The sequence below is a fragment of the Paenibacillus cucumis (ex Kampfer et al. 2016) genome, assembly GCF_019748695.1.
GTDB classification, from domain to species: Bacteria; Bacillota; Bacilli; order Paenibacillales; family Paenibacillaceae; genus Paenibacillus; species Paenibacillus polysaccharolyticus.
The window spans coordinates 1-115,343 of record NZ_JACLIC010000028.1 but is presented as its reverse complement, the minus strand read 5'-3'; the positions used below and the strand labels follow the sequence as shown (position 1 = coordinate 115,343).

Here is a 115,343-nt window from a genome sequence, read left to right as displayed (position 1 = left end):
TCAAAATCAAGCGTCTTGCCCTTGGATAACCGCCCAAGGTAAATCGTCATGTCTTGATGAACCGTGGCAACCCGCGGCCCACCATCGGATGATACTACAGGCACAAGAGCGCCTTCCAGAGCAGTTATATCATACGAAGTCGTTTCGTAGGATGGCTGTAACCCTTTCGTATGTGGCATAAACCACAGCTGGAGAAGCCTTACTTCCTCGGTATCTGAGGCATTATGCTCTGTATGAATGACGCCGCTTCCTGCTGACATGCGCTGAATGCTACCAAAGCCTGTTACGGCAACATTGCCCAGACTATCTTCATGTCTCAGCTTGCCATTCAGCACGATGGATACAATCTCCATATCACTGTGTGGATGTGCCCCAAAGCCGCGACCTGGTGCGATGACATCATCATTGGCTACCCGCATGGGTCCAAAAGCAGTGTTGTACGGGTCCTGGTACTCCCCAAAGGAAAAGCTGTGACTGCCCCGCAACCAGCCACGGTCAAAGCTGGAACGTGCTTCGGATGGAATAACCTTAATCATATCGCGTAACCTCCTCAAATCTGTTATGGTTCGTGTAGATCCCTCTTATTTTTTCTTAGTAGCATACTTATTCTCATTATATCAAATGTTAAGGTAATACGTCCAAGCCAAAAAGTGACGCTCCTTCCTTCAAACCAAAAAGCTCTTTACCTGTCAGCTCGATCCGGCAATCACCGTTACCTCGTCGGACTGGCAAGCAAAGAGCTTGGCCGCAGGCGTATTCCTGCGCTTTAACACTTTCCGTTACACTTTTCTATGAATCGTTATATTATGCTTTGATTATACTCATCCTGTTATGTCGCTTTCCTCCCTGATGCAGATCAGGCACTCACATTTTGGCTGTTCTGACGTGTAGCTCCTTGCCGGTTAAACAGATAATCCAGCGCCAAAAAGCGGCTGCCAGTCAGGAGAAGAGTCAATGATCCTGCCATCAGCATGTAATCGAACTCTGTTCCCATCAAAAACGGTTGCCCTGCCTTGGCTGTGAACAGTGCGCCGACCATAACCGCGATGAACAGCAAGGCAAATACACGTGTACCCAGACCCAGGATCATGGCCGCACCACCTGCCAGTTCAATGACAGCAACAACAGACGCCATAAAACCGGGAATCCCTATACTTTCAAAAAAACCAACCGTACCGCTAATTCCACCCTCGAATTTACTCCAGCCATGTAATAGAAAAATGAGACCAATCATAATCCTTGAGAAAAAAAGTCCAATTTCAATGGTTTTGTTATTCATCATACATCTCCCCATTTCATTCATAATTTTAGTCCGGATGCATTGCTTGGTTCATGGTCGTTTTCTATCCGATCGACCATACAAACAGAACAGACAGCAGCAGAAACACCGTTACAGAGATTAGAATGGCATATCGCGGTAAGCGTAGTGTAACATCACGTTCAGGGTCGAGCAGACGGGAAATACGCACATTTACCGACGTATCGGCAAATGAGGACTGAATTGTCATCGCTCTTCCCTCCCCAGATGGTGTGCATGTCCGAAGCAGTTTCAAGAGTGCACTGCCAATACCTGCGGCATTCCCCGTACGTTCAATCGCTTCGTTATCTGCTAAAATCTCTCTGACGATGCGATATTGCTGTGACGTATGCTTCAGCACAGGAATATACGGCATCATCGTAGCAAATACCGAGAGCAGCGTTGTTTTCAGTGGATCTCGGTGCCACAAATGGTGAACCTCATGATACACGACAGCCTTCTCTTCATCCGAATCCAGCATACGGAGCAGGCCAGTGGAAAGCACAATACAAGGTCGCCACAGCCCAATGGTAAACGCAACCGGAGAAGGTTTGCCCACAACAAGAAATCGGGGTTTCTTAAGATGTCTGTATCTTGCAGTCAATTCTTCCGACCAAGCGCGAATCTCCATGGAGCGGAGCTTGGTTACTGCGGCACGCGTCTGGACAATTCGTCTAATCATCATCCAGCTTGTACCAGCAAAAGTCAGCAAAACCAGAAGCAACAGGAACTGACCTACAGACATCCACCCCATACGACTCATCCAGTGATTGCATAGCCATAGCAGATTCAACCGGATGTCCCATCCAAATATTTTATACATCGCATACATGAACATCTGCATGAGCACGAGTACCGGAATACCCAACCCGACGGTGAACAAAATCTTGGAACGGGTCTTCCACATCTTAATCGTTATCCTTTTTCCATTGCTTAATCTTCATTTCGAGCCGTTCAATCAAGCCTTCATCGGCTTCATCTAACGCATCCAGCATGTGATTCACTGCTAGTGTCCCGAATTCGTCCACCAATTCCTGGGACAGTTCCTTGGATTGATCGTTCATAAAGTCCTCCCTGCTTTGTACCGGCCGGTACAGCGATGTGCGGCCCTTCTGTGTTTTGCCGAGTAATCCCTTATCCACCAACCGATTCATCACAGTCATAACCGTATTGAAATTTACGTCTTTGTCTTGTTCCAGTGCCGTCTGTACTTCACGGATGCTGCTGCCGGGACGAGCCCACAATACTTCCATAATCTTGGCCTCAAGTGGTCCAAAAAAACGATTCAGTCCTCGCTCGCCCACTTTAAAATTGAGTATTCTCATATTCTGACACCCCTCACACTACCCATTGTAGTGTCCAGAAATGAGAAGTCAACCTCTATGTCAGGTATTTTATGTAAATGATTTGTAAAAATGTTTTTCATTTGTGTATAAAAGTACATAAGAAAACCGGGCAATTCTGCAAAATTGCAGTCATACCCGGTTCGTATCATGACCTTTCCAAGCTGGCATAAAAGACCAGCTATTCGCTTGTGCGAGATGCGGGAAGTTCCCGCGTCGACAGATAATCTCACTTTATTTTGGCATATGCCCAGAGATATCTACACCCAAGCCATGAGCCAGTCGTCCACCCAGCTGTCCGTCAGCCCGGAAGAAGTGGCATAATGCTCGCATCTGGATATCTACCGGTACGGCTTTGAGATCATTCGTCAGATTATCCAGCAGATGATGCTGCTCTTCTGGTGTGAAGGAACGGAACAGCTCTCCTGCCTGCGTGTAATCATCCGTTTTCTCAATCTTTTCCCGTGTGACATGCCCCTGTAATGGAACCTGGGTTTCCCGATAAGCCGGATCTTCCTGTGGACTGTTACCTGAGCTGTTAGGCTCATAGTTTACTGGAGATGGGTCCTGGTTCACGTTCATGAGCCCATCACGCTGATGATTGCGCACAGGTGCATACGGGCAATTCACTGGAATTTGGAGATAGTTAGGTCCAAGACGGTGCCGCTGTGTATCCGGGTAAGAAAACAGACGACCCTGCAACAATTTATCCTCAGACGGTTCAATGCCTGGCACAACAGCACTTGGTGAAAATGCGACCTGCTCCACTTCTGCGAAGAAATTCTGAGGATTACGATTCAATGTCATCGTCCCTACTGTCTGGAACGGTAGTACATCCTCAGGCCATGTTTTCGTTGGGTCCAGCGGATCGAAGGAGAAATCATCCATCTGTTCCGGCTTCAGCAGCTGCACTTGCAGCTTCCACTGCGGATATTCTCCGTTTTTGATATGTTCATGCAAGTCTCGCGTTGCGTGGTTAAAATCCTGTCCCTGAACTTCGGAAGCTTCCTTACGAGAAAGGCCACGAGCACCCTGCGCTGATTCCCATTTGTATTTCACATAGTGTACTTCACCTTGGTCATTGATCCATTTGAATGCGTGTACTCCGAATCCATCCATCTCCCGATAGTTGGCCGGAATGCCCAGATTCGAGAACAGCCAAGTCATCATATGAGTTGATTCCGGGGAGAGGGTCATGAAATCCCAATATCGCGCCGGATCTTGAATGTTGGTATCTGGAGCCGGTTTGAGAGAATGCACCATATCCGGAAATTTAATGGCATCCCGAATGAAGAAAACAGGCAGATGGTTACCCACAATGTCGTAGTTGCCTTCACGTGTATAGAATTTAACAGCAAACCCGCGAGGGTCACGTGCGGTCTCAGGAGAACCCGTACCATGAATTACAGTTGAAAATCGTACGAACACATCCGTTTCTGTGCCCGGCTCTTGCAGGAAATCGGCTGACGTATATGCCTTCATGCTCTGCTCCAGCTTGAACACCCCATGTGCTCCTGCGCCTCTTGCATGCACAACCCGTTCAGGAATGCGCTCACGGTCAAAATGAGCGATTTTCTCGATCAGGTGGTAATCCTCCAACAAGGTTGGCCCTCTTCTACCTGCTGTGCGTGAATTCTGGTTATCTCCTACCGGTGCTCCCTGGTTAGTTGTCAAACGATCTGTCATCCTGTCGTCCTCCTTATAATGGGTCTCATGTCTGCTGTATCTATCTACTAATTCCATTCATATTCGTTGTTCGCTCAAATATACATTTAGACTTGATCTAACTGTTAAAATCATTCTAACATGTCCCATCTATCTACTGCATGAGGTTCGTATGAGGTTCAGATGAGGTTGTTACGCTAAAGATGAATGAAACATGAAGCATACGAAAGAGGTTGCATATGACACCGGAAAATAAGATAAGGCATAGATCATTTAATAAACGATCTACGCCTTATCTGAATCGCTAACAAGATAATCCTGAGCACATATTCCCAAAATCGCAATACACTACGTGAGGCCATTCTTGTATCTATATAAGTTGGTGTAAAATCTTTAGTTCAACTTAATAGGATACTATTAATCCGCCAATCGATAGCCCACGCCTCTTACCGTAACGATATATTGCGGCGAAGAGGCATTATCGCCCAATTTTTTGCGCAAGCTTTTGATATGCACATCCACCACATTGCTTCCACCTGTAAAATCAGTCTCCCAAATATCACTAAGCATCTCTTCACGCGAGATGACTGCACCTTTGGCATCAATCAGCTTGAGTAGCAGATCATACTCCGTCTTGGTCAAGTGAATGCGATCCTGATCACGTTGCACGCTCATGCGCTCCCGATCCAGCACCAAGTCTTTGAATCCGATTCGCTGTCCCTCTTCAGGTAAAAAAGCTCGCTTAGGCATTACAGGACTACTTCCAATCATGCGCTGTACACGGTAAAGTGCCTCCTGCGGACGTGCAGGCCATACAAGCAACTCCTCCTGAAGCATCGGTCCGCTTGCACTGCCAATCATCTTCTCCCCCACCAGGTAGAGACATGGTGTCGTTTTTTCCGCCTCGCGGTTCAACCGGCTGTGGATTCCCGTAAATGCATCAATCGTTCCGGCAACCGAGAGGTCATAGATCAGTAGATCAAAAACAAGGCGTTCATGGAGATCCGGTTCCCAACGATGGAACACAAGTACGTCAAAGCAACTATCTGTCAGAGCCTTCACCAGCTCATGCACCTGACCCGGCATCGGGCTGATCAGAATGACACGTCTGGTAATCGGGCAGTTGTCCACGAGAGGTGCCGTTCCTGAATCTGCCAGCGCAGGTTTGACCCGAAGTGGCAAACGGCGGCCTGACCATTTCACTTTTACTTGACCCGTTTGGTTTTGCATTCCCCGCAGACACCTCCAAATACCACATGTGCATGATCTATTGAATAACCGGTCTCTGCCGCTACCTGCTTCATCCATTGGGGAGGAACTTCTGTCATCACCTCGTCCACTTTACCGCATACTTCACACATAATATGCTGGTGATCATCCATCCGGGCGTCATATCGGCTTGCTGTTTCGCCAAGTTTAAGCTCCCTGATCAACTCTTTGTCTGTTAAATAGCGAAGAGAATTGTATACAGTGCCATAAGCCAGATTGTACCCCTGTTCCACCAAGCGATTCATTACATCCGCAGCCGTTGGATGGTCTTCTGATTTACGTACGACATCATACACGGCTTGCCGTTGTATTGTCAGATTTAACGTTTTCACAACCAAGTCCCCTTTTTTCTATTTTTCAAATGTATATACCTCTCGAACATATTTGTTCGCTTTAGCTTTTACATATCAAAAGAATTTTGATTTAGATTAAGTATAAATCTTAATGCATAGGGAAGTCAATATTGTCCCGTACGGCTACGTTTTAGAATTTTATAGCGCATTAAAACCAAACCCTTCAAACATTTGGGATTATATGGTTCGCCCCCACACTGATTTTCAGATAAAATAGAGGGATGTGCGTAAAAGGGGGGGATGCTGGTTGTTAAGCACGTTTTTTGTCAATCTCTGTGTGATCATTTCCTTTCTGTACCTGTCAGGAATCATCACCAAATACTACAGCATTCGTTTGCCTTTTCCCTCGCTTCGCGTTCAGCTAATCGGTGGCTTTTTATTCGGTCTATACGGTACAGTGCTTATGAATTATTCTTTCCATATCAATGACACTACCATTGTGGATCTGCGGCATTTGGCTATCGTAACTGCAGCCGTATATCTTGGTGGGCTCGCTTCGGTCATCACCGGAATCATCATTGCGATCCTTCGAATCGTTATGTTTGGTATTACCTCAGCAGCCATTGATGCAGCATTTATTATGATCCTACTCGGGCTGGCTGGTGTGTATTTTGCCTACGCTTCGTGGTCCAGATTAACCAAGATTATTACCATGAATCTCTTAGGCATGACTATGATATTTATCGTACTGCTAATGAACACGCCCAGCATGAATACATTGATGAAAGTATATCCCATACAGATGACTATAGCCTTTGCTGGCGGTCTTTTCATATATTTCATCGCGGAATTTATTAATAGATCCAACGAGATGTTATTTCTGCTAGAACGACGAGCCTCCACAGACCATCTGACGGATCTGAGCAATCGGCGGCAATTCGAACAGTCTCTCCAGTCTGAGCTTCAACATGCCAGGCAGTATCATCAGAAGCTTTCCTTGCTGGTAATTGATATTGATCGATTCAAAAAGGTAAATGATACGTTTGGTCACTCTGCCGGAGATTCGGTATTGAAGCAACTTGGGCAATTGCTTGTAGAACATGCCCGTTCTACGGATCTTGTTTCCCGTAACGGTGGAGAAGAATTTGCAATTCTATTGCTCGATTGTGGATATCATCAATCTATGGCTATTGCAGAATCCGTGCGGAAAGCTGTGGCCCGATCTCTTTTCATCCTGCCAGACGGGCAGACCGTAAAGCTCACGATCTCCATTGGTGTAGCCGTTTATCCCGATCACTGTGATGACCATGATGACAACGACCTGTTTGATCAAGCTGACCGTGCGCTATATGAAGCTAAAAATACGGGACGCAACAGGGTATGCTCACTGCCACCCCGCAATATCACGGTTGTAGATAATGATTCATTTTGAGATGATGATTAGTCTTAACGACGAAACGAAAGGGATGTCTCACCTGCCTCAACCAAGGCAAGCGGGACATCCCTTTCCCATACATTAAACCAATGATGTTCTTACAGTTTTTATAGAAAACCAGTTGGAGTCAGACCAGAATTTGTTCAATCTCTGCAATAACATCAGCATCCAGCTTAACTCCAGAAGCTGCAGCATTTTCTTTAACCTGTTCCGGACGGCTCGCTCCGACCAGAGCGCTGGAAACATTATTTTGCCGCAAAATCCAGGCCAGTGCCAGTTGCCCCACCTTCAGGTCCAGCTTGTCTGCAACTTCGACTAATTGACGTACTTTTCCGATGCGATCTGCGTTAATTTTCCCTTCATCCCAGCCAAGCTTGGCTGCCCGGCTATTCTCCGGGATATCGGAGACAGATGTATATTTCCCTGTCAGCAAACCTTGTGCAAGTGGTGAATAAACAACCTGTCCGATGCCTTTACGTTCACCCAAAGGAATGATCTCGCTCTCAATATACCGATCAAACATATTATATACCGGTTGATTCACGACAATACGATCCAGCAACAAGCGATCTGCTGTACCGAGCGCAGCTTCCATCTGAGCCGCTGTCCACTGGCTCACACCTACATATAACACTTTACCATGACGCACCAGATCATCCAGTGCACGAAGGGTCTCCTCTATCGGTGTCTCCTGATGATAACGATGGCAATAGTAGATATCGACATAATCGGTGCCAAGGCGTCTCAAGCTGGCCTCGCACTGCTCCATAATATGTTTGCGGGACAAGCCATGATCGTTAGGGCCATCACCCATTTTGTTAAACACCTTGGTTGCGAGAACATAAGAACTCCGTGAGTACGCTTTCAATGTTTGACCCAGCAATACTTCTGCGGCTCCCCGCTCATAGGCGTTGGCTGTATCGAAAAAGTTGATCCCTTCATCAAATGCCGTTTCAATTGATTTCACCGCATTTTCACGTTCCACATATCCTCCGTACGTCAACCAGCTACCTAAGCTGATTTCGCTTACTTTCAGTCCGCTTCCACCTAACCTGCGATAATCCATGAATGCATGTCCTCCTCAGAATGTAGAAATGATGAAGTTAAGTTCCATATCCTATTGTAACCCAACCTGAACAAATGGAAAAACATATAAGTAGAAGCTCAGGAAAAACAGCAAAAAAAGCACACCGCGAGTGATGTGCCTTCTGTAACCTTGGTAGAGAAATTCATCTTCTCTTTTATGGCAAAATAATACTCAGTGCATTTAAAAGCTCAGTCTGTCTAACTGGCTTTGTCAGCACGGCATCAAAAACCTCCGTCTGCTGAATATCCATATGCATCCCATATGGAACGAGCACAATGACAGGCAGCCCTTCAATCTGCTGTTTCAGCGCAATGACGAAATCGACTGTGATGCCCTCACGCAAGCCCAGATCTACAACAGCCACATCCGGCTTATAACCTTCCTTGATCCATTCACATGCGGTGGCTGAACCCGAAGTCATGCGCACATCCATCTCCCAATTCCGCATCAGGGAGGATACGCCCTGCAAAATATCAGGATCTTTGGCGAGTAGCACTTTTTTAGCCTTCAAACGTTGCTGCACACTTGTGATTTGCGGCAAGTCCCAATACCTGCGTAATGGCAATGAAATCCGAAACTCTTCTTCACCTGGCAGGCTGTTTACCTGAATACGACCATGCATCAGAATGGCCAGATTCTGGCTGACTGCTAGTCCCAGATTACTACCAATCAGTTTTTCCGTACTGATCGTTTCCGGTTTGGCAGTAGAAATTCGCAAGCGGTTGTCAGATAACATCTGTCCCGTGTATCTAACCCGTAGCAAGAGAAGGCTTGTATCCTCTACTTCCTCTCCCCTCATCTCTGCTGTTACCAGTACAGCACCTTCCCGAGTAGAATCCATGGCGTATTGCATCACATGGCCTAACATCTGGCCAATCTTGATCTCATCGCCAATGAAAACTTGCGATACATTCAGATTCAGATTTAATCCCAGTTCTATCTTTTTGCTTGCGGCTGTTCCGGCATAGAGATAGACGGTGTTCTCAATAGTGCTGACCAAATCAAAGGGATCATCATGAATAACCGTTTTTCCTGCCTCATTGATATTAAAGTTCATCATATTGTTGAGCAGTGAAAGCAGAATATTACCGCTCGTTTCAATCATATTCACATACTCAGCTTGTTCCTCCGACATGTCGGGTGTCCGCATCAGATCCGTCAATCCCAAAATGCCGTTCAACGGATTACGGATCTCATGACTCATCAGTTTGAGCATTTGTGTCTTGGTCATGGCCTCGGATTCGGCACGTTCCTTCTCCGCCTGCAATTTCTCCTGCAACTGTTCTGAATCGCTGAGTCTCTGTTCCTGAACGTGCAGCGCACTCTCCAGGTCAACAACGTATCCCAGAAAAACAGCCATAGCTTTAAGTGTTTTCATATCGGTTTCACTGATCTTATACCCTGGATCATCCATTATGCATATCGTTCCGTAGGATTCACCTGTTCTACGTACAATAGGTACTCCCACAAAAAAGCGATTACCCAATCCATCCGTGACATTCATTAATCGTGTTACAGAATGTTCGGTGGTATCCGAAATGGTAACGACACTGTTATTGTCTCTCAGAACCAGACTGCAGTAGGATTCCATAAAAGGAAGCGCAGTCCCTTTGACAATTAATTCTTCCTTGCGGTTGAAGGCTTCCAGAATGACATTAGTCACTCCGTCATTCGTGGCTACGAAGATGGTATTCACTCTTAATATGCCACTTAATACGTCCACAATATGGGCCGCTGCTTCTTCAATATTTTCATAGAAGCCTTGGTTAACGCCTTCTACCGTCCCCATGATCCAACCCCTCTTTGTTTGTCTTGGCTGCTATATTAAGTTCACCGATCAGAATGTTGATTCACATGCAGGGGTATGCCGGGGAATCCGAACGATTGTCACAAACTATACTTATATGTTTAACACCACAGAAGTACAAGAGAATCATCCTGTGCCTGTAACCTCTTCTTTCACCGAATAGATCTGAAAAAATGCTTCGATCCACGGTATCTAACTTATAAGTTTATACTTGCAGGGTAAATAGAAATTATACGCTTCTGTTTGAATTTTGGGAACCTTAAACCCGCGCCAAATCCCGGAAGATGCCCTTCCACCTCACAGGGGGTGTGATCATAATCACACCCAAAAACCCACATATAGTTTATAAATGGATAATACAAATCTACATGTAGTATATAACTCATATATTAATCAAATTATAATCTATTCAAAAATCATTTAGGAGGCACGTTACATGACTATGCTTGAGCATGCCGCACCACCGGCAACCGATCTGTTATCTGACCTGGGAAGACGTATAATTGGCGCAGAAGACGCTGATACGCTGAGGGAGAATGCAAATCTGAATGGAGATTCCTTCAGCGGCAAGATGAGCAGGCTCGGATCGGAGACAGCCAAATGGCATGCCATGCGTCATGTATTGCCAGAGGTGCTTGCAGATGCGGTGGAGAATGGCGATCTGTATGTTCACGATCTGGATCAGTATGCCCTTGGAACAACCAACTGCATTTTTATTCCATTCAGTCGATTGCTGGCTTCCGGCTTCAATACGGGCAATGGATCGGTTCGCACACCACAAACCATCATGTCTGCGATGGCTCTGGTCGCGATCATCTTCCAGTCACAGCAAAACAGTCAGTACGGCGGCGTATCTGCCAACAAAATTGACTGGGATCTGGCGCCTTACGTACAACGCTCTTTCATCAAGCATTTCCGCAAAGGTCAACGGCTTTTTGATGAACAAGCCTTGCTGACGGACGAGCAGCTTCATCTGGACAGCGCCGAAGCGAAGCAGCAATGCCCGCGGGCATTTGCTTTTGCATATGAAGAAACGGAACTGGAGACAGGACAAGCCGCCGAATCTCTTATACATAACCTGAATACGATGAGTAGCCGGGCGGGCGGACAGATTCCTTTTACATCGCTAAACTATGGTATGTGTACATCAGCTGAGGGTCGTCTTGTGTCGCGCTCCCTGCTCGAAGCAACGATTCGTGGCCTCGGACATGGGGAAACGCCTGTATTTCCACAGCATATTTTCCAGTGCAAACAAGGGGTTAACCAAGCTCAGGGTGACCCGAACTATGACTTGTTTCGCCTCGCGGTAACCTGTTCTTCACGGCGGATGTATCCTAACTTTGTCAACGTGGACGCATCGTTTAATCTACCTTATTATCACCCGGAAGACCCGGATACGATCATTGCTACCATGGGCTGTCGCACACGTACCCTTGCGGATCGGTTTGGCCGGAATCGGCAAAGTGGTAAAGGGAACCTGTCCTTCAATACGGTCAATCTGGTGAAACTAGGGATTCGGTTTGGCATCTGCCAAAACAATCGGGCTGTTGCGGATCGGGAAGGATTCTATGCGGCCCTGGACAAAATCATGCACAATGCCGTGGAGGGGCTACTTCATCGGTATGCCATTCAGAAGAAACAGCCTGCCAAATCATCGGACTTCATGATGCGTGAAGGGGTATGGGAAGGCGGAGAGAAGTTGGAACCGGATGAGCCGGTTGCCGATCTGTTGAAACACGGCACGTTGTCTATTGGATTTATCGGACTCGCCGAATGTATGACTGCTATGTATGGACGCCATCATGGACAAGATATGCATGTTCATCGCGAAGCACTGCATGTCATCCGTACGATGAGAGAGTTCTGTGATCGGATGAGTGAGCTGCATAACCTGAACGTTACATTGTTTGCTACACCTGCAGAAGGACTATCCGGTAAATTCACCAAATTAGACCGGGCACGTTACGGCCCCATCTCTGGTGTAAATGAGCGCGAGTATTATACGAATTCATTCCATATTCCGGTCTATCATAACCTTCCTGCCTACCGTAAGATCGAACTGGAAGCTCCATTCCACGCTCTGTGCAATGCCGGAGCCATCTCTTATGTTGAACTTGACGGCAATGTGCGGGCAAATACATCAGCCTTTATGCGCATCGTACAGTACGCGCTGGCACAGGATATCGGTTACTTCTCGATTAATCATCCGATTGATCGTTGCCCTGAATGCGGGTATGAGGGGGTCATCGGTGATACCTGTCCGGGATGTGAAGTTCACGAAAATGAGGTTCACTTCCAGCGCTTGCGCCGTGTAACCGGTTATCTGACAGGAGATTACAAGGTACGCTTCAATGCTGCGAAGCAGGCCGAAGTGCGGGATCGGGTGAAACACCGGTGAATCTGTTTGGTTACATTCCCGAATCGGTCAATGAAGGAACCGGCCTTCGTGCTGTGCTGTTTATCAGCGGATGCCGCCACGCATGTCCGGGCTGCTTCAGCCCGGATTCGTGGAGTTTTCGCGCAGGTGAACCCTTTACAGAAGAGCGGCAGCAACAGATTTTGCATGAGGTCACGAACCATCCGTTGCTGGATGGCGTGACGTTATGCGGGGGTGACCCCTTTTTCTCAGCAGCAACATGTACTCGTTGGGTACGTCAGTTTCGGGATGCAAGGCCAGATCTGACGGTATGGGCCTATACCGGATTCGAATATGAGGAACTCATCACCGACCCGGAAAGAGCAGAGCTTGCACAGCTATGTGACGTGATTATCGACGGGCGTTACCTTGCAGCAGAGCGTGATGTGTCTTTGCCCTTCCGTGGAAGTCGTAATCAGCGGTTGATTGACGTGCCCGCAACACAAGCATCTGGAACCATCGTTACATTGCATCTTGGTGCAGTGTAACGATGTTTTTCTCTTTTTACACCTGAAACCTTTGGATGACCTGATTCAGTTCGTAAGCCAAACTTCTCAGCTCGTGAGAAAGACTTGATACTTCTTCCATCAGCGCCAGTTGTTCTTCCGAAGAAGCACGAGCCTTGTTCGCGTTACCGGATGAATCCGAAGCCACAACACCCAATTGCTCCAGAGAAGCAGCAATCTGATCACTGCTGGCTGACATTTGCTCGGAGGCGGCGGATACTTCGTAGACTTGTCCCGATACCTTCTGAATAGATTCGACAATCTGGCGGAATGTTTCTGCCGTTACTACGGATGTCTCTGCTCCTCGTTTAGCGACATCCACTGAATCTTCAATGGAAGTTACGGCCTTCTCCGTATGATTAAGGATACCTTGAAGGATCTGGTCGATCTGATCAGAAGACTCTTTGGAGCGATTCGAAAGCTTCTGAATCTCCTGTGCAACCACAGCAAAGCCTCTTCCTGTCTCCCCTGCTCTAGCTGCCTCAATGGAAGCATTCAGCGCAAGCAGGCTCGTTTGATCCGCAATATCCCGAATCATGGACATGATTCCACCGATGCTGCTGTTCAGTTGTTGAAGATCATGAAGAACTACGACCGTGCCCGACATGTTAAGTTCAATCTTCTGCATCTGATCCACCATCGTTGTAATATCTGCCTCCCCTCGGCTAGCGAGATCCGTTGTATCCGCAGCCAGTTCAGCAACCACCTGAGATGAGTCAGCAATTCGTTTGATACCAATGACCATCTCGCCGATGGACTCCTGGCATTCATTCGTGGATTGTCGTTGCTGTTCTGCTCCGGAGGACACCTGCAGCATCGATTCGGTAATCTCTTGTGAAGCTTCAGTGGTACGTTCCGAACTCATCTGCAGATCCGCAGCTGAGCGGGTCACACTCGCAGAAGTGGACTGTATGCCTGTAATCAGTTGCTGTAGCCCCCCAAGCATATGATTAAATGCGTTGGCCGTTTGGCCGATCTCATTGTTATTGCGCACATCCAGACTGACTGTCAGATTGCCGCCTGCTGCCTGTTTCGATACGTCTGCCAGCTTCTGTAATGGTCGAAGTACAATGCGAGCCAGAATGACCATAACTATAATCATAATGACGGCAATGATAAACCCACTCCCCAGACTGTACAAAAACATCCACATCTGATCCTGCTTCACTTGGGCTGCGTCCAAATCCAGACCAAAAATAGCAATCGTCTTACCCGTATCATCTTTGATCGTGCTTAGATAGGTCACCCACGTCCCTGCAGTATCCGTGTATGATTCTGTAAAAGCGGTTCCGTTCTGGAATACATGATCATATGTATCTTGAACTACTTCTGGAATTTCGTATTCGACACCGGGGACCATCTCCAGATCGTAGAGTGCCTGATTGACTTGCACCCCCGTTAAGATCTGTTTCCCATCCCGTTCGATAATATCCGATTTGAATATATAAGCATTTGCAATAGAGGCAACACCGGTCATCGCATCGAGTTGTTCTTTCAATGACGTGAGTTCGGGAGATGTTGGCTTAGGTGAAGCCTCCAGTTGCTGATTCGCCTGTTCTACCCACTTATGGTTGAGCTGAAGCTGATTGGACAGCGCCTTACCTACCTGATTGATTTCTTCGTAGTAAGCCTGCTGACTTTGTTTGAAATTCAACACACTCATCAGGATGATCATTACAAACAAAATGATGGCAATCAGGACAGAACTGGTGAAAACCAAACTTCGATTGCGGAAGTAGCGTAACATTGCAGATTCCCCTTTTCCTTTACTTTTCTAGCTTACATATCCGTCCTGATAAAGAATGAGTTCGGATTCGACTCCTTTCTCCACCTTTGCCTTCAGCAAATGATATGACACTATATAATATATATCGTGATATAATTGCTTTTTTTGAATGGGGATCATGTAAAAATAAAAAAAGGCCAACCGTTAAAAACAGGTTGACCTCGCATAATAGAAAATAGGAAAAAGATGGTTATTGATCTCTTCTATCCTGCTCTCTATCGTTTACATTTTCTATATGTTAATGAACCTCAAAATGACGAACACGGACGCCCGTAGGTAATATTAGATAGATATCCTGCACTCCTGATGCGCCTGTCAGTTCAACCTCTACCGTAGACCACTGCTGGGCACCGCTTTGTGCCAGCTCTACACGTCCTGCAAGGGCACCGTCCGGGGTACCCAATCTCACTTCCAGCACACCCCCTTGCTGTTCTGCAGATAGGCGAGCTTCAAATGTGGTGGCCCCGTTGCCAAGGTCAGCATCCCTAAAGGCAATCCACCCTTGTTCTCCTATGACACGGACTGCTGTACCACCCTCTTTGCACTCATCCAGTTCCACACTCCGATAAGCATCATAATTCTCGGCACGTGTAGTCACGCTCAAGTCACGCGCAGGTATGATCTCTCCATCTATTTTTAGATCTGCGACCAACTGCACATCGGAGGAAGATTTGGCTGCCATAATCGAATAGATGCCATCCTCCACCACATAACGATCACGAGTAACATCCCAGATGGCCAATTCCGAAACAGGCAGGTCAAAATGAACAGTCGCTGTCGCTCCAGCTTCAATATGCAGACGTCGGAAAGCTTTTAGCGTTTTAAGTGGACGTTTCACTCGTGACTTTCCTGCGCGAACATACAACTGCACGACCTCGTCACTGGCGATTGAACTGGTATTCGTCACATCCACTCGAATGGTCACGCGGTCGTCTTTTCCTGCTTGCGCAGGACTAATCTCCAGATTGCTGTATTTAAATGAAGCATAGGTCAGACCATGTCCGAACGGATATAACACATTTCCTTCAAAATATTGATACGTGCGGCCCGCTTGGATAATGTCATAATCCCGGATATCAGGCAGTTGATCTTCCGATTGCACCCAAGTCATGTTCAGACGGCCTGCAGGTGCATAGTCTCCGTACAATACGTCAGCGACCGCGTTCCCCAGTTCCTGTCCGGCGTGTGACGTATACAGGACCGCTGGAATATTCTCCTGAACCCAGTTGCAGGTAAATGGATAACTTCCTACAATCACCACCACGGTGTTCGGGTTAGCTTCATGTACGGCCTTCACCAGCTGAAGCTGTGATTCAGCCAGCTCAAGACTTGGACGATCCACTTCTTCTTTACCGTTGACGAGCGGGTTGTTACCGACAAATACAATCGCTGTCTCTGCTGCTTTGGCTACAGCAACAGCTTCGCCGATCCCATTCGTTACGACATTTTGCTCGAATAGCTCTGCATCACCGAATGTTGTCAACTCTTCGGCCACCTTGAGTGCATCATGGCCATCGTTCGATGTCGTCACGATTCTACCATTCCATGTGGTGAGCCCCACACGACCATCCGCCTGTGGCAATAGATGAAACACTTCTTTGACAAACCAGCCGTACACTTCATTAGCCGAGGCAGTGACCGACTCTTCATCTGTGGTCAGGTATTTGCGGTTACTCTCTGCCTGCAACGTGTAACTACCGAATCCCCAATCCGTCACTCGGAATGTCTCGGCTTCTTCTGAGGCTCTCACTGCCATCTCAGATGAGCCCTCCACTCTGACAAGGCCCAGCTTTTTGCCGCTTGCTGCCGATGTCAGCGTGATGCGATGGTCACCGTCCTGGTAGGTTACGTTATCACTGCCCACTTTGCCGCGAATCGCTTCCAGTGGCGTGACGCTGTAGGGTAGCGTACCAGCATACCAATCCCGATAGACCGTTCCGCCAAGCTGGCCAATCACAGCTACTTTGCCTGTTTTGGTTTTGTCCAACGGAAGGGTACCATTTTCGTTTTTGAGCAAAACCACCTGCTCTCTTGCCGCCCGGAGAGACAGCGCTTTGGCCTTCTCCGTCATCATGGATTCCTCGCCAATTGCAGCGTAGGGATTGCCTTCTTCCGGATCAAATTCACCTAGACGGAATCGCACACGGAATGTATTAAACAAGGCTGTGTCGATATCTTCCATGGTCAGCAGCCCCTGCTCCAATCCTTCACGAAGCGCTTGCTTGGACAGTTCGGCATCGTCGGTGATACTGTCGATCCCCGCTTTGACCGATTCAACCGTACCCGGTGTGTGGGATTCATAATATTTATGATCATTCTTGATGCCCATCACGTCGCCCGCGTCACTGACGATGAATCCATCCATGCCCCATTCGCCTTTAACAATCTCGTTCACAAAAGGATGCAACAAAGCCGGCGTGCCATTAATCGAGTTGTACGCTGTCATCATCGACTGTGCTCGGCCTTGCTTGAATGGCTTTTCGAACGCTTTCAAATAATATTCACGCATATTGCGTGGATCAATGCTGGATGAGCCGCTACCACGATCCACTTCGTTGTTGTTGCCGAGGAAGTGTTTGAGCGTTGCCACAGCTTTGTAATACTTGGGATGGTCTCCTTGAATACCTTTGACCAATGCGGTTGTCAGCTCTGCGGTCAGTTCCGGGTCCTCGCCATACGCCTCTTCGTTTCGTCCCCAGCGCGGGTCACGCTCCATATCCACCGTGGGTGCCCACAGCGTAAGACCGTTGACGGCAGGATTCCGTTTGTAAAATACACGTGCCTCGTCTCCGATGACGGAGCCGATCTCTTTCATCAGGTCGGTATCCCACGTACATGCGAGTCCTACAGGCTGCGGGAATGAGGTGGCTTCACCAAGCCAAGCCAGGCCGTGAGCGGCTTCCGTTCCATGTTTGTAAGCAGCAACACCCAGGCGTTCTACGGCTGGCTGGTATTGCAGCATGGATTCAATTTTTTCATCGTCCGTCAAGCGGGACACAAGGTCCTTCACTCGATCGTTAAGTGCCATGGTTGTATCTTGAAACGGATATTTCGTTTGATGAGTTGTCATATCTAATCTCCCTTTAATGTATAGTATAGATTAATTATGATAGCGAATACATTTTAATTCATGAAAACGGACTATATCTTTCGGATTACCTCTCTAAATTAGGAAAAATACCTTATAAATCATGATTTATTTTTATTTTAGGGGATATTAATCAAAAACCTAAAACGATTTCGGTAATCTTACTATAAAACATTCTGATATAAAAAAACAGAGGGGCGTTTCAAGAAAATGTTCCTCTTCCTTTTTTAAAAATATGTAGCTACTCGTTTTTTTCTGGCATACTCTGGCAATCCTGATTAGAAGTACAGGGACTTCTGCTTCTGAACGTTCCCTATTATGCTGTGATCATGATTAGGAGGAAACCAATCCAATGAATAACAATGAGCAGTTGAACACAAGTTTACCACCGGTTCCCGAATCTTTGTGGCGTGCCGCGAATACATTCGAATCTTATCCGAAGTTAACAGAAGATACCACAGCGGATGTAGCGATTATCGGAGCCGGGATTGCAGGCATCACCACAGCCTATTTGCTTGCCCAGTCTGGACTGAGTGTCGTTCTGCTTGAAGCTGGAAAAGTACTGGACGGCACAACAGGCCATACAACCGCCAAAGTATCTGCACAGCATGGCGTCATTTTTGATGAAATTATGCATCACTTCGGACATGAGCAGGCACGGATGTACTATGAAGGGAATGCAAATGCAGCGAGCTGGATGCGTAGTCTGGTCAAGGAAAAGCAGATCGATTGTCAGTGGGCTGATGAGGATGCCTATGTCTATATTCAGTCCGATGACCATATCAAAAAGCTGGAGATTGAACTGACCGCTTATGGCAAACTCAACATCCCTGGCGAATGGGTAGACCCCCTCCCGATTCCTGTTCCCTCCAGAGCCGGCATTCGTATGCCTGGACAAGCACGTTTCCACCCATTAGCTTACTTGCATCACTTGCTTGCTTCAGCCGTAAAACAAGGGGTACGTGTCTATGAACAAACAACGGTAACTGACGTTGAGGAGGAATCCTCTCTGAAAGTAAGAACCTATAATGGTTCATTCGTCACGGCAGAGCATATCGTTGTCGCTTCACATTTTCCCGTATATGATCCGGGATTTTACTTTACCCGCCTGCACGCTGAACGCTCATATGCGGTGATGGTTGAACCTGAAAGACCTTATGCAGGCGGCATGTATATCTCTGATGATGATCCGGCCCGTTCACTCCGTGCTGTCGTTCATAATGGTAAAGAGCATATTCTATTCGGCGGAGAAAATCATAAAACCGGACAAGGCATCTGTACCTTCGGTCACTACGAGCGCCTGGAGAAATATGCAGCCGAGACGTTTGGGATTCGTAACATCCCGTTTCGCTGGTCGGCTCAGGACCTGATCTCCATCGATAAAGTGCCCTACATCGGACCGATTACCGGAAGGCATGAACGGGTCTATGTCGCTACAGGCTTTGCCAAATGGGGCATGACTACTGGTACGATGGCCGGACATCTGCTGGCAGACCGAATTACCGGCAGAGATAACCCGCACGCAGAAGTATTTGATCCGGCAAGATTTAAGGCAGACCCGGGTTTCAAACACTTTATCGTAGAGAACGTCAATGTTGCGAAGGAGTTAATTGCAGGCAAAGTCGGTATTGTGCACAAAAATATAAACGAGCTTGGCAACGACGAAGGCGCAGTCGTGCGTCATAACGGTAAAAGGGCCGGAGCCTATAAGGACACCAGCGGTAAGTTGTTCCTGGTTGATACAACTTGCACCCACTTGGGATGCGAAGTGGAATGGAATAATGGGGAACGTTCCTGGGACTGCCCGTGCCACGGCTCACGCTTTAATTATGAAGGACATGTCATTGAAGGGCCTGCGGTCGAAGACCTGCCCATCCTGGATGTGCAGGGGCAGTAAATACAATAGAAGTAAACTATATATCCATACAACGAATAACTCCTTCCCCACCAAATGTACAAAAGTTGTATTTCTGCACTCCATTTGTGAATATATGTGGAGTTCGCTGACATACATTTCATCTCATAGACCGGATCGGTATCCGTCTCCAGACGGAAGCAGCCGACCCGGTTTTTTTGTATGCTGGTATAGAAGGAAGTTATAATACGATCTGACATTACATAAATACGGAATGCATTGATAAATCCACTACCACTGCACTAAACCATACATACGAGTACGAATGATTTTCAAACAGAACCAAGAGCAAGAAACGATGTGAAAGTAAACATTCATTCAAAAATAAGGGTTTGAAAGGAACACAAGATGAATAGACAACAATTTATGCAAGCTATGGAATTGCTTTTACATCCGATGGACCGGTTGGAACGTGCGGAACTCCTTGCAGATTATGCCCACAAGTTTACGCTGGGGTTACGTGAAGGCAAATCGGAGGAAGACATTACACGTGAGCTCGGCCACCCGGAGGAAATTGCACGTAAAGTACTCGGCGAACGTTATAACGCTAACGCATACTCTCACACATCCGATAGAGATCCCTTTGATGGGCCAACGTTCAGAGAGATGAAACCACCTGTTAATCACAATCGGGCTACGCGGAACTTTTTTGTGGGCATAGGCTTGATCTTCCTTAATCTTACACTCATGATTCCTATTGGTCTTAGCCTCTGGTCTGTATGGCTTACAATTGCAAGTCTGTCCTTGCTTGCGCTGGCTCCTGTCGCAGCTGCCTTCGACTATCTGTATCTGAATCACCTTGAAACAACAGAAATTTTCGTTGCTATTGGGCTGCTCGGTATCGGCATTTTGTTTGCCCTTGCCTCCAAATATATCTTTATCGCATTTAAAAATATGGCAATTCACTATATTCGGTGGAATATCAACGTGATGAAAGGGGATGTTTCTGCATGAGCACGAAGAAATGGCTAGCACTGGCTCTCGTCTGCATTGGCATAGGTTTACTTGGAACATCGGTCTATGGTTTTCAGTTCAAGGATGATAGGGAAGCATACAGCAAGCGGTGGGAACTCAGCACCGGAGGACTGCAAGATGATCTGCAAAATATTCAGCTGGATGGCAATTTTAATGCTGATATCGAATTCATCGTTAGTCCAGAAAACACCGGCTATATCGAAGTGGATGGAAAGTGGGAACCGGAGGTTATTCAAAGCTTCGAGGAGGCAAGTTTTACCGATGGCACATTCCAGCTAACGCTGCAAAAACACAACCGTCTGAAGTTGTTCTCCTTTAATTGGAACTGGGGGGAACCAGATTCAAGAATAACCGTGGCTTTGCCAAAAGGATATCCCTTGAATGATGTCACACTACACTCTAGCTCAGCGGATTGGGACATAACCGGGCTACATGCTGAATCTCTGGAGATGAAAAGCACCTCTGGCTCCATCGTTCTGAATGATATTCAGGTTCCTCGCATTGAATTGTCTTTGACCTCAGGGGATATCACTGCTTCTGCTATTCAAGGGGATTTAGCCGTAGAACAGACATCAGGAAGCTTCACCGCAAAACAAGTGGATGGAAAAGTAAATAGCGTGATCCAATCAGGAGATGTGGAAATTGCACAATTGAATGGTGAGGCTAATGTTGAGTTCACATCCGGCAGTATTGATATCCAGCAATCTCACGCAGCGCCTATTCAGGTATCAGGGACATCGGGGGATATATCCATTCAGGCTGCGCCTGATTTTGATGGAATTTATGAGGCCAAGGCCACTTCGGGCGATGTTAATATACCGGATTCACCAGGCATAAGTCAGGATGTGATCCAGGCACGTACGACTTCTGGCAGCATTCGAATCACCCAACCGCGCTAACGTGTGATGAAGCATATTTCCGATCATTGGGTAAAATATAGTATAATCAAGTGCTAACCCAAATGCTGAGGAGGAATATTCCTATGGAACTTAAAAATAAAACAGCCATCATTACTGGCGCCGGTAAAGGTATTGGCCGCGCCATTGCGGAAGCCCTTGCCAAAGAAGGCGTACATCTTGGACTGATCGCCCGCACCGCTTCCGATCTGCAAGCCCTTCAAGAGTCTTTAAGCCAGCAATATGGCGTGAAAGTAACGAGTGCTGCAGCAGACATCTCGGATCGCTCTCAAGCTGAAGCAGCAGTCGCAGCTATTGAGATGGAGCTGGGAGCAGTCGATATCCTCATTAACAATGCAGGGATCGGAAGTTTCGGTACACTGCTAGAGATGGACCCTGAAGAGTGGGAACGCATCCTGCATGTGAATGTCATGGGTACATACTATGTAACTCGGGCCATTCTTCCAAGCATGATCAAGGAAAGCAGCGGCAGCATCATTAATATCGCTTCAACGGCAGGTGAGCGCGGATTCGCTACAGGTTCAGCCTATTGTGCATCCAAATTCGCATTGCTGGGCATGACGGAATCCTTGATGCAGGAAGTTCGCAAATCGAACATTCGTGTAACCGCGCTGACACCAAGCACCGTAAATACGGAACTGGCTGTGAATGCCGGACTCAAGATCGGAGACGAGGATCGCATGATGCAAGCCGAAGATGTAGCCGAACTGGCGCTGGCCACCCTCAAGCTGTCTGACCGCGTATTCGTCAAAGCCGCAGGCATCTGGACAACCAATCCACAGTAAGATTTGACTCCACCAACCAGAATGCTGGTTGGTGGTTTTTGTGTTTATGATATAAAAGATAGGTAACGTATTCGTGAGGATTGCTGAAGGTAATACATTCGAATTAGATATGACTCTGCTGGAAAACGTCAGGAGTTTGAATATCATGATTGAGACCAAACTAGTTATGACTGTGTTTGCTGGAACCAATGGAGCAAGGTGGCCATTGGATTACTGAAGAAGATATTCGTTATCGATATGGTGAGTCATTGAAGAACCTTATATCAGCTCAAGCCATTGCGGATCGAGGCTAATCCTGTTTTGGCTCAATACTAATATCGAGTGACATAACTGTCACTACACCCGTAAAAGCTTATGTGTCGTCTCTTTGGACAGGGGTTCGACTCCCCTCGCCTCCATATGTCAAATTCACAAAAACAAAAAGGATCATTACCACTAAAGTCGGCGGAAATGATCTTTTTTTGTTTTAATGACATCTCTTTTGAAATGAAAATATTATAATGACTATAAGGGAAGAATGATGTCAATCAACCATATGTTATTTATTGGATTGAAATGTTATAGTGAACATATACGTTAGGGGGGGGCATATTGAATAATGCAGTATTAAAAGCTGTCTGTGCAAATAATGATGGAATTATTATTGATCTTTATCAAATTAGCATTATTCTAAGGAATTCAATAATCTCTAGTGAGTATGTTCCACCAATTTCATTAGATAATTCTATTGTTCTCACTTCTCAGGGTGAAGAATGGGTAGGGAAAATCAGAGAAGGTATTAGTAATATTACAATACAAGAGATAAAGCTTGCAATGCTTATAAATTTCCACAACAAAGAATTTTTAATTGATATCTCTAAGACGGATTTTGAAAAAGTATTTGAAATTATCAGTCAGGAAATTATATCGGGGATGATAAGATTTCCGTGGATATATGAACGATTATTATATGATAAATTTTTTGAATTATTTCCACACAAACCAGATTCTTTTACGTTTGAAGAGACCCAACAAATACTTACAGATACTCCAGTTGGAGTTTTTCAAAGAGGGCAGATAGTTATAGGCCCTTATGGTATTCTGAGATCAAAACAAAAACGCAATCTACCAATAAAATACTCTGCACCAATGTGGCATTGTAGTGATATTACTTGTTCAACAATTCATTGGGTTCATTTTAAATCGCAATATGCTTATAGTGCAATTTCAAAAGCAAGTAGTTTAATTTCAAAGAATTTAGAACTACCAGATAATATAATTAATCTTATAAAAGAATATCATGCTGAATCGGATTATTTTGATCATATTCAATTAGATAATCTTCACTACTTACTGATTAACGAATTTAGTGAAAGTGAATTGAGGAGTCTACTAGGGAAGTTAATAGAAAAACATTCTAAGGATATAAGGTCATTAATGCCTAAATCTCTTGCTAAGGGGTCTTCAAGTCAGATCGTAGATAAATTAAATCTGGCGCAGATCTTTCAACTGATTCTGTTAATGGATAATATTAGTATTGCAAATGCGGTCGAAGAATTAATTGATGAAGAAATAATTATTATTCCTTCAACAGAGATACGAGTTTCTAGGTTTAATTATAAGAAATTAAAAGGTTATTTCAAAAACATATGTGAATGTTCTCAGTTTGGTATACGTTCTATTTCCTCGAAGAAAGATTTGTCTGTAATAAGATTGAAGATATTAATTAAAGAGCTTTATCCTGACTTAAATGAATTGTGGAGAATAAGCCTGATAGATGGTAAGGATATAGAAGAAAAGTTAAATAATTACTTATTGACAGAAGATCCAATTAAAATTGTAAAGGAAACTATTTTTACTAGTCCAAACAATATAAGGCGTACCGAAGAGTTTTTTAAGTATGGTAATTTTAATTTGCCAAGGAATGTTGAAGAAGAAGAAAAATTAATAAAAAAGGTCCTGTGGAAATTAGGTTTTAATATTAACTTGTTTCCTATATACAACTCTTTGTTTTGGAGTAGATATGAAAAATTGTTAACATCAATACGGAAATATCGAAGTTATACAGAACATGATAGAGAGGAGATTAGAAGTAATGCTGTTAACTTCTTTGTCTCATTAGAGGAAATACTAGATTTAACTTTAACATTTTCAACATGGATGCTGCTATCTGACCATACAAAGACAAAGTTAAGGTTTGATTTAAATAAGTCTAGACAGTTTATGTCAGACAATCTTAGTAGTCTAAGAGATACCGGCAAGGGATTTGTAATGTATGATAAAGATGGAAAAAATACTTTATACCCGTTGATTGAAGGGTTTGATATTCTAGCTGAGAGATGTGAAGAGTACTTGCTGAAAAAAGAGGGATTTATTCGAAACAAAGATGAATTGCCTGATTATTCAGATGCGACAAACGTGATGCTTTTTCCATTCAGGCATTACAATTATGTTTTAGATATACAAGAACCTGACTTGGAAAAGATATTGAATTTACTAACAGAAACAACTGCCGTCTTAACTCAAATGAAAGTATGTGACGTCAGGAATAGAATTGAACATAAAAGAATGGATTTTCCACTCCAAGAAGATATAGAAAACGCGTGTAAAGCGATAGATTCTGTAATTACAAAGTTAGAAATGGCAGGTTTATGCCCTTTGATTAGTCTTTATTCAGGTAGCTCTCTAGATCAATTTGGTAGAGGTTATAACATTTTGAAAAATTATCGTGAAGAAGAAACACGTATCTTCAACTCACAGTTCGACCCTTGTAAACTTCCAAGTAGTAGAGTGCCTCAGATTGTAGTACACTCTGTTAGACTAACAGGTTCCAGTGAAAATATTCGTTTTGCATATGAAGAAACCTCCGAAAATACAAAGAAATGGACTAATTATCCGAAGCGCTTACCCACTTAATCTTTTAGGCTTATAATCATCACTAGATTAATTAAAGAAGGAGTTCTATATAAAGTTTTCAGAACCGAATGCGCTTATTCTCTCTATTTTTACTTCAGGGAACGTCGAGTTGTGGATTTTCAATCCACGGCTCGCCTTCACGGTTCACGACGATGAACAGACTGACATAAACAGGTGAGGGACACGTGTCCCTCACCTGTTTATGCTTTTGTAATACACTTGAATCAGATCTTTACTAATAAAAGCATACGGCACACATCACATTTTACATTCCGTCCCCTTCCTCAATCGCCTCACTTACCTTACTGGTTCAACAGATGATCCAGCTCCAATTCCTTGGACACCGCAATCAGAACAACGGCGGGTTCCTCGCCGATATTAGTCACTTCATGGGGTACAATCGCGTTCCATGTAAACGAATCTCCCGCTTCCAGCGTCTCCACATCTTCCCCCTGCTTCGCTTGGATGACACCTTGCAGTACCAGATGGCTCTCTTCCCCCGCATGTTTGCTGATCCCGGTCGAAGCTCCCGCTGGCAGTTCTACTATGGACATACGCATCGCACCTTTTGCCGTTAACTGCTGTACTTTAATCTGCCCGCTACCCGCTGTAGTCTCCTTGCGTTCATGCTTGCGAACCACATTCATACGCTGCTCTGATGTCAACAACAGGTAGGGTAGCGGGACGCCCAGGTAGTCCGCGATGCTTTCTAATGTAGCGATGGACGGTGACGTTTTGTTATTTTCCACATTGCTGATAAACCCCTTGGACAACCCTGTCCCCTCACAGAGTTGCATAATCGTAATCTGTTTCTGTTTGCGTATCGTTCGAATGGCCAAGCCAATATCCATGTGACCGCCCTCTCTTCTCTCTAACTACCGTTTCATTGAAATCAAGATTCAACCGTTGACTCTACAAAAACAAGGCGATTGCCAAATGGATCGGTAATGGTCATTTCCCGTGAATCCCAAGGGGTCTTCTCGATACCCGGTCTCGCATATTTATATTTTTGCAAAGAAATCCGCTTATGCAGCTCCTCCAGATGCTCTGTCTCAATCCGTAATGCCGCACCAGGAGTACAGTCCCCGTGATGTTCGGACAGATGAATAACAATCTCATCCTGCGACACCTGCATGTACAGTGGCATATCAGCCTCGAATCGATGCTCCCAGTCCACTTTGAACCCCAAGTAATCCATGTAAAATTCCTTTGCCTTCGCTTCATCAAAAATTCTAAGAATAGGTACGATATGTTTCATCATCTTCTTCACGTCCTCCTCTAAAGAGATAAAAGCACAACAACAATTCTTATTCCAAGTTCCCTTATACAAAACATATTTTCATCATACAAAAAAAGTGTTGACCCTACAATGAAAGCATGATAGATTTTGTTCATAAATAAGAATATTATTTTCACATAGGTGAACTTTTTATTTTTAGTTTAATCCCTGTCATTAATTCATTCCAACTCTTTTGCTTCATTGGTTTGATCTATGCATTCATTTTATACATTTGATTCATCGCAGCTCATCTTTCACCTGGAGGTGTATTGGTTTGAATTCTACTTATATTCATGAGGTGAAGTTGCCTCCACATTACGATAAAGCCCAGCAATATCCTGTTATTTTTGCCTTGCACGGCATGGGATCAGATGAGCAGGACATGCTTCGATTAATGGAGCCGCTGTCTACCGATTTCATCATTGTTGCCATTCGTGGGCCTATTGTACAGGGCGGAGGTTATGCTTATTTTCAGATCAAAAGCATAGGCAATCCCGTCCGCGAGTTATACGATGCCTCGGTTCAAGGACTGCAACAACTTATCATCGAGCTGTCGGCTCAATATGCCATTGATCCTGCACGGCGTTATATCGCCGGATTCAGTCAGGGCAGCATCATGGCGATGACGCTTGCCTTGGTCATGGGGGATGCCATCAAAGGCATCGTGGCTATGAGCGGATACATTCCGCAGTTTGTAAAAGAGGAATATGCTTTGCAGCCTTCATCCAATCTGTCTGCATTTATCTCACACGGCGATCAGGATCACCTTTTCCCGTTACAGCTGGGTGAAGATAATGCTTCGTTTTTCCGGAATCATACGAATCAAGTTACTTATGTACCATACAGCGGGGGCCACCATGTAACTCCTGAGTTATATGCCAAACTCCAACACTTCCTTCGGACGGATGCTGGGGTATCTACAGAAGATACGAAAGGAATGACTGAATCATGATGCCATCTTTGTTTATCGCCCATGGCGCTCCTTCACTTGCATTGGAGGAGAATGCGTACACTGAATTTTTGCAAAAACTTGGGCAGGATCTGCCCAAACCTAAAGCGATCGTCCTGTTCTCCGCTCACTGGGAATCGACGACACAGCTCGTATCTGCTGTAACCGGCTCATATGACACGATCTATGATTTCGGTGGTTTTCAACCCGAACTGTACCAGATCAAATATCCAGCTCAAGGACATGCTGAAACAACCGCTGAGATCGTCAAGTTGTTCACCGAAGCGGGAATATCAGTGCAGACGGATGAGATGCGCGGCCTGGATCATGGAGCATGGGTTGTACTGCGCCTGCTCTATCCCGAGGCAGATGTTCCTGTAATTGCTCTCTCTGTGAACCGTCATCTGACGGGTGAGCAACAGTATCAGGTAGGCCAAGCACTCGCTTCTTTGCGAGAGCAAGACGTTCTTGTCATTGGCAGTGGCGGAACCGTGCATAACCTGCGCCGTCTGAACTGGGAAAGTCAAGGTGTAGATTCCTGGGCTATGGAATTCGACAGCTGGCTCCAAGATAAGCTTGAGCACTGGGATACGGATGCCCTCTTCGCATATGACAAGCTTGCTCCATCTGCACAGGCAGCGGTTCCTACGCCAGAGCATTTTGTGCCAATCCTGATCGCCATGGGTGCAGGAGATGAGAAGAAACAAGCCTCTCTCTTGTTCCGGGCATATCAGCTGGGTAACCTGAGTTTATCCTGCTGGAGATTTGAATAACAAAACATGAGATTGGTTTAAAACCAATAGACCACATAGAGACCAAAGCGTGAGTCACAGGGTAAACCTGCTGCTCACGCTTTTTTTTGAGATATTGTTAGGTGGCTGAATGCAACTCTGCATAGACCACAAGTGCGCTTTTACACATCCATATTCGTTCATTATGTAGGACTCCCGCTTGGGTCTATGGTTTCTTGTCCGAGTTTCCTGAGTAAATCTATACTAGTGGGAAACCATCTCATCAACAGATTTATTAGATGAGTATGACATGCGAACGCTCATAAGGAGGCGAAACATGATGGCAGAACCAAAGTCAGAACAACGGATCGATGAACTCATGCAAGAGTTGTTGGAACTGCTGGAAGAAAAGGTGCAGGATGAGGAAAACCAGGAGTTGCTGGAGGCCTACCGCGAACAGGAAGGAGCAACCGATGAGGAGCTTGACGCGTTCGAGCAATATTACAGTATACGTCTACCAGAAGACTTCCGGGCATTTTACAAACGTAAAAACGGCAGCGGATATGCCTTTCACGTTCTTTTTCCAGGTGATGCCGCACAAAATGAAGATATGGTCTTCTACATGTTATCGCTTGAACAAATGAAGAGAGAACATGACGGTACTGTAGAGATTCGGATGGAAGACTATTTTTCCGAAGAAGAAATGCTTGAACTGGACCCGCGAATCAAGCCTTATTTGCATCAGAAATCATGGATCACCTTTGGCAAGCTGGGAGGCGGATCGCTTTATTTGATGTTGGATTTTGACCCGACAGAGCAAGGAACATATGGACAGATTATTATATTCAAACATGATCCTGACTTTGTCTATTACGTGGCTGAAAACTTCACCGAATTGCTGGAGCAATCCAATCGTAATTTGCGTGAGATCGATGTGATCGAATACTAAGTCAAATTGAATGACAAACAATTATATTAACAGCCGTTATCGTCTGGATAATGATATGACCATTGTTTCATAATGCTGGGAGTTGTAAAGGCGGTTATAATAACATTTAGTGGAAATGCACAAGCTACCGGAAGAAGGACTGTCTTTCTACACCAACTACATATCTGGGAGGAACTACCGAAGTGGCTGAACAACCGAAGTCAGAGAGCTTTATGTCTCTCGTCAAAAAAGGCAACACATCCTCTGCTGTAGCCATGGCGGGTAACGCCATACTTGCACTATGTAAAGGAGGAGCCTTTATATTCAGTGGCAGCGGCGCCATGTTCGCGTCAGCGATGCATTCACTGGCCGATGCCATTAACCAAGGGTTTGTATTTGTCGGAAGTGTATTATCCGAGAAAAAACCTACACGCCGCTTCCCGACTGGATTCGGACGGGTCATCAACATTTTCTGTATGATTGCCGTAATTGTGGTGACGATTATGGCCTACGAAACCATTCACGAAGGCATTCACCTGCTCCAGCATCCTGCTGGTCACTCAGGGGGACTGTGGATCAACATTGGTGTGCTTGTGCTTAATATTGTGATCGATGGAGCCATCCTCATCAAAGCCATGAAGGAAATTTTGAAAGAAGCTCGTGCGCCCAAAGCGACAGGGTTTGCCCTGGTGCCTGCAGCAATCAAAAATGTAGGACGTGCCGCACCACCAACCCGCCTGGTATTCTACGAGGACGTTGTAGCCGTGCTTGGAGCGACGCTTGCGCTTATATCTGTTGTCGTCATTGCACTGACAAACTTCGCTTTGCTAGATGGTATTGTCACCACCATCATCGGATGCCTGATGATTGCCGTTGCTTTCCGTGTCGGCTACGACAACATGATTGGCCTGATCGGTGTCGCCGCACCGCAGGATATTGAGGACAAAGTGTCCCAGACAATTCTGGCAGACAGCCATGTAGCTGATATCCAGATGATGCGCATCATTCAAGAGGGCCGGTATTACCATGTCGAAGGCCTGATTGAGCTGACTAAAGGACTCAGTCTAGCGGATGCGGATGATATCAAGTTCCGGATTCAGGAAAAACTGATGACAAACCCGGATATTGCTGACGCGGCGATCTCGATCATTGAAGACGACGGCGTGAACAGCTGGGGCAAGAAACATTCGGATGTGTTGAAAAAGTAGTGAAAAAGCAGGTTAACAACTGACTTATCGCTGCTTCATCTGCACAACAAAGAAACGAAGCAGGAAGTGCTCTGCCTCGTTTCTTTGTGTTCTTTGATCCTTTTCTTTGCTCTGTTTCTTTGCTCTGTTCCTTTGTTCCTCACTCTTTATGAACGATTCTCATTTGATATTCCTATCCCTATTAGATCATCGTGCCTGCCTCATCCCCATTTCCATCACCTTACCCAGCCATTTCTGACGAAACGCTTCCGTGGACTTGCGGATTGGACTAATCTCGGTTACACGTACAGGGGATACCCCACTGAATTGAAGGACGTTGGATTTCATGACCCGGTGACCTGCCCTTCTGTATACCAATGCATTGTAGAACCAAGGGGTGTCCATCGTCACAATAAGCTGTGCAGACTTACCTTTCAACAATTTGTCCCAGAGCGGTGAGTTGTCCCGATACCTCATAGCAAACCCGGGCAGGAAAATCCGATCAATAAACCCTTTCAACACAGCGGGCATTGTTCCCCACCACGTCGGATACACAAATACCAAATGATTTGCCCAGCGAATGAGTTCCTGTGCCTTCAGCAGATCAGGCTCGAGCTCTGTCCGCTGACGATAGCCGTATCGGAGATTAAGATTGAACTCGATCTCGCTCAGATCGATCATCTCCACCGTCCCACCTGATTTTCGTGCGCCCTCTGCGTAGGACTCTGACAGTGCCTTGCAATAACTCTGTGGATCGGGATGACCGTTAATGATAAGAATTTTATTTGCATTCATACGTATATTCCTCCTGTATAATATGGTTCATGAAGACCGATGAAACGGACATATCACAAGCATATAGTGAAGGTAGGTATAAACAAATGATCAACGACGCCAAATCATTGCGGATTCGTGCAAACGGGAGGACTTATGAAACATCTTAACCAGAGTGTCCCGATATCCATGGTATATCCTATTTTGAAAACACTGGTACACAAGGGCTTTGACACGGAATCCTTTTTCAAAGACATCGATGTAGATCCCTCCATCTTGGAGAACTTGGATGCCCGGATTCCCGTCACTGAATTGGAACGGATCATGCGGCGTGCTGCTGATTATGCAAACGATCCATACTTTGGATTAAACCAGGGTGGACGGTTGGATTTTGCGGATTTAAGTCTGCCCGGATATGTCATGATGCACTCCAAAACGATTGGTGACGCACTTAGCGCGTACCAGCGGTATAACGATATTCTGTATAGTGGATTTCAACTGGAGTGGAAGGTCGATGGACCGGATGTGATCATTCAGTTGTCTGTTGAAAATGAAGAAATCCCCATGTCTCGCCATTGCGTAGAGGATATGACTGTATCGGTATTACATCTGATCAACAAGCTGGCGAATCACCGGGCCGTGGTACGAGAAGTCCAATTCAGTCACGAAGCCCCTGTCGGGGCAGGTGATCTGTCTGTTTACGTGAACTCCCTTGGGGTCACTCCCGAGTTCGGTGCTACCCAAACCCTGCTGCGTCTATCCAAAGAGGTCCTGACGTTGCCCGTTTTATATTCGGATGCCAGAATGTTGAAGGTTTTCGAGTCGATGGCAGAGGAGACACGGGCAGACCTGTATGCCTCTCAGCCTTTCTCCAGCAAAGTAAGCCGTTGGATCACGGAAAGTCTGCCTTCCTTCTTCCCCACATTACAACACACGGCAGCACATCTCGGCGTGAGCATTCGCACACTCCAGAGCAGATTGCGTGAAGAAGGTACAACGTTTAACGAAATCTCCGTTCAGGTACGGAAGGAAATGGCGCTACGTTACTTACAAAGAGGCAACTATGCTGTCGTCGATATCGCCTATGCCCTTCATTTTTCGGAACAAAGCGCCTTCCAGAATGCGTTCAAAAAGTGGACGGGACAGACCCCGGGTCAATACCGGGCTAATCTGGCGGCTCGGCAGGGATAGGATCGTAACCCCATACCTAGACTTTAGTCTAGGATAAGTTTAACGCCAAAGACGGAGGTTCCCCTTTTCCAGTTCGTGGTATGCTGTATATAACGAAAGTGATGTTACATATTGCACGGATGAAAGATTCCATATTCAAAAGGAGAGAAATTATGGCTAAACGTACGATTCTTGCACCTGTCCTGATTTTGCTCGGTGTATACCTGATTCTGAATCAAGGCGGCACAATGGGCCCAGGCACAATCTTTGGTACTTTCTGGCCTACGTTATTTGTGATTCCGCTCGGACTGTTCTTCCACTGGTTATACTTCTCCATGATTGGCCGTGGCGTTGGATTGCTCGTTCCAGGCGGCTTGCTGCTGACCGTCGGTATTGTATGCCAGATCGCGATGCTGTTTGGTAACTGGGGTACGATGTGGCCGGGCTTCATTCTGGCGCCAGCGGTCGGTTTGTTTGAACTCTACTGGTTTGGCGGCAAAAATAAATGGTTGCTGATTCCGATTAATATTCTGACGGTTCTTTCCCTTTTGTTCTTCACTGTCATGTCGATCGGTTCCGTACTGAGCAACATGAGCTATATTCAACCGTTTGTGGCCATTCTGCTGATTGTGGGCGGGGCGTATATCATCATGGGGCGCAAAAAGCCTATGTAGTGGCATGATATCCGATGAATTGGACGACTAGATTTCACTAAGCCACTCCGGGGACAGAACAACTGCGGATCGCTGTTACCCCCGGATTTTTTTGAATCTCCTATCTGATGAGAAAATCCAGTTGTAAAGGCGAGCGCTTCGCTTCCTTCGTTTGTCCTGTCCCCTCCGTTAACGTGTAATCTCATATCCATCGGATATCGCACTTCAAAGCTATTGCTTTAGAGCAGGTAAAAGAAAAGGAACATCCCTGATCCATACGTGATCAAGGGATGTTTTTATTTATTTTTGTTGTTCTTATTAGGGTGAAACTGCCTGTTCATTGGGTTTCGATTGCATAGCTATGTTGTATTTGATCCAGAAGAAAAGGATCAGAGGCAGGGCTGCGTTGGACGCGACAAAAAAAATCAGTGAAGGTATTCCGGCAAGTGGCATGTAGCTTATGCCTGTCACTTGAACGAACAACTGCTCGCTGTTTGGGCCGTCAGAGAACAGGATCGATGATGCCCCGTTCCAGCCTAGATGGCTTCCGACTGCAAGAGCCATAGAACCGGATTTGGCATACGCATATGCCCAAACCAAACCCATGATAGAGGTCGTTATAAATACAATGAGCATAACCGGGATGTTTCCGAACACACCGTCCTTGAACCAGTGATACATCCCAAACGCCATGGAAGAAAGTACGATTCCCCATCGGACTCCTAACCCGTGAATCATAAGTACAAGCAGTGCACCACGGAAAAGCAATTCCTCAAACCAGACCGACTTGAAGTTCCACCAACTGGCTATCAAAAAATCAGCCCAGGAATATTCGGGGTTTAGCTTCCAGTTTGACATGGTGACCAGAGATTCTGTCCAGTGAACTGCCGAGGAAACGAGAATACCCAAAAGTAAGGCTATCGCAAATTGCTGGAGACGTAGACCTGCCGGACGATACCCGAGCACAGACAACGGTTGCTTGATCGTGAAACGAAGCAAGAGCCAAGATAACAAAACAAGCACGATCATGCCTAACATCACGAACCTCCTTCCCACTTCATTGTAGTAAAACAATTGAATTCAAACATCACATCTACACCGTCAGAGTTTCCGTTCCGTTCTCTTTCATCCCGTTCCGTTCCCTCTATCCCGATATACTTTTCATATTCGGGGTTATGGGCTTTAGTACGCACGGGTGTAAATAAAGTTCCCGGCAATCCGAATTCTCGGAGCCCGCGCCGGAATAAATCCAACGTCAAATATCCCCTGAAGCCGCCAATATGCTCAGGGGTATTTGAGTTGCACTTGTTGTGTTCGTTGCAGTTCGCGCAGTTTGCGTAGACTGGAGGACAATTATTTACTATGCATCTTAAACTCCAGAAACAGGTCGTTATAATGCGATAGCATTTTTTTGCCCAGATTGTTGTAAACCTCCAGCTTGCTTGTCAGTGTCTCGTCTGGATAGAAGCGTTCATCCTGCGAGATATCTTCTGGCAACAGCTTAAGTGCCTCCGCATTCGGTGTCGAGTATCCCACGTACTCTGCGTTGCGTGCAGCATGATCCGGGTCCAGCATAAAGTTGATAAACTGGTGCGCGCCGTCTACATTTTTAGCTGTTTTCGGGATGACCATGCTGTCGAACCAGAGATTTGAACCTTCCTCCGGTACCTTGTAATCCAGCTTGTCGTTCTGATCCATAATCTCCGATGCATCCCCAGACCATACGAGTCCAACCGCGGCTTCTTCGTTCGCAAGCAACATTTTGATCTCGTCTCCAACGATGGCTCTTACGTTAGGAGTCAGGGTAGACAGCTTTTTGAGTGCAGCCTGAAGATGATCTTCATTCGTATCATTAAGTGAGTACCCCAGGCTATTCAGCCCCATACCGATGACCTCACGAGCACCATCGAGCAACAGGATCTGATTTTTCAGACGCGGGTCCCATAGGTCATTCCAGCTGTCAAATGTCAGGCCACCCACCAGTTCCGGGTTATACACAATACCAACGGTTCCCCAGAAATACGGGATAGAGAATTGGTTATCTGGATCATAGTTCAAGTTCAGGAACCGGGAATCGATGTTTTTCAGGTTAGGCAGCTTGTTGTGGTCAATCGGAACGAGCAGGTTCTCTTCTTTCATTTTGCTAATCGCATATTCAGAAGGAATCGCCACGTCAAACGTTGTGCCGCCCTGTTCAATCTTGGTCAGCATCGCTTCATTGGAATCAAACGTCTGATAGATGACCTTCATGCCAGATTCTTCTTCGAATTCCTTCAAAAGGTCAGGGTCGATATAATCACCCCAGTTGTAGATCGTCAGCGTGTTTCCGCCGGAATATCCCTGACTTTTGTTCAGATACGAAGCCAGAATCATCAGGGCGAATGCGGCCACAAACACAAGCGCGAATGTCCGTACCAACTGTTTCATGGACGCAGCCCCTTTCCTCCGGCTGGAATGCGTGATGCACGGCGGTTAATGAAGTAATATCCGACCACCAGCAACACCGTGAGCAGGAACAATAGGGTAGACAACGCATTAATCGACAGCGATACGCCCTGCCTTGCTCTGGAGTAAATCTCCACTGAAAGCGTGGAGTATCCGTTCCCTGTCACAAAGAAGGTTACGGCAAAGTCGTCGAGCGAGTACGTCAAAGCCATGAAAAATCCAGCAAAAATACCGGGTTTCACGTAAGGCAGTACCACACGCGTTAGAATTTGCCATGAACCCGCGCCTAGGTCACGAGCCGCATCCATCAAGGTTGGACTCATCTCCTGCAGCTTCGGTAGCACCATGATGACCACAATCGGCACACTGAATGCGATATGGGACAGCAATACCGACGTAAAGCCGAGTTTGATGCCAATCATCGTAAACAAAATCAGGAATGATGCACCGATAATGACATCGGGGCTAACAATCAACACGTTGTTTAGAGATAACAGTGTGTTTTTGGTCCGTTTACGACGTACATGATAAATCGCCAGTGCCCCTGCCACACCCAGAATGGTTGAAATCGCTGAGGACAACAGCGCGATAATAAACGTATTCAAGACAATAATGAGCAGCCGGGTGTCCGCAAAAACTTCTCTGTACCATTCCAGTGTGAAACCTTCGAACCCCCGCATATGGCCACCACTATTGAATGAATAGAAAATCAGATAGGCAATCGGCGCGTACAAAATGGCGAACACAACCGCCAGATAGACGTTAGACAGCTTTCCGTTTCTTCCCATTTCGCACCTCCTTCTTGCCTGATCCGGTCAGAAACATAATGACTGCCATCGCGATAATCAAAAAGACGGCAATCGTCGAACCCATGCCCCAGTCCTGGGTAACGAGAAAATGTTGCTCAATCGCTGTACCCAGCGTAATAACACGGTTCCCCGCGATGAGGCGGGTAATCATAAACAGGGACAACGCCGGGATAAATACGGCCTGACAGCCTGATTTCACTCCGCTGATCGTCAGCGGGAAGATCACACGGCGGAACGTCAGCCACGATGAAGCGCCGAGATCCCGTGCAGCATAGATTAGGGACGGATTCATCTCCTCCAGCGCGTTAAAGATCGGCAGAATCATAAAGGGAATGAAGATGTACACCGAAACAAAGATAAAGCTGAAATCAGTGAACAAAATCTGTTGTGTCCCAATGCCCACCACTTCCAGCAGAGAGTTGGTCAGACCGTATGTGCCGAAAAGGCCAATAAAGGCGTACGCTTTTAACAACAGATTGATCCAGCTTGGCAAAATGATCAGCAGCAACCACAGCTGCTTATGCTTCGTCCGGGTCAGCATATACGCCGTTGGATACGAGATAAGTAGCGAGAACGCCGTAATCAGAAATGCATACCAGAATGAACTGAGCGTCATCTGCATATACACTGGCGTAAAGAACCGCGCATAGTTGCCAAGCGTGAAGTTACCCTCCACATCAAAGAACGAATAATAGATGACCAGCAGCACCGGCGCTACAACGAACAACACCATCCATAACACATAGGGAATCAGATACGCATTGCGCGTGCTGGATTTAGTCTGCATGAGCGGCCTCTTGGTAAGCTTCGAGTCGTCTGTCGAACTCTTCCTCAGTTTCGTTGAAACGCATAACATGAATGGCTTCCGGGTCAAAATAAAGCCCGATGCGCGATCCGACGGCCGCTTTCTTCGTCGAATGAATCAGCCATTCGTTGCCTGCGTCATCGTAGGTCGAGATTTCGTAGTGTACGCCGCGGAACAACTGCGAGTCCACCTTAACCTTGAGCTTGCCCTGCTCCTCGGTTGTGATCTCGAAGTCCTCTGGGCGGATGACGATCTCAACAGGCTCGTCAGGCTGCAAACCCTGATCGACACATTCATACTGTGCACCTGCAAACTCAACGACAAAGTCCTGCTTCATCTTGCCTGCCACGATATTCGACTCTCCAATAAAGTCCGCGACAAAACGGTTAATCGGCTCATCATATATATCATTCGGCGTACCACTCTGCTGAATGACACCACCGTTCAGGACAAAAATTTCATCAGACATCGCGAGTGCTTCTTCCTGGTCATGCGTGACAAAAATAAACGTAATGCCCAGCCGTTGCTGCAGCTCTCGCAACTCGTACTGCATCTCGGTACGAAGCTTCAGGTCGAGAGCCGACAAAGGCTCGTCCAGCAGCAAAATTTCCGGCTCGTTCACAATTGCGCGGGCAATCGCCACACGCTGGCGCTGTCCGCCGGACATCTCGCCAATCTCCCGGTTCTCGTAACCGGACAGATTGACAAATTTGAGAGCTTCGAGCACTTTGCTGCGAATCTCCGATGTTTTCATTTTTTTAATCCGCAAGCCAAAGGCTACGTTCTCGAATACATTCAAATGTGGAAATAACGCATAGTCCTGAAATACCGTATTCACCTGACGCTGATGCGCAGGAACCTTGTTAATCAATGCGCCGTTAAAATAAATGCTGCCCTCCGTCGGCTCCGCAAAGCCGGCAATCAGCCTTAATATCGTTGTTTTACCGCAACCGGACGGGCCGAGAAGCGTATAAAATTTTCCACGTTCAATCTCAAAGCTGACAGCTTTTAATACAGCCTCATCCTGGTCATATTGCTGTGTCACCCGCTCGAACCGGATGATCGGTTGTTGTTCTGACATGCTTCACGTCGCCCCCTTATCCTTGGGTTTATCCTAAGAAACCTTACCTATTATACACGACTTTAATTAAGCCATATCTCGAATATGAATAATTTACCTCATTTTCTTTTGTTTTGAAAGGTCAAGCGCGCACGTTACAGATATTAATAATATGGCAATAAATCTATTTTCTTATTAATTAGTCTTCTATACAAACGAATTAATAGATTCGGAATAGTATAACGTATATCCATCACAAGGAGGTATTCTTCATGGCTAACTACTTGTCCCCACACTCTCCAAAAAGTAAAGCTGCAAACAAAAGCAAACTGGTATCCAAAAACCGCGCAAAAAACAAATCTAAAAACAACGCAGGTAACACAAGCAAGTCAGAGCATATCCAGGAAACTGTCGTTAACGTCATTCTGCCTGAATCTAAAGAGAAAGATACACATCACCACCACCATCATCCACACTCTCATCATCACCATCACTGCAATCCCGGCTGCAATCCTTACTGGTAATCTATCTATTTCAATATCTTAGCCTGTCCATGTGAATTGATAGATTCAAAAAAATAAAACGTATATTAATGAAGGAGGCTTTACCATGACTAACTTCTTCTCACCGCTCTCTCCAAAAAGCAAAGCTGCCAACAAAAGCAAACTCATTTCTAAAAATCGTGCGAAAAACAAATCTAAAAACAATGCAGAAAACACAAACCATGCAACACATATTCAAAAAACCGTTGTTAACGTTGTTATACCTGACCATGAAAATAAACACCCTCACCATCATCACTGATGGGAAAAACTGTTCAGCATTGATGTAAATTTCACAGCATAAGTCTCAGACGAAGACGTAGCAGTTACATCTGCTACGTTCCTTTTTGAGTTATTTTAATTTTTCGAAGTGATTCCAAAAGAATGAATGACGCCGGGACTCCATATCATGGAGTTGAGGTGAGGAAGACCATGGAAATGCGTCGTAATTTACCCCTTTTGATGAGTGTCTGTTTTCTTAGCCAGATGGGGGGATTTATGATTCTGCCCCTCTTTCCGATATATATCGACCAACTTGGCCTATCTGGTTGGGAGATGGGGTTCATTTTCGGATTGTTCTATTTAGGTAAAGTAGTCGGCGGGCTCCCTGCCTCTGCGCTCTATCGCCATGTAGGGGTCAAAATATCTCTCGTCCTTATGCTGCTGATGCTCGCTATATGTACAGCCGGTTTTGCCATTGCCTCTACGCCCCTGTTCCTTGGCCTGTTGCGGCTATTGCAAGGAATGGCTTCAACCGGGCTGACCGTCATCGTACGCTCCATCATCAGTGACGAAGGAAATAGCGATAACCGGGGACTATACAACGGATACATCAGCAGTAGTGAGGGTGGGGGCATGATCCTGGGGCCGGTCATCAGCGGCTGGCTTACGCTCCACGTACCGCTGTCCGTTCCGTTCTGGCTGGTTGCATGCTGTTGTCTGATCGCCATGGTTGTTGTTATGGGTATGCAAAACAAAACAACGTATGGATCATCTGGCTCAATACCTATTCTAGAGTCGAAGGATAGTGAAGTTCTTTCTTCGGCTCCTGCAGATCAAACTTCACGTCAAGAAAAGATTGCTCAGGAGTATGCCTCCAATAATACACAGTCTCGCTCAAGCAGTGGCACAGGTCCTATTCCTGTCCCACTTACAGGATACATAACGGTGCATGTCCTGGAGATGAGTGCCTATGCCGTTTTCTTGACGTATTTTGCACTCTATGCAACTCAAATCATGCAGTGGGATACCTTCTCTGCCAGTCTGGCCTTTACCATAGCCGGAATTTCTACGCTTGCGGCTGCCCCTTTTGTCGGTTTTCTCTCCGACCGCTTGGGTGATCGGCTCCTGATGTGCATGCTGGGCATGTTCCTGATCGGGGTTGAAGTCATTGTTTTTCTAAGTACTTCTGTCCACCTCTGGGTGTACATTGGCATGTTCGTCGGTGGCATTGGCGGGGCTTGTTACATGGATTCCTTTTTTGCACATATTGGGGATCACACTCCTGAAGTGAATCGAAGCTCTGTCATTGGTAAAATTGTCTCGTCTGCGGAGATCGGCTCTATGGTATCTCCTCTACTCGCAGCACTCCTGATGGAGACCTTGTCTCTATATGCTGTATTTGTCTTTAATCTTGTTCTGATCGCGGCAGCCATAGCCGTTCAAGCCATCATGCGAAGCAGGCATCGGATGAAAGAGAGCTGAGAGGACTGCTTCAAAAAATAAAACCCGCTCACACAAATTAATGTGCAAACGGGCATTTCATTGGTGTATTCCCTGCCTGTGACTGTTTGGCTTCATCGGACGCATGCTCTCGGTCGTTTTGATGATCCATGTTCTCATGGTGCTTATGGTGTTGCTCACTGATACCGACATCTGCGGCAACAGCCATCCCATCTTGAAAGCTGTATGCAGGGTCCTGATGAAAAAAGTTCGGCTTCACAATCTCATTAAGGTAGGTATTGTGAAAAATATGAGTAGTGGCTGGGGACACTGGTGGAATCAGCCACACCCAGTCTCCGGTCAGCTCGCGTCCAGCCTTTTCTTCCCGCTGTTCAAACAGAGCAAACTGTGATGCAGCTGTATGGTGGTCCACGATACTCACGCCGGCCTTCTTAAATGAATGTAGCACAGCAACATTAAGCTCCACCAGAGCCCGATCTCTCCAAAGTGTCGTTTCACTCGACGTGTTTAACCCTAGTGCAGCAGCTACATCTGGCAACTTGTTGTATCGGAATGTATCGGCAAAGTTTCGCGCTCCGATCTCCGTTTCCATATACCAACCGTTAAACGGCGCAGCCGGGTAGTTAATGCCTCCGATCTCGACCCGCATATCCGCAATCATTGGCACACCGTACCAACGCAGGCCGAGTTCAGCAATCTCCACTCGCTCCGGGTGCTCAATCTGCACTTCGATGATCTCCTGCTCTGGTATTACATACCACTCTGGGGCCTGTCCTTGAGCTTGAATAATGATCGGCAACACATCATAATCGCCTCCAGCTCCCTGCCAGCCGAGCGAATTGGCCGCTTTGGTCAGTTCAATGGAAGCAGGATCACCCACAATACCTTGCGCTGTCTCATATCCAGCATAACGGATCAACTGATGATTCCAGATACGGATGGGGGCTCCAACTGGGCCTTCTGGCGGCAAGAGGGTAATCGTCGGGATGATCTTGCCTCCGTTTGAAGCGTTATGGATATGATCCAGTACGGCCTGCGCAGCCACTCCTGCGGTATCAGCATGACGTGCATCCACAATGCGCAGCTTGTCCCAAAACAGCCGCCCGATACAGCGGTTGCTGTTCCGCCATGCCATTTTGCAGCCATGTTCCAGTTCCTCTGCAGTATGGGTATAGGTTCCCGTTTTGTCCATCTCTTGCTTAATGGCAATAAGCCGGGCCTCTGCGTCTTTACGCGTATGGCCCAGCTCTTCATAACTAGTATATATAAACCGTTCAGCTTCTTCCTGCAATCGATCCAGGTCTGTCCGCATTTCTCATTCCACCATTCTGTACATCTTGGATGCCATTATTATACGGGAAGCACACCGGATTTGTAAGCGAACGGGACGTTTGTTCACGGACTCTACATATCGTTGTCAGGGCACAGGTTAGCCTAGATTATTTGCCCAAAAATGCGTTTAACATCCAGATCTCTTTATCCAGCGCAGCAGTGAATCCGATCATCATGTCTTCTGTCGCATTGTCTTCTGCTTCTCCAGCTTCATGAATGCCTTGGCGAATCACATCAAGCATTGCATTCAGATCGGCAACAACATGTTCAACCATCTCTTCAGCAGACAGTTGTCCTTGTGCCTCCACAATTGGTGAAAGGCGAAGTTGTTCTGCAATCGTTGCTACAGGACGACCACCAATGGTCAGAAGGCGCTCAGCAACCTCGTCCATATTCGCTGTAGCCAGGTTGTACAGTTCTTCAAATTTGGCATGAAGTGTGAAGAAGTGTGGTCCTTTGACATACCAATGGAAGTTGTGCAACTTCGTGTAGAGGACAGACCAACCTGCGATCTGACGGTTCAATACCTCTTGAAGTTTAGCTGTGTTTGTTACAGAAGTGTTTGGGTTAGTTTGGATTGTACTCATGGAATTTATCCCCTTTCGAATATCTCATTTTAGTTTTGTTTGTCATATGATTTGTTTGGAATCGCTTCGTTATTCTTTTCTTTTAATTTAGACTTAATCTAAATCTTGTTTTAATTATAGCACTGACTATATAATTTGAAAAGAGCTTTGACCTCTCTTCCAAATGAAGATTCCATGAAGCCGGGCTTCATGATGAACTTTTGGGTGCTTCCACTATGAACAAGGCTGCTCATGTAGTTATACCGCCAACCTTACCGACCTTCAGTGAACATTCTCACACGTCTGAGTGAAAACAAAAAACAGCCCTTCATCTGCAATCACAGATGACAGGACTGAATGCCTTGTTAGAACATGATCATTATTTAGTTAGTTCTTAGAAGTGCTTCGATTCTCCGAGTTCCCGCCTATGAACGAACCTGTTCAAACGTAAGAAGATGACTGATTTCCTCGTAGTTCCGTGCCGTAAAATGAGGTTGATGATCCGATTCGGGCGATGCCTCACGGTGATTAAACCAGATGATCTTCCAGCCTGCATCCACCGCTCCGGCAACATCGTTGCGCCACGAATCTCCAATATAGTAGCTATGATCAGCTGTTGTTCCTGTCTGCTTGTTCACATGCTCAAACAGTCTGCCGTCCGGTTTCGCATAACCGATTTCACCGGAAATAAAGACCAGTTGCTCGTCCACCAGACCGAACACATCTAGCGCTTCTAACTTACGCCGTTGATGCTGACCTTCTCCATTCGTAATTAGCCCCACCGTATGTCCCTCCGCTTGAAGTCTGCGAATAAGATCATATGCTCCTTGGAAGGGAGTAATCTGAAACTGTCTGCTCAAATACCTTCGTTGCAGTTCTTGCGCTTGTCCAAGCTGCAGTTCAATCCCAAAATCAGCCATCGTTAGCTCGAATCTACGGCATCTCATACGCTCTACTGCATCCGGTTCAGGAACTGCTGATAGGTCTTCCTGTGCAGATAACCAGTCACTGTAGTACCGAAAACGATGATATGCCAATGCATAATCAAACGATTCCGGCAATCCGAGCACCTCCTTCAATGCTCCCCGAAGCGGCTGTAAGTGATCATATAAGGTATCATCTACATCGAAAAATATGGCTTTGGCTGTACGTGCGGTGTCCATCATCTGTGCTTGTCCTCCTGATCTGCTCTCTCTAATCTAATTCAAGTTCTAATCTATTCGTAGTATCTATTTAACACGTATTCTAAACTACTAATTATCAATTCATATGTAATCAGTGTAGTTTAAGAATGAGGGGGATTCAAGATGATTACCGAATCGAGAATTGCTCCAACAAGTTTAAAAGAGCAACTTAACAATTCCTCAAATTAAAACCTCACTGGCGAGATGATATCGGCTACACAGACAATGATCCTTTGCTGCACCGCTCATCAAGGCAAGAACAACCCAACCATTAAGTTGAACGACATGGATAACACATCTTGCGTAGAAGACAGAATGAACCTGGAGTAACGAAGGGTTCGCCTTTATCCACAGATTTCCACCTTAATTAAAGGCAAAAAAATTTTTGGGGATAACAGCAATCCAATGGTCTTCCTGATTTGCGAAGAATTGACTGTGTTACGAAGGGCTATTTCGACTTAAAATACAAAAAGAAAAGCATTCTTGTATAAACAAGAACACTCTTCTTCCTAAACAGAGGAAAGCGACACCCGCTGCCGATACATCATCGGTTTCTGCTTCAGAATCAATCCGAAGGCAGACACCAGAATATGAATTTTTACGGAGATAGAGCGTGAATCGGATTACGCCGCTGGATGTCACCGCAAAAATGAATTCTGCTGATCCATCCTAGGCCTGTTCCAGAATCACATTCGTGATCGCTCACTGGGTGGACGCATCATATTTCCGCAATATAGCTTAAATAGGCAAACCCATGTGTTGCTCGAGCTTCTCCCGGAATTTCTTCTTATATAAGACTATGTTCTGATCAATGGTCACTCTCAGGAGAGTTGTACCAAATCCGAATAGCTCCTTCGAGATTTCGTTATAACCATTACTGTTGCTTCAGCACCCACTTTTGATGCTCGTTATCTTCAAGGAGTTCACCCATCACCAATTTTGACCCGTCCTCAGTTATGCCGAGTACGTTCCCATTATGAGCACTGGTAATGCGTATCGTCCCATCCTCGTTCTTGGAAATGTGCCAACGTTGATTCGCATACCCGAGATACGAATAGAGCTGAATGCGATTCTGTCCTACATCCCAATCCAGCGCCATTCCGTTCAAAGTTCGAATAGAGTAAGAGCCAGACTCATCCCCAGTTGGTACCAGCACCCATTTGAAACCTCCACTTACATTCTCTGCCTCACTAGTAACCTTTATACCTTCTCCTTCATCAGTTAGAACAGCTTGAATCACAGCAGAACGTCCTGCGTTACGAATGATCACCTGCTCCAACTCGGCTTTCTTCCTATGGGTTGCATTCACATGCTGAAAGGAGGCACTTCCTCCAAATACATGAACACCGAAATGTCCTTCCGCAAACGTCCCATCCTGAATGTCCATCATTCGCTCTCCATCAACATCAACCCGAATCCGGGGACCATCTGCCTGAATTCGAATATGATACGGTTGATCCTTACGAATGAATCTCGGAACTTGGGCAAGTACCTGCCGATTTTCGAATCTCCCGTTTACTTTATAAAAAAGTCGGACGGCCTTCATGTTGGGGTCCACATTCAAGTAATAACCGCTTCGTCCATCCTCGCTTGCACGGAATATAACAGAGCCTGCTCCCCCCTGTGCACCCAGCTTCAGGTCCACATCATATTGGAAATCTCCTGCCGTTTCCTGAGCAATATACTGTGCATCACCGCTTGAATTGCCCTGCATACCTTGGTCAGTAACAAACCAATCGGCAGATGATATATCCGACTTCCAGCCAGATAGGTTGGTATGAAATGTGCCACTGGATACCACAATAGGGATTATGGCAGAAGCTTTACCATTAGCCGTCGAGGCCGTCACCCAGACTTTTCCTTTGCCTACAGCACGAACCAGCGCTTTTGCTTGGTCAGAATGAACGATCTTCACCACTTTAGGATCACTTACTTTCCATTTCAACGGTTGAACACCTTTTCCCGGTCCGCCCTCCACCGTCGCGTACAACGTATGGGTCTGCCCTATACTCGCTGTTCTTCTATGAGTATCTGCAAAGACTTGAATCCCGGGAGATGTGCCCTCTTTCCACATATTGTCCAAGGCGTACACCTTCATGGAACTCACCTTCACTTCCCCGCCAAGGCTATAGAAAGCCATTGTTCTTCCCGCCGGGTCTGGAAAAATGACATCCGAGAAAACAACCTTGCCATCATTGCCAAAGACCTCAACGGAGGACTCATCCACAAATAAGTGTAGTTTAACCTTCTGGTTCTCCAGTGGTAACGGAGCCTCATGAACTTTGGTGAACAAGTCGGAAAAGCTCACGTCCCCCGAGGCAGTACGGTCCACAAACATATTTTGCTGATCCACCCTGTATCCTACTGTGGTTTTCTGCCCCTCCCCTTGACGCAGATGAAAACCGAACTCGGTTACAGCACGGTTAGCCGGAATTTCCACTTCGACTTCAATTTCATATGCTCCTGCGGTAAGGCCATCAAGCGGATTTTGAGATTCAGGTGCTACCCTCAACTGTTCCGTGCTGTACAGGTTTTGCCGCAGTGTCTGAAGCTCATGGATTGGTGTTTGTACCAAACGAACTCCTTCGTTCGTGGTTCGAAGTGATACTTCTCTCGGTATGGTTAGTTGCCCTTTCCAGGTAGAGGTTGGAAAGGCAAACGGATAATCCCAATTCGTCATCCATGCAAGCATGACTTTCCGCTGATCAGGCATATTTGCAAAGGACATCGATGCGTAGAACTCCTTGCCGAAGTCCGTCCTTAGCACCTGACCTGCCGGAAGATCATTCAGAAATTTCCCTTCCGCTGTCAGCTCGCCCACAAAATATTCTGCATCAGATCCCTGAGTTTGGGGATTCGCACCTGTACTGATCATCAGCACCCACTTCTGCTGCCCCGTTCCATCTACAGGTAGCTGAATGAGATCGGGACACTCCCATACACCACCACGAACGTATTTGCCGTATCCGAAGTTATCGGTTAACGTCCAATCGAGCAGATTCGTAGATGTAAAGAACCGGATGTGATCTCCGCCAGACACAACCATCATCCAGCGGTTATGCTCCTCATCCCGTACAACCTTGGGATCACGGAAATCCCAGCTTCCCGGATCATCGCCATTCTGGCCAGGATTATCAATCACGATTGGACGATCTGAAGCATACTGCCAATTCCGACCTTGATCGGTGCTGTACGCGAGACCGATACGCTGATTGCCGCCAGGTTTATCCGGATGATAGGAAGTATAGTACGCAATCAGACCTTTCCCACCTGAATTCGTGAACAGACCCGATGTATTGCTTAGATCAGCAACCGCTGATCCCGACCACACATGACCCTGATCATTCCAAGGCAAGGCAATAGGTAAGCGCTTCCATTTTATAAGATCAGTACTCACCGCATGAGCCCAGGTGCCTCCATCCTGATGAAACAGATGATACTCCCCTTCGTAATAGACCAGTCCATTCGGATCACTGACCGATCCCCGAATCGGAGAATAATGGTACTGCGGTCGATAGTTCTCCTTGTAGTAATTGGACTCTTCCGTCACAAAGATATCCTGAAAATAAGCCATACCTTGTTGAACCACAAGTCCGACATTCCCCTTGGCATAACTCGTGTCTGTGACCTCAACAGCCGGAGGGCTGTAACCATCCACATACACCTGAATCGAGCTACCCGAAGCTATAATTTCGATGTGATGCCTCGCTCCCGGCTCACTTGGGTACTTCAGATTCGAAGTGGCGAGTACAGTACCATCTGCTTTTCGAAGTTGTACCTGAACTTCTTCTCCTTCCTTCATCAAAAGTGCTTCATATCCTTTCGTTCCGTCTGTATTTGCCCTGATTAACAATGCCGCCGAGGAACTTGCATTCGTATGTGCCATGGATATATTTCCCTCATATACAAAATCAGATGCCATCTTCTCGTAAATAACCCTTCCTTTTCCCGGAGCGTCTCCCGTCCCTCGATAACCTTTCACATCCGGCTGCCAATCGCCTGTACTGTTAATTATTTTGCCTATGTTGTTATTCATGGTACTCACCTGCACATTCTGGAATAAAGCCGATCCATCCCATACATGGAGCCCCAGATGTCCTGAAGAATAGGTACTGTCCTTTACATCCATTACCGGGTCATACCGATTATCCCAATATACCAGAAGGCTCCCCCCGTCCGCTTTTACCTTCAGATGATAGATACCTCCCAATTGCAGACTCGTCTTATGTTCTACATTTAATGTTCCCGGCTGCCCGCTTGCATCTCTTAGACGTATCACACCAGCCTCTGGAACGACTTGAAGCATATAGGAAGACCAGCCTGTATCATTGGATCGAAAAATAAGACTGGCATCAGCCTTCATATTCTGAATCTTCACATCAGCTTCATAAATAAAATTATCGGCTCTTGTGGCTGATACAGCCATTACGTTCTCCCCTTCATCCGAAGTCAGATGGAGTCCTTCATCCGTATCTTCCAGACTGCCTCTACCTCGTAATGTCCAATCCGATAGATTGGTATCTGCTTTGGACCCATCAGTCAACACGGCACTCCCCTTTCCCTGTTGTTTCGCTAATCCCTCAGATGTCTGCTTTCCTCCTTGCTGAGTATCCCTATCGGTATCCGTTAGAACGGCGGTCGAATATACTCCTGCAGAAGATGAACCAAGGACACATGATAATAGAACACAACTGATGGATCGGAAGATCCATTTCATGAGCATTCCCTCTTTTCCTGTTGTAGTGGATGACACAAAAATCCCATAAGGGATGGCGCAGCAGTCTCTTCAAGCGAACATTTCGCATACATTCAGCCTTGCGACTTCCCATGCAAAACGCTGAAGCAAAAGTAAACCTGCAACCATCTCCTATGGGATACAAAGGATCAAATACTATGGATTCAACATGGCTTGTTGCTGAACGCTTCCAACCCCAATGCAAGAGCACCGCATAGTCCGGCGTGCTGTCCCAATCCGGGTTGGACAATATATTGGTCGATATGTTGCGTGATCTGAGCTGCATTCAAATATCCATTCAGGTTCTGTACAACCCGCTCCCGGATCATGGGAAGCAGATGATGTTGCTGCATCACTCCACCGCCCAAGATGACCTTTTGCGGCGAATGAAGCAGTATCGCGGTCGTAACAGACTCTGCAATGTAAAAGGATTCTATCTCCCATGCCGAGTGGTCTGCTGGAAGTTCACTACCTGGACGCTGCCAGCGGGCCTGAATGGCCGGGCCTGCAGCCATCCCCTCCAAACAGTCTCCATGATACGGGCATAATCCGGCAAAATGATCCTCTGGGTGCCTTCTCGTCCGGATGTGGCCGCCCTCAGGATGCAATAATCCATGCACGCGCTTGCCACCCGCCACAAGTCCGACCCCAACACCTGTACCGATGGTGTAATACACACAGTTGTCCATGCCTTGCGCTGCTCCCCAGGTGACTTCCCCTAGGGCAGCTGCATTCACATCCGTATCCCATCCGAATGGAATCGCGAATTCACTGTTCAAGGTTCCGACAACATTACAGTTTTCCCAGCCCGGCTTCGGAGTCGTTGTAATGTAGCCATAGGTGGGACTGCCCGGTTGCAGATCAATAGGACCAAAGGAGCCAATACCGATAGCTGCAATGTCTTTATTCCTGAAATAGTCGATAACCTTCGCAAGTGTGGTATCCGGAGGTTCCGTTGGAAAGCTGCACCAATCTTCAATTTCCCCTTGTTCGTTACCTATTCCGCAGACAAACTTTGTTCCGCCCGCTTCAATAGCTCCTATCCGCATTTCCCTGTCCCCCCTTGCGCTCATTTCGACTGACCTTTGGCTTGGATAGGGGATATTTCATAGATATGAAGCGAATTAAATATCATATCATTCTGTTCGGCATGAACAGCGATTCCTATGGAATCCGCATCCGGATAGATCAGATCGGTAATCACTGCCTCACCGTCATTGGCAAATACCTCTACGGAGGAATGATCCACAAAGATACGCAAACGTTGATTGCCACTCACCGCTTTTAACCCGGCCGTATGCCGACCCAGGAAATGCTCATGGAAATTGATAATACCGGATCGACTGCGATCGACATATACTTCACCCTGCGCGGCGTCCAGACCTACAAGCGTTTCATGATCCGCACCACTTCGTAGTACAAATTGAACGGAGGATGCTGAAGGCCATTCCGCATCAATCTCATAGTTCACAAGCTGCAATGCATTCAACTGCTCGCTTACTTGTCTGATCGACACATTCTGTAGCGACAATACGGGCTTGCGGGCCTGCTCCAGCTCACGTGCAGGATACTGAACCAGCATGACTTCTCCGTCCCTTGTCTCCAATGTCAACTCCCTCGCAATCGTCATTGCGCCGCGGTAATCTTCGGTTGGCGTCTGATTGGCGTACATCCAGTTGCTCATCCAGCCCATAAACAAACGTCTGCCATCTTCTGCCGGAATGTCCGACCAACTGACTCCTGCATAATTATCCCGGCCATGATCTAGCCAGCGAACGGTATGCGAAGCTTCGTCTGGAACAAATACCATTCCATCAAATTCTCCAGTGAAGTACTGGGTTCTGGAGCCTTCCTTGAAGGCAGGATCTGCACCAATGCTAACAAGCATCACCCATTTTTCCTTCCCTGAATCCCCATCTACTGCTAGCGGGAACAGGTCAGGACACTCCCATACGCCGTCATGCGAACCAATTCCTGCACCGAACTCACTGCCAAATGTCCAATCCTTTAGATTAGGAGAATGGTACAGACATACCGTTTGACCACAAGCGATAATCATGATCCATTCCTCAGTCTGCTCATGCCAGAATACTTTGGGATCACGGAAATCCACGAACGACTCATGCTCCAGCACTGGATTACCCTCGTATTTCACCCATGTTCTGCCGCTATCCTTGCTATAGGCGAGGCTCTGCCGCTGAATTGGGTGATCGTTCGGCACTTCTAAATGATGAGTGAAAATCGCTACCAATCCTGGCTCACCATCAAAGAATCCAGAAGTATTGTTCCAATCCACCACTGCACTGCCAGAGAATATCATGCCATGTTCATCCGGGGCCAAAGCCACAGAAAGCTCTTCCCAGTTAAGAAAATCTTTAGTTACCGCGTGTCCCCAATGCATCGGTCCCCATGTGGTGCCAAACGGATGATGCTGATAGAACAAGTGATACTCGCCTTTGAAAAATACCATTCCGTTCGGATCGTTCATCCATTTCTCCTTGGGTGAGAAATGATAGACGCTCCGGTAATCAGAAGTTGAAATTGTAGACATGTTGGTTAACTCCTTTGGACAAACCCGTGGTTGGGGACCCTGCTTCACTCGCACAATAGCTGCTATGTAGGGCAGAGTCCCCCATTCAGTTTGTTTTATTTGTTGTTGCGGTCATATCCCGCTTGTTTAATCTGAAGCCATTCTTGCAATCCAAGACGATCCAGTTCTTTCAGATAAGCGTCCCACTCCTGATCGACCTTTCCATTCTGATACCACTCCGTGCGCATACGAAGTACGTAAGCGAACAAATCCGTCTCAATGGTAGATAGGCGGTCGAGTTCATCAATGGAAAAGAACACGCTTGGATAGACGTTTTCCGCTTTCATGTGTGGAACCATAACTTTATCGAGAAGCTCCATACGCCATGCGGCATCTTCCGGTTTGGTTGTGTATTTACCGTAGTAACTGTCGAGAATCGCCAGCGGTCCTGCAATACTTGTTTTTTGTCTAAGCTCAACAGGAGCAGCGCCTTCCAGCGGAAGATGCTTCAGCATCCCCTTGGCTTCATCGAATTCAAAAATATTCTGCTGTGTCTCATCGCCGTACGTTCCCCAGTTGTTCTGTACCGATTGTAGCGGATCGTACAATTGGTCCACCCATTTCGCTGTTGATTCCAGATTTTTGTTGCTGCTCGTAATGACCATGCGTCCCCGATCCAGGCCGATTCCGTTCGTTCTTGTCACATTGGCCTCGCCACCTGGTCCAGCAACGGGGGGAAGCACATCATAGGTATCATTCATGCCTGTGATGTTGGCCTTATCCCAAGTGAAATACATCCCATACTTGTTGTCTTTGCCCTTGGCCAGATACGTATTCCAATCCTGCTGATATGCTTCCACATCCACAAGACCCTCTTTAACCAGTTCGTGAATGTATTGGACCGCTTCCTTGTAACCTTTATCAGCTGCTGTGAAAACCACTTTGCCTTCATTGGTCACCACGGTATGGTCCCAGTTCTCCCCAAGACCAAATGCCGCAAAGAGAAAGGTCAGGTCTTCTCCACCCGGCTTGTTAATGAAAGACAACGGAATTTCGTCTGCTTTGCCATTGCCGTTCGGGTCCTGGGTTTTGAATGCGATCAACACATCTTTCAGTTCTTCGGTTGTTGTCGGCATCTTCAGTCCGAGCTTGTTCAGCCATTCCACGTTGATCCAGGGTAAGTTATCCACCGCCTGAATCCGTTGTTTGCCACTGCCAAGTTCCTCAATCCAGGGGAACGAATAGATATGTCCGTCCGGAGCTGTGATCATGCTCTTGTACTCGGGTGCTTCCTCCAGCACTTTCTTAAAGTTGGGCATATGTTGCTCAATCAAATCTTCCAGTGGAATGATGGCCCCGTCCTTCGCCAGCTTCAGAAGATCATAATCCCCATAACCTGCATCAAAAATGGCATCTGGTAAATCACCGCTGGCTACCGCCAGGTTTCTTTTTTCTGCAAACACATCACTCGTATAGTTTTTCCAGTTGATATGCACATTGGTTTTCTCTTCGAGTCTTTTGTTAATCAGCTTATCGTTTGGATCAGCGGGGGCCAGCGGAGAGCTCTGGGTTATAAAATTCAATGTCACTTTGCCATCAGGTGACTGGGCTTCACTCGCAGCACCGCCTCCACCCCCGCCACAGGCTGAAAGCAGAAGCATCGTAGACAGCATGGCAATAGATGCGGTAGTAACGGCTTTTGGGGACTTGCTTACTTTTTTCATGATAATGACCTCCTTGGGTTGTGTTGGGTAACAATAATTCTAGCTGTTCATTATTTGAGCGAACCTACCATGACACCCTTCTCGAAATATTTCTGAAAGAACGGATACATGATGATGAGTGGCAGACTCGAAATGACAATCGCTGAATATTTGATCATTTCAGAGAGACGTTTCAGTTCCGCCATGGCCAGTTGATCACTAATCATGCCCGGTGCAGCCTGATTCTGAATCAGAATGGAACGCAGTACGAGCTGTAATGGATGCAGGTTCGGATTATCCAGATAGATCATAGCGTCGAAATAGGAATTCCACTGACCTACAAACGCGTACAACGCGAGGACAAAAATAATGGGTTTGGATAAAGGAATGACGATCTGAAAAAAAATCTTCATCTCAGAAGCACCATCGACATTAGCGGCTTCTTTCAGCTCCCGTGGTACGCCTTTGAAGAAGGTTCTGGACAGAATGATGTTCCAGACATTGACGGCACCAGGTAGGATAATCGCCCACACGGTATCCAGCATGCCTAGATTACGGACAAGTAGATACGTTGGAATCAATCCGCCTCCGAAGAACATCGTAATGATGAATATAATCATGAAAAAACCGCGTCCGGCCAGCCTTTCATCCGACAAGGCATAGCCTGCAAATATGGAGACGGTTACGGTCAGCAATGCAAAGGAAACCGAGTACAGCACCGCATTCGCAAAACCTCGGATCATGGCTGGATTGGACAAAATCATCTGATACCCATCCAGGCTCCAGTCGGATACATTAAAGGATAACCCCCGGTTCAGCAGCACCGTCGGGTCCATAAATGAGGCCACAACGATGTAAACCAGGGGGACGACCACAACCAGTACAGCACAGGTAAGAAAAATCGCGTTTAGTGCGAGGATCAGACGATCGAGTCCCGTATGTTTGACGACCATGGATAACCTTCCTTTCCTTAATAAAGACCTTCGCCTTCATTCAATTTTTTTACGATCAGATTCACAGTAACCAGCAATATGACATTGATGACCGAGTTGAACAATCCCACTGCGGCAGAATAAGCGTAATCCCCGGACTGCAAGCCCACCTTGTAGACATACGTGGCGATAATCTCGGAGGAAGGAAGGTTCATGGACGTTTGCATCAGGTAGGCCTTCTCGAATCCAATGGACATGATCCCACCAGCAGCAAGAATAAAGACGATAGCCATAATCGGACGAATCGTTGGAAGATCGATGTGGCGAATACGCTGAATAAGGTTTGCTCCGTCCAGATTGGCCGCATTGTGAAGTTCAGGATCAACATTAGCCAAGGCAGCAACATAGATGATGGAAGCCCAGCCTGCTCCGGTCCAAATGTCCGACAAAATGTAGATCCAGCGGAAATATTCCGGCTCAGACATGAACATGATCGGCTGACCCGTAATCCATGTAGCAATTTGATTGATCGGCCCTGTCGGTGACAGAAAAATAAACAGCATACCAACAACGACAACCACCGATATGAAGTTGGGTGCATACAGAAACAATTGAATATTTTTCTTCACGCCGGCTTTCCGTACCTGATTCAGCATGAGCGCAAGTATAATGGGAACCGGAAAGCTGAATATCAACCCAAAAAAGCTGAGTTTAAGCGTATTCATAAAAATGACATCAAAATTGGGCGAAGCCAAAAACTTCTCGAAATGCTTTAACCCTACCCACTCACTGCCCATGATACCTTTGATCGGACTAAAATCTTTAAATGCAATAACGGCTCCGTACATCGGGATGTATTTGAAGATAAGGGTCAGGATCAGAGCTGGTGCAAGCAACATATACAAAAAATAATGCTTCTTGAATTGCTGCATCCTGTGGCTGACTGATGTCCTATCTTTCAATGCCCTCCCTGTACCCTTTCGGGTATCCATCGTGTTATCCAACACTTTGACCTCCATTCCATCCTGAAGTTTACAATTGTTTGTAGTAAGGGCTTTCAAATTTACAATTGTTTATTTATTGATTTACAATTTAGCAGTAAATATAGGCATTAGTCAATACATTATGTAAAAATAAATTGTGCATGCGAACACATTTTTGTGTTCTTTTCTAAACTATACGTTTTAGAAACGCATAAATAACGCTAGTTCACATATTTAAAAACGCTTCTTTTCCCTGTGAAAACAAGAAAAAAGAACTTAGCAGTGTAAACAAGAGTGGACTATAAAGGAAAAAACAAGCGAACTATACGAACCTAAAATGTAAACTAAATTGTGCATATGTAAAATTAAGATTGCTATTTAATCCGATCTATTATACATTTGACTTAGATCATACTATGGACGATCATTTGATTAATTCGAGGTGAAGGACGAGATGGCAAAAGAAAAAGTTACGATTCAGGACATCGCGGATGCTCTGGGCCTCTCCAGAAATACAGCTTCCAAAGCCCTGAATGACAGCGGGAATATCCCGGAAGAGACACGTAATCGTGTGATTAAGAAAGCAATCGAACTTAAATATAAACAATTCGCCTATATGGAAAGCGAGCATATTGTAACCAAAGTACCACGCAACATTGCCTTGTTAACGGAAAATCTGCCTAACACATCTCATTTTGGCTCGTTGTTGATTAGTGGTCTGGAAAAAAGAATCAGCGCTGAAGGGTACAATCTTTCGATTCATATCGTTCGTGAGATGGATCAGGATGCACTTGCACTACCTAATAATTTCGATATTGCCAATGTGGACGGTATCATATGCATCGAATTGTTTGACTTGAAATATACACAACTGATTACCGATCTGGGCATCCCCACGATCTTTATCGATTGCGCTTCCAACATATGTTACCCGGAGTTTAAGGCAGATTTGCTACTGATGGAGAACGAGCACAGCATATATCAGATGACGAAACAACTCATTGAGGGCGGATGCAACACGATTGGTTTTGCCGGGGATTATAATCATTGCAAAAGCTTTAACGAACGATGGGTCGGTTATCACCGAGCCATGCTGGAAGCAGGGCTACAAGTCGATCTATCCCATTGCATTGTGGATAATGACCGTCTGTGCTTCTCCAAGCCCGGCTGGTTGAACAAGCGAGTGGCCGAACTGAAGTCACTACCTGAGGCTTATATCTGTGCCAACGACTTTATTGCAGTCGATATGATTCGGGCACTGCGAGCGAGGAAAATTACCGTTCCGGAGGATATCGTTGTATGTGGATTCGATAACGCACCTGAATCACGAATTATTGAGCCACAATTAACAACAGTTCATATCTATAGCAACGAAATGGGCATCAAGGCTGCGGAGATGCTGTTATCCCGCATCCATAATCCTTCCCAGCCATATCAAATTTCACATATTGTGACCAAACCAATTATCAGAGAGTCCACTCCTGCATTAATGAAAGCCGATCCACAGACTGTCTAATCTGTCTATATAGGGCTATCCAGAGGATTCATTTCAACCTTAACCTTGCTTTCCTTCTAAGAATCTGTTCTCCTAAAAACAAAAAGCCGTATCTCTCACATCTAATGAATCGTGAAGGATACGGCTTTCTGTATGACTGATCATGTCCGCTAAACAGTGACTATTCCCCATGTCCTTGTCCGTTGCGGCAGGGAAATTCACCCATTTTATCTCTCCATTGATTTGCAGCTCTTGCAGCTCTGTTTTACACAGAAGCTTTCGAAGCTCCCTTGATCGAACGTTTCTCGGTGCGAATCAGACTAAAAATTATATAGAGCAATACCGCCATCTGCGGAACAAAGGTTTCCCACGTTGGATACAACCCAAGCCAACTGAGAGCAGGCAGATCAGGGGCCACATGTGCAGGGAGTGTTGCCGACACCTGCAGGGCATGTATGCTCTCACCCAGAAAACGAAACACCAGATAATAGATTAGCAGCGTTGCTGTAAGGAAAAACCAACGCACGGGCAGACGCACACTGAACTGAATGATAGCTACTGCGAGAACAATAAGAATGACCAGGGCTATACCGATTCCGATAAGCAGCTGGGATAGCTGAATAGCAGGAGCCATTCCGATGTAGAAGCTGGTCGTTTCCGCACCCTCTCTTAATATGGCAAGCCCGGCTACCGCAAAAAGCGACCATAGGCTTCCTCGGGCAAGCGCCCCTCCAACCTGACGTTCTACATAGCTGTTCCATGAGCGTGCGTTAGACTTGCTATGCATCCACTGTCCAACGGTCAACATCAGCACAACCGCCGCAAGTCCGGTGTAACCTTCAATCATTTCGCGTGTACTGCCTGAAGACGCCGCAGCCAGCACCAGTGTTAACACTATAGCCATAATTGCACTAAGCAGCAAGCCACTGCCCGCACCAGCCCAGATCCAGCGATGTGCAGCAGGCTGGCCGCTCTTCTTGGCATAAGCTAGCAAAGCGGCCAAGACCAGAATCGCCTCCAGTCCTTCTCGCAAAAGAATCAGCGCCGCATCCCATGCTGTGTAAGAGGTGGAAGCCGTAAGTGGCCGCAGCCGTTCGATCATACGCATTACAACGTCGGGGGCTTTGGCGGTATTCGGCGGATTAGATACCAGATATCCCGATGCTTCCGTCATATCATTCTCGGTTGCGGTATACGAAGCAGGGGATGATATCTGCACCTGTCCTTCCACGGACGGCCAAGCAATAATAAACTCTTCCATGCCTGTAGCCGCTCCTGAGCTGTCCCCGGCCTGAATCTGTTGCTGCACCTGTTCCAGCAATTGCAACAGATCAGCTAGCGATGCAGAACCAGCGTTGATTGCTTCTTTATCCAGTTCTCCATCCTTGAGTGTACCCATACTGTAATCCGTCAGAAGCGTCACCATTTCGTTCATTTGCTGGATGGCCTGTGTTTCCTTGCGCGGTTCAGCTTGCATTGCAATCCGAATCAGGCTCATCTGTTTCTCAAGCTGGCTGTATACACCAAAGTGATCCTTACGAATCGGAGCTTCCGTGCCTTTCCAGGAAGTAACGATTCGTTTATACGTACGCTCTGCCAGTGGCCAGTCTCCTTTTTGCATTGCGACAAGACTACTGCGGGAATCCGGAAGTAAATGTGCTGCCGCCTTTCGGCCTGCGTCACTACTGCCTTGCGCACTTTGGAATGCTTCTACGTAGGCATTAACTGCCCTTGCAAGGTCAGCCAGTGCGCTCTTGGCTGTATCCGTGTCTTTGTCTTGCAGCGCTCCTTGAACCTTGACAAGTGCATCATTTACGGACGCCGCTAATGCAGTCACCTTCTCTGCATTTTGCTCCGGCTCCAATTGTGCCGCCTGTTGCCATAACGTCTGAAACTCCGTTACATCCCGATTGGCTTCGTCCAGCTTGCCCTGACCCGCCTCTACCAGTGCACTGCCTACAGGAGGAAGCAGGGCATTAAGCTGATCCAGCTTAGCCCTTTCCTTTTGTACAGTAGAAGCTTGAGCACCGGACGCATGAGCAACATCACCGAAAATAGCAGAAGTAATCGCTCCTAAGGTATAGGTACTGCTGTCAGAAGCATCTCCAGCTGCTGCAAAAAAACCTCCTCCCGCCCATGCAAAAGGAAGGACGAGGCATACGAGTATAGATAATGAAACACGCAGCAGACATCTTCTGCTGTGCTCCCTAACGGATGAAAATGTGGCTGTGGTAGATGTGCCGTTGGTCTTCATCCGTGGTTCGCTCCCCCTCTGCTCGCTGCCTGAATGTTGGCCATGCTCCTCTCGAACGATGCCTGTATATCCGCTTCGCCGCATCATCAGAACAATATCTCCCCGATATATCCACCCTGTTTGCATCCGGGGAAACAGGCAAAGACGGCACTACCCACATGCACCGTATATTCATTCAGCTTGTCACTCTTCGCCAGCCGTGTCTGGATGGGGATAAACTGCTTGTCCATATCCCGCTGGTAGCTAATAAATAGCAAGCCTGCGTCGAGCTGGCCTGTTTTGGCATCGAGGCCGCTCGAATACGAGTACGAGCGGCGCAAGATCTGTTGACTCCCGTCTCCCTTGGCGAGCCGCAGATGCGATGTTGCCGGGATTAAGGGCTGTCCATCGGTGGATCTCGCCTGCAGATCCACCGGGTCGAATTCTCCACGGCTGCCAATCGGCGCGCCGCTATCACGGTGGCGACCAAACGTCGCCTCCAGATCCTTCAAGGTGGAGCGGTCCCAGACCTCCACACGCATGCGCACCCGGCGGACGGCCATGTAGCTGCCGCCGGCCATCCACCCCGGACCGTCACTCGGCTGCGCCCAGACGGTCTGGTCCATGAGAACGGCATCCGTAGTATCCGGATTGCCGGTGCCGTCTTTGAAGCCGAGCAGATTGCGCGGTGTTCCACCCGCGGGGGCGGCTCGGCCTGTGCGCTGGAAGCCCTCCTGGGTCCAGCGCAGCACCGCATGCCCTCGCGCAATACGCGCGAGGTTGCGGATCGCATGGAAGGCGACCTGCATATCGTCTGCGCAGACTTGCACGCACAGGTCGCCACCACACCACTTCGGGTCCAGCGCATCCCCGGCAAATGCCGGCAGGTCGCGCAGTCCCCGCGGCTTCGGTCCCTTCAAGCCGAAGCGCCCGTCAAACAAAGACGGCCCCACACCAAACGTCAACGTGGTACGTGACGGTGTCAGGCCTGCCGCCTCCCCCGTATCGGTGGGGGGCGTATTCAGCGTGGTGTTGTGCTCGCCGATCATCTGTCCGGAAGCCATGGCAGCCGAGGCTGCCGTCCAGTCCCGGAACAGACGGCGAAGCTCTTCCACGCTGCCTGCGGTAACGTCAAACGCCGCAAAGCAGATAAAATCCTGCGCGGGCGTAATAATACCTGCCTGATGCTTGCCATAGAAAGGCAATCCCTTATCAGCCGCCGCAGGTTCTACAGCGGCGACAGAAGAGCCTTTGCGGCCCAGCGCCATCAGTCCGCCTGCGCCGCCCCCACCAATAAGCAGACCAAGCCCGGCTACGCCGGTCAGCTTCAACATCTCACGCCGTGACAACGGCTTTTTCAGCGAATCCTGCTTGTTCTCCGTCATCGTTCTACACTCCCAGTACCTGTCCCATATTGGACAGCGGCTCCGCGAGCGCATCGAGATTCTGGCTTAGCTTGCGCACATCCTCATCCTTCAACTTCTTGTAAGAAACGTACCCGTCACCTTCCTTGAACGGAGCCAGTTCTTTCTCCAGCGCATCGAATCGATCCGCAATCTGTTGGTTCAACTCTTTGTCCTTGGATGCCAGATCATCCTTCAGCAAGTTGTAAATCTCGCGTGCTCCTTCTACATTGGCCGCAAAATCATACAGATCCGTATGCGAATACCGCTCCTCTTCCCCGGTCACCTTGCTGGAAGATACTTCGTTCAGCAGTTCGACCGCACCCGTGACCATCAGACTTGCATCGATATCCATCGTTTCCACTTTAGCCCGTAGCAGCTTCGCATCACTGAGCAGTGTGTCTGCATATTCGCTCATGCCGTCGGTTGTTTTGTCTGCCCATAATGCTTTCTCAATTCGGTGAAAACCACGCCAGTCTGCAGCTTCAACGTCACCATCACGTGCATCAATGTTAGGGTCCAGATCACCTAGCGCCTCCGCTACCGGTTCAATCCGTTCATAATACATACGTGCCGGGGCATATAACGACTTGGCCTTTTCCAAGTCTCCAGCCTTCACCGCATCCGTAAACTTCTCGGTTTCCTTCACAAACGCATCAATCTGCTCTACGGCAAATGTACGATATCCCTCTACCGCAACAGAGTAATCTGCAACAGTGGCCTCTTGGCCTCCCTTGCTTGTATCCTGAGATGCTGTTTGAGCTTCACTCGTTACAGCTGTCTTCTCAGATGCCTTGTTCAAAGCCGCTCCATCATTGCCACACGCTGCAAGCAAAACCGAAGTCACCATCACGACAGCTGGCAAAGTCACACTTTTTCTCATTCTCAACACGAACACTCCCCTATGAACGCAGTAATTAGGCAACAAACCCTTCAAACAATCCTTTACCGATACAGGAACGTCGAGCAGACATACAAATATCGCCCTTGACCCTAGCTTTTAATTGATAATGATTATCAATTTCGATAATGACATCATAATTCCGCCCCATCTTTATGTCAATATGAAAATATGGCAGGTTATTACTCCTGTTTCATTAGGTTTATTTTGGGTATTTAATTCTGCGATCCATAGACAAAGTTCGTCATAGAACGTTAAAATGAGACACAATGTTAACTTGTTCCATAATTTAAGAAATTGGAGGCTTATGAACATGAAATGCCAAGTATGTAATCATGAAAATGGAGATGCCCAGTTTTGCGAGAAGTGCGGCTCTAACCTGACGGGAACCCATGCTTCTTCTGATCCTGTGGATTCCGTAACACGCACAGATTCAGCTTCCGCTGACTCGGAATACACGCATTGGTCCAGCAACAAGGAATCTGCTTCTCATCAACCAGAACCTACACGCTCTTCTTCGGCTTCACCTGTACCATCGCTTGTAAAAGAAACAGCAACGGTACATTCCAGTAATCATGAAGCTCCTGATCACGATACTAACCAAGGTAGCGCAGGAAATCAGTGGAACAACTTCGTTCAGAATGAAAAAGTACAGCAAGCCAAAGAAGTAAGCAAACAATACCTGACCTATTTCCTCAGCGTACTGGCTCGTCCGTATCAATCGATGAAAACCGTCGGTGAACAGCATGCTCTGAATGGGTGGCTAACGATGGCATTGTTTGCTGTATTAACCTCTACATATGTTCTGATCACATTTGGCCGCCTCGGTGCGGAAGGCATATTTGTTAGCGGATTTTTGCGCCCGCTCCTGTTTTCAGCTATTATTCTGGTTGCTGCTGTTGCGCTCATCTATGGTGTACTTAAGCTGGAACGGATTACGTTCCGTCCCAAAATTCTGGTTGCCCAGTTCGGAACCTTGCTGGTCCCTGCAATCGCTACGCTTCTGCTCGCTAACTTGATGATTGTGATCTCCTACTCGTTCGCGATCTCCCTACTGGTGCTGTCGTATATTATGGTGTTTGTTGCGATGAATACGGTGCTGTTCCAGCATCCGCTCAATCGGACCAAAGCTGCCATTGACAGCACGTACAGCGTGTTGATTGTGAATGCTGTATTGTTTTACTTAATGTACCGTTTGTTATTTTCGACTATAGCTGGCTTACTTAGCCCGTTATTCTCGCCGTTTGGACGCTTGTAAATTCGTTTCTTTTACTTAAGATTGCTGAAATGGAGACTTCCCCCGATTGTGGAGGGAGTCTTTTTCATTTGCGAAAGGCAACATTGCGCGGATCATATTCCATACACTATAATGTGTAGTGTAAAAAAATATGTTTGTATTTACTTATATGAGCCAGCATTTAGTTGAAGTCACTTTGCTCTACTGTTTTTTCTTTGTTTCTTGCTTGGTTTTTAATGTTTATTAGCTTGTCTGTATGTTTTCTTTATGTTGCTTCACCTTTAACACTACAATATGTAGTGTAACTATTCATTATTTGTTGACGAAAGCGGAGGAATTCGAATGGACATGACCCACATGGATCATATGCAAATGGAACAACAAACGGGGACCTCATATCTATGGCTGATTGTTGGAGCCGCCCTGCTGCTACTCTCGATTGCCGCCTATATCTGGGCATCACGTACACGCGGCAAAATTCTTAGCCACATGAAAAAGAATGAGCGAGCAGCTATTCAGAAGAAAAGCCGCTCGCTCCGGCTCACAGCACATGCCTTGATCGCTGTATCCATCGTAGCCTTCGGCGTATTTTTCCTTCAAGGTGCCGGAAAGACATACGATGTAGCCGACCTCCCGAACAATGCAACCATCGATGTGACGGATGACAAATATTATGGAGCTACCCATACCGAGGAGCCGATCCAGTATGAAATGAAAATACCAACCTCGGGGCCACATAATCCACATGATATCCAATTTGGCTTTTATACCGACTTTCCCGGGTATCCTTATCTGGTTCACAACATGGAGCATGGGGACATCATCATCTATTATCGTGAAAATGCCAGTGATGAACTGAAGGAACATCTCCAATATCTCGCAAAATTTCGCCAAGCCGGGTCAGGCATTCTTGCCGTACCCAACAAAGATATTCCTGACGGTAGCGAGGTCGTTGTGACCGCCTGGACCAAAACAATGAAGCTGGACAAGTTTGATGATGCCAAGGTAGGTACGTTTATCCATCGTTACATCAATCAGGGGCCTGAGAAGATCCCGCCATCCATTCGCCAAGGCGGCGGAACAATGTAGCTTAGCAAATTTAAATGTAACGATCTCCAGAAACCTTATCTTCTGAAAAAGGAGTGCTTAAGCTCAAAAAAAATCCTTTTGAGCAAAATAAGGTCTTTCAGGAATCGTTACATTTTCAACTGTTCAAAAAAGGAGCAATTAGCGCTTCTCAGGATTGTTAGACCCCACAACTGAACGCAACAGGACACGGCGACATAACATACCAGCGTCAACTTCCGCCCCCTCCCCTAATCCTTTCCCAATCATATGCCGATAAATTGAAGTAGAAATGCATACATAACATATACGCTCACAAGGGGGAGCAATTGGAACGATGAATAGTTTGTTTATGCGAATTTTTTTGTTTTTTTCCTGTTTGATGCTGGCTGCTGGGGCCATTTTAGGCATCACGATGTATCGGGCATCTGCTCAATTGGTTGAACAATCCATGGGGATGCAGGCACAGGCTGTAGCTGAACGGGCAGCCGCTTTGATCGATACGACACTGTATGCTCCACTCAGCACGGGGCAGGACAAAACGGCGTATTACGATACGCTGCGCGCACAACTTAGCCAGTTGCGTGAAGCCAACGGACTCAAATATTTGTACACACTTGGCACACGCGAGGAAAGTGGAAAGGCTGCGTATTATTACGTGGTAGACGGGGCCGCGCCGGATGTAGCCGAGGATGATTTTTCCCCATACGGTACAAAAGAGGAAACACTGTACGATGGCATGCTTCAAGCCTTTGCACAAGACACATCGGTTCGCGGAGAGCTTACTCGGGATGAAGATTACGGGGCTACGATTACCGCTTATGTACCGATTCATGGATCAGATGGCAAGATGTTAGGTATTGTAGGCGCAGATCTGGACTCTACCGCTGTCTATGCACTCATGTCGAGCAACCGCATCACGATGGTCTGGACAGCGCTGGCGATTGTATTGCTCAGTGTATTGCTGGTGTATATTTTCGCACGTTATCTAACAAGGCCACTGGTGAAGCTGAAACAGCTCATTACCGAAGTGGGAAAAGGGGACCTCACCGTCAACGTGGAGCTTGGACGCAAAGACGAAATTGGCCAGCTCGCTTCCGAGTTCAAACACCTGGTCACGGATACCCGGCAAGTCATGACGGGCATTCGCCAAAGCTCGGATTCCCTGCTTCACGCCGCAGAAGGTGTATCCCGGCATTCCCAGGCAACGGCCGAGGCCAGTCAGCGGATTGCAGAGCACACGAATCATACTGCACAGGGGGCTTCCGAACAGGTGGTACGCGCTGGAGAAGTCACTGTAGCCATGGAAGAAATCACACGTAGCATGCAGCATATTGCTCATTCTTCTTCCAGAGTTGCCGACGTATCACAGCAGACAACGAATGCTGCCCTTCAAGGACAGGCGAAGCTGGATACAGCCATCCGCAGCATGGACGGGATTCATCAGGCCAACGTACAGATGGTCGCATCGACGACCCAGCTTACAGATTACTCCAGCCAGATTGAATCGGTTGCCCACTTGATGAAAAATATTGCTTCACAGACGAATCTGCTCGCACTCAATGCCAGTATTGAAGCAGCCCGTGCAGGTGAACACGGTAATGGTTTCGCCGTAGTCGCTTCCGAGGTCCGCAAGCTTGCAGGAGAATCCGAGCAATCTTCACAACATGTAGCCGAGTTGATTGCCGAGATGACACGTCAGACCTCTTTGCTTGCGGAACATATGTCGGCAAGCACTACAGCCGTGCAATCCGGTCTGACTGTTGTGCAAGAAGCAGGTCAATCGTTCTCCTCCATTCATGGCGGCATTGAAACGATCAACGAGCGCCTGCATGAAGTGTCCGCAGCTTCTGAACAGCTGTCAGCAAGCTCAGAGGAAGTGTCGGCATCCATTGACAACATGGAACACATCTCGCGAGAATCATCATCCAGCATCCAGAAGGTATCTCAGGCTGCCGAAACGCAGCTGCAATCCATGGGCGAGATCAGTGACTCCGCCGAGTCGCTGCGTGTTTTATCCAGCGAGCTGAATGGCCTGATCAGCCGCTTTAAGATCTAGTTCGGTGCCCGCTTGCTCCACACCAAAAAGCCGCATGGCCGTGATCCACATCATCGGGGTTCTTCCCGATCATCGGAACACAGCCTGCGGCTTTCTTTAGCTCTTACCTTTCTACCGATTAGTATCTTTGATGCGTATCGTAGAAAGGTCTTTTAATCTTACATGAAGGTCAGCCCTACGGCTGCCGATCATTAGTAACGCTGCGGAGCAGCTTTTTTCCCCAAATCAGTCATGTATGTGAAGAATGCTTCCGGATCTGTATCATAGACCAGTTGCACCGGACGTCCGTCCGCCTGCTCCACCGTGCGGCCTTGGCTCGGGCCATCCGGAATGACGATGCAATTCACGGTTTTTTTCTTCACGATGTCCTCGCGACCTACGGAAGCCGTAGTCAACACATCCCACAGATAATACGTGGAATTGGTTTCACTGTACACCAGTGGCGGACATCCTGCATAACAGTTCCCCAGGAAATCCACACCTTCGAAGCGGCGTTCTGCTGCCCAGCGGTTACGGACTGCGGGTGTAAGAGGTACTTTGTTTGTGCTTTCGAGTGCGACCAGATCAATCTGGATGCCGCTCTGCCATACGCGATAAGCTGCTTCCGGGTCCCAGAATACGTTCCATTCCGCCGTACCGTCATGCTCCGGCTCTTCTACGTTTCCGCGTTCAAATGTACCGCCCATCCATACCAGCTTGTCGATTTTCTCTTCGATGTCCGGTGCTTCGTCCAGCGCACGCGCGAGGTCCGTCAGCGGGCCTGTGAACAACAACAGCGTTTTGCCTTCAGTATTGCGTACTTTCTCAATCAGATGCTGATGTGCAGGAATAGCGGAGAGCGGTGCTTCCATTTTGCCGGATTCATTCAGCACAGGCAGTGCATCTACATAGAATGAGTGCAGTCTCCATGCAGCTGGAAACGGGTTTTTTCCTCTGGAATTGGATTTAGCCACTTCAATAGAATACGTCCCGAAACGATCGATAATTTTACGGCTCGCATCGGTTGCCGGCTCCAAATATCCGTCTGCCGGAATAACCGATACACCGGTTACGTTTACATTGTCCATTTGCAGAAGCATAAACAGCGATACGAGATCATCCACGCCGCCGTCATGATTGAAATACACATTCAGTTTGTTCGTCATGCTTGCTTTCATCCTTCCTCTGGTTACCCCATTGATGTGAACTTGTCCGTCTGCTCAAGGCCGACGCTTCTTCTATTATGTCCCATAACCCTAAGCCGAGTAAACCTTCCACACCCAAAGAATCCCGTATCTATAGCATCCCCTGCGCATTTTTACCAGCTTATCCATTCCATCTCAGACATACAAACCCAAGGCTCTCGCCTCTGGTAAAAAGAAAGATGGACCACGGGCATCAAGCCCCGCCGTCCATCTGCCCCTCCTCCTGAATTACAGGGATCGGGTTGGTTTCTTCTCTTGCTTCTCGGCAATCTCCGTATACTTGCCTGGCCAGAAAGCCCATTTGCCCAGCAACGCTGTAATCGCTGGCACCATGAACGGACGAACCAGGAACGTATCGAGCATAACACCTACCGCGGTAATAATCCCGAACTGCACCAGCACCTGAATCGGCAAGGTTGCCAGAACGGCGAACGTACCCGCCAGAATCAGACCTGCAGAGGTAATGACCGAACCCGTCTCGCCTACACCTTCTCTAATCGCCTGGCGAAGCGGCATCGTTTTGCGTTTCTGCCAGATGCTTGAGATCATGAAGATGTTATAATCCTCGCCGAGTGCTACGAGGAAGACAAAGGAGTACAGCGGGATGGCTCCCTGAATCGCTTCTGCTCCAAGTCCATAGTGGATAATGATCCAGCCTAGGCCCAGTGCGGAGAAATACGAAAGGACTACAGTGACAATCAGGTATGCGGTCGCAACAACCGAGCGCAGATAGAGCAGCAGTAAGAGCGTAATCATACCGATCACGACCGGAATAATAATCTTTGCATCCCGCTCTCCAGCGACTTCGATATCATATTGTTCAGCTGTCTGTCCATCAATCCAGACTTGTTGATCGAAGTTAGTAACTCCGGCATCTTTCAATGCCGCTTCGGCCGTAGCTCGCAAGTCAGGAATATGCTGCATCGCTTCAATGGAGTAAGGATTGAGATTGAACTCTACGTTATACGCCGTAATGTTGGCATTCTCCGTGCCTTGCTGCGGGTCTCCCACCTTGCTGATATAATCCAGTGATTCGAGACGTGTTTTCAGATCTGTCTCTTTGCCCCCGGCATCCACGATCACTTTAACTGGAGCGAGCTCTCCTTGCGAAAATTGCTCCCCAATGACCTTAAAGCCTTCGCGGGAAGGTACATTTTCCGGGAAGGAAGATAACAAGTCGTACGTAAATTTCACCTGAGTTGAAAATGCAGCTAGTCCACCGAGCAGCACTACCGTAATCGCCAAAACCGTCCAAGGTTTAGTCGTTACGATGCGTCCGATCCAGCTTTCACGGACTTTACGCGGAGCCGGAGCCGGTTTGCCTTTTTTCTTCGCCCGCTCCACTTCCATCTCGTGAGTACGTGGAACGAATGGATAGAATGATCCACGTCCGAAAATGGCAAGTAGCGCCGGAACCAGTGTCAGGCTTGCAATAAACATGATGAAGATGGACAGACTGAAAGGCACGGCAAAACGATGATATGCACCGTATTCAGCTAACAGCAATACGAGTAGAGCTGCGACAACCGTAAATCCACTCATCGCAATCGCGCCGGATGATCCGGTAATCGCTTGGAATATAGCTTTCTTTTTATCCTGCTCATGATAGAGAATTTGACGGTATCTGGAGATCATGAACAGACAGTAGTCCGTACCTGCTCCGAAGAGTAATACAGTCATGATGGAGATCGACTGGGCGTCAACTGTAATCCAGCCTTGATCCGCCATAAATCCTAGAATCGGACTAGTGACCATATAGGCGAAGCCTACGGCAATAATCGGAATAATCGCTAACACCGGTGAACGGTAGATCAGCAAGAGCAACACGAGTACAAGCACGACAGTTGCGATGAGCAGAGACACATCGGCGGATGAGAACAATCCGCTTGCATCAATCGATATGCCCACTGGTCCAGTTACGCGTGCAATTAACTTGCCTTCAGTATCTATAGCCGTATCAAATGGATTCATGCCGAAGATGGCTTTTGTTTTCTCCTCTAACCCTTCGACACCTGCCTTCAGTTGCTCTGAATCGGCATCTTTGTTGAAAAACAGCGGCATGACGATGGTGCTTCCGTCTTCCGAAAGCTGACCTTTAATCGCCTGCGGTGGCAGCTGATAGAGCGGTACAACCGACTGTTGCTGCTCCACCGGGTCTTGATCCAATCGCTCGGTTAACGCCTGAATCTGCTGGATCTGATCCTCTGTGAGTCCGGCAGAGTTACGCCAGACAATCAGCGCGGGTAAGCCCTCGCCGCCAGGGAATTCCTTTTTCGCTAAAGCAGCGGCCTGTACAGATGGTTTCGAATCACTTAAATCTTGTGCGTTGTTGGTCTCACGCTGATTTACTGCGGGCCACACCAGACCAAGTACAACCGCAATGATAATCCATACGAGCAGTGTCACCCATTTACTTCGTTTGCCCGCTACGAAGCGGCCATAACCTGAACCTTCCTGCATGGTCTATTCATCTCCCTAGTTTTGTTTTAATCCATATAAGTTGAACAGAAAGATGGTTTGCACAGACACTTCGATGACAGAATAACCTGGAAAGTAGCTGTGCAAAATATATAGTTCAACTCATACGAGAAATCTTTTTATCAAAAATAGCTTTTAAATTAATGTCATGGCATGGAAATGAACCATGGGTCATAATATAATCGAGTTAATTATATATACCGGAAGGTTAATTATGCAATCCCTAATTTTTTGAAAAGTCACAATACGTATTTTATCCGTAAATGAGGTCGAGTATGATGAACAAAAAAACAAGAAAAGAAGCACGCCCGACGCGTGCTCCAGGCAGACCCAAAACAGGTACAGATCAAGCTTCCGCCTACAATAACATCCTAATGACGGCCTCACGGCTGTTTATGGAATACGGATACGAAGCCGTTTCCCTTCAGCAGATCGCTTCGTTATGTCAGGTGACCAAAGCATCGATCTATTATCATTTTTCGAGCAAACCGGAACTGTTCACCATAGCCATTACCCGTATGATGGCGATGGGTATGCAGCAGACAACACTGCGGCTTGAAGAACCCGGCACGTTGTACGAACGGCTGGTCAACGTGGCGGCTGCCAAGATGCAACAGTCTCATGTGGATACGGAAACGATGATGCGTGAAGCCGAAACGTATCTGAATGCCGACCAGTTTGCTCAGATTCGGGATGCAGAACATCGTATCTTCGAAGTTCTCGCTACACATTTCCAGCGTGAGATGGACAACGGGTATTTGAGAGAAGCCAACCCCTTGTTGCTTGCTCAGGCCTTCACGTCCCTGTTGATGTTAGCCAACCGTGAAGATGTACGCCGTATGCACGATACGATTGCCGAACTGGCCGAGGAACTCGTCGGACTCTTTTTGAACGGAGCAGTTAAACATCCATAGGATGATTAGACGTGTAAACACAACTTACCCATGTGCGCATCTGGAGAACATTTAGTAAGGTTTCAGTGATCGTTAAATCGACCGAATGGCTAGTGTAACCTTGACTTAAATCAACAGATAGTCTCCCATACACGCGCCAGCGCGGCGATGCCTGGCTCGATGTTCTCTGCTTCAATGCCGGCAAATCCGATGATAAACTCTCTTTTGCCGTCAGCAGGAGCACTTCCGTCTGCCCACAGATACTCCGTCGAGGCCACACGTATACCCATCTCTAACGCCTTAGCCACCATATTGTCGGCTGGATTCGGGTTAATCAGCCTTAAGACCAGATGGAATCCGGCGTGTTCGCCCTTAAGTTCAATTCCTGGTTGATCGCCGAAATGCTGCTGAATGGCCTGCACAGTCAGGTCATGTTTGCGTTTATACAGATTGCGCATTTTACGAATATGTTTACCCAGCTCTCCTTCCCGCATGAATAACTCCAATGTCCGCTGATGCAGACGTGAAGCTGACTGTTCGAACAGAACCGTTCGATAAACCTCGCCAAAATGAGGAACGAGTTCCTTCGGGAGAACCATGTAATGCACGCAAAAAGCAGGGGCAAGCACCTGAGAGAATCCTCCCATGTAGATAACAGGTGCGTTCTCCCGCAGTCCCTGCATCGAAGAAATAGGACGACCGGAATATCTGAATTCGCCGTCATAATCATCCTCAATCAGATAGGCCCCGGAACGTTCCGCCCAGTCCAGCAAGGCGAGTCTGCGGCTGATGGGCATCGGCATACCCATGGGAAACTGATGCGACGGGGATACACCAGCCAGTGACACATCTGCCTGATCCAGTTCATCCAGATTTATGCCTTCGCTGTCCAGTGAGATTGGGATAATCTCATATCCATAATTCCGAAAGGTTCCAGGTAACAGGCGATACCCGGGGTTCTCCACGGCAATTGATCTAACCCCACCTTTGCGAAGCAAAGTCTGTGTAAGCAAGGACATGAGCAGATGTTGCTCTGCACCTATTACAATCTGCTCAGGTATACAACGAACTCCTCTAAATTGTCCTAGATAGGCCGCAATTTCATTGCGCAGTCCCCACTCACCCTGCGGGTTTCCGTAAAATAATAGACCTCTTGATTCTTCACGCCAAACCCGGTTCGCGTACTGCTGCCATTTCATATAAGGAAACAGGCTAAAATCATTATGCGACATGTGAAAATCATAGGTAACATTCGTCACCGGACGCAAGCTCAGTAAATCTGGTGATACTACTGTAGAGCCTGCCTGACCCTGTTTGTTATTTGTACGGGCATAGTTAACCCCTTTTTCATTTTCTGCCGTATGTATATCGGACTTCCCCAGTAACATATCGTGATAACCTTCAACAACAGCTCGAACGCGGTAACCTCTTCGCGGCTCGCTATATACGTATCCTTCCGCAATAAGTTGCTGGTATGCCGCTTCCACTGGTGTTGTGCTTATGCCCAGCAGTTCTGCCCATTTTCGTACAGAAGGAAGGCGGCTGTGTTCCACCAATTCCCCGCGGAAAATCTCCCGTTTGATATGATCCGAAAGCTGAATATAGACGGGTACACTGTCGTGCTCATCAAGTTTAGGTAATTGCATCATAACTGACTCACTCCATCTGTCCTTTTCATTTTGTTAAAACTGTATATTTGGAAGTATACAGTATTGGGATATACTCATGTCAGAAGTAAGGACTTACAAACAATATTCAGGCGAAACAACACGCTATATGCCTTACAGGCCCCGCAAGTTTGCTTGAATAGATCAGGAGGAGAACAAACCTATGTCACACCCTACATCTACAAATCGCATCGCCAAACTCATGCAGACCGAACGCATTTACCTGCGCCCATTCGATATCACCGATGTGGATGCTTACTATCCAAGCCTGTTTGAGCCCGAAATGCGTAAACAAACAGGAACTCAAGCGAGCTTTATCCGTTCTCAGGTTGAAAAGTATGTAGAGAGTTTAGCTCAAGACGACTCACGCCTGAACCTGCTTATTGCATTACAAAACACAGACGAAATCATCGGCGATGTCGCCCTGATGGACATGCATGCCAAAAATCGCAGTGCACATATTCGCATCGCCATTGATCAGCCAGCTAACCAAGGCAAGGGATATGGTAGTGAAGCCTTGCTACTTATGCTGGACTACGGCTTCGGCATTGCCAATCTGCATCGGATCGAACTGGATGTCTTTGCGTTTAACGAACGCGCCATTCATACGTATGAGAAGCTCGGCTTCCAGCGTGAAGGCGTGAAGCGGGACATGTTGTACTACAATCACCAGTATCATGATGCCATTCTGATGAGCATTCTTGAGCATGAGTTCCGGGAGAAACATCTGAAAATAGACAAATGATAGAGTTCACGCAAAAAATACAAAAACCGGGGAGGTTATTCCTCCGCCCCGGTCAGGAAATGCAGATGACCCGCCAGCACCGACAGCTCGGCGGGTGTCTCCATGTACAATTCGCCATCCGTATCGGCCAGCATCGGTACATCTGTTTTTATTTTCAACGTCGACGCCTTGAAGTAGGAAATACTCTCATTCCGCGGTTGCCATTCTCCCTCTGGCTTATGTGAAAGCACCTCACGCAGAAGTGGAATGCCTGTCTCATGAATAATAAGCACATCCAACTTACCATCCTGCAACGCATCCGGAGCAAAAGGTAACGCATTCGTGCCCAGAAAACGTCCATTCGCCGCGTAGATCATCACCGCTTCGCCTGTTGTCCGCTCTCCATCGATCTCTAGCTCATACTGAAATGGATCGGAACGGGTTATCGTCTGGAGTGTGCTGATGAAATAACTGACTTTGCCGAGCGCCCCTTTTAAATTCTCGTTAATGTTCTGTGAAGCCTCACTGATGAGCCCTATTCCGAAAAAGTTCGTAAACACCCGATCATCTGCTCGTCCCACATCCACCGAGATAACTCGACCTGACAGCATCTCTTGTGCTGCTGTCTCCGCATCCGGGGAAATCCCAAGTGATCGTGCAAAATCATTACATGTACCGCCTGGAAGTACGCCGATCTGTGGAGGATTTTGCAAGGATGCCAGCCCGTTTACACACTCATGCACCGTACCATCGCCGCCTAGAATAAACACCACATCGAACTCTTCCCCGCGCTTCCGGCACAGCTTCTCTCCTTCACCCGGTTCATCCGTACGAACCACGACCAATTCATGAATAGCTGGAGCAAGTACGCCTGTGACCAGACCTAATGTATTCTCCCGGTTGGCTTTCCCTGCATGAAGATGATGTATTAACAAGGCTTTATTCCATTCCATGCTGCTTTCCTCCATTCCAATGCTTGTTTCCCTTTACCCAAAAAGGTTGAAGTGATAAACAAAACCATGGCTCAGCGCATGATCGTGACATGCGAACCGTGGTTGTGAAGGTGAAACTTCATATGAAGAAGCGACAGACGGAATATGCATCGTTTTTGTTGTTCATGCGTAATACCAGATAGCTGTACAGGACAAGCTACTTTCATTCATTTTTGGCAACGTGAGTTGTATTTTATTTTATAAAAATAAAGCTTCTGTTCTGTCTGGAGCCACATGATTACCATCCTTTATTATCATGGTTTCGCATCTCCGGTCTTATAGCCATTACCTGCTTTAACCGGATGTATGCATGAGAAAAAAGGTTCCTCCGCAACCTATGAGATATAAGCAACAACTTCGCGGGAGCAACCCATTCAATTCGCTTCAAAACGGTTATATGTACACTATACACGAATGGAGGAATTCCCTATGATTCCAGCTACAATGGAGCAATTAGAGCAAGTTCGCAAGGAATGCCGTACGATGGTTCGCAAAAGAGCAACCGCTTCTGCTGGCTCCACACTCGTACCTCTTCCCGGTACAGATGTCATCGCTGATGTGGGCATGCTGATGCAGCTGTTACCTGCCATTAACAATAAATTCGGATTATCTCAAAAACAGCTCGACGGCATGGACCCTGAGACGAAGTCCATGATTTACGGATTTGTGATGTCGATCGGGAGTAAAATCATCGGCCGCATGGTCACGAAGGAACTGGTCGTTCAGGTGCTCAAACGGGTGGGTGTACGAGTAGCGACTAAATCGGTCGCCAAGTTTGTTCCGTTTGCGGGGCAAGGTCTCGCCGCAGCTCTCAGCTTCACTGCCATGCGGTATGTGGGCAACAAACATATCGACGACTGTTATGAAGTGGTTAAACGTATGATTGAACAGCGCGAAGGCCTGCCTGGTGAACCGGCAACGGCATCACTGGAGGAAGCTACCCGCCATGCTCTTGAGGGAGAGTTGCAGGACAAGACAGAACATGAAACGAATCCTCATCCAGATTTGGAAGAGGAAATCAAACAGGACCATCAGAGCACCAGCGAAGGTAAGAAGGGTTTCCTGTGGAGACCAAGGCTTAAATAGTACGTTAAATTGTCTTCCATACATTGCATATCTGCAAGCGAACATGGCTGGCGGGACAAGGCACAACATCTATCCGCAGGAAAACGTTGTGGCATAGCAGTGATAACACAAACGGGACGAAGCAGTGCAATGACTGCGACGTCCCGTTTGTTTGGATTTATGTTACACCAGAGGTGCGAAGAGCACCGTGGCGGAGGTTCTATTTTTCCAAAAAACTATGGTTCTAGACAATCCTGACGGGTCCTGACAGCCTTTTAGATATCCACTCTAGTCTGTTAGATCGCCTGCGGCTGCTGCTCCGTAAACTGACTGTTATACAGATCCGCATAGAAGCCCTGCTTCGCCATCAGTTCCTCATGATTGCCCTGCTCAATCACGTTACCATGATCCATGACAAGAATGAGATCGGCACCACGAATGGTAGACAAACGGTGAGCGATAACAAAACTTGTACGGTCTTGCATCAGCTCATTCATCGCTTTCTGGATAAAGACCTCGGTCCGTGTATCAACGCTACTGGTTGCTTCATCCAGAATCAGGATGGACGGGTTCGCCAGAATCGCTCTCGCAATCGTCAGCAGTTGTTTCTGACCTTGAGAGATATTGGACGCCTCTTCATTCAAAATCGTATCGTAACCGTCCGGCAGTGTGCGAATGAAATGATCAGCATGGGCAGCTACAGCGGCTTTAACCACTTCCTCTTCCGTTGCGCCTTCCCGTCCATACGCAATATTATCCCGGATTGTACCGTTAAACAGCCACGTATCCTGTAACACCATACCGAACAGACCGCGCAGATTACCACGGGACATGTCTTTAATGTTAATGCCATCAATGGTAATCCGGCCACTCTGGAGTTCATAGAACCGCATAAGCAAGTTAATCAGCGTTGTTTTCCCGGCACCTGTCGGTCCAACAATAGCTACAGTCTGACCTGGTGCAACATTAATATTCATATTGCGAATGAGCAGTTCATCTTCTTTATAGCCAAAATCCACTGTCTCAAAAGCTACAGCCCCTGTCGGGTAACGCAACGTTGCAGGTTGTTTGGCCTCTGGAACTTCCTCTTCCTCGTCCAGTAGTTCAAACACGCGCTCTGCCGAAGCAATCGTTGACTGAATAATGTTGGAGATGTTGGCAATCTGGTTAATCGGCTGTGTGAATTGCCGAGAATATTGTGTAAAGGCCAGAATATCCCCGATGGAGATCGAACCCCGAGTAACAAAAATCCCGCCGACCACACAGATCAACACATATCCCAGGTTTCCGACAAAGTTCATCAAGGGCATAATAATCCCGGAAATGAACTGGGCTTTCCAACCCGATGCATACAGTTCTTCATTCACTTTCTCAAATTGCTGTACAGATTGTTCCTCACGTCCAAAGGCTTTGACCACCTTGTGGCCTGTGTACATTTCTTCGACATGACCATTCAGTTCACCGAGTGACTTCTGCTGTCCGGCAAAATGTTTCTGCGAACGGGAAGCCACCAGCATAACCACAATGACACTAAGCGGTAAAGTCAAAATTGTAATCAGCGTCATCCATGGACTGATCGTCAGCATCATAATGATGACACCCACAATCGTCACCACGGACGTAATAAACTGGGCCAAACTTTGTTGCAGCGTGTTACTGATATTGTCCACGTCGTTGGTTGCACGGCTAAGCGTCTCACCATGTGTACGGGAATCGAAATATTTCAGTGGCAAACGTCCAACCTTGGCACTGATCTGCTCGCGCATATCATAGACGACCCGCTGAGCTACACCCGCCATCAGATATTGCTGTACATACGCAAAAGCAGCACTGAGCAGATAAAGTCCAAGCAACAGGTACAATACTCGCATCAGGGCTGGGAAATCAATCCCGGCTCCCTGCACACCCTGCATAATCGCAATGGCTCCATGGGCAAGAATATCTGTACCCTCTGCCATAATCTTCGGACTAATTATGCCAAACACGGTACTTAAAATGGCAGCGATCAAAACAAAGATCAGACGAGAGCTGTGTGGCCGAAGATACTGAACCAGGCGGCGCAGTGTGCCTTTGAAATCCTTCGCTTTCTCGACAGGAGGCCGCATGCCCATTCCGCCGCCAGGATGTCCTGGTCCGCTTGGGTTGCTCGGTGTTTTGCGTGGTGCTGTACGTTCACTCATGCGATCTCCTCCTCAGTCAGCTGGGAGGATACAATCTCGCGGTACACTTCATTGTTCTCCAGCAGCTCTCTATGTGTTCCCGAACCGACAATTTCACCCTCATCCATAACGAGAATACGATCTGCATCCATAACCGTGCTTACCCGCTGAGCTACGATCAGCACAGCCGCTTCCGTCGTTTCCGATTTGAGCGCAGCACGAAGTTTGGCATCCGTTTTAAAATCAAGGGCCGAGAAACTGTCATCGAAAATATAAATTTCAGGACGGCGAACGAGTGCGCGTGCAATGGACAAACGTTGTTTCTGTCCACCTGACACATTATTCCCGCCTTGTGCGATCAGGCTGTCATACCCTTCCTTCATCTCGGAGATGAAGTTTTCGGCTTGGGCCGTACGTGCCGCATGAATCACTTCGTCCATACTCGCATCATCCTTACCTTGCCGAATGTTATCTGCAACCGTACCGGTAAAAAGGACAGCTTTTTGCGGGACAAACCCGATTTTGGATCGAAGCTCTTCTTGTTTAAGCTCCCGCACATCGGTTCCATTCACACGCACAGTACCTTCGGTCACATCATAGAAACGCGGAATGAGGCTCAGCAATGTAGTTTTGCCTGAACCCGTTCCGCCGATAATCGCTGTCGTTTCACCGGAACGAGCCGTAAACGAAATATCGGACAACGCAGCATTTTCTGCACCCGGATAACGGAAAGTGACATGGTCAAACTCAATCGTTCCTTGCATCGATTTCATTGTGCGAGGCTGTGCAGGATCAGACAGATCAGGTTGCATATCCAGTACTTCATTGATCCGCTCAGCCGATGCTGATGCTCTTGGAATCATCACGAAAATCATGGACACCATAATCAGTGAGAACATAATCTGCATCGCATATTGTACAAAGGCAATCAGGGAACCAATGTTCATATGACCGCCATCAATACGCAGACCACCAAAGTACAGAATGGCTATCATCGAAAAGTTCATAACCAGCATCATCACTGGCATAACTGTCGCCATTAGGACATTGACCTTAATGGATGCATCTCTTAATTCCGTATTTGCCCCGTTGAAACGAACACGCTCATGCTCGCCACGGTTAAAAGAACGAACAACCCGGATACCTGTCAGCTGTTCACGCAGAACCAGATTAAGCCGGTCCAGCTTTTTCTGGATTTGCTTGAATAGCGGAAATCCTTTGGAACCGATTAAGGCGATTGCTCCTGCAAGTACAGGCAGAACAACCAGGAAGATGGTGGATAGCTTCGCGTCCTGAGAAACGGCCATGAAAATCCCCCCGATACACATCATCGGAGCCATAATCATCATGCGCAGCATCATCGTTAATACGTTCTGTACCTGTGTAATATCATTGGTTGTACGCGTAATCAGTGAAGCTGTGCCAAGCTTGTCGAATTCCTGCAGCGAGAAATTCTCAACATGCCGGAACACTCGGCTGCGTAGCTGTTTGGCAAATCCGCCCGCTGTGCGCGAAGACAGATAACTCGCGATAATGGAACATGTGGTTCCGCCAATGGCAATCAGCAGCATGAAACCGCCAATTTTCCAGATATAAGGTACATCACCTTTGACGATACCCAGGTTGACGATATCAGCCATTAACGTTGGCAGGTACAGCTCCGCCATCGTTTGCAGAAAGATGAGCGCCAAAATAAAAATAATCGGAATACGATAGGGCTTTAACATGCGAAATAACTTCATCATGGCGTATCATCTCCTTGTTCGGGTGTTTCTGTATCAGGTGCTTTATTGTCGTTTTCATGCCCTTCATCGTGACCGGAAACCTGTGCATCAAAGAAGGTATACACCTTGCTGAGCAGTTCAGCCAGTTGCAAACTATCCTCTTCGCCCAGATGTTCAACCAGTCTATTGAAGGTAGCCATTCGTTCTTCATGGGCTGCACGAATAATTGCTCGGCCTGCATCTGTAATTGTAATCCGCACCGCCCGCCGATCCTCGGGGTCCATCGTCCGCTCAACCAGCCCTTCATCCTCTAGGCCACGAATCACGGGCGTAATCGTTGGTGATTTCACACGCATTAATGCACTAATTTCGGACACTTTTAAACCCGGATGCTCCTGATTCAGATGGCTCTCGAAATCAGGCGGATTATCCCGCCAATCCATACGCTCCCCTGGATGTGCACCATGAAGCAAACAAGCGAGTACCATAATTTCATTGTGATTGCGCCCATGTGGCTTATGTTGTCTCCATTTGCCTTTGTTAAACTGCATAATGGAATATAAAAGCTTCTGGGCTACTGGATCAATCCCAGTCATCTCATCGTCCTCCTTCATCGGAACATCATGTCCCGTAAAACAATCAACGCCTGTCTATTAGATAGGACTTGTATTTAATAGCCTACCGATTTAATAGATGACCAATTTAATAGTTAATCAATTAATTAGGTTACCTAAGTATATTATCAGCTTATGTATATGTCAATCATTTCATCCATGTCAAAAGCATCCATTCTCCAAGTAACTTATAGTGCTATTTGATCACCTGTTTCATCAAGACAAAAAAAAGCCCTCCCTACCTCCGTTTGCTTAAGAACAAACCGAGGAAATGGAGAGCGTAAATCTGTTGAATCGATATTTATTTCGAAGCAGATACACTCTTCGGCACAGCAGCAAACGGGAAATAGTCTTTAGCATTATTATAGGATATGCCTTGCACGATCTGACCGAGCAGCTCCATATCGTTTGGTGCTTCACCTTGTTCTGCCCATTCACCAATCAGATTACAGAGCAGGCGGCGGAAATATTCATGTCTCGTATACGAGAGGAAGCTTCGGGAATCGGTCAACATGCCGACAAAGCGGCTGAGTAGCCCCACATTTGCAAGTGCCTTCATCTGTGCAAGCATGCCATCCTTCGTATCATTGAACCACCATGCCGCGCCAAGCTGAATTTTACCTGGTACGCCTCCACCTTGGAAGCTACCAATAATGGCTGCCAGCACTTCATTATCCCTTGGATTAAGGGAGTAGAGGATTGTCTTTGGCAAAGCATCCTGCTGCTCCAACGTATCCAGCAATCCAATAACAGCCGCCGATAATGGCGTATCATTCACAGCATCGTACCCTGTGTCAGGCCCGAGCTTCTTGAACATTTTCGTATTGTTGTTACGCGCTGCATTGATGTGGAACTGCATAACCCAGCCGCGCTCTGCATACAGCTTGCCAAGGAATGTCAGTGTAACCGTCTTGTATCCGTCCTCTTCCGCGCGCGAAACCTTCTCCCCCGCAAGTGCTCTGGCAAAAGCAGCAGCCGCTTCCTCGCGAGTTGCATCAGCATACGGCACATAATCCAGTGCGTGGTCAGAGACACGGCCGCCTACGGAATGGAAGAACTCCACGCGGGATTCCAGCGCAGCCAGGAATGAGTCATAATCTGTAATTTCCGCACCCGCAACCTGTGAAAGCTTGCCTACCCACTCGATGAAAGTATCCCGGTTCAATTCCAGTCCTTTGTCCGGACGGAAAGACGGCAGAACTGCTGTATCGAAACCTTCAATCTCCTGAATTTTGAGGTGATATTCCAGAGAATCCGTTGGATCATCGGTGGTGCACACCACGGTGACATTGGATTTGGTAATCAGATCACGCGCACCGAAGCCTTCGCCGGTCAGTTTGGCATTTACTTTTTCCCAGATCGCTGGAGCGCTTGTCTCATTAAGCACTTCATGTACATCGAAATAACGTTGTAATTCCAAGTGAGACCATGCATACAGCGGGTTGCCGATCATCATCGGCACTGTTTTGGCATACGCAAGGAAACGGTCATAATCCGTCACCCCTTCACCGCCCGTCACATACTTCTCTTCAACACCGTTAGCCCGCATCAGACGCCATTTGTAATGATCGCCGTACAACCAGGCCTCTGTCAGATTGCCAAATGTTTTGTTCTCGTAAATTTCCTGAGGACTGAGGTGGCAGTGATAATCCATAATCGGCATGTCTTTTGCATACTGCTCGTACAGCTTGACCGCCGTTTCATTGTGAAGTAAAAATTGTTCATCCAGAAAAGATTTCATTCGCCTTGCACGCTCCCTTTAGGTGAGTTTACGTTCATTTAGGTTCACTTTCCATCTTTACGCTACACCGTTTTCGCCTAAAGTTCAATATAAAATGATAGCGTTCTCAAAAAAGGTTGGTTTAGGCACACTCTTGGAAACACAGTATACTGGATTTAACGTCAATGATACTGATTTAAAGATCAATACTGATGTTACTAATATTAATATTGATATACTAAGATAGAATCAGTACAGGTTATTGCAATGGAAGCTTGACCCTACAGCGGTCTTACATTTGCCAAACAAGGAGATGAAATGCGATGAAAATCACTTTTCTAGGCACAGGAGATATGTTTAGTGTGGAACAGCATCACAACAGTATGCTCGCTGAATTCGGCGATACACATCTGGTCATTGATTTTCCAGAATCCAATGCCAAAGCGCTCAAGGAATATGGATTCGCGATGACAGGTATTCATAATGTGTTTATCACCCATCTACATGAGGATCATATTAATGGGGTTCAGATGCTCGGCTATTATGCACAGATTGTCGGTGACCGCAAACCACGCCTGTTCATTCATGAAGAGTTGGTTGACCCACTGTGGAACATCCTTTCTCCAGGGATGCGGTATACAACAGACGGCGAGCGTACAATGAGTGACTATTATGATGTGATTCCGCTACCGGATGGCGGAAGTTTTGAGCTTGGCGGGGTCAAGTTCGAGACGTTTCGCACGCAGCATGTTCCCGGCATGGTCAGCAACGGGCTGATGGCAAAGCCTTATTTTTACTATAGTGCAGACAGCACGCTGGATCGTGAGCGAGTGGAAGAGGTCGCCCCCGATGTGCAACTCATTTTCCATGAATGCCATATGCATGACCTGGTGATCAAATCCCATACGTCACTTAAGGATCTGGAGCAGCTACCCGCTGAAGTGAGACGGAAAACGGTACTGATGCATTATCATGATGAATATGCCGATGCGGACAAGCGCGCAGCATTCAACCGTACGTACGCGGGTGATCTGCGCATGGCTGGCACGCTGGAGTCTTTTGAGTTGGGGGCATATTAGTAAACGGGCTATGGCCTACAAAATAGAACAGATCATCGGCATGGGAATGAGAGATTAGGGGGGCAGGACGATCCCTGGCCCTCCGTTCCCCCGTTATTCTCATCACTCCCAAAACTTCATATATTCAATCATTCTTGAAGATGGCTTGGCTTGAAGGTGAATATAATCCTCTTCCCGCTGATCTTCTGGTCCATATGAGATTTTGACATACACATCAGTATAGTTCTGAAGATATTCTGCGCTAATTTCGGATTTGGGTCTCAGAACATAACTTCTGGATAAGCCTAATCCCAGCGGCTCTTTATCCGGCCGCAACGTAGTTTCATATGTATTGCCCACATTCGAATGGAATAGTTCAGCTGCATCAATAACTTGAAACATATCGGGATCGAGAGTGAAGGTTTGAATGACATTCATCATCGGCATGCGAACTTCATCAATCATAACCTCATAGGTGATCCCATCCACTCCAGATTCTCGGTCAGGGTTTACATCCACCGTTGCAGCCAGATGATACTCTCCTGGCAAGGCTCCTTTGAAACTCTCCTGATCCTTTGTTACCCGCTGGGTTATATCCCTGCGTTCTGTGTTAAATGTATAGTTGTCCGCGCGCTTAACTTCTCTATTTGGCCCTTCTTCCACGCCAAAATTGCACGCCGTCAAACTTATTGCTATCACAAGCAGATAGAGGACAAGCCATAAGGGAGACGTTCTTGCTCTAACTTTTGTAGTTCTGTTTATTGTAGTTCTGGTTCTTGTAGTTCTTGTTATTGCACGTGTTGTCCTTGTTTTTGTATTGGTTTTAGTTCTACGATGCATGCCAGTGCTAACTCCCTTCTCTCTTTCATATATTCCCTTATCGAAACTTATCGCTCATCCATATGAACAACATATCTAGCATGATACTTAATACGTTAATAAAAGTGTCCACCATCATTGATATTCTCTTGTAAATTCGAGTGAGACGACCTAACTAGTCTAGATTTCAAATAAACTTTTCCCTATATTTGGATTATTGTAGCATATATTCTAATATTAATCTCACATAATCTCTGTCATGTGTGTGACGTAAGTAGTGAATATGTTGGATGGTTGGTTGGTTGGTTGTTGTAGTTAAGCATAAGTGGGATGTGCGTAGAGTAGATTGAGAGTAGATAAGTCGTTAGGAAGTAGCTAGAGTAGAGGCCTGACTATATAAATGCGGGGAAATTCCATCAGTGTACACTCTGTTTTAAGTTTCCATTGTACGTTAACGATCACCAGAAACCTTATTTTACGTATATTGAAGGGTTTTACATTCTAACGATCACCAGAAGCGTTATTTGGATGAATTCGCTGTAAATGATAGCATTTTGACCGAATTTCAGCAAAATAAGCTCCACTGGGATCGTTAGAATTCCAAGGACCCTGTTTGGAGGCAAATAAGGCTTCCTGAGATCGTTAGAGTTCCAGAGCTGCTTCCAAACTATAAGTTACTAAAATGGGAAAACCACCTGAACTATCAGCACGCAGCAACGCGTCTGTTTGAACGTCCTCCACTCGTTGGATACTATTGGACGAGTGAAGATACCGTTCAGTTTCAGGTGGTTTATTTATAGTTGCAGTGCTGTATCATATCGACCTTTTTTACTTGTTACGTATCACTTATGCAGAGACATTGTCCTACAAATATTCACAAACAATTACTTTGGCGATTCTCAACATCTAGTTTGAGCCATCTACAGTGTCTTCACCGCAGTCCTCATTCTGCTCAGACAGTGCCCAGACGGACACCCCTCCGCCGCAGACGTGGAACGTAGCCCAGCCATCTTCCTCAATGGTGATTGAATCTTCACAACTACCGGTCAGGTCTTCCCAGACTTCCCCTGCACGATGCTCTCCGACAAACATTCTCTTCTCACCGTCATCTCCGTTTGAGATGACCACTGCGCAACCCGAGCCTTCAAACTCTTCCAATCCGCGACGAACCCAACCAATGGTGTTGGGATGATCGAAATAGTCTTCCTGCTCTCCATAAGCTTTGTTGCAACGAGCTGACAACAGAATGTCCAAAATCTCTTTTTTGCCCTCCACCGGTTCAGGTCCGCCAATCCCGTAATAATCGCCGTAAAAGACGACGGGATATCCGTCACGACGCAGTAGCGTCAGTGCATACGCGCTCGGCTTGAACCAATCGCCAACCCAGGATTCGAGCGCCTCGTGGGGCTGCGAATCGTGGTTATCCACAAAAGTCACCGCATGGGTTGGATGAGTCTGAACCAAGGTGTCGTCAAAAATTTTGGAAAGATCGAAATTGCGTCCAGCCAATGAGGCCTCATGAAATTTATAGTGAAGCGATACGTCAAACAAGTCAATTTGATAATCCACTGTATCTAAAAAGGTACGACAAGCATCCAGGTTGGGATTCCAGAACTCACCGACGATATAGAAATCTTGCCCGCGTTTGCGGATCATCTCTGCAGTAAATTCCTTGATAAACTCATGGTTAATATGTTTGATCGCATCCAGTCGGAACCCACCACATTGTAGCGTATCGATCAACCATTTGCCCCACTCGATCATCTCATGCCGTACATCCGGGTGGTTATAATCTATATTCGCAAACATCAGATAATCATAGTTGCCAAACTCATCATCGACGTTTTCATTCCAGGTTTTGTTCTCGCCGGCAATGCGGAACACACCCGTACGTTCTTCTTTTGCATCAAAATCGGTGCCGTTGAAGTGTTCGGATGTCCATTTGAAGGAAGAATATTCGTTGCCCCGGCCTGGGAATGTGAACTTCGTCCAGCCTTCGATCTCGAATGGCTCGGATATCTCCTTCGTTCGATCATTGGGATCAACCTCGATCACTTTAAAGACTTCCTTCTCATCTGCTCCGGCCTTATGATTCATAACGAGATCCACATAAACGACAATGCCGCTCTTCTGACATTCTGCGATGGCTTCAACCAGTTCCTGCTTGGTGCCATATTTCGTGCGTACCGTACCCTTTTGATCAAATTCACCCAGATCGTACAGATCATAGATGCCATAACCTGTATCCTCTGCAGACACTGCCTTTGTTACAGGAGGCACCCATACAGAGTCTATGCCTTTTGCTTTCAGTTCCGGGGCCATGTCAGCCAGTCGCTTCCAATGATTTCCGTCTGCAGCCAAATGCCATTCAAAAAACTGCATCATGGTATGATTTCTCTTCATCACAAACCGACCTCCTTGATTTGCATTCGAAGCGGACCGCGGAACGGATAGGGGATCGCCGTTGTTCGTTCGTGCTAACCAAGTTATAACCCGATTGCCCTATGTTTCAATCATGAAAATGAAAGAATGTTAAGAAATTCAAAGAAAATTTTTCGTAAAGCACTGAAAACAGCACGATAAATACATAAAAAACGTAAACATCATCAAATCCGTTTATAATCCATCCATTCGTCAGGTAAAAGAGAACGATACGGCTCCTGCGTGAAACGGTCATCAACTAGCACGAGCACACCCTTATCTTCTTCCGTTCGAATGAGCCTGCCCCCAGCCTGAAGCACTTTATTCATGCCTGGGAAAACATAAGCATAATTAAAACCGTTACGTCCTGATTTATCAAAATAATCCTTAAGCACGTTGTTCTCCAGACCAATCTGCGGCAACCCTGCTCCTACAACGACAACGCCATTCAGACGGTCTCCTGGCAGATCGACCCCTTCCGAGAACACACCGCCCATTACAGCAAAAACAAGACGTGTGCGCTCGGGATGCGGCTGGAAAGCCGCCAGGAACTGCTCTCGCTCCTGTTCGTTCATACCTTGCTCCTGCATCACCGTATCCGCATCGCTGGCCCCCGGAAGCTGTGTATATGCTTGATAGATTTCACGCATGTACGGATAAGAAGGGAAAAAGACCAGCAGGTTGCTGCGCGGCCACTCGGATACGAGCTGCTGTAACATCTCGGCAATCGGGCGTTTGGATCGCTCCCGGTCTTTATAACGCACAGACAGAGGCATGAGCCGAACATCCAGCTGTTCCCGGTGGAACGGCGACGGAATCTGCAATGTGTAGTCCTCTTCCTCTGCCCCCAGCATATCACGGTAATAACGAAGAGGTGACAAGGTTGCCGAGAAATGAATGGTTGAGCGGAAGCCCTTCGCCGTCTGACGCAGTAGCAAAGATGGGTCCAGACAGAACAGTTTCACCCGTACCTCGCTTCGTACACACTCTGCATAGGTGATAAAACGCTCGTCATATAACCTGGCAATTCGTACGAAGTTCTGTGCTGTAAAATAGGCATCGAGCAGCAGCTGATCCATCTCAGCATTGCCAGATCCACCCTCGGCCAGACATTGCTCCGCCACCATGACAAAAGGCTCAAGCCGTTCAATCAGCTCCTCTGGCGCTTCTTGCTGAATGATCCTGCCCTCTTCTCCGCCGTTCTTACGAAGGGTGATCAGATACTTGTCGATGGCCCCGGTATAATCCACAATCGCTTTGGCGGCAGGCACACTGCTGCCCAGCGTCTGGAACTCTCTTTTGACATCGAGAAAAACGGCCTTTTCCAACTCTGCCGAGAACATCATACGCCCACGATCCACCAGATTATGTGCCTCATCTACTAGCAGCACCGTCTTGCGCTTCTGTTCCTCCAGCATCCGTTTGAGTGAAATACGCGGATCGAAAATGTAGTTGTAATCGCAGATCACCGCATCGGCCGCATATGCCGCATCCAGCGAGAACTCGAACGGACACACCCGATGTTTGCGGGCATACTGCTCAATAACGGGCCGTGTCATCAACGTTTCATGTTCCAGCATGTCCAGCACAGCACCATTAATTCGGTCATAATACCCTTCACACATGCCGCATTGTCCTGTATCGCAGGCTTCCTCGTCCTTGAAGCAAATTTTGTCCTTCGCCGTCAGGCTGATGACATGCATGTTCAACCCTTCTGCCTGCATCCGGGCAAAAGCCTCCTCCGCCGCCACTCTCGTTGTCGTTCTCGCGGTCAAGTAGAACAAACGACTGGCCTCACCTTCACCGATGGCTTTCACCGTAGGAAAGAGCACGGACATGGTTTTGCCGATGCCTGTAGGTGCTTTGGCCATGAGTCCCTGTCCTTCACGAATCGTTTTGTACACTGCACCTGCCAGCTTACGCTGCCCTTCCCGGTATTTGCGAAAAGGAAACGGCAACTCGCGCACACTAACGTCCCGCTCCGCTTCATAAGCAACAATCATCTCCGCATACGGTGCATATCCGGCGATGACTTCTGATGCAAACTGCTCGAGCTCCTGCCGCTCCGCCATGCGGCGAAACCGCCGCTCTTCACCCGTCACCGAATGCACATACGTCAACTGCACCTGCATCCGCGGCTCATCATGCTGAACGGCATACATATAGGCATACATCTTCGCCTGGGCCCAGTGCACGTCGAGGCCGCCTTCCAGCTCGTCCAGGTTACCCGCCGTGGATTTGATCTCATCCACCGTTATTTGCCCCTCCAGGCGAATCAAGCCGTCACATCGGCCTTCAATGACGTAGGTCAATTCCCCGTGTTGAAGCTCGGCTTCCAGTACAACTTCTTTTAAATCCTCTTCGGTATATGCCTTCTGCACACGCTGATGGATTCGCGTCCCCTCCTGCATCGAGGCATTGGTGCGGAATCCCGGACGGATGCTGCCGCTCCGATAAACATACTCGACCAGTGGCCTGACTGATATCCGAATTGTTGTTTTCATACGATCACCCGTTCTGCTTGTAGTGGTTCTACTTTATCATGAAACAGGTTCCTCTAACCAGATTATTGGCAAATTGGACTCGTCCGTTCCCGTATGCTATGTTGAGTTGTATGAAGCGAACGCTCTGCTTCTCCAGCTTATTTCTGTCCTCTACGTTCTCGCGTGTAAAAGTATAGGCAAACTTATTTTGAATTTACGTATAAAGAGGAGGCAAACTTCCTATGTATATTTATTTGATCCCATCCCCGTTACCGGAAGCACTTGCGGCATATCCACATCTGACACTGCGAGCTGAAGGTCAGGTACTTCTCGCTATGGAAACCACTGATCGTCTGCTGGATATTGAGTCAGATGAACAGGTAGCTTCTTATGAAGCATTTGATGATGCAGGAGCATGGGCAGGCGGTGGATTTGCTGTGCTGAACAACATTCCTGTAACCGAAGATGGCCGGAATGATTTTGAGGAACGTTTTAAGAACCGTGCCCGCAAAGTTGAAGATGAACCTGGATTCGTCGGTATTCGTGTACTCCGTCCATTGAAGGGTGATACGTATGTCGTACTGACACTGTGGCAAACAGAAGAACATTTCAAAGGCTGGCAACAATCACAAGCCTACAACCATGCTCACCGCAATCGCAGCACTAGTGAGGGCCTGACCGCGCAGAAACCAACCATGTTCCCGCGACCTTCATTTGTGACCACATATACAATCGAGTAGAGAGAGTAGAGTTGGCGAGTCACGATTAGTTGGAGTTGCTTGGCTCAAACGCCTAAATAAGGCTTTATGAGATCGTTAGCGCATTCCCTCACTCTTTCCCCTTACTCAAGAAAACCACCACTGTCTTCCCAGAAGAACAAAGTAAAATACCCGTAATTCAGACTGAGAAGACTGAATTACGGGTTTTAAATTTAAACTTTAATCACACTAGCGCCATGTTCCAGCTTAAGCACCCTATTTCCTCTATATCCGCTGCTACGCATCAACTTACAACGGACGTAATGCCACGGATTCACGCGCGTTCAACTGCTCCACCATAGACAGCCATTCCTGCGGTTTGTTTGGAAGTACAGCATAGTAACGGTTCAGGAAATCGGACACCAGACTGGCTGGCAGTTCCGCAAGAGACTCATCACCCGGCATAAAGCATAGGTCCAATCCTCCCACAGCTTCACCGTCACCTTGCCAGGATGGATGAACATAAGGGAAGTCCAGACGCTGATACCCCAGATGGGACAGCACTTCACGGCGTACATAAGGGTCCATCGGTTTGATACCGCCAAACGCGTGATCCTGAGTCAAATATGGATTGTAGATTTCGGCAAACATGCCGAACAACGATTTACCATTAGCAGCGGCGAGCTGCTGCAGATCAAGCTTGCGATGATTCGCCAAGAATGCGCCGATTCCCAAACCTTCGCGTCCGATAATCGTAAAATCAGTCATGGCCACATTCCAGTCCTCATAGTAACGGTACTCCGTCGCACCAACCACTTGGCCTTCATGTACAGCGACAAACACCCGAATGCCCGGGTCTTCCAGTGGTTCAGCCCATAACGGGAAATCGAGCACTTCCTCTGGCGGGAAAATGTCCTGCATCAACTTGTGCATTTGAGCAAACAACGGGTCCTGAATGGATGTAATACGTGTAAATTCCATAGATAAAAGCCTCCCTATTTAGATTAGATATGTATTTACTTAAAAGGATTACGCCACTCCATCAGAGCCGCGTAATGACAAGATTCCTCGTCATCCAGATAATCGGTAGCCACTCCAACAGGCATACGCCCGCATCGTAGCAGAAAAGAAATAACCGGGTCATGCCTCTCTCCAGCGGCAACCTGATCCAGATACTGTTGTGCTGACATTTGCTCAGCTACCTGGTGATATCCAGGCATCCGCCCTGCTCCAAGCAAACGATCCATCCCCTGTGCAATCACAAGATGGTACATCGCCTGCATCATCAGCTGGGCCAGCCCCCACTTACGATACTTCGGACGGACACAGAGGTCAACAATGTATAGCGTGTTCCCATCCGGCCGGTGATTGCGGATATATCCATCATCTGTGACCTCTGCCCACGTATGGCTGGATGGGTCCGCAGCATCCCACTGCATTCGCAGTGAAGTCATCGAGCCAGCCAGTTCCCCATCCACCTCGATGCAGATGGCTCCTTCAGGATAATGCTGAATATGGCTACTAAGTTGCTCTTGGTTCCAAAGAAGTTCCTCCGGATATGGGGGTGGGAAGCTCTCTGCCTGGATACGAATAAGCTCTTCAAAGTCATGGGCCACATAATTGCGGATGACCGCTGTAGCTCTACCATGTTTACCACTTCCACCGGGTGCCGTTATCAGCATTTCTTTGACATACATCCCGCTTAACCCCTCCTTTGTACAGCTCTAATCAGCTTCCAAAAACAGATCTATTCCCAATCGGTGTACAGATCTGTACGGCGGTCACGCCAAGTTGTTACCGAGCCACGTTCGCGCACCTCGTACAGCAAATCCAGATCGAGATCGGCCGTTACAATCATATCGTTGTTAATCTCACCTTCCGCAAGAATGCCGCGCGGCGGAAATGGCACATCATTCGGGGTAATGATCGCAGCTTGTCCGTAATTGGCACGCATGAAATCCACTGTAGGCAGATGGCCCACCGTTCCCGTTAATACAACGTAAACCTGATTCTCCACCGCGCGAGCATGACTCGTATACCTTACCCGGTAAAATCCGTGGCGGTCGTCCGTACAGGAAGGACAGAAAATCACATCTGCTCCCTTGGCTTTCGCCATACGCACAATTTCGGGAAATTCAATATCGTAACAGGTCAGCATCGCAATTCGACCTTTGTCTGTATCAAACACTTCCAGTCCATCACCCGCAGCCATATTCCACTCCGTTACTTCGGTCGGCGTAATATGAATCTTTGCCTGACGTGCAATCCTTCCATCCGGGTAGAACATATGCGCTGTATTGTACAGCTTGCCTTCCCGCCGGATAACGTGAGTGCCTCCGATCAGATGCATGTTGTATTGGGCTGCAAGAGAGATAAACAATTGCTCATACTGCTCTGTAAAATCAGGCAAATCTTCAATCGTCAGCGCATTTCCTTGTGCGTCTCCAATGGACATTAATTGTGTTGTAAAAAATTCAGGAAACAGCACAAATTCCGTTCCGAATTCGGAAGCTGTCCGTATGTAATGCTCCGCCTGAGCGGCAAATTCCTCAAATGAGCGGATCGTTTGCAATTGGTATTGTACAGCGGATACCCGCAGTTTCATAAGTCCCACACCTCCACCAGTATTGTGGTTATATTGTATCAATGATCCGACGATTTATCTAATGCTATAGCTACGGAGGTAAGGCAATGTAGCGACAATACTTACACGTTATTCATCCCTCTACTTCCTTCACTTTTATACAAAAAAGCCTCTTCATATGATGAAGAGGCTTTAGAAGAATCATTTATTCAATCCAATACCTAGAACCCATTTATCTAATCAAATGCCTGGAATCCTTTTATTCAATATCCGAACGTTTCGCAATATTGCCGTCACCAAAGATGATTTGATCCATCTCAAACTCAACTTTGATTTTATCTAAAGGTGTCTCCCTAAGTTCAGTATCTTTATCCATAAACTGATTTAATTCGAAACTACCCTCATAAGGCGTGGAAGCTCCAGATTTGATGGGTTCATCATATTTAACGTTTAGTGACTTGATCTCATTATCGAACATGTCTTTGAAGGTAATGACCCCCTGAAACCCTTTAATATCCTTGTCCGAAATGTTCTTCAAGTCAAGCGTCATATGTATAACATCGCTGAAGATCCATTTATTCGTGTCTTTCAATGTCACACTTTTTTTGATTAAACCAACCTGCACAGACTCATCCAACAGTTTTAGTTGACTTTGTTTCTTTGCTTCAGCTTCTTCCTGTTTTCTCTTGATTTCTTCCTGTCTCTTCTTCTCTTCTTCCTCAAGCTTCAGCTGTCTTTGCTTCTCATCGGTTATAATTTGTCCCACCGTTTTAGTAGAAAGATCGGTATTGCTACCCATTGAATATAAAATGGCTTTTCCCAAGAGGTCTTTATCTTCTTGCGTGATTTCAGTGCTATTCTTGATATCCTCGGGTACCGTTTCTGAATATAGTTTTTCGGTTAACGGCTTACCACAAGCCACCAGCATAATCGTCATCAAACCAATCACTATAGACAACTTGAACCCTTTATTCGCAGTACGTTTCTTCAACTTTACACAACCCTTTCGAATTCGGAATAATTGGCAACAAACACGTCATACTTCACACGTCATAGATGGAAAATATATGTAAGCAACACGCACTCTACTCTGTATAACTTTCACAGAATTTAAATCATCTAACTTCAGAACGCCCAGGCACCAACCCATTTTTTAATGATCTTTTTCCAGCAATCTTGTATGCTTCCTTTACTAAGTATCTTCCTAAATCACACCCCCTCAGTAACTTTATATCGGTTGAAACAACAATAAAATTAGAAGAAAAGATCGATAACTCACCTATGGATGCTCAGCCTCAGCAATCGACCTTACTCTCTGTTCCCCCAGCATCGACTGTGTAAATCCAATCCATTCCCGGGTAGCAAAAGACAGATACCGATCCTTCCGCCAGATCATACCGAGCTGCCAAGGAATGACCGGTTCAATAACCGGAATGATCCGTACGCGCATATGATCAACCTCACGGCAGATCGTTTCCGGTAGCAAGGCCACACCCAGATTCGCCGCAACCATCGCACTTAACAGATCCCACTGGGAACTCTCATAGACCACACGCGGCTGGAATCCAGCTTGCTGGCAAGCCGCAATAATGCGGTCATGGAGCGCAAAATCTTCCCGAAACAAAACAAACGCATCCTGTTCCAGTTCATGGAGTGCGACCGACTCCTTTTCAGCAAGGGGATGGGAAGGATGCACGAGCAGATTAAGCTTTTCCTGAACAAACACAAAATGATCAAGCAGTTCATCGACCGTTGGCAACACCGCCACACCGATATCCAGCGCACCACTGATGACATCAGCCTCCACTTTTTTCGCCCCATCCTCGAACAATTGAATGCTCACTTGAGGATACGCTTTGTGGAACTCCCCGATAATCATCGGAAAGAAACTCGACCCCACCATTGGCGGCAGACCGATGCGCAGATGTCCCTTCTTCAGATTCATCAGATCGTCCAGCTCGGACGAAAGACTGCGGAACGATTTTTCAATCTCCAGCGCCTGCCGAAAAAAAACATGCCCGGCATCTGTTAGCTGCACCTGTTTACCGTAGCGATCCAGTAAGGTTACGCCAAGTTCCTCCTCCAGACTTTTAACGGTTTTACTAATTGTAGGCTGAGTGATATAGAGCACCTCGGCGGCCTTTGTAAAGCTTTGTTGCCGTGCAACTTCGAGAAAATATTGCAAATGACGAATATCCATCTTTTCCTCCCCTCCTATCCTGCTAGTCAAATCTATTTTAACTATAGACAAACGGAATAGTAAACATTCTTAATATGCATTTTACTCATGAAAGAATGCGTTGTAAAATTTGTGATACGAAGCAATGTTTCCATTCATTTTCATAATCATACGAATTAAATCGATCAGATACATGTTGATATACAAGGAGGGATTTGCGTGAAAAAATGGGGTGTCGGGATTGCACAAATTGCGTTATTAATGGTTTTTTCACTGCTGATGGACCTGCTGGCCCGTACTCTCCACCTGCCTGTACCTGGCTCCATTCTCGGAATGATCGTGCTGTTCATCTTGTTACAAACTGGCGTGGTGAAGCTGCGGTGGATTGAGGTCGGAGCGGCGTGGCTACTTGGTGAACTACTGTTATTCTTTATCCCGTCGGCGGTCGGCATCATGAACTACATGCCCATGTTGGAGCATGACGGATTGCAGATTTTATTTATCGTGCTGCTAAGCACGTTTCTGGTTATGGCCTGCACCGGCCTCGTTGCTACACGCATTGCCAAACGAAAGGAGCGTCACACCGGATGATTGGACTTTTATGTTTGTTGTTAACGGTCGGAATCTACATGGTTGCCAAGAGAATGTATCGCAGTCTGCCCAAAGTATATCTGTCACCGCTACTTATTACGCCGCTACTCGTTGTAGGCGTACTCCTATTAACCGGAACGGATTATGCCGCATACAGCAGCGGAGGCAAATGGCTTAGCCTTTTGCTACAACCTGCTACGGTCGCTTTTGCGGTACCGCTCTACACCTTCTTCCATGTGCTCAAAAAACATATTTCCGAGATTGTCATCAGTGTTATGACCGGATCGGTTGTTGCCGTACTCTCCTCGGCTATGCTTGCAAAATGGTTGCACCTCGACTCCGGCTTGATTCACAGTCTGATTCCGCGCTCGATCACAACGCCCATTGCGATGAATGTATCGGCTTCCATCGGAGGCATCCCGGCAGTGACGGCCGTATTTGTGATTATGACGGGGCTACTTGGGGCTATTATGGGGCCTTCCATCGTCAAAATGCTGCGTATTGATGGCGAGATTGCACGCGGTACACTCCTCGGAACAGGTGCTCATGGCACAGGAACTTCGAAAGCCTTTGAGCTAAGTTCATTGACAGGAACGATCTCCAGTATCTCCATGGTTTTGGCTGCACTCTTCACTTTAGCCGTCGCTCCCGCGCTCTCTAAACTTATTTTCCCATAATAGTTGGAATAATCCCTTTTTTTTGAAATATTATTGTTGTATTAAAGCCCTTTCTTCCTTACAATAAAGACAGGTTTTAATGTTAATATTGCGGGGGAGATGCGATGAAAAGAACCGGAATGAAGAGATCTCTGGACCGTCTCGGACGAATTGTCCTTCCTAAAGAAATGCGGGATACAATGGAAATCCATATCGGCGATCCGCTTGAATTTTTCATTGAAGGGAAAGAGTTGATTTTAAGAAAGTACAAATCAACATTGTGTATTTTTTGCGGTGACGTGGATACGGAAATGTATTTCAAAGAGCAATTCATCTGCCGGACTTGTGCAATTCAACTAAAACACCCAGATGACACTCCCGACTGGTTCGTACCTGAAAACAAACAGGTTTCTGCACCCAAAGAACGTCCTGTTGCTAAACCCGTAGCTTCCTCAGCTTCCTCTTGGGAAGAAGGAGATGCTGCGAGCAAGGACTACCCCGACCTGCGGCCAAAGACGGCGCGCATGCTGCAACAGATGAAAGAGATTATCGAACAGCACCCTGGACTCGCTCAACAGCAAATTGCGGAGAAACTTGGCATTAGCCAGGGACGTGTCTCTCAACTAAAAAAGTTATTATAGCTAGAATTTTGATACTCATGAATATACAACATACTTCCAAGCAGGAAGTTACACTGAAAAAGAACCCATTGTTCCATCGGGTTCTTCTTTTTTGTCACTATTACTTTACGCCTGTACGATATCCATATCCATATTGCTTTCTTCTTCTTCCAGTCTGTGCAGACTAACCAGTAACACGGCGATATTGGCTACAAGTAATACTGCCGGGAGAGGTATAGCCGCATATTGTGCATAGATTAGGTGGCTTCCTACAGCTCCGATCAGAATGAATGTTAGTATGCCTGAAGCCAGAATACGGGTACGCGGAATAAGTAACCCAACCGCACTAAGCAGTTCCAACGCACCGATCAAGTACATTGTCCAAGTAGGGTAAGAGAAACTCTCGAAGGTGTCAATCATCATCTCCGCTCCCGTAACTTTCGTATATCCCGTCATGACGAAAACACCCGCCAGCACCACCAAAAAAACATATCCCAACACTTTTTTCATATCTTCCATCTCCCATTCATCCAAGTATTATTTTGAGAATCTTTAACTTATTGCTAATCTCTTCTGCACAAAAATCAGCAAAATACAGTATGTATTGCAGCACTCATCTATGTAAAAGTTCCCTAGAAGAAACTGTAGTTTACTCAGGTTCCTCTGGAACTTGGATAAGGTTCTAATTTCCGAGGTTTACCTACTGCTCTGGTTGTGTGACTGCTCACCCGGAAATGGTATGTACATTTATAATACGCATTATTACTCACAAACTTACTTTTATGAAGTGAGTATATAATAATAAGATAATTTCTTCAAGTAATTTTTCGTGAAATGATGTATAATACATACAAAAGGTATGTTACAGTATATTTTGTAGTGACCACCTTTGACTTGAAGGTGCTTTTATTTTTCAGAGCGGCAGAAACTTTTGTCCTTTTATATAGGTTATATTGCACATTTGCCATGAATCGAGGTGAAACACGTTGAAGCTGAGAAAAGTAAAATCCCCAAGCCCTTGTCTGATTACACAAGCAATGGACATCATCGGGAAAAAGTGGGTACTGCTGATTATGTATCAGCTGCTGTCCGGACCAAAACGGTTCACGGAACTGGAAGCCGAGATGGCAATTAGCGGACGTCTGTTATCGGAGCGTCTGAAAGAGATGGAGACGGAAGGCATCGTAACCCGGCATATGTATCCCGAGATTCCGCCCCGTGTGGAATATGAACTTACCCCTAAAGGTAGAGCGATTGAACCTGTCATTAATCAAATCTACAGCTGGTCTTCGGACTGGTTAAAAGAACAGCAACAATTGAAGTAGTTCAGATACAAACTACAACAAGAGGTCTTATTTCACCCTAAGTTTTATACGAAAAACGCCTGCACCCGGAACCACAGAGAACATGGTTCGGGGTCGCAGGCGTTTTTGTGCGCTAACGATCAGTTTAAGCTTTGATCTTTACAGGCAGACCGGAGTCCACGGATTCCTGTGCAGCGACGGTAATTGCCTGTGTACGGCAGGCATCTGCGTAATCGGACAAAATGCGGGAACGATCTCCCGTACGAAGTGCATGAATAAATGCTTCATTCTCCCGTTCATAGGGATTCTGTCCTGCTGAAACCTCAAGTCCTGCCATCGGATGCGAAGCCGCGCTCGGTAGCAGAAGGCGGTCGGGCGTCCAGTCCCATACACCGGCATCCGTGTAGAATTGCAGCCCTGCTCCACCCTCGCCGTCAGGCAGTAAACACGTATTCGCAATGCTTGCAATCGCACCACTTTCCAGCTTCAGCGTCACATTAGCGACATCATCAACCGTCACATGCTCATGTTTCTCATGCATGCTACGTTGGGCTGCTACGGCATAAACTTCCGTCACTTCGCCTGCACAGAAACGCAGTAGATCTACAATATGGGTCGTCTGCTCCACAAACTGACCTCCCGATCCGTCTTGACGGCGCCACCAACTAACGCCAGGCATACCGCCCATCCAGCGCCCCAGAGCCATGCCCACCTTCTGCTCCTGCATGGCTTGTCTCATGACCTGCGCAGCACCCTGATAACGGAAATGATATCCTACAGAGGTTAATAAAGAAGACTGTTGCACTTGCTCCAATATGCGGAGTGGTACGTCCATTCCTGTGCTCAATGGTTTTTCCACCAGAAACGGAATGCCCCGTTTGATCAACTCTGACTCGATGAATCCGTGGGACATGGGAGGTACGCAGATGTATACGGCATCCAGTTTCTCACCGTCCAACATATGCTCAAGATTATCGTAACCCGCTGCATCATATACAGAGGCCATCGCTTCTGCCTTTTCGAGTGTTGTTCCACATACACTTGCGACACGAACACCTTCCATGCGTGTGAGAATATCTGCGTGTACTTTACTAAACCAGCCTGTTCCTATGATTCCGATCTGCAATGTCATGGATGTAATCCCCTCTCTGTTACGCGCTTACATGTTCCATTCGACCCCACTCGGCAAATTCCTGCTCCCCTAGCTCTTGCCGGATGCTTCCAGCAACAGTTGATCCAATTCCTTAGCGTAGGTTGCTACCTGCTGTTCTGACCAGCCAAGCTGTTCTGCCATATACATGCTTACTGCTGATCTGTAACGGCGTACCTCATCGATGCGGAAAAATAAATCTCCTGTTCGGCGTACCCAGAAATCGGCTGGCTTTGCCGTCATCTCTTCCTCCATCGCGTAACGAAGCATCAGCAAAAGCTCTTGCGACATGCCGTGAAGCTCTGCCTTGGCTCGCGGGTCAGGCATGCGCTCATACAGCGCATCCACGTTGGAGCCATACGTACGGGCAAGCCGCTCCGCCGCTTTCCGGTCCAGACCTAGCGCAACGCCATCCTTGATCTTGCGTTCGGTGTACGTGACGTATCCGGCCGAACCGCCAACATCTCCCCCGGAGATCGGCATCTTTTTGGTTACACAAGGTCCCGGGGTGTAACCAAACTCTTGTTGCATCTGGCGTGCAACCAGATCCACGACCATCTCGGCCATTTTGCGATACCCCGTCAATTTACCTCCGGCAATGGTAATCAGGCCGGAATCCGATACCCAGACTTCATCCTTACGCGAAATCTCTGAAGGGCCTTTGCCCTCCTCATGGATCAGTGGACGCACGCCTGCCCAGCCTGACTCCACATCCTCTGCACGAATCTGGACGTCCGGGAACATGCCGTTCACTGCATCAATGACATAATCACGGTCTGATTCCGAAATTAACGGATGAGCCGGATCATCACGGAATACTGTATCGGTTGTACCTACATAGGTTTTGCCATCCCGCGGCACCGCAAAGACCATGCGTCCGTCTGGCGTATCAAAATAAACCGCTTGCCGTAGCGGGAATCGCGCGCCGTCAAATACCAGATGAATGCCTTTGGTCATCTGTAGCGTTTTGCCCTGGCGTGAGCCATCCACTTCACGGAGGGTATCCACCCATGGTCCTGAAGCATTGATTACTTTTTTCGCCATAAGCTTATAACTATTCCCGTTTAGTTGATCCATCACATGGATGCCTGTAATCGTTCCATTCTCCTTCTGAAAAGAAGTTGCTTTCATATAATTAACAGCCAGCACCCCGTGCCTCACTGCTTCCTTCATGACTTCAATCGTAAGTCTCGCATCATCCGTCCGGTACTCCACATAACGTCCGCCTCCCAGCAGTCCCTGCTTCCGCAGCAGAGGCTCACTTGCAGATGTATCACTGGCATTCAGCATCTGGCGACGTTCACTGCGCTTCACTCCAGCAAGTCGGTCGTACACCATCAGACCCATAGATGTACTGAAACGGCCAAACGTGCCTCCCGTGTATATGGGCAATAACATCGGTTCCGGTGTCGTCACATGTGGCCCATTCTCGTAAACCACCGCCCGTTCTCTTCCAACCTCGGCTACCATCTTCACTTCAAACTGCTTCAGGTAGCGCAAGCCGCCATGGACCAGTTTTGTGGAACGACTGGATGTGCCTGCCGCGAAATCCTGCATCTCCACCAGTGCCGTCTTCAATCCACGAGATGCCGCATCCAGTGCAATGCCGGCACCTGTAATGCCCCCACCAATCACCAATACGTCAAAATGTGCATTCGACATTTGTTCCATGTATTCGGTTCGTTTTGCCACCGAGAACGTTGCTGTCATGTACGACCCCTCCATAATTTCCCTTATTTTTCTCTGAAAAACAACAAAAAAAGGACCACGTCATTCGTTCAGCAATTGCTGAACGCACGTGGTCCCTCCCGATCTCCAGACATCATTTTTTAACTTGTAACCTAATCCTATCACAGATTTTCGGTGGCGTGAAGGCCTGATTTGACACATTATTCAAAAAAATTTAAAAAACTTTTTTTGTGCAAGGATGGAATTTCAAAGCAACCCACTAACTCTACAATTTTCCTTATTGTGGACAATACTTTCTCTCCATCCAGGAATATAATCCCTGTAAATGAAATATCATTTCCCACCAGTAAATATCATTTATAACATATGTTTAACGAAAAAGTACAAATAACCATTTGCCTATAATGAGGAAGACGTAATTCTATTTTATTTAAAAGCCATGGCCGCCTTGATCGCTCGCTGCCAACCCGAATACAGCTGCTCCCGCTCGTCCTTGGCCATCACAGACTCAAAGACTCGCTCCGTATGATCATGTTGATTCAGTTCTTCTGTATTTGACCAGAACCCCACGGCCAGGCCCGCAAGATAGGCTGCACCGAGAGCTGTCGTTTCGTTCACTGATGGACGCTCCACAGGAATGCCCAGAATATCACTCTGGAATTGCATCAGGAAATCATTCGCCGCAGCACCTCCGTCAACACGCAGCGTATGTACGGGGTATCCAGAATCGGTCACCATGGCCTCCAGTACATCCTTGGTCTGATAAGCCAGCGCCTCAAGTGTCGCGCGGATAAAATGCTCCTTCGTAGTGCCACGAGTAAGGCCAAATACAGCTCCTTTCACATCGCTGTCCCAATACGGGCTTCCGAGTCCCACAAAGGCAGGCACCATATAGACCCCGTCCGTCGAAGGCACTCGCTTCGCATAGTCCTCACTGTCTTTGGACGAACGAAGCATGCGAAGACCGTCCCTCAGCCACTGCACGGCTGAACCTGCTACGAAAATGCTGCCTTCCAGCGCATATTGAACTTTACCATCCACACCCCAGGCAATCGTTGTAATCAGCCCGTGATCCGATTGTACAGGCTCCTCGCCCGTGTTCATCAACATGAAACATCCGGTACCGTATGTATTTTTCATACTCCCCTGGATATAACATCTCTGACCAAACAATGCAGCCTGCTGATCCCCTGCCGCACCCGCGATCGGAACCCTGTGGCCGAAGAAATGGTAATCTGTCGTATGTGCATATATCTCGGAAGAGCCCCGCACTTCAGGCAGCATCGCCTTAGGGATATCCAGAATATCCAACAATTTATCATCCCACTGCAACTCATAGATGTTATACATCAGGGTGCGCGAAGCATTCGAAACGTCCGTAACATGGGTACCGCCACTGAGTTTCCAGATCAACCAACTGTCGATGGTGCCGAACAGTAACTCCCCTTTCTCCGCCCGTTCACGTGCACCAGGGACATGATCCAGAATCCATTTTACTTTTGTACCCGAAAAATAGGGGTTAATCAGCAAGCCTGTTTTCTGATGAAACAGGTCGTCCAGCCCTTGCGTTTTCAACTCATCACAGATGGATGCTGTCTGTATGGACTGCCATACCACTGCGTTATAGATCGGTCTGCCGGTTTGCTTATCCCACACCACTGCGGTTTCCCGTTGATTGGTGATGCCGATACCTGTAATCTGTGCAGGTTTGATGCCACTCTCCGCCAGACAGGATGCCATTACGGCGAGGATCGAACTCCAGATTTCGTTGGCATTTTGCTCTACCCAGCCCGGTTTGGGAAAATACTGCGGGAACTCTTGCTGTGCCATATGCACAATCTCGCCGCTATGGTTAAACAGAATTGCCCGGGAGCTAGTTGTGCCCTGGTCCAGAGCCAAAATAAATTTTTCCATACCTTGTGCCTCCAGTGTGTAATTATAATGTAAGCGTTTTCCCAAAATACTTGATCAAATCATCATTGGATGTCGTTACAGCCGCCGCTCCCACACCGAGTGCAAGTTCCACTTCTTCAGGTGTACGAATCAGCCCCCCTGCAATGATGGGAATACCTGTCCGTTCAGACACCTCCGCAATAATATGCGGAATGACTCCAGGCAATACCTCGATATAGTCGGGCTGTGTTTTGGCAACCAATTGGTAACTTTTCTCCAGTGCATGGGTATCCAGCAGGAACACCCGCTGAATCGCCGTAATGCCTTTTTGTTTCGCTTTCTGGATGATGCTGGCCCTTGTGGAGATCAGTCCAGCCGGACGAATATGCTGGCACAGATACTCTGCGGCGTACTCGTCGTTTTTCAGCCCTTGCACCAGATCGGCATGTAGCAAAATCTTCTTCCCATACCGCCGAGCCTGGTCCATCATACTTTGCAGTTGTGCAATATGCGTTTCTAACATGACCCCGTAAGTATATGGGCCTTCGATGATTGCTTCAAACTGCTTCATACTCTTCGCCGCTGGCAAAATACGTTGTCCCTCAAATGCCACCATCGTTCCCCCTGCATTCATCAGATGTCTATATTGTATAATTCGTCACACACCAACGGCAAGTGATTTGGGGGAAGTCACCAAATTCAAGAATTCAGGCGACATACCGCATATTCCTCCCGGCAAATTATCTTACACCGCAAAAAGACTGCTACTGCACTTTTCAATATGAAAAGCACCGTAACAGCCCGTATACATTACAACCAACGTATGATCACTATAAATTACCATGTAAATCCAAATATTTATTCTTAATCAATCAAGCCTGTGCATGTGGAACACGTGTCTCTGTCGCCGTCTCTGTCCAGCTATCGCTTTCCGCCAGGTGACCTGAACGCTTCACTTTCGTTTGCAGATACTTCTCATTAAATGCCGACCGATCTCCCCAGAGCGGAACGCGTCCGCCCACATTGAGTCCTGCTTCCTGCAGTGCAGCCAGCTTACGTGGATTATTCGTGATCAACGTAACCGGAGCTGACCGAAGTGCACGCAATACAGCAATCGCATCGTCATAATTACGCGCATCATCCGTGAAGCCAAGTTGCAGGTTCGCATCTACTGTATCCAGACCTTCTTCCTGCAAAATGTAAGCCATTGCTTTGCTGAACAGGCCAATGCCCCGTCCTTCATGATTCGCAAGATAGAACAGCGCACCTGCGCCATGTGCCGCAATCATCTTCATGGACTGCTCCAGTTGGAATCCGCAGTCACAGCGTTTGCTGCCGAAGATATCGCCTGTGTGACAGATGCTATGCATACGAATCAGCGCATCCTGCGCCTCAGCAAAATCGCCATACACCAGCACGCTGGATTGCTGACGCTCTGCCAGTTCAGCACCCGCAAGAGATGCGATTAGCTCGCCGCTTTCCATCGCTTTGTCCGTTTTCAGCCAGCTGTACCATTGAAATGTTCTCGTTTCCCCATCCAGATTGACCGGCAGTTTAATCGGTCCCACCAAATGTATGAATTCTTTTCCGCTCGGAAAAGTCTGGATTTTAGGGGCAAGCAGTTGAATAATATGTGAATTGATCATCGTTCGTTCCTCCTGTTAAGCATCTTCATCTCAAAATGTCTCATAATATTATGCATTCGCATCCGCTTTGATTTTGGATCACTTACTGACGTAATACATTAAAACGTCTTATTTTCAAGCTCTGCTCACAGCGAAATATTACGTATCTATATAATCCTCACTATAATTAGTTACTTAATGTAAGTTAGTTTAGAATAAAAATTATATTGTGTCAAGTAACTTTTATTTTTAAAGTAACTACTAATTTTATGTTAGGTAATGGACACAACCCATGTGTTTCATTTAAGGAAAATTGGGTATGAGTTTAGAAACTACTCATACACTATTGGTGTAGTCCACGAAGCCCAGCCTTAGTCTCTGATACTTCTTGCGTCAAACCTAATGATGAGGGGGTTAGCCTATGAACCGCCGTAGAAGAACCTGTTGGATAGCCATCATCATGGTCTGTGTCCTGCTAATCAGCGGATGCTCCATCTGGCCGGGACAGGATGATTCAGCATCCAGTAAAAAGGTGGCGCTTACATTGTGGTATTGGAATCGATCCATTGACGACAAACTCATTGCCAAGGCCAAAGAGGAATTCCCGAATATTGAACTGACTGCCCAGAAGATCGGTGGGGATTTCAAAGCCAAGCTCAAAACCACCCTCGCTGCACGCTCAGGCGAGCCAGATATCGTTGCACTTAACGACTGGATCATGGAGTTATTCCCGAGCGAGGATCGCTTCTATAACCTGTATGATCTAGGCGCAGGAGAGGTCGAAGACCAGTATTTGCCGTGGAAATGGAAGCAGGGCGTGACGCCAAATGGACAGATGATCGGCTTTCCGATGGACACGGGGCCGACAGCACTTTTCTATCGTGCAGACTTGTTCAAGGAAGCAGGGCTACCTTCCGAACCGGAGCAAGTTGCACGCCAGATTGATAACTGGGATGCCTACGCTGCTGCCGGAGAGCAGATTAAGGAGAAGTTTGGCGGAAAGGTTTTTCTGACCGATAATATCGGAAGCGTTTACAATCAGGTGCTTTCTCAAGCTGCAGAACGGTATTTCCGTCCTGACGGGTCGTTTATCGGCATGGATTCTCCTGCTGTACGCAAAAGCTGGGACACAGCCGTTGCTTTTAAGGAAAAGGGACTGCTTGCTAACGCTGACGGCTGGACACCCACCTGGAATGCAGCAATGAATAACGGCGAGATTGCCTCGTTCGTTGGTGCAGTCTGGATGAAGCAGGTGCTTCAGGAGGCGGCACCAGACACTTCGGGTAAATGGCGTGTTGCCCGAGCTCCTGGGGGAGATGGCAATAACGGCGGCTCCTTTCTCTCCATTTTAAAATCAAGCAAACATCCGAAAGAAGCCTTTGAATTGATTCGCTGGCTGCAAAGTCCAGAGAACCAACTGGAGCAGTATCAGACGCTCAACCTGTTCCCGTCAGCTCCAGGTGTGTTTGATAAACCAGCCATGAAAGAAGAGGAACCTTTCTTCGGCGGGCAAGCAACAGGCCCGGTATTCGCTGAATCCGCACAGCATGTGCCTGATGCTTTTTTTGGTGAACGATACCCTTCGGTACACAATATCATCACCCGTCGGCTGAACGATATTGCCAAACAGAACGCTGATCCACAGCAAGTCTGGTCGGATACGGTGCACCGCGTCGAGCGGGCATTACAGCGTTAAAGCATGCATTTGATCACAACGGTTATCACTTATATTTATTAGCTTCACTGGATCTCGTTTGATGTGGTTCGTTATCCGTAAAGGAGGAGTTGTTATGGCTGTCACCGAACCTCGCACGTCCCCTGATTCCGGTCCGTTCCAGCCCGATCTAGACCGGCAAAAATCACTTTGGGCCCGTATATGGGAGCATCGTGCGCTCTATGTTGCCATCTCGCCTTTTTACATTTTGTTCGCCGTGTTTGGCCTATTCCCGATTGCCTTCTCGTTCTATCTGGCCTTTCATAAATGGGATGGTATCGGTGTGATGACGTATAACGGCTTGAACAATTTCAAATATATGCTTACGGATGCCGAGTTCTGGCAAGCGGTTGGCAACACGTTGATGATCTGGATCTATTCGACCATTCCGATGCTTTTCTTCGCTCTCATTATTGCGTTTCTACTACATGCGCCTTTCATCAAATTCCGTACCTTGTTCCGGGTCGGTTACTTTCTGCCCAACGTCACATCAATTGTGGCGGTAGCCATCATCTTCGGGGCATTGTTCGCAAACAATTATGGCTTCCTTAACTATCTTCTGCAGTCGGTCGGCCTCCCGGTCGTCGAGTGGCTGAATGCTCCCTGGGGCATCAAAATCGCTATCTCCTCCATGGTGGTCTGGCGCTGGACCGGTTATAACGCCATTATCTATCTAGCCGGACTTCAGAGCATCCCGCAGACGCTGTATGAAGCGGCCAGAATCGACGGGGCATCCGCTGTGCAATCCTTCTTCCGTATTACCATTCCGATGCTGCGTCCGGTCATTCTGTTCACGGTCATTACATCTACGATTGGCGGCATGCAACTGTTCACTGAACCGCAGGTGCTGGTGGGCAATGACGGAGGTGCCGGAGCAGCTGGTATGACCATCGTACTTTACTTGTATCGTGAATCCTTTATCAACAATTATTTTGGATACGGTGCAGCCGTTGGATGGGGCATGTTCCTGATTATCGCCCTGTTCTCCATCGTGAACTGGAAGCTTGTTCAAGGCAAATCATCCTGATGTGACAAGGGGGGAGCGCTCATGGCGTCCAAACATCTCAAGTCGCTGGTGCTGTATACCGGCCTGATCGGTGGCATGCTTCTATCCATGTTCCCGTTCTATTGGCTCATTGTTATGTCCACCCGAACAACGTCCGACATTTACAAGTTTCCGCCCCAGCTCTGGTTCGGCGGTGAACTGTGGAACAATATTACACGGGTTTTGCAGCAGATTGATTTTTGGGGAGCCTTTCTGAATACCTTGTTTGTATCAGGTGTAGTAACCATTCTGGTGTTATTTTTTGATTCACTGGCGGGATTTGCGTTTGCGAAGTTTGAGTTTCCGGGCAAAAAATGGCTCTTCGTCCTGCTGCTCGCCACCATGATGGTGCCTTCCCAGCTGTCGCTGGTGCCTTCCTTCGTGCTGATGGCCACGTTCGGGTGGGTAGGTTCCTTCAAAGCCCTCATTATTCCGGGCATGGTCAATGCCTTCGGCATCTTCTGGATCCGTCAGTATGCGACGGAATCCATCCCAAACGATCTGCTCGATGCAGGGCGGATCGACGGATGCAATTTCTTTCGCTTGTATTGGAACGTCGCATTGCCGATTCTGCGGCCAGCATTTGCCTTTCTTGGTGCATTCACCTTTATCGGCGTGTGGAATGACTACCTGTGGCCGCTAATTGTACTGACAGATGCACGCAAGTACACGTTGCAGATTGCATTGTCTCAATTAAACGGACTCTATAACACGGACTATGCGATGGTCATTGCAGGTACACTGCTTGCCGTTCTTCCACTCATCATCATGTTCCTGTTCATCAGCCGCCAGTTTATCTCGGACATTGCGGCAGGAGCTGTGAAGGACTGACCTTTGAGAAGTAAGAAAACTCTAGAGCGGAGCACGTAGATGAAGCCATTTTGATCCTTCCCTCAAGTCTGATATTCTTATTATATAGATGATATACCAGACGTTATATAAGCTTGGATGAGCTGTTATGTGCAAGTCGAGGAGACAGAACATTTTTGACACGCATTCCATAACACTTTCCGACGCAGTAATTGAAACGGAAGAGGGATGATCACCATGGCGGCTTCACCTTATATGATTGGCGTAGATATCGGCACAACCTCGACCAAGGCTGTGTTGTTCAAGCAAGACGGCAGCATTGTGGCACAAGGTGGTGCAGATTATCCGCTACACACACCATCGCCCGCGATTGCAGAGCAGGATGCAGAGGACATTTTCCAAGCAGTTATTTCCTCTGTGCAGCAAGCCACCTCTAAAGCTGGGGTAGAGCCGGACGACATTCTGTTTGTCTCGTTCAGTTCAGCCATGCACAGCATCCTGCCTGTGGACGCACAAGGCAAACCGTTGATGCGAGCGATGACATGGGCAGACAATCGCAGCGCCGAGTGGACAGAAGCACTCAAATCGGAGATGAACGGACATGAAATCTACCTGCGAACAGGCACACCGATTCACCCGATGTCCCCACTCACCAAAATCATGTGGTTAACCCGGGAACAACCGGATCTGTTCAGACAGACGCATAAATTGATCTCCATGAAGGAATATGTTTTCTACAAGTTATTCTCTGAATTTGTTATCGACCATTCGATGGCTTCCGCCACCGGACTTATGAATCTGGAGAAACTCGAATGGGATGCGGAAGCATTGCATGTTGCCGGCATTACGCCAGAGCATCTGTCCAGCCTTGTACCAACAACTCATGTATTCAAAACAGGACTTCACCCCGAGTATGCCAAAGCGATGGGCATCGCGGAGACGACTTCATTTGTGATTGGGGCAAGCGACGGTGTGCTCTCGAATCTGGGTGTGAACGCCATTGACCCAGGGGTTGTTGCTGTGACGATCGGCACCAGCGGGGCGATTCGTACGGTCGTGGATAAACCAGTGACCGATCCAAAAGGGCGTTTCTTCTGTTATGCGCTAACGGAGGATCAATGGGTCATCGGGGGCCCGGTGAACAACGGCGGAGTGATTTTCCGCTGGATTCGGGATGAGTTTGCGGCTTCTGAGGTGGAAACGGCAAAACGCCTCGGGATTGATCCGTATGAAGTCCTGACACGTGTCGCTGAAAATGTACCGCCAGGTTCAGAGGGACTATTGTTTCACCCCTATATGACCGGGGAGCGCGCACCTCTCTGGAACCCGAACGCACGCGGATCGTTTTTCGGCCTGACGTTGCATCACAAGAAGGAGCATATGATCCGTGCCGCGCTGGAAGGTGTGCTGTTTAACCTGTACACGGTTATGCTCGCGATTGAGGAGAAGATTGGTCGTCCGAAAAAGATTCAGGCCACCGGCGGCTTCGCCCGCTCCGAGCTGTGGCGCCAGATGATGGCCGATATATTCGATCAGGATGTCATCATTCCGGAAAGCATCGAGAGTTCCTGCCTTGGTGCTGCTGTGCTCGGGCTGTATGCCACAGGCCGCATCGATTCCCTGAGCGCCGTTTCCGGCATGATTGGCTCGACACACCGCCATAAGCCACACCCGGAACGTGTACGTGTGTATCGCGAACTGTTGCCGATCTTCATCCGCATCTCACGCAAATTCGAAGAGGAATATGCCGATATCGCGGCGTTCCAGAATCGAATGATGCAGTAAATGAAGGCTCTTCCCTATTCTAGAGAGGGGAAGGGCCTGTTTCATTCCATCTTTTTTTCAAGAAAATATGTCCATGATAAGGTGTACACACTCTCCAAGATACAAATAAACCCCACAGCTTAAAGCCGTGAGGTTTATAACACACCTACGAATTATATTTGCTGAACGCATTCTCGTCCGCTTGTACATTTTCCAAGTATACAATCTGGCCTGCATCATTCACACGCGCAATATCCACGCCCGTCTTCGCATACACCGATCCATCCGCTGCTTGTCCGCACACAGCCCAATTGGTTTGATAACTACCGTCCGGCTGGGGCACCCAGGCATCCCACATATGTTTAATGTCTTGGTTATAATCATAAAAGGCTTTCATAAACCCCTCAAACCCGGCATGACTGGTGCCATTCAACACAATCTCGGCATCTGGCGTAAACAGGGATAACAAGTCCTGCATAGCCTGTTTATCTGTTCGTGAAGCATCAAATAATCGGAAATAGTTATTCAACATCGTAATGTTCGCTGCTGTATTCATCAATGGTTAGCCTCCTGTTGTCTCTTGCTGTCTCGAATGAAATATTTCATACCGTATGCTCAGCACATGCTATCAATTCGAATAATTTCGAACTAATTATTACGATAAGAACTGTATCACACTAGCTTACCGAATCGCAATACATATTTCGAAATTTTTCGAACATTGAAAGAAATAGCCAACTATGCTAACGTCTATCTTATGAGAACTATAACGATACCTACCGCTTCGGAGATGAGTTTGACCACAGTCTGCAATGCACTCGGTGACCCCATTCGCATGAAAATCGCATACTGCCTGGCGAGCTCGGGTGAGAAAAATTGCTCGGCTTTTGAAGTCGACCATATCTCCAAATCCACGTTGTCCCACCATATCAAAATCTTGCGAGAAGCTGGCATTATTCAGCCACGTATTGAAGGCAAACACCACTTTTATTCCCTTAGAAAGGACGAACTCATTGCACGTTTTCCAGGACTGGTCGCTATGATTCTACAAACAGGAGGCTCAGATTAATGGATAAAAAGGCAATCAAGATTCTAATGAGTACATTCTGGGGCGGTGGCGGTTGGAAATCACCCCATGCCCCCTTTTCGGGTGATGATTTCGAATATGCCAAAAGCAAGGGCGTCATGTTCGACCCGCTCACGATCAGCCATGACGAGATCGTAGAGCGTCTGCATCACATGCATCAGAACCCTGCGCTTAAAGAGCGCGTCATTGCAGCCTTTCTACACAGTCTATCCACCAAAAAAGTGTATCTGCGCAGCGCATTATCCAGCTGGGCTTTGACACGAAACATGCCTCTGCATACCTACGGTGAACGCCCGGCTTTACATGCCAATACAAGTGCCTGCGGGGACTGTAACTTCCTTCGTTTACAATCGGATAAACAATATGTGGATGCAGATTTAAACGTGCTCAATTTTGAACGAATCAAATGGGGTGGCGTGCGGCACGGTTGGTTGCTCTACTGCCTGATGGATCTGGAGTTACTGCTCCAGGATGACAACGATAATAGTAGTAACAGCACGGAGAGCAATCACATTCCCCCTTACGAAGTGACTGAGGAAGACCGAACGATTCTTGCCAAGATGCTGGAAGCCTCACAGACAGGAGATCCAACGGACAGTGCACGCTCCCTGGAGAAAAAGTGGAAGGAATGTGTACCGTCCAGTAAACAAGAACGGGATTCTCTGTTAGAAATCTGGGCGGCAGCAGGCATTCTGGTTCCCGGAGATACGCCAAGGAAACGTAAAGGTGGTTCAGGCGACTTTATCTTTGTCGCTACTTGGCAGGGCGATGATGGGTATCATGCCGAAAACGTACTTGATTACTTTGGCCCTTATCTGCCTCAAAGTAACCTCTAGATTGGTTTCATCTATTACATCTGATTCGCATGACCATCCATGCTCCAGGTTACAATACTGATATCGACAGATTTCGGGTTGAACTCGTATAATAAGAGGAAATGAGAATGATGGGAGTGAACCAAGCGAGTTTATGATGTACATACTGGCTTTCATATTGTCTTTTGCTGTCGTGGTTCTGCTGATTCCGCCGCTGGGCCGACTGGCGCACAAGCTGGATTTTGTGGACAAGCCCCGGGAAGATGTGGAGCGTAAGCTACACAGACAACCGATACCACTGACCGCTAGCTACGCGATCTTTACTGGATTTTTCCTGACATACATTGCTCTTACTAAAGAATTGACCTGGGAGACAGCCGCATTGGTTGCGGGTGGCATGCTTCTCCTGACGATCGGTACGATTGATGACTGGTACAAAACCAAAGGAAAAGACTTTCCTGCGCTACCTAAAATGATTATTCAAGTCTCCGCTGCAGTGCTCGTTTTTGCTTCTGGTATTGCGTTCACCGGATTCGTGAATCCGTTCAATGCAGAGTATGTGCTCCTGCCGATCTGGTTGCAATTCATTCTGACGATCCTGTGGATTTTCGGAGTTACGACGGTGATTAACTTCTCGGATGGTATGGATGGACTGGCTGGTGGTTTGTCCGCGATCTCAGCGATCACGCTGTTTATTGTAGCGATCACTAAGGGCCAGAGCGATTCAGCACTGATGTCCATTACTTTAGTTGGGGTAACGCTTGGTTATCTCAAATATAACAAGGCTCCAGCCAAAGTGTTTATGGGCGATGCCGGCGCTACGTTCCTAGGCTTCATTCTAGCGGTTATCGCACTTGACGGTGCATTCAAACAAGCAACGATGCTGTCCATTTTCATTCCGATTCTGGCGCTGGGCGTACCGATTTTCGATAATATTTTTGTTGTGATCAAACGTTTCCTGCAAGGCAAAGCGATCTATCAAGCCGATGCAAGTCAGGCTCACTATCGCCTGCTCCGTGCCGGTTTGAACCACAAACAGGTGGTTGCCGTGCTCTATCTGGTCAGCACTTGTCTGTGTCTGTCCTCCATTATTTTATTGTTAGTCGATATGTAAAAAAAAGTCGTTGGATCACACAATGCAAGCTATGCCAATGAATGATTCAATAGAAATACAAGAAGCCACCCCCATGTCGAATGAGGGTGGCTTTTTTTGTTATTGAATAACTTGTTACATGAGTATCAACTCATCAAGAACACATCAAGATTAGCCGTTTTTTTCTTATTCGTAAAAAACTATGATTTAACCGCACCCGCCATTGCACCGCCAACGATAAAACGCTGCAACGCAACGTACAGCACAACCAGTGGCAACGTCACGATCAGAATACCACACGCTAGTAGCGGCCAGTTATTCATATACTGCCCATAGAAGGTAAACAAACCTTTGGTAACCGGCTGATAATTCGGATCAGACAGATAAATGGTCGGCCCAATAATATCATTCCATACCCCGATGGCTGTGAGAATAATGCCTGTTGCCAGAATCGGCTTCATTAGCGGAACAAGGATGGTAAACAGATAACGGGTGTATCCGCATCCGTCCATGGCAGCCGCCTCATCCAGCTCGCGGGATACCGATTTGATATAACCGACAAACATCAGAAACGCAATGCCTGTGCCCGTCGTTTTCAGCAAAATGTAACCCGTTTGCGTATTATACAGCCCCAGTTGATTGATCAAAGAGAACTGCGGAATCAACGGGTTCGGCAAATACATGGAGATCAAAAAGAAAATATAAATCAACGTACTGAATTTCACGTATCTGCGAGCAAGCGGGAAAGCTGCAAATATGGACAAAATTAAGGTCAGCAGTGTGGACATGCCCGTGTAAAGCACACTGTTCCACATGTACTGCGAGAAACTGCCCTTCGTCCATGCTTCTGCAAAGTTCTCCAGCCGTATGCCTTCCGTAAGTGCTACGGGATTCAGCAAATACTCCGTCTGAGTTTTCATCGACACATTAAACAGGTAGAACAGAGGGAAGACGTATAGCGCAAGCATCAGCAGCACAATAGTGTAGCTGATTGTTCTTGATGTTCTGCTCTGCTTCATTATACTTCCACCTCTCTTTTGCGAAGATAGAACAAAGCGACCATCGAGATCGTAAACACAAACAGGAACTGAATCATCGCTACCGCAGAAGCCAGACCATAATCGGCTGAGCCGCTACCAAACGCTGTTGCATACACGTCAAATGCCAGCGTTGTTGTATTAAATTTACCGCCTGTGAGGACGTAGATAATGTCAAAGGTTTGCAGTGCGCCGATGATGGACAACAGCATATTCACGGTAAAAGAAGGAGCAATCATCGGGAACGTGATGTTAGTGAATGCTTTCCATCCCGATGCACCATCCATATAAGCCGCCTCGTACAGATCACTCGGAATCGTCTGCAGCCCGGCAAGGAAGATGGTCATGGAATACCCCATATACATCCAGATCTGCACGAAAATAATCAGCTCAAAGGCAATATTATAATCCCCGAAAAAGTTCGAGCTGGTGCCAAAGAAATTCAGAATTGACTGCGCCGGCCCGCCAAGCGGATTCGCTACGAGCTGCCAGATCAATCCGGACACCGTTACACCAAGCACGACGGGCAAAAAGAATACCGCACGATACAACTTGTCGCCTCTAAGCTTTTTGTTAATCAGGATCGCCATGAACAGACCTACTGCGTTTTGGATGATGACTACAGCAAACGCAAAATATAAGGATCGCCCAATCGCGTCCAGCCGGTCACCTGCATTGGATGCACCAAAGAAGGTTTTATAATTTTCGAAACCGACAAAGCTCCACTCTTGTCCTCTCACTCCAGTCGCATCGGTAAACGAAAACAGCACAGTCACCAGCGATGGGCCAAAACCAAATACGACATAAAGCAGTAGTGGAATGCTTAAATATAGATAAGGAATCAGCCGCGCCTTCCCTTTTCCAAACGGATACATCGTCCTCACACCTTTCATCGGGTAAAACCAAAAAACCGGAATAACAGCTTTGCTTGATCGAGGTTGGCCTGAAGGCTCTTACCCCAAGCGCTATTCCGGTGAATACTCTGTATTGAATCTTAGATCGATACTCGAACTATCTATAGTAGATGAGCCCAATCATTCGTTTATTTTGGAGCCGCTGCATCCCAGTCTGCTTGTGATTTGCTCGCAAGTTCCTCTGGTGTAGCAATTGGCCCAGCGGGTTTAAGCATCTCTGCATGAACACTAGACTCAGCAATGTACTGTCCTACGTTCTGACGATTAATAAACAACTGATCCCAGGAAAGCTTGAAGTTCTCCAGGTATGGTTGAATGTCTTTGATAAACTCGCTCTTGATTTCTACATCAGGCTGTGTCGGAAGGAATCCGGCTGCATTAACAAAATCCGTATAGTTCCCTTTCTCCGACAGCATTTCAAGCCACTTCAGCGCATAATCCTTGTTTGGTGACTTATCTACTACCATCCAGGTCATATCGTATTTACCAGCCAAGTCTTTGTTCTTCGCTGCATCGTTACTGCCCGGAATCGGGAAATATCCAAATTTCAGATCAGGGTTAGCCGCTTGAATCGTCGTTGCATCCCACGTACCGTCCGCAATCATCGCCACCTTGCCTGTAGCAAACAGACTTGGCAGTGTGCCGTAGTCAATCCCCATGAAACCAGGCATTGCACTGTTCATCAGCGTTTGAGCCTTTTGCAATACTTCAATCTGTACCGGATCAGTCAGCTTGGTTTGACCTGTCCACAGACCTTTGATGTAGCTTAGTTGGTCCTCATGGATGGAGGCTTGAAGACCTTGCACCGCAAGGCCAATCGGCCAAACATCTTTACCTGCGAAGCCGAGTGCTTCTACGCCGTTATCTTTGAATACTTTGATGACGTTTTGCAGTTCATCCCATGTTGTCGGCACTTGCAGATTGTATTTGGCAAAAAGGTCTTTGTTGTAGAACAGGCCTGTGAATGCCACTTTACCCATATTGACACCGTACACCTTGTCGTTGTACGTCATCGCGTTCTGCACGTCAACTTCGTTATAATTTTTGATAAAAGCCTGACCAGACAAGTCACTGATCAGCCCTGCGTCGATCCACTGCTTCCACATCGGATCAGCCGCACCCTTGGACCAGTCTTGCGGAGCACCAACGAAGCTGGACTTGAGCGGAATGATATCTACATCGCCCGTGTTACCTGCGTTCATCCGTGTTTGCATTAGTTGATCATACGTTGCATCTGCCGGAACTGTTGTGTACTCCACTTTCACGTCCGGGTACTTCTCTTCAAATTTTTTATTAAATTCTTTGATGTAATTGTTGATATTCTCTTGTTGCCAGTGAATGATCTTTAACGTCACTTTTTTGTTTCCATCCGTAGACGCCTTCCCATCCGAATCGGTCGAACCGTTACCACATGCTGCAAGTACAAACATTAAAGCGGTTACAAGTGTAATAGATAAAATCTTTCTCTTCATATCACTTTCCCCCAACCATTCAAGATTAATTTACGATTCAACAAATTTACGAAATCAGTTTCGTTAATTACACCCTCATTATGACTTCACCTGATAAATTTGTAAATAGTTTATTTGAATTTTTACAAAATATGTGATGAAAGCCGCGTCTGATATGGGATTTAGCATTCTTCCATGGGTAGATTCACACTTTTTTTTACGAAAACTCTATTCGCTGGCTTTATTTTTCCACCTCTACTCTTCCTTCCACTCTAGTTAAAATGAGCTTCATTTTGTAGGAAATAAGGTTATTTTTACTAAAACCTAGTAGAATTTTCGTTAGATTTGAGAGCAAATACTTAAAAAATATCCATACATATCATAATCACCTCGACGATCACCCTTTCTGTTATTGACTCTCAGAAGCTTGTGACATAGAATGTTGGCAAGAAAGCAATAAAAAGGCACAGTCACAATCTACGAAACTAGTTTAGAATTTGAGGGATATATAATGAATATCAAAACGATAGCTCGTTTGGCCGGTGTGTCTGTTGCAACGGTGTCTAAAATTATTAACAACTACCCTGACATTGGCGAGGAGACACGCCAACGCGTACTTAAGATTATGGAGGAAACGGGTTATCGCCCCTCATCTTCCGCCAAAACACTGGCAACTAAAAAGTCCAATCTGGTGGGTGTGGTCTTTGCAGGGAAACTGAATGTGGATTTCAGTCACCCTTTCTTTGTAGAGGTCATTAATGCCTTTAAGAAACAGATCGGCCTGTTAGGATATGATCTGCTCTTCTTTTCCAATGAAAAGTTCCTAGATCAGGGTGAAGACTACCTGGCACGTTCCAAATATTTTCAAGTGGATGGCTGTATTATTATTGCGGGGGATGAGGTGGAGAGCAGCGTGTCTGACCTTGATGCAAGTCCCATTCCGTGCATCGGAATTGACATTGAGATGAATGGACAGAACTCCTGTTATATCATGTCGGATAACGAAAAAATCTCGACCAAAGTGGTGGAACAATTTTATATGAATGGGTATCGGGATCTCGGGTTTATCGGGCTCCAGCGCGCCTCCCTCGTGATGCAGCATCGGGAAAAAGCCTTTAAACAATCCCTAAAGCAGTTTAGTCTCGAAGAGAACCCGGAATGGTTGGTATACAGCCAAGATTATGCCGCTACCGATGGTTACGAGGCAGCCAAACAGCTGTTACAAGCAGATGTCTTGCCGCGAGCTGTATTCGCCGCCACGGACTTGCTTGCATTCGGAGCAGTACGAGCCTTTAAAGAGGCGGGATTACGCGTTCCCGAGGACATTGCTGTTGCAGGATGTGATGACATTGAGGCTTGCCGTTACAGTGATCCTCCACTCACGACCGTTAAGCAGGATACAGACAAAATTGGACGTCTTGCGGCAATGATCCTGTTTGACCTGATGAACAAACAAATGGATAATCGTTGCATTAAAGTAGAGCCGGAACTGGTACTGCGCCGATCCTGTGGCACGTTGCTGGCATACCAGTAAAAGAGTCGGGCAGTGTAAAGAAGGACTAGGCTGCTTGACTGGATATCGCATTATTCAAGTTGAGCGGCACTGTGATTTGAGAGTGACGTCGAGTAGAAACATCGTCTGTCATGTCAGGTATATGTTGAAATCGAGGCTCTGATTATATGGATGGTTCAGCTAACGATCACCAGAAGCCTTATTTGCCGGATTTGGCCTTGGTAAAAATTCTAGCTATGATGAACGTAAACAAGGATA

Annotated in this window: 96 protein-coding genes (1 of these 96 running past the window's edge); 38 read left to right on the top strand and 58 right to left on the bottom strand. The window is 47.1% G+C overall.

Annotation, left to right across the window (positions count from 1 at the left end):
• The 7 genes from H7T88_RS18285 to H7T88_RS18255 all read right to left on the bottom strand — a co-directional run.
• Positions 1-536 carry the 5' portion of a pirin family protein gene (locus H7T88_RS18285; protein ID WP_221789689.1) on the bottom strand. Its footprint begins 166 nt before the window's first position, so 536 of the gene's 702 nt are visible here — the first part of the coding sequence; its start codon is at positions 534-536; its stop codon lies beyond the left edge, outside the window.
• Positions 537-856: 320 nt separating this feature from the next.
• Entirely contained in the window at positions 857-1,279 is a 423-nt protein-coding gene (locus H7T88_RS18280) for a DoxX family protein (protein ID WP_154890356.1), read from the bottom strand.
• 64 nt (positions 1,280-1,343) lie between these two features.
• Entirely contained in the window at positions 1,344-2,204 is an 861-nt protein-coding gene (locus H7T88_RS18275) for a M56 family metallopeptidase (protein WP_154984458.1), read from the bottom strand.
• Position 2,205: 1 nt separating this feature from the next.
• On the bottom strand, positions 2,206-2,622 hold the full coding sequence (locus H7T88_RS18270; protein WP_090924139.1) for a BlaI/MecI/CopY family transcriptional regulator: 417 nt from the start codon (positions 2,620-2,622) through the stop codon (positions 2,206-2,208).
• A gap of 252 nt (positions 2,623-2,874) precedes the next feature.
• Positions 2,875-4,326, bottom strand: coding sequence for a catalase (locus tag H7T88_RS18265; RefSeq protein WP_221789687.1), 1,452 nt, complete (start codon positions 4,324-4,326; stop codon positions 2,875-2,877).
• 396 nt (positions 4,327-4,722) lie between these two features.
• The gene (locus H7T88_RS18260) at positions 4,723-5,535 is read right to left on the bottom strand and encodes a winged helix-turn-helix transcriptional regulator (protein ID WP_221789685.1); all 813 of its coding nucleotides are present in this window, start codon (positions 5,533-5,535) and stop codon (positions 4,723-4,725) included.
• Positions 5,511-5,906: a Fur family transcriptional regulator gene (locus H7T88_RS18255; protein WP_090924136.1), complete on the bottom strand. Its 396-nt coding sequence runs from the start codon at positions 5,904-5,906 to the stop codon at positions 5,511-5,513. Before H7T88_RS18255 ends, H7T88_RS18260 begins: the two co-directional genes overlap by 25 nt.
• Before the next feature lie 268 nt (positions 5,907-6,174).
• Here H7T88_RS18255 and H7T88_RS18250 point away from each other — a divergent pair, with 268 nt between their 5' ends.
• Positions 6,175-7,299 carry a GGDEF domain-containing protein gene (locus H7T88_RS18250; protein WP_221789683.1) on the top strand — a complete coding sequence of 375 codons (1,125 nt, stop codon included), beginning with the start codon at positions 6,175-6,177 and terminating at the stop codon, positions 7,297-7,299.
• A gap of 130 nt (positions 7,300-7,429) precedes the next feature.
• Here H7T88_RS18250 and H7T88_RS18245 read toward each other — a convergent pair whose 3' ends face one another.
• Entirely contained in the window at positions 7,430-8,368 is a 939-nt protein-coding gene (locus H7T88_RS18245; protein WP_221789681.1) for an aldo/keto reductase family protein, read from the bottom strand.
• Positions 8,369-8,543: 175 nt separating this feature from the next.
• A complete protein-coding gene (locus H7T88_RS18240; RefSeq protein ID WP_221789679.1) occupies positions 8,544-10,178 on the bottom strand; it encodes a hybrid sensor histidine kinase/response regulator in 1,635 nt (544 codons plus the stop codon).
• Between the two features lie 454 nt (positions 10,179-10,632).
• Between H7T88_RS18240 and H7T88_RS18235 the strand changes: the two genes are divergently transcribed.
• Together H7T88_RS18235 and nrdG are read left to right on the top strand one after the other, a co-directional pair.
• Positions 10,633-12,594: an anaerobic ribonucleoside triphosphate reductase gene (locus tag H7T88_RS18235; RefSeq protein WP_221789677.1), complete on the top strand. Its 1,962-nt coding sequence runs from the start codon at positions 10,633-10,635 to the stop codon at positions 12,592-12,594.
• The gene (gene nrdG / locus H7T88_RS18230; RefSeq protein ID WP_221789675.1) at positions 12,591-13,100 is read left to right on the top strand and encodes an anaerobic ribonucleoside-triphosphate reductase activating protein; all 510 of its coding nucleotides are present in this window, start codon (positions 12,591-12,593) and stop codon (positions 13,098-13,100) included. The genes H7T88_RS18235 and nrdG overlap by 4 nt, the downstream gene beginning before the upstream one ends.
• Before the next feature lie 16 nt (positions 13,101-13,116).
• Here the strand turns inward: nrdG and H7T88_RS18225 are convergent, their stop codons facing one another.
• Both H7T88_RS18225 and H7T88_RS18220 read right to left on the bottom strand, forming a co-directional pair.
• Positions 13,117-14,865, bottom strand: coding sequence for a methyl-accepting chemotaxis protein (locus tag H7T88_RS18225; RefSeq protein ID WP_221789674.1), 1,749 nt, complete (start codon positions 14,863-14,865; stop codon positions 13,117-13,119).
• Positions 14,866-15,142: 277 nt separating this feature from the next.
• A complete protein-coding gene (locus H7T88_RS18220) occupies positions 15,143-17,974 on the bottom strand; it encodes a glycoside hydrolase family 3 protein (RefSeq protein ID WP_221789673.1) in 2,832 nt (943 codons plus the stop codon).
• Between the two features lie 370 nt (positions 17,975-18,344).
• Between H7T88_RS18220 and H7T88_RS18215 the strand changes: the two genes are divergently transcribed.
• From H7T88_RS18215 to H7T88_RS18195, 5 genes are all read left to right on the top strand, one after another.
• Complete coding sequence (locus H7T88_RS18215) at positions 18,345-19,889, top strand: FAD-dependent oxidoreductase (protein ID WP_221789672.1); 1,545 nt, start codon at positions 18,345-18,347, stop codon at positions 19,887-19,889.
• Between the two features lie 366 nt (positions 19,890-20,255).
• Entirely contained in the window at positions 20,256-20,861 is a 606-nt protein-coding gene (locus H7T88_RS18210; RefSeq protein WP_221789671.1) for a DUF1700 domain-containing protein, read from the top strand.
• On the top strand, positions 20,858-21,781 hold the full coding sequence (locus H7T88_RS18205; protein ID WP_221789670.1) for a DUF4097 family beta strand repeat-containing protein: 924 nt from the start codon (positions 20,858-20,860) through the stop codon (positions 21,779-21,781). Before H7T88_RS18210 ends, H7T88_RS18205 begins: the two co-directional genes overlap by 4 nt.
• A gap of 83 nt (positions 21,782-21,864) precedes the next feature.
• Complete coding sequence (locus tag H7T88_RS18200) at positions 21,865-22,584, top strand: 3-ketoacyl-ACP reductase (RefSeq protein WP_090924125.1); 720 nt, start codon at positions 21,865-21,867, stop codon at positions 22,582-22,584.
• A gap of 591 nt (positions 22,585-23,175) precedes the next feature.
• Positions 23,176-25,479, top strand: a complete 2,304-nt coding sequence (locus H7T88_RS18195; RefSeq protein WP_221789669.1) for a hypothetical protein — start codon at positions 23,176-23,178, stop codon at positions 25,477-25,479.
• 302 nt (positions 25,480-25,781) lie between these two features.
• On the opposite strand, the gene H7T88_RS18190 is transcribed toward H7T88_RS18195, so the two are convergent.
• Positions 25,782-26,330, bottom strand: coding sequence for a helix-turn-helix domain-containing protein (locus H7T88_RS18190; RefSeq protein ID WP_154959444.1), 549 nt, complete (start codon positions 26,328-26,330; stop codon positions 25,782-25,784).
• Between the two features lie 41 nt (positions 26,331-26,371).
• Positions 26,372-26,740: a glyoxalase superfamily protein gene (locus tag H7T88_RS18185; protein ID WP_090924122.1), complete on the bottom strand. Its 369-nt coding sequence runs from the start codon at positions 26,738-26,740 to the stop codon at positions 26,372-26,374.
• A gap of 292 nt (positions 26,741-27,032) precedes the next feature.
• Between H7T88_RS18185 and H7T88_RS18180 the strand changes: the two genes are divergently transcribed.
• The 4 genes from H7T88_RS18180 (at position 27,033) to H7T88_RS18165 (ending at position 30,574) form a co-directional block, all read left to right on the top strand.
• Positions 27,033-27,710 carry an alpha/beta hydrolase gene (locus H7T88_RS18180; RefSeq protein WP_221789668.1) on the top strand — a complete coding sequence of 226 codons (678 nt, stop codon included), beginning with the start codon at positions 27,033-27,035 and terminating at the stop codon, positions 27,708-27,710.
• A complete protein-coding gene (locus H7T88_RS18175) occupies positions 27,707-28,480 on the top strand; it encodes a DODA-type extradiol aromatic ring-opening family dioxygenase (RefSeq protein ID WP_221789667.1) in 774 nt (257 codons plus the stop codon). Before H7T88_RS18180 ends, H7T88_RS18175 begins: the two co-directional genes overlap by 4 nt.
• Positions 28,481-28,775: 295 nt before the next feature.
• Positions 28,776-29,387 (top strand): SMI1/KNR4 family protein, encoded by a 612-nt coding sequence (locus tag H7T88_RS18170; protein ID WP_260510995.1) that lies wholly within the window; start codon positions 28,776-28,778, stop codon positions 29,385-29,387.
• 182 nt (positions 29,388-29,569) lie between these two features.
• On the top strand, positions 29,570-30,574 hold the full coding sequence (locus tag H7T88_RS18165) for a cation diffusion facilitator family transporter (protein ID WP_090924118.1): 1,005 nt from the start codon (positions 29,570-29,572) through the stop codon (positions 30,572-30,574).
• Between the two features lie 186 nt (positions 30,575-30,760).
• Here H7T88_RS18165 and H7T88_RS18160 read toward each other — a convergent pair whose 3' ends face one another.
• Entirely contained in the window at positions 30,761-31,348 is a 588-nt protein-coding gene (locus H7T88_RS18160; RefSeq protein ID WP_221789666.1) for an NAD(P)H-dependent oxidoreductase, read from the bottom strand.
• Between the two features lie 135 nt (positions 31,349-31,483).
• Here H7T88_RS18160 and H7T88_RS18155 point away from each other — a divergent pair, with 135 nt between their 5' ends.
• On the top strand, positions 31,484-32,518 hold the full coding sequence (locus H7T88_RS18155) for an AraC family transcriptional regulator (protein ID WP_221789665.1): 1,035 nt from the start codon (positions 31,484-31,486) through the stop codon (positions 32,516-32,518).
• A gap of 152 nt (positions 32,519-32,670) precedes the next feature.
• Complete coding sequence (locus H7T88_RS18150; RefSeq protein ID WP_154890251.1) at positions 32,671-33,171, top strand: hypothetical protein; 501 nt, start codon at positions 32,671-32,673, stop codon at positions 33,169-33,171.
• Between the two features lie 297 nt (positions 33,172-33,468).
• Here H7T88_RS18150 and H7T88_RS18145 read toward each other — a convergent pair whose 3' ends face one another.
• From H7T88_RS18145 to H7T88_RS18120, 6 genes are all read right to left on the bottom strand, one after another.
• A complete protein-coding gene (locus H7T88_RS18145) occupies positions 33,469-34,188 on the bottom strand; it encodes a CPBP family intramembrane glutamic endopeptidase (protein WP_221789664.1) in 720 nt (239 codons plus the stop codon).
• The gene (locus tag H7T88_RS18140; RefSeq protein ID WP_221789662.1) at positions 34,188-34,403 is read right to left on the bottom strand and encodes a hypothetical protein; all 216 of its coding nucleotides are present in this window, start codon (positions 34,401-34,403) and stop codon (positions 34,188-34,190) included. Before H7T88_RS18140 ends, H7T88_RS18145 begins: the two co-directional genes overlap by 1 nt.
• Positions 34,404-34,503: 100 nt before the next feature.
• Complete coding sequence (locus H7T88_RS18135; protein WP_090924112.1) at positions 34,504-35,577, bottom strand: ABC transporter substrate-binding protein; 1,074 nt, start codon at positions 35,575-35,577, stop codon at positions 34,504-34,506.
• Complete coding sequence (locus H7T88_RS18130; RefSeq protein ID WP_090924111.1) at positions 35,574-36,383, bottom strand: ABC transporter permease; 810 nt, start codon at positions 36,381-36,383, stop codon at positions 35,574-35,576. Before H7T88_RS18130 ends, H7T88_RS18135 begins: the two co-directional genes overlap by 4 nt.
• On the bottom strand, positions 36,358-37,191 hold the full coding sequence (locus tag H7T88_RS18125; protein WP_221789661.1) for an ABC transporter permease: 834 nt from the start codon (positions 37,189-37,191) through the stop codon (positions 36,358-36,360). Before H7T88_RS18125 ends, H7T88_RS18130 begins: the two co-directional genes overlap by 26 nt.
• Positions 37,181-38,290 (bottom strand): ABC transporter ATP-binding protein, encoded by a 1,110-nt coding sequence (locus tag H7T88_RS18120; protein ID WP_090924109.1) that lies wholly within the window; start codon positions 38,288-38,290, stop codon positions 37,181-37,183. Before H7T88_RS18120 ends, H7T88_RS18125 begins: the two co-directional genes overlap by 11 nt.
• 251 nt (positions 38,291-38,541) lie before the next feature.
• Here H7T88_RS18120 and H7T88_RS18115 point away from each other — a divergent pair, with 251 nt between their 5' ends.
• From H7T88_RS18115 to H7T88_RS18105, 3 genes are all read left to right on the top strand, one after another.
• Positions 38,542-38,793: a hypothetical protein gene (locus H7T88_RS18115; protein ID WP_221789660.1), complete on the top strand. Its 252-nt coding sequence runs from the start codon at positions 38,542-38,544 to the stop codon at positions 38,791-38,793.
• Positions 38,794-38,878: 85 nt separating this feature from the next.
• A complete protein-coding gene (locus H7T88_RS18110; protein WP_090924107.1) occupies positions 38,879-39,073 on the top strand; it encodes a hypothetical protein in 195 nt (64 codons plus the stop codon).
• A 200-nt stretch (positions 39,074-39,273) separates the two neighbouring features.
• On the top strand, positions 39,274-40,515 hold the full coding sequence (locus H7T88_RS18105) for an MFS transporter (RefSeq protein ID WP_221789659.1): 1,242 nt from the start codon (positions 39,274-39,276) through the stop codon (positions 40,513-40,515).
• A gap of 37 nt (positions 40,516-40,552) precedes the next feature.
• On the opposite strand, the gene H7T88_RS18100 is transcribed toward H7T88_RS18105, so the two are convergent.
• The 9 genes from H7T88_RS18100 to H7T88_RS18060 form a co-directional block, all read right to left on the bottom strand.
• Positions 40,553-41,806: a nitric oxide synthase oxygenase gene (locus H7T88_RS18100; RefSeq protein ID WP_221789658.1), complete on the bottom strand. Its 1,254-nt coding sequence runs from the start codon at positions 41,804-41,806 to the stop codon at positions 40,553-40,555.
• A 127-nt stretch (positions 41,807-41,933) separates the two neighbouring features.
• The gene (locus H7T88_RS18095; protein ID WP_221789657.1) at positions 41,934-42,413 is read right to left on the bottom strand and encodes a Dps family protein; all 480 of its coding nucleotides are present in this window, start codon (positions 42,411-42,413) and stop codon (positions 41,934-41,936) included.
• A 404-nt stretch (positions 42,414-42,817) separates the two neighbouring features.
• A complete protein-coding gene (locus H7T88_RS18090; RefSeq protein ID WP_260510994.1) occupies positions 42,818-43,558 on the bottom strand; it encodes an HAD family hydrolase in 741 nt (246 codons plus the stop codon).
• A gap of 892 nt (positions 43,559-44,450) precedes the next feature.
• Positions 44,451-48,293 (bottom strand): GH32 C-terminal domain-containing protein, encoded by a 3,843-nt coding sequence (locus H7T88_RS18085; protein ID WP_154890235.1) that lies wholly within the window; start codon positions 48,291-48,293, stop codon positions 44,451-44,453.
• Positions 48,294-48,475: 182 nt separating this feature from the next.
• Positions 48,476-49,360 carry an ROK family protein gene (locus H7T88_RS18080; RefSeq protein WP_154890232.1) on the bottom strand — a complete coding sequence of 295 codons (885 nt, stop codon included), beginning with the start codon at positions 49,358-49,360 and terminating at the stop codon, positions 48,476-48,478.
• A 20-nt stretch (positions 49,361-49,380) separates the two neighbouring features.
• Positions 49,381-50,862, bottom strand: a complete 1,482-nt coding sequence (locus H7T88_RS18075) for a glycoside hydrolase family 32 protein (protein ID WP_154890230.1) — start codon at positions 50,860-50,862, stop codon at positions 49,381-49,383.
• A gap of 95 nt (positions 50,863-50,957) precedes the next feature.
• Positions 50,958-52,565 (bottom strand): ABC transporter substrate-binding protein, encoded by a 1,608-nt coding sequence (locus H7T88_RS18070; RefSeq protein WP_154890228.1) that lies wholly within the window; start codon positions 52,563-52,565, stop codon positions 50,958-50,960.
• A 50-nt stretch (positions 52,566-52,615) separates the two neighbouring features.
• Positions 52,616-53,497: a carbohydrate ABC transporter permease gene (locus H7T88_RS18065; RefSeq protein WP_154890226.1), complete on the bottom strand. Its 882-nt coding sequence runs from the start codon at positions 53,495-53,497 to the stop codon at positions 52,616-52,618.
• Between the two features lie 17 nt (positions 53,498-53,514).
• A complete protein-coding gene (locus tag H7T88_RS18060) occupies positions 53,515-54,408 on the bottom strand; it encodes an ABC transporter permease (RefSeq protein WP_260510993.1) in 894 nt (297 codons plus the stop codon).
• Positions 54,409-54,913: 505 nt separating this feature from the next.
• Here H7T88_RS18060 and H7T88_RS18055 point away from each other — a divergent pair.
• The gene (locus H7T88_RS18055; protein WP_154890222.1) at positions 54,914-55,975 is read left to right on the top strand and encodes a LacI family DNA-binding transcriptional regulator; all 1,062 of its coding nucleotides are present in this window, start codon (positions 54,914-54,916) and stop codon (positions 55,973-55,975) included.
• A 244-nt stretch (positions 55,976-56,219) separates the two neighbouring features.
• On the opposite strand, the gene H7T88_RS18050 is transcribed toward H7T88_RS18055, so the two are convergent.
• Genes H7T88_RS18050 through efeO form a run of 3 tightly spaced genes read right to left on the bottom strand, consistent with a single transcriptional unit; the run spans position 56,220 to position 60,473 of the window.
• Positions 56,220-58,295 (bottom strand): FTR1 family iron permease, encoded by a 2,076-nt coding sequence (locus H7T88_RS18050; protein ID WP_260510992.1) that lies wholly within the window; start codon positions 58,293-58,295, stop codon positions 56,220-56,222.
• Positions 58,295-59,572: an iron uptake transporter deferrochelatase/peroxidase subunit gene (efeB, locus tag H7T88_RS18045; RefSeq protein ID WP_154890219.1), complete on the bottom strand. Its 1,278-nt coding sequence runs from the start codon at positions 59,570-59,572 to the stop codon at positions 58,295-58,297. The genes H7T88_RS18050 and efeB overlap by 1 nt, the downstream gene beginning before the upstream one ends.
• Positions 59,573-59,576: 4 nt before the next feature.
• The gene (efeO, locus tag H7T88_RS18040) at positions 59,577-60,473 is read right to left on the bottom strand and encodes an iron uptake system protein EfeO (protein ID WP_090924102.1); all 897 of its coding nucleotides are present in this window, start codon (positions 60,471-60,473) and stop codon (positions 59,577-59,579) included.
• Positions 60,474-60,804: 331 nt separating this feature from the next.
• Here efeO and H7T88_RS18035 point away from each other — a divergent pair, with 331 nt between their 5' ends.
• The 3 genes from H7T88_RS18035 to H7T88_RS18025 all read left to right on the top strand — a co-directional run bounded on the left by H7T88_RS18035 (position 60,805) and on the right by H7T88_RS18025 (position 64,852).
• Positions 60,805-61,749, top strand: coding sequence for a zinc ribbon domain-containing protein (locus H7T88_RS18035; protein ID WP_154890217.1), 945 nt, complete (start codon positions 60,805-60,807; stop codon positions 61,747-61,749).
• Between the two features lie 321 nt (positions 61,750-62,070).
• The gene (locus tag H7T88_RS18030; RefSeq protein WP_154890215.1) at positions 62,071-62,817 is read left to right on the top strand and encodes a DUF3105 domain-containing protein; all 747 of its coding nucleotides are present in this window, start codon (positions 62,071-62,073) and stop codon (positions 62,815-62,817) included.
• Between the two features lie 313 nt (positions 62,818-63,130).
• Entirely contained in the window at positions 63,131-64,852 is a 1,722-nt protein-coding gene (locus tag H7T88_RS18025) for a methyl-accepting chemotaxis protein (protein WP_221789656.1), read from the top strand.
• Positions 64,853-65,043: 191 nt separating this feature from the next.
• Here H7T88_RS18025 and H7T88_RS18020 read toward each other — a convergent pair whose 3' ends face one another.
• Together H7T88_RS18020 and H7T88_RS18015 are read right to left on the bottom strand one after the other, a co-directional pair.
• Entirely contained in the window at positions 65,044-65,997 is a 954-nt protein-coding gene (locus H7T88_RS18020) for a nucleoside hydrolase (protein ID WP_090924098.1), read from the bottom strand.
• Positions 65,998-66,264: 267 nt separating this feature from the next.
• Positions 66,265-68,496, bottom strand: coding sequence for an MMPL family transporter (locus H7T88_RS18015; RefSeq protein ID WP_221789655.1), 2,232 nt, complete (start codon positions 68,494-68,496; stop codon positions 66,265-66,267).
• Positions 68,497-68,789: 293 nt separating this feature from the next.
• On the opposite strand from H7T88_RS18015, the gene H7T88_RS18010 reads away from it, so the two are divergent.
• The gene (locus tag H7T88_RS18010) at positions 68,790-69,428 is read left to right on the top strand and encodes a TetR/AcrR family transcriptional regulator (RefSeq protein ID WP_260510991.1); all 639 of its coding nucleotides are present in this window, start codon (positions 68,790-68,792) and stop codon (positions 69,426-69,428) included.
• 110 nt (positions 69,429-69,538) lie between these two features.
• Here H7T88_RS18010 and pdxR read toward each other — a convergent pair whose 3' ends face one another.
• On the bottom strand, positions 69,539-71,056 hold the full coding sequence (gene pdxR / locus H7T88_RS18005) for a MocR-like pyridoxine biosynthesis transcription factor PdxR (RefSeq protein WP_221789654.1): 1,518 nt from the start codon (positions 71,054-71,056) through the stop codon (positions 69,539-69,541).
• Positions 71,057-71,237: 181 nt separating this feature from the next.
• Here pdxR and H7T88_RS18000 point away from each other — a divergent pair, with 181 nt between their 5' ends.
• Positions 71,238-71,819: a GNAT family N-acetyltransferase gene (locus tag H7T88_RS18000; protein WP_221789653.1), complete on the top strand. Its 582-nt coding sequence runs from the start codon at positions 71,238-71,240 to the stop codon at positions 71,817-71,819.
• A 35-nt stretch (positions 71,820-71,854) separates the two neighbouring features.
• On the opposite strand, the gene H7T88_RS17995 is transcribed toward H7T88_RS18000, so the two are convergent.
• Positions 71,855-72,751: a diacylglycerol/lipid kinase family protein gene (locus tag H7T88_RS17995; RefSeq protein ID WP_221789652.1), complete on the bottom strand. Its 897-nt coding sequence runs from the start codon at positions 72,749-72,751 to the stop codon at positions 71,855-71,857.
• 468 nt (positions 72,752-73,219) lie between these two features.
• On the opposite strand from H7T88_RS17995, the gene H7T88_RS17990 reads away from it, so the two are divergent.
• On the top strand, positions 73,220-73,876 hold the full coding sequence (locus H7T88_RS17990; RefSeq protein WP_221789650.1) for a hypothetical protein: 657 nt from the start codon (positions 73,220-73,222) through the stop codon (positions 73,874-73,876).
• A gap of 275 nt (positions 73,877-74,151) precedes the next feature.
• On the opposite strand, the gene H7T88_RS17985 is transcribed toward H7T88_RS17990, so the two are convergent.
• From H7T88_RS17985 to uxaC, 4 genes are all read right to left on the bottom strand, one after another.
• The gene (locus tag H7T88_RS17985) at positions 74,152-76,035 is read right to left on the bottom strand and encodes an ABC transporter ATP-binding protein (RefSeq protein WP_221789648.1); all 1,884 of its coding nucleotides are present in this window, start codon (positions 76,033-76,035) and stop codon (positions 74,152-74,154) included.
• Entirely contained in the window at positions 76,032-77,759 is a 1,728-nt protein-coding gene (locus H7T88_RS17980; protein ID WP_154890196.1) for an ABC transporter ATP-binding protein, read from the bottom strand. Before H7T88_RS17980 ends, H7T88_RS17985 begins: the two co-directional genes overlap by 4 nt.
• Positions 77,756-78,334 carry a MarR family winged helix-turn-helix transcriptional regulator gene (locus tag H7T88_RS17975; protein WP_221789646.1) on the bottom strand — a complete coding sequence of 193 codons (579 nt, stop codon included), beginning with the start codon at positions 78,332-78,334 and terminating at the stop codon, positions 77,756-77,758. Before H7T88_RS17975 ends, H7T88_RS17980 begins: the two co-directional genes overlap by 4 nt.
• 319 nt (positions 78,335-78,653) lie before the next feature.
• Positions 78,654-80,093, bottom strand: a complete 1,440-nt coding sequence (gene uxaC, locus H7T88_RS17970) for a glucuronate isomerase (protein WP_221789644.1) — start codon at positions 80,091-80,093, stop codon at positions 78,654-78,656.
• A 302-nt stretch (positions 80,094-80,395) separates the two neighbouring features.
• Here uxaC and H7T88_RS17965 point away from each other — a divergent pair, with 302 nt between their 5' ends.
• On the top strand, positions 80,396-81,151 hold the full coding sequence (locus H7T88_RS17965; protein ID WP_221789642.1) for an MBL fold metallo-hydrolase: 756 nt from the start codon (positions 80,396-80,398) through the stop codon (positions 81,149-81,151).
• Positions 81,152-81,253: 102 nt separating this feature from the next.
• On the opposite strand, the gene H7T88_RS17960 is transcribed toward H7T88_RS17965, so the two are convergent.
• From H7T88_RS17960 to H7T88_RS17950, 3 genes are all read right to left on the bottom strand, one after another.
• On the bottom strand, positions 81,254-81,829 hold the full coding sequence (locus H7T88_RS17960) for a hypothetical protein (RefSeq protein ID WP_221789640.1): 576 nt from the start codon (positions 81,827-81,829) through the stop codon (positions 81,254-81,256).
• Between the two features lie 1,026 nt (positions 81,830-82,855).
• On the bottom strand, positions 82,856-84,352 hold the full coding sequence (locus H7T88_RS17955; protein ID WP_221789638.1) for an alpha-amylase: 1,497 nt from the start codon (positions 84,350-84,352) through the stop codon (positions 82,856-82,858).
• Between the two features lie 203 nt (positions 84,353-84,555).
• On the bottom strand, positions 84,556-86,874 hold the full coding sequence (locus H7T88_RS17950) for a helicase C-terminal domain-containing protein (RefSeq protein ID WP_221789636.1): 2,319 nt from the start codon (positions 86,872-86,874) through the stop codon (positions 84,556-84,558).
• A 221-nt stretch (positions 86,875-87,095) separates the two neighbouring features.
• Between H7T88_RS17950 and H7T88_RS29050 the strand changes: the two genes are divergently transcribed.
• The gene (locus tag H7T88_RS29050) at positions 87,096-87,593 is read left to right on the top strand and encodes an antibiotic biosynthesis monooxygenase family protein (protein WP_221789635.1); all 498 of its coding nucleotides are present in this window, start codon (positions 87,096-87,098) and stop codon (positions 87,591-87,593) included.
• 267 nt (positions 87,594-87,860) lie between these two features.
• Here the strand turns inward: H7T88_RS29050 and H7T88_RS17940 are convergent, their stop codons facing one another.
• The 5 genes from H7T88_RS17940 to cidR all read right to left on the bottom strand — a co-directional run bounded on the left by H7T88_RS17940 (position 87,861) and on the right by cidR (position 92,335).
• Positions 87,861-88,532, bottom strand: a complete 672-nt coding sequence (locus H7T88_RS17940; protein WP_154890180.1) for a GNAT family N-acetyltransferase — start codon at positions 88,530-88,532, stop codon at positions 87,861-87,863.
• A 35-nt stretch (positions 88,533-88,567) separates the two neighbouring features.
• On the bottom strand, positions 88,568-89,248 hold the full coding sequence (locus H7T88_RS17935) for a GNAT family N-acetyltransferase (RefSeq protein WP_221789634.1): 681 nt from the start codon (positions 89,246-89,248) through the stop codon (positions 88,568-88,570).
• 50 nt (positions 89,249-89,298) lie between these two features.
• Positions 89,299-90,156 carry a carbon-nitrogen hydrolase family protein gene (locus tag H7T88_RS17930; RefSeq protein ID WP_090921723.1) on the bottom strand — a complete coding sequence of 286 codons (858 nt, stop codon included), beginning with the start codon at positions 90,154-90,156 and terminating at the stop codon, positions 89,299-89,301.
• A 238-nt stretch (positions 90,157-90,394) separates the two neighbouring features.
• The gene (locus H7T88_RS17925; RefSeq protein WP_221789633.1) at positions 90,395-91,126 is read right to left on the bottom strand and encodes a hypothetical protein; all 732 of its coding nucleotides are present in this window, start codon (positions 91,124-91,126) and stop codon (positions 90,395-90,397) included.
• A 288-nt stretch (positions 91,127-91,414) separates the two neighbouring features.
• A complete protein-coding gene (gene cidR, locus H7T88_RS17920) occupies positions 91,415-92,335 on the bottom strand; it encodes a cidABC operon transcriptional activator CidR (protein ID WP_221789632.1) in 921 nt (306 codons plus the stop codon).
• Positions 92,336-92,533: 198 nt separating this feature from the next.
• Here cidR and H7T88_RS17915 point away from each other — a divergent pair, with 198 nt between their 5' ends.
• The 3 genes from H7T88_RS17915 (at position 92,534) to H7T88_RS17905 (ending at position 94,202) form a co-directional block, all read left to right on the top strand.
• Positions 92,534-92,905 carry a CidA/LrgA family protein gene (locus tag H7T88_RS17915; RefSeq protein ID WP_090921718.1) on the top strand — a complete coding sequence of 124 codons (372 nt, stop codon included), beginning with the start codon at positions 92,534-92,536 and terminating at the stop codon, positions 92,903-92,905.
• Positions 92,902-93,582: a CidB/LrgB family autolysis modulator gene (locus H7T88_RS17910; protein WP_154890170.1), complete on the top strand. Its 681-nt coding sequence runs from the start codon at positions 92,902-92,904 to the stop codon at positions 93,580-93,582. The genes H7T88_RS17915 and H7T88_RS17910 overlap by 4 nt, the downstream gene beginning before the upstream one ends.
• Positions 93,583-93,686: 104 nt before the next feature.
• Complete coding sequence (locus tag H7T88_RS17905; RefSeq protein ID WP_090921714.1) at positions 93,687-94,202, top strand: AbrB/MazE/SpoVT family DNA-binding domain-containing protein; 516 nt, start codon at positions 93,687-93,689, stop codon at positions 94,200-94,202.
• A gap of 105 nt (positions 94,203-94,307) precedes the next feature.
• Here the strand turns inward: H7T88_RS17905 and H7T88_RS17900 are convergent, their stop codons facing one another.
• On the bottom strand, positions 94,308-94,691 hold the full coding sequence (locus H7T88_RS17900; RefSeq protein WP_221789631.1) for a DoxX family protein: 384 nt from the start codon (positions 94,689-94,691) through the stop codon (positions 94,308-94,310).
• Positions 94,692-95,218: 527 nt separating this feature from the next.
• On the opposite strand from H7T88_RS17900, the gene H7T88_RS17895 reads away from it, so the two are divergent.
• Entirely contained in the window at positions 95,219-95,506 is a 288-nt protein-coding gene (locus H7T88_RS17895) for a winged helix-turn-helix transcriptional regulator (protein WP_090921779.1), read from the top strand.
• Positions 95,507-95,630: 124 nt separating this feature from the next.
• Here H7T88_RS17895 and H7T88_RS17890 read toward each other — a convergent pair whose 3' ends face one another.
• From H7T88_RS17890 to H7T88_RS17870, 5 genes are all read right to left on the bottom strand, one after another.
• Positions 95,631-96,617 carry a Gfo/Idh/MocA family protein gene (locus H7T88_RS17890; RefSeq protein ID WP_221789630.1) on the bottom strand — a complete coding sequence of 329 codons (987 nt, stop codon included), beginning with the start codon at positions 96,615-96,617 and terminating at the stop codon, positions 95,631-95,633.
• Between the two features lie 69 nt (positions 96,618-96,686).
• On the bottom strand, positions 96,687-98,345 hold the full coding sequence (locus H7T88_RS17885) for a glycerol-3-phosphate dehydrogenase/oxidase (protein ID WP_221789629.1): 1,659 nt from the start codon (positions 98,343-98,345) through the stop codon (positions 96,687-96,689).
• 405 nt (positions 98,346-98,750) lie between these two features.
• Complete coding sequence (glpK, locus tag H7T88_RS17880; protein ID WP_221789628.1) at positions 98,751-100,238, bottom strand: glycerol kinase GlpK; 1,488 nt, start codon at positions 100,236-100,238, stop codon at positions 98,751-98,753.
• A gap of 22 nt (positions 100,239-100,260) precedes the next feature.
• Positions 100,261-100,830: a glycerol-3-phosphate responsive antiterminator gene (locus H7T88_RS17875; protein ID WP_154960817.1), complete on the bottom strand. Its 570-nt coding sequence runs from the start codon at positions 100,828-100,830 to the stop codon at positions 100,261-100,263.
• A 259-nt stretch (positions 100,831-101,089) separates the two neighbouring features.
• Positions 101,090-101,863, bottom strand: a complete 774-nt coding sequence (locus H7T88_RS17870; protein ID WP_221789626.1) for a GTP cyclohydrolase II — start codon at positions 101,861-101,863, stop codon at positions 101,090-101,092.
• Positions 101,864-102,263: 400 nt separating this feature from the next.
• Here H7T88_RS17870 and H7T88_RS17865 point away from each other — a divergent pair, with 400 nt between their 5' ends.
• The 4 genes from H7T88_RS17865 to gntK all read left to right on the top strand — a co-directional run bounded on the left by H7T88_RS17865 (position 102,264) and on the right by gntK (position 107,196).
• Positions 102,264-103,538, top strand: coding sequence for an ABC transporter substrate-binding protein (locus H7T88_RS17865; protein WP_221789625.1), 1,275 nt, complete (start codon positions 102,264-102,266; stop codon positions 103,536-103,538).
• A gap of 94 nt (positions 103,539-103,632) precedes the next feature.
• Positions 103,633-104,583 carry a carbohydrate ABC transporter permease gene (locus H7T88_RS17860; RefSeq protein ID WP_260510990.1) on the top strand — a complete coding sequence of 317 codons (951 nt, stop codon included), beginning with the start codon at positions 103,633-103,635 and terminating at the stop codon, positions 104,581-104,583.
• 21 nt (positions 104,584-104,604) lie between these two features.
• Positions 104,605-105,432 carry a carbohydrate ABC transporter permease gene (locus H7T88_RS17855; RefSeq protein ID WP_221789624.1) on the top strand — a complete coding sequence of 276 codons (828 nt, stop codon included), beginning with the start codon at positions 104,605-104,607 and terminating at the stop codon, positions 105,430-105,432.
• Between the two features lie 216 nt (positions 105,433-105,648).
• Positions 105,649-107,196 carry a gluconokinase gene (gene gntK / locus H7T88_RS17850; RefSeq protein ID WP_221789703.1) on the top strand — a complete coding sequence of 516 codons (1,548 nt, stop codon included), beginning with the start codon at positions 105,649-105,651 and terminating at the stop codon, positions 107,194-107,196.
• Between the two features lie 145 nt (positions 107,197-107,341).
• Here the strand turns inward: gntK and H7T88_RS17845 are convergent, their stop codons facing one another.
• The gene (locus tag H7T88_RS17845; protein WP_221789623.1) at positions 107,342-107,731 is read right to left on the bottom strand and encodes a nuclear transport factor 2-like protein; all 390 of its coding nucleotides are present in this window, start codon (positions 107,729-107,731) and stop codon (positions 107,342-107,344) included.
• Positions 107,732-107,932: 201 nt separating this feature from the next.
• Between H7T88_RS17845 and H7T88_RS17840 the strand changes: the two genes are divergently transcribed.
• From H7T88_RS17840 to H7T88_RS17830, 3 genes are all read left to right on the top strand, one after another.
• The gene (locus H7T88_RS17840; RefSeq protein ID WP_090921693.1) at positions 107,933-108,244 is read left to right on the top strand and encodes an ArsR/SmtB family transcription factor; all 312 of its coding nucleotides are present in this window, start codon (positions 107,933-107,935) and stop codon (positions 108,242-108,244) included.
• On the top strand, positions 108,244-109,098 hold the full coding sequence (locus H7T88_RS17835; RefSeq protein WP_221789622.1) for a hypothetical protein: 855 nt from the start codon (positions 108,244-108,246) through the stop codon (positions 109,096-109,098). The genes H7T88_RS17840 and H7T88_RS17835 overlap by 1 nt, the downstream gene beginning before the upstream one ends.
• Before the next feature lie 133 nt (positions 109,099-109,231).
• Positions 109,232-110,191 (top strand): MraY family glycosyltransferase, encoded by a 960-nt coding sequence (locus H7T88_RS17830; protein WP_090921690.1) that lies wholly within the window; start codon positions 109,232-109,234, stop codon positions 110,189-110,191.
• A gap of 179 nt (positions 110,192-110,370) precedes the next feature.
• Here the strand turns inward: H7T88_RS17830 and H7T88_RS17825 are convergent, their stop codons facing one another.
• From H7T88_RS17825 to H7T88_RS17815, 3 genes are all read right to left on the bottom strand, one after another.
• Positions 110,371-111,189 (bottom strand): carbohydrate ABC transporter permease, encoded by an 819-nt coding sequence (locus tag H7T88_RS17825; protein WP_221789621.1) that lies wholly within the window; start codon positions 111,187-111,189, stop codon positions 110,371-110,373.
• Positions 111,189-112,082 carry a carbohydrate ABC transporter permease gene (locus tag H7T88_RS17820; RefSeq protein ID WP_090921685.1) on the bottom strand — a complete coding sequence of 298 codons (894 nt, stop codon included), beginning with the start codon at positions 112,080-112,082 and terminating at the stop codon, positions 111,189-111,191. Before H7T88_RS17820 ends, H7T88_RS17825 begins: the two co-directional genes overlap by 1 nt.
• A gap of 167 nt (positions 112,083-112,249) precedes the next feature.
• Positions 112,250-113,593 carry an ABC transporter substrate-binding protein gene (locus H7T88_RS17815; protein WP_221789620.1) on the bottom strand — a complete coding sequence of 448 codons (1,344 nt, stop codon included), beginning with the start codon at positions 113,591-113,593 and terminating at the stop codon, positions 112,250-112,252.
• A 490-nt stretch (positions 113,594-114,083) separates the two neighbouring features.
• Here H7T88_RS17815 and H7T88_RS17810 point away from each other — a divergent pair, with 490 nt between their 5' ends.
• Positions 114,084-115,106 (top strand): LacI family DNA-binding transcriptional regulator, encoded by a 1,023-nt coding sequence (locus tag H7T88_RS17810; RefSeq protein WP_221789619.1) that lies wholly within the window; start codon positions 114,084-114,086, stop codon positions 115,104-115,106.
• The last annotated feature ends 237 nt before the right edge of the window (positions 115,107-115,343 follow it).

Bases quoted from the DNA above. Each gene is read 5' to 3' on its own strand.
- H7T88_RS18160 (WP_221789666.1), bottom strand. From the start codon at position 31,348: ATGAATGCAAATAAAATTCTTATCATTAACGGTCATCCCGATCCACAG.
- H7T88_RS18220 (WP_221789673.1), bottom strand. From the start codon at position 17,974: ATGACAACTCATCAAACGAAATATCCGTTTCAAGATACAACCATGGCA.
- H7T88_RS17895 (WP_090921779.1), top strand. From the start codon at position 95,219: ATGGACATCATCGGGAAAAAGTGGGTACTGCTGATTATGTATCAGCTG.
- H7T88_RS18210 (WP_221789671.1), top strand. From the start codon at position 20,256: ATGAATAGACAACAATTTATGCAAGCTATGGAATTGCTTTTACATCCG.
- H7T88_RS18065 (WP_154890226.1), bottom strand. From the start codon at position 53,497: ATGGTCGTCAAACATACGGGACTCGATCGTCTGATCCTCGCACTAAAC.
- H7T88_RS18145 (WP_221789664.1), bottom strand. From the start codon at position 34,188: ATGTTAGGCATGATCGTGCTTGTTTTGTTATCTTGGCTCTTGCTTCGT.
- H7T88_RS18110 (WP_090924107.1), top strand. From the start codon at position 38,879: ATGACTAACTTCTTCTCACCGCTCTCTCCAAAAAGCAAAGCTGCCAAC.
- H7T88_RS17910 (WP_154890170.1), top strand. From the start codon at position 92,902: ATGATTGGACTTTTATGTTTGTTGTTAACGGTCGGAATCTACATGGTT.
- H7T88_RS17835 (WP_221789622.1), top strand. From the start codon at position 108,244: ATGGATAAAAAGGCAATCAAGATTCTAATGAGTACATTCTGGGGCGGT.
- H7T88_RS17865 (WP_221789625.1), top strand. From the start codon at position 102,264: ATGAACCGCCGTAGAAGAACCTGTTGGATAGCCATCATCATGGTCTGT.
- cidR (WP_221789632.1), bottom strand. From the start codon at position 92,335: ATGGATATTCGTCATTTGCAATATTTTCTCGAAGTTGCACGGCAACAA.
- H7T88_RS18175 (WP_221789667.1), top strand. From the start codon at position 27,707: ATGATGCCATCTTTGTTTATCGCCCATGGCGCTCCTTCACTTGCATTG.
- H7T88_RS18125 (WP_221789661.1), bottom strand. From the start codon at position 37,191: ATGCAGACTAAATCCAGCACGCGCAATGCGTATCTGATTCCCTATGTG.
- glpK (WP_221789628.1), bottom strand. From the start codon at position 100,238: ATGGAAAAATTTATTTTGGCTCTGGACCAGGGCACAACTAGCTCCCGG.
- H7T88_RS17870 (WP_221789626.1), bottom strand. From the start codon at position 101,863: ATGATCAATTCACATATTATTCAACTGCTTGCCCCTAAAATCCAGACT.
- H7T88_RS18090 (WP_260510994.1), bottom strand. From the start codon at position 43,558: ATGATGGACACCGCACGTACAGCCAAAGCCATATTTTTCGATGTAGAT.
- H7T88_RS17905 (WP_090921714.1), top strand. From the start codon at position 93,687: ATGAAAAGAACCGGAATGAAGAGATCTCTGGACCGTCTCGGACGAATT.
- H7T88_RS17965 (WP_221789642.1), top strand. From the start codon at position 80,396: ATGAAAATCACTTTTCTAGGCACAGGAGATATGTTTAGTGTGGAACAG.
- H7T88_RS18275 (WP_154984458.1), bottom strand. From the start codon at position 2,204: ATGTGGAAGACCCGTTCCAAGATTTTGTTCACCGTCGGGTTGGGTATT.
- H7T88_RS17860 (WP_260510990.1), top strand. From the start codon at position 103,633: ATGGCTGTCACCGAACCTCGCACGTCCCCTGATTCCGGTCCGTTCCAG.
- H7T88_RS18050 (WP_260510992.1), bottom strand. From the start codon at position 58,295: ATGATGCGGCGAAGCGGATATACAGGCATCGTTCGAGAGGAGCATGGC.
- H7T88_RS18105 (WP_221789659.1), top strand. From the start codon at position 39,274: ATGAGTGTCTGTTTTCTTAGCCAGATGGGGGGATTTATGATTCTGCCC.
- H7T88_RS17980 (WP_154890196.1), bottom strand. From the start codon at position 77,759: ATGATGAAGTTATTTCGCATGTTAAAGCCCTATCGTATTCCGATTATT.
- H7T88_RS18170 (WP_260510995.1), top strand. From the start codon at position 28,776: ATGATGGCAGAACCAAAGTCAGAACAACGGATCGATGAACTCATGCAA.
- H7T88_RS18260 (WP_221789685.1), bottom strand. From the start codon at position 5,535: ATGCAAAACCAAACGGGTCAAGTAAAAGTGAAATGGTCAGGCCGCCGT.
- H7T88_RS18235 (WP_221789677.1), top strand. From the start codon at position 10,633: ATGACTATGCTTGAGCATGCCGCACCACCGGCAACCGATCTGTTATCT.
- H7T88_RS18215 (WP_221789672.1), top strand. From the start codon at position 18,345: ATGAATAACAATGAGCAGTTGAACACAAGTTTACCACCGGTTCCCGAA.
- H7T88_RS18075 (WP_154890230.1), bottom strand. From the start codon at position 50,862: ATGTCTACAATTTCAACTTCTGATTACCGGAGCGTCTATCATTTCTCA.
- H7T88_RS18035 (WP_154890217.1), top strand. From the start codon at position 60,805: ATGAAATGCCAAGTATGTAATCATGAAAATGGAGATGCCCAGTTTTGC.
- H7T88_RS18155 (WP_221789665.1), top strand. From the start codon at position 31,484: ATGAAACATCTTAACCAGAGTGTCCCGATATCCATGGTATATCCTATT.
- H7T88_RS17845 (WP_221789623.1), bottom strand. From the start codon at position 107,731: ATGAATACAGCAGCGAACATTACGATGTTGAATAACTATTTCCGATTA.
- H7T88_RS18085 (WP_154890235.1), bottom strand. From the start codon at position 48,293: ATGAAATGGATCTTCCGATCCATCAGTTGTGTTCTATTATCATGTGTC.
- H7T88_RS18025 (WP_221789656.1), top strand. From the start codon at position 63,131: ATGAATAGTTTGTTTATGCGAATTTTTTTGTTTTTTTCCTGTTTGATG.
- H7T88_RS18020 (WP_090924098.1), bottom strand. From the start codon at position 65,997: ATGACGAACAAACTGAATGTGTATTTCAATCATGACGGCGGCGTGGAT.
- H7T88_RS18115 (WP_221789660.1), top strand. From the start codon at position 38,542: ATGGCTAACTACTTGTCCCCACACTCTCCAAAAAGTAAAGCTGCAAAC.
- H7T88_RS18225 (WP_221789674.1), bottom strand. From the start codon at position 14,865: ATGTTACGCTACTTCCGCAATCGAAGTTTGGTTTTCACCAGTTCTGTC.
- H7T88_RS18270 (WP_090924139.1), bottom strand. From the start codon at position 2,622: ATGAGAATACTCAATTTTAAAGTGGGCGAGCGAGGACTGAATCGTTTT.
- H7T88_RS17935 (WP_221789634.1), bottom strand. From the start codon at position 89,248: ATGTATGTCAAAGAAATGCTGATAACGGCACCCGGTGGAAGTGGTAAA.
- H7T88_RS18070 (WP_154890228.1), bottom strand. From the start codon at position 52,565: ATGAAAAAAGTAAGCAAGTCCCCAAAAGCCGTTACTACCGCATCTATT.
- H7T88_RS18130 (WP_090924111.1), bottom strand. From the start codon at position 36,383: ATGGGAAGAAACGGAAAGCTGTCTAACGTCTATCTGGCGGTTGTGTTC.
- H7T88_RS17990 (WP_221789650.1), top strand. From the start codon at position 73,220: ATGATTCCAGCTACAATGGAGCAATTAGAGCAAGTTCGCAAGGAATGC.
- H7T88_RS18100 (WP_221789658.1), bottom strand. From the start codon at position 41,806: ATGCGGACAGACCTGGATCGATTGCAGGAAGAAGCTGAACGGTTTATA.
- H7T88_RS18095 (WP_221789657.1), bottom strand. From the start codon at position 42,413: ATGAGTACAATCCAAACTAACCCAAACACTTCTGTAACAAACACAGCT.
- H7T88_RS17855 (WP_221789624.1), top strand. From the start codon at position 104,605: ATGGCGTCCAAACATCTCAAGTCGCTGGTGCTGTATACCGGCCTGATC.
- H7T88_RS18200 (WP_090924125.1), top strand. From the start codon at position 21,865: ATGGAACTTAAAAATAAAACAGCCATCATTACTGGCGCCGGTAAAGGT.
- H7T88_RS17810 (WP_221789619.1), top strand. From the start codon at position 114,084: ATGAATATCAAAACGATAGCTCGTTTGGCCGGTGTGTCTGTTGCAACG.
- H7T88_RS17840 (WP_090921693.1), top strand. From the start codon at position 107,933: ATGAGAACTATAACGATACCTACCGCTTCGGAGATGAGTTTGACCACA.
- H7T88_RS18245 (WP_221789681.1), bottom strand. From the start codon at position 8,368: ATGGATTATCGCAGGTTAGGTGGAAGCGGACTGAAAGTAAGCGAAATC.
- H7T88_RS17995 (WP_221789652.1), bottom strand. From the start codon at position 72,751: ATGGAATGGAATAAAGCCTTGTTAATACATCATCTTCATGCAGGGAAA.
- H7T88_RS18015 (WP_221789655.1), bottom strand. From the start codon at position 68,496: ATGCAGGAAGGTTCAGGTTATGGCCGCTTCGTAGCGGGCAAACGAAGT.
- H7T88_RS18280 (WP_154890356.1), bottom strand. From the start codon at position 1,279: ATGAATAACAAAACCATTGAAATTGGACTTTTTTTCTCAAGGATTATG.
- H7T88_RS18135 (WP_090924112.1), bottom strand. From the start codon at position 35,577: ATGAAACAGTTGGTACGGACATTCGCGCTTGTGTTTGTGGCCGCATTC.
- H7T88_RS17815 (WP_221789620.1), bottom strand. From the start codon at position 113,593: ATGAAGAGAAAGATTTTATCTATTACACTTGTAACCGCTTTAATGTTT.
- H7T88_RS17955 (WP_221789638.1), bottom strand. From the start codon at position 84,352: ATGAAGAGAAATCATACCATGATGCAGTTTTTTGAATGGCATTTGGCT.
- H7T88_RS18000 (WP_221789653.1), top strand. From the start codon at position 71,238: ATGTCACACCCTACATCTACAAATCGCATCGCCAAACTCATGCAGACC.
- H7T88_RS17900 (WP_221789631.1), bottom strand. From the start codon at position 94,691: ATGAAAAAAGTGTTGGGATATGTTTTTTTGGTGGTGCTGGCGGGTGTT.
- H7T88_RS17975 (WP_221789646.1), bottom strand. From the start codon at position 78,334: ATGACTGGGATTGATCCAGTAGCCCAGAAGCTTTTATATTCCATTATG.
- efeB (WP_154890219.1), bottom strand. From the start codon at position 59,572: ATGACGGAGAACAAGCAGGATTCGCTGAAAAAGCCGTTGTCACGGCGT.
- H7T88_RS17830 (WP_090921690.1), top strand. From the start codon at position 109,232: ATGATGTACATACTGGCTTTCATATTGTCTTTTGCTGTCGTGGTTCTG.
- H7T88_RS17820 (WP_090921685.1), bottom strand. From the start codon at position 112,082: ATGTATCCGTTTGGAAAAGGGAAGGCGCGGCTGATTCCTTATCTATAT.
- H7T88_RS18010 (WP_260510991.1), top strand. From the start codon at position 68,790: ATGATGAACAAAAAAACAAGAAAAGAAGCACGCCCGACGCGTGCTCCA.
- H7T88_RS17940 (WP_154890180.1), bottom strand. From the start codon at position 88,532: ATGGAATTTACACGTATTACATCCATTCAGGACCCGTTGTTTGCTCAA.
- H7T88_RS18205 (WP_221789670.1), top strand. From the start codon at position 20,858: ATGAGCACGAAGAAATGGCTAGCACTGGCTCTCGTCTGCATTGGCATA.
- H7T88_RS17890 (WP_221789630.1), bottom strand. From the start codon at position 96,617: ATGACATTGCAGATCGGAATCATAGGAACAGGCTGGTTTAGTAAAGTA.
- efeO (WP_090924102.1), bottom strand. From the start codon at position 60,473: ATGAGAAAAAGTGTGACTTTGCCAGCTGTCGTGATGGTGACTTCGGTT.
- H7T88_RS17950 (WP_221789636.1), bottom strand. From the start codon at position 86,874: ATGAAAACAACAATTCGGATATCAGTCAGGCCACTGGTCGAGTATGTT.
- uxaC (WP_221789644.1), bottom strand. From the start codon at position 80,093: ATGAAATCTTTTCTGGATGAACAATTTTTACTTCACAATGAAACGGCG.
- H7T88_RS18030 (WP_154890215.1), top strand. From the start codon at position 62,071: ATGGACATGACCCACATGGATCATATGCAAATGGAACAACAAACGGGG.
- H7T88_RS18150 (WP_154890251.1), top strand. From the start codon at position 32,671: ATGGCTAAACGTACGATTCTTGCACCTGTCCTGATTTTGCTCGGTGTA.
- H7T88_RS18080 (WP_154890232.1), bottom strand. From the start codon at position 49,360: ATGCGGATAGGAGCTATTGAAGCGGGCGGAACAAAGTTTGTCTGCGGA.
- pdxR (WP_221789654.1), bottom strand. From the start codon at position 71,056: ATGATGCAATTACCTAAACTTGATGAGCACGACAGTGTACCCGTCTAT.
- H7T88_RS29050 (WP_221789635.1), top strand. From the start codon at position 87,096: ATGTATATTTATTTGATCCCATCCCCGTTACCGGAAGCACTTGCGGCA.
- H7T88_RS17985 (WP_221789648.1), bottom strand. From the start codon at position 76,035: ATGAGTGAACGTACAGCACCACGCAAAACACCGAGCAACCCAAGCGGA.
- H7T88_RS18185 (WP_090924122.1), bottom strand. From the start codon at position 26,740: ATGATGAAACATATCGTACCTATTCTTAGAATTTTTGATGAAGCGAAG.
- H7T88_RS18060 (WP_260510993.1), bottom strand. From the start codon at position 54,408: ATGCAGCAATTCAAGAAGCATTATTTTTTGTATATGTTGCTTGCACCA.
- H7T88_RS18240 (WP_221789679.1), bottom strand. From the start codon at position 10,178: ATGGGGACGGTAGAAGGCGTTAACCAAGGCTTCTATGAAAATATTGAA.
- H7T88_RS17930 (WP_090921723.1), bottom strand. From the start codon at position 90,156: ATGAAACTGCGGGTATCCGCTGTACAATACCAATTGCAAACGATCCGC.
- gntK (WP_221789703.1), top strand. From the start codon at position 105,649: ATGGCGGCTTCACCTTATATGATTGGCGTAGATATCGGCACAACCTCG.
- H7T88_RS18265 (WP_221789687.1), bottom strand. From the start codon at position 4,326: ATGACAGATCGTTTGACAACTAACCAGGGAGCACCGGTAGGAGATAAC.
- H7T88_RS17885 (WP_221789629.1), bottom strand. From the start codon at position 98,345: ATGACAGCAACGTTCTCGGTGGCAAAACGAACCGAATACATGGAACAA.
- H7T88_RS18120 (WP_090924109.1), bottom strand. From the start codon at position 38,290: ATGTCAGAACAACAACCGATCATCCGGTTCGAGCGGGTGACACAGCAA.
- H7T88_RS17825 (WP_221789621.1), bottom strand. From the start codon at position 111,189: ATGAAGCAGAGCAGAACATCAAGAACAATCAGCTACACTATTGTGCTG.
- H7T88_RS18190 (WP_154959444.1), bottom strand. From the start codon at position 26,330: ATGGATATTGGCTTGGCCATTCGAACGATACGCAAACAGAAACAGATT.
- H7T88_RS18055 (WP_154890222.1), top strand. From the start codon at position 54,914: ATGGCAAAAGAAAAAGTTACGATTCAGGACATCGCGGATGCTCTGGGC.